Consider the following 85051-nt stretch of genomic DNA (forward strand, 5'->3'; position numbering starts at 1 on the left):
TCCAGTCGAGCAGGTCGACGATCGACCCGTCCTGCGCCGCCGCGCGCAGCGTGTCGGCGTCGATCGGCTCGCGCGGCCCGATCGCGATGGTCGAATCGGGTTCGGCGTCGAGGATCAGCCAGCATTCGTCCTTGCCGCGCGGCAACCCCCGCGCCTGCGCCGCCGTGTCATCCGGATGCACCTGCACCGACAGCTTCTCGCTGGTGAACAGATATTTGATCAGCAGGTCCGGCGCGGCATCGCCCGGCGACTGGAACCACACCTCCCCCACTGGTTCGCCATCGGGCGCCGGATCGTCAAAGCCGGGCCATAGCCGATGGCGGCCCCATGGCTTTTCGACTCGGTGCATGGCGAGCAGTTGCGCGGGCATCGGTGCGTCCTGAATGAGAATGTCGGCGTCTCGCATCAACGCCCGGATTCTGACCTGCGATCCCGTTCGCCGCAACCACCCCGAAAAAACATTTCGCGCGGCCGCAAGGCTCGGCTAAGAACCGGCGCAATGCGTATGCTTTCGACCCGCTCGCTCGCGCTTGCCGCTGTTGCCATCGCCCTTCCGCTCGCCGGCTGCGCCAGTGGTGCAGGCAAGCGTGCCGATCTGCCCTATGTCGCGCGCGACGTGGGCACGCTGTACACCACGGCCAAGGACCGGCTCGACCGCGGCCAGTACAAGCTCGCTGCGGCATTGTTCGACGAAGTGGAGCGCCAGCACCCCTATTCGGTCTGGGCGCGCCGTGCGCAGCTGATGGGCGCCTTCTCCTATTATCTCGACAAGAATTACACCCAGTCGATCCAGTCGGCGCAGCGCTTCCTGGCGGTTCACCCCGGCAACCGCGACGCGCCCTATGCCTATTATCTGATCGCGCTCAGCTATTATGAGCAGATCAGCGACGTGACCCGCGATCAGAAGATCACGCAGCAGGCGCTCGATTCGCTCGGCGAACTCAACCGCCGCTATCCCAACACCCGCTACGCCGCCGATGCGCGGCTCAAGATCGACCTTGTGCGCGATCACCTCGCGGGCAAGGAGATGGAAGTCGGGCGTTACTATCAGGTGCGCGGCCAGTGGCTCGCCGCCGTGATCCGCTTCCGCACCGTGGTCGATCAGTATCAGACCACCACCCACACGCCCGAAGCGCTGATGCGCCTCACCGAAAGCTATCTCGCGCTCGGCGTGAAGGATGAGGCGAAGAAGGCAGCAGCCGTGCTCGGCGCCAACTATCCCGGCACCGAATGGTATCAGCGCGCTTATGAACTGGTGGAAAAGCACGGCGCGCCGGTCCCGGTGCCCGCGCTCGTCGCCCCCGCTGGCCCTCCGGCCCGGGACGAGACGCCCAGCCCAGCGCCCGCCACCAATTAAGCGCACAACGCCCCTGATTAATCCCCTCTCCCAAGGCGGAACAAAAAGGGGTAATGCGGGCGCATGCTGACCGCGCTTTCCATTCGCGACGTTGTGCTGATCGAGGCGCTCGACCTCGATTTCGGCGCAGGTCTTGGCGTGCTCACCGGCGAAACCGGCGCAGGCAAATCGATCCTGCTCGACTCGCTCGGCCTAGCGCTCGGCGCACGCGCCGATAGCGGGCTGGTGCGGCAGGGCGCGGCACAGGCCGTCGTCACCGCCAGTTTCGAACCCGCCGACCCCGCCCCGATCGCCGCGCTGCTCGGCGAAAGCGGCCTCGACCACGACCCGTCCGAACCGCTGACGATCCGCCGCCTGGTCAAGGCCGATGGCGGCAGCCGCGCCTATGTCAACGATCAGCCCGCCTCCGCCGGATTGCTGCGCGAACTCGGCGCATTGCTGGTCGAGATCCACGGCCAGCATGACGATCGCGGCCTGCTCAACCCGCGCGGCCATCGCGCCTTGCTCGACAGTTTCGCCCGCGCCGATACCGCTGCCGTCGCCACCGCGCACCGCGCGCTGCGTGAAGCCGAAGACGCGCTCGCCGCCGCGCATGCCGAGCAGGAAAGCGCCGCGCGCGACCGCGAATGGCTCGAACATGCTGTCGCCGAACTGACCAAGCTCGCCCCCGAACCCGGCGAGGAAGCCGTGCTCGCCGAACGCCGCGCGACGATGCAGCGCGGTGAGAAGATCGCGGGCGAACTGCAGGCAATCGCGGACCTGATCGACGGTTCGGACGGCGCGCTCACCCGGCTGCGTCAGGCCGCGCGCATCCTGGAGCGAATCGCCGAGGACCACCCCGCCCTCACCGAAGCCCTCGCCGCGCTCGACCGCGCGCTGAACGAGGGGAGCGCGACGCAGGAAGGCATCGACACCGCCGCCGAAGCCCTCGCCTTCGACCCCGCCGCGCTGGAGGCGGATGAGGCGCGGCTGTTCGAACTGCGCGGCCTCGCCCGCAAGCATCGCATCCAGCCCGACGACCTCGCAGACCTGGCCGAAACCCTCGCGACCCGGCTCGAACGGATCGAGGGCGGCGAAGGTCTGATCGCGCGCCTCACCGCAGATCTAGCGAAGGCAGAAACGGCCTATGTCGCGGCGGCGGAAACGCTGTCGGCCACCCGCACCGCCGCCGCCGCCCGACTGGACGCGGCGGTTGCAGCCGAACTCGCCCCGCTCAAACTCGACGCGGCGCGCTTTTTGACCCGTGTTGAACCGCTGCCGCGTGACCAATGGTCGGCAACCGGCAGCGACCGGGTGGAGTTCGAGGTCTCGACCAACCCCGGCGCCCCCTTCGCCCCCCTCATCAAGATCGCCTCAGGCGGCGAGCTGTCGCGCTTCATCCTCGCGCTCAAGGTAGCATTGGCCGAGGAAGGCGGCGCGCGCACGCTGATCTTCGACGAAATCGACCGCGGCGTCGGCGGCGCTGTGGCCAGCGCGATCGGCGAACGGCTGGCGCGGCTCTCGACCGGCGCACAGTTGCTGGTCGTCACCCACAGCCCGCAGGTCGCGGCGCGCGGCGCGGCGCATCTACTGATCGCGAAAAGCCATGACGGCCTCGTCACCCGCACCGGCGTGCGCCAGCTCAGCGAAGACGAGCGGCGGGAGGAAATTGCCCGGATGTTGTCCGGCGCGCAGGTTACGGATGAGGCGCGGGCGCAGGCTGGGAGGCTGCTGGAGGCGGCGTAGGTCGCAAAAGCATAGCGACCGATGTCGAAATTATGACTGAACGGCCAATTGTAGGTGAGAAGCTGTCTGGCAGCTCTTGTTCGAATTTTGCCAGCTACAGTTTCAAACTAGCCGCAGCGACAGTTGCCCCAACAAAGCATCAGCTTCCTCTCGCTCGTATTCCGAAATGTACTGCGAGCCTATGGCGGTAGTAAGACAACGCATTGCCGACACCACGTTTTTTCGTACGCCAGAGCCAGCGAGATAACACTTGGCCATTTCCAGATAGGCGCTTCCATCCCCAGCCGCAGCGGCCCGCTGATACCACCGAAACATCATGCCATGCCTGCATTGCTCGCGGTACAAGATAGCAATATTGGACGCGGAGACATGGCTCCCTAGCCGCCATGCTCTGCGATATATTTTCATAGCCAGCACTTTGTTTTGCGGTACGCCCTCACCGACGTCGTGCATGTAGCCGAGCGCATGAAGAGCCATAAAGTCGCCGAGGGCGGCAGCCCTTTCATAGCAAAGCCGGGCATGAGCAAAATCGCCGCTCTCTACGGCGGCGTAAGCAATCCGGAGCAATGCGTCGGTGTTAGCCACGCGAAGCTTATAGGAAATGACAGCATGATTGGAAGCGATTGCCAGCGAGGTGTTTCTGGGCAGACCGTTGGCGAGACTTCAACCTAATTGCCCTTGTTCGCGATCAGGTCGATCTCCGTCCCGCCGTCGCCGCGTGCCGACAGGAACACGACATAGGCCGAATCGTCCTTTGCCCGAGTCCCGCCCAGCACATGCTGACCGTCCTTCAGCTGGTGTTCGGCCGAATAACCGCCGCGGACGGCGCGGGTGTAGTACCAGTCGATCATCGTCTGGAGCGGTTGCGGGGTCGAGAAGCTGACGACGCGCAGGTTGCACTGGCCGCCTTCGGCCCCAGCCGCTTCGGTCACGCGGGCCTGCGGATGCAGCGGCATGTCGGCGGGGAGGCGGGCGGCCCAGCCGGCGGAGTAGCTCAACTTCGCCGCGCAGTCGGCGGTGCGGCGGTCCTTCTGCCCCGCTGCAAGGCCGCCCAGCGTCACCGACTTGTCCTGGGCGTCGCAGGCGTCGCATTTGCCCTCGACCGGAGCCGGGGCCTTGAGCAACTCGCCCTCGGCCGGCATCGCCGCCTTGGCTGCGGCGACGGTGTCCGACGGGATCGGCGCTGAATAGGGCTGGCCCGGCGGACGGATCGCGTCCTTGTTCGACTGCTGGGCCAGCTGCGGATCGACCATGATCTGGTCCTGCAGCGCACCCATCAGCGCCGGGTCGGTCGCGTTGCTGCCGATCGAATCGTCCAGCGCATCGACATTGCCCGCCTCGCCCCCGCCGCACGCGGCGAGCGCAAGCGGCAGCAACAGGACGGCAAAACCATTGGCCCGACGGCTCATCATCACGCTCCGCACCCCCGCACAGGCTGCGGGATTTGGGGCACAGGGATGACAGGCCAGGGTTAAGGAAGCGTTTGCCGGACTTCCGCTTAATCCTCCCGGGCACGGAGAGGGGGACCATGCGCAGGATGGTGGAGGCGGCCCGAGGCAACGGAGTCCGATGCCTCGGGCCCCCTCCACCACGCCCTGCGGGCGCGGTCCCCCTCCCCGTGCCGCGGAGGATTGCAGACTACTTTACCCGCGCCTTCTCCGCCGCGATGAACGCATCGATCTGCGCGTCCAGCACATCAAGCGGCACCGCGCCCTGTTCCAGCACCGCGTCGTGGAAGCGCTTCAGGTCGAACTCGACCCCCAGCACCTTTTCGGCCCGCGCACGTAGTTCGCGGATCTTGATCTCGCCCAGCTTGTAGCCCAGCGCCTGGCCCGGCCAGCTGATATAGCGGTTCACCTCGGCATCGATATTCGCCGCCGACAGCGCGGTATTGTCGAGCATGAACTGGACCGCCTGTTCCTTGGTCCAGCCCTTGGCATGGATGCCGGTATCGACCACCAGTCGGCACGCGCGCCACATCTCGTACGACAGCCGCCCCATTTCCTTTTCGGGCGTGTCGTAAATGCCCATTTCGATCCCGATCCGCTCGGAATACAGCCCCCACCCCTCGGTAAACGCGGTGAAATTGGCGAGGTAGCGGCGGAACTTCGCCGTCTCCAGCTCTTGCTGCAGCGCGATCTGATGGTGGTGCCCCGGCACCGCTTCATGCGCCGTCAGCGCGGGCAGTTCATACAGCGGCCGCTGATCGAGCTTCGAGGTGTTGACGTAATAATGGCCGGCCAGCCCCAGCTCGGGGTTGCCGGGGCCATAATAGGCGGTCGTCGTCCTCTCCGCCGTCTCCGCCGGGATGCGCTTGAGGCCATAGGGCAGCCGCGCCATGCGGTTGAAAAATCCCGGCATCTTGCCGTCGATGTCCTTGGCCTGCACCGCGGCGGCGGCCATCAGCTCCTCGGGCGTCTTGGCGTAATATTTGGGGTTGGTGCGCAGCTCGGCCACGAACGCCTCACGCGTCGCGAACCCCGCCTTCTTCGCCACCGCCTCCATCTCCGCGCGGATGCGGGCGACCTCGTCCAGACCGATCTTGTGGATCTGCTCGGCCGAGAGGTCGGTCGTAGTCAGCTGACGGATGCGGAAGGCATAATAGCGCGCGCCATCGGGCTGCGCCGACACGCCGACTGCCTTGGCACATTTGGGGGCATAGCTGGTGCGGTAGAACGCCGCAGCCTTAGCATAGGCCGGGTTGATCACCTCGGTAACGGTCTTGCGCGCGCGTTCCTGCAACGCTGTCCACTCTGCCTCTGTGGCATCGACAGGGCGCTTGCGGGTAAATGGCGCGTAAAAGCGCGACTTGTTCGCATCTTGTTGGATTACGCCGGTAATCGTCTGCTCAAACCCGACCAGGCTGACACAGGGCTGGATATAGCCGCCCTTCAATGCCTGTGCCGTGATATCGATCAAAACGTCGTTCGTTTCCGGGAACTTAGCCAACCGGTCGAGATAATGGCCATAATCGGCCTTGCGCCGAAAGGCAGTGCGCTCCCCCTGCCCCGCCGCACCCTGCCACGGGTTGGAATAGCTGGTGAACAGGATCATGCGCTGGCCAAAGCCATTGTTTTCAATGCTTTCCGCCAGCAAGCGGCGCAGGATCGCCTTGTCGGTCCGCTGCGCCGGGGTGAGGCCGGCATCGGGGATGGCGTCGAGCCGCTTGAGGAACACCGCCTCCGCCGCAGCGCGCCGGTCTTCGGCAGCAAGGCTGACATCGCCGACCGCGATCGGATCGATATCGACGCCGACCGAGCGGGCAAAGCCCGGATTTTCCTTGAGAACCCACGCGAAATGTTCGTCGAGCAGGGCCTTGAAATCATCCGACGGCGACGCCTGCGCCGGGGCAGCGGCCAGCGCCAGTGCACCGGCACCAGCCGACAAAGCTGACAAAAATGCGCGTGTATAAGGCGCGGACGGTTGCGTGCGGGCGGCTAGGCGGGGCTGGATTTTCATGGCGTCAGGCAAGCAAATGAACTCCAACATTGCAAGCGCCACCGACCGCTAGACCCTTGTTCCGCCACGTCTCTTGCCGCAGGGGTGGCGCGACGGGCGATCAAGTGCCCCCGTTGAGTGAGGTGCCCACCGCGTGACTCCCGCCGCCGCCCCACGCCACACGCTGCGCGCCGTCGATGTGTTCGCGCTGACCGTCGGCATCGTCATCGGCGCCGGCATCTTTCGCACCCCGGCGCTGGTCGCGGGGGTGGCGGGCGATGCCACAACGATGATCCTGGCCTGGATCGCGGGCGGCGTGCTCTCGATCATCGGGGCGCTGTGCTATGCCGAGATGGCGGCGGCCTGGCCGCACATGGGCGGCGATTATCACTATATCGGGCGAGCATTCGGACAGCGGATCGCGTTCCTCTATGCCTGGGCGCGGCTGGCGGTGATCCAGACCGGGTCGCTGGCGCTGCTGTCGTTCATCGTCGGCGATTATCTTCAAATCCTGCTGCCGCTCGGCCCGGCGGGTCCGGCGATCTGGGCAGGGATAGCGGTCGTCGCGGTGAGCGCGATCAACTGGCTGGGAATGCGCTGGGGCACGCAAGCGCAGCGCTGGCTGACGCTGGCGGAGGTGATCGGCCTGATCGCGATCATCGTCGCCGGGTTTTCGCTCGCGCCCCCGGAGGCCGTGCCCGACCCGGTGAGCGGCGGGGCGCTGGGGCTGGTGATGGTGTTCGTGCTGCTATCCTATGGCGGGTGGAGCGAGGCGGTCTATGTCTCGGCGGAAATGAAGGACCCGCCGCGCCGGATCGCCGCGATCCTGTGCGCGGCGCTGGCGCTGGTCACCGCGCTGTATGTGCTGGTCAATCTGGCGTTGCTCAACGGGCTCGGCATGGCTGGCATGGCGGGCAATGACGCGGTGGCAGCCGAGGTGATGCGCCGCGCGTTCGGCCCGGCGGGCGCGGCGGCGATCAGCGCGGCAGTCGCGGTGGCGGCGCTGACCAGTGCCAATGCCACGGCGATCGTCGGCGCGCGCACCGCCTGTGCCTTGGGGCAGCGGATCAGGCCGATGCGCTGGTTGGGCCAATGGGATCATCGCCGCGACACGCCGGGCAACGGGCTGATCGCGCAGGGCGGGGTCGCGCTGCTGCTGGTCGCGCTCGGCGGATTTGCGCGCGACGGGTTTCGGGTCGCAGTCGAATATACCGCGCCGGTCTTCTGGCTGTTCCTGCTGCTCGCCGGACTGTCGCTGTTCGTGCTGCGCCGGACCGAGCCCGACACGCCACGTCCGTTCCGCGTGCCGCTCTATCCAGTACTCCCTGGGATCTTTTGTGCGACCACTGCGTATCTGCTTTGGTCGAGCCTCACCTATACCGGCTGGGGCGCGCTGGCTGGCGTCGCGGTTCTGGGCGTCGGCGCATTGATGCTATTGGTCGTCACCCCTGAAGAGGAGCTTGCGCCATGAAGCTGTTGATCCTCGCTGCTGCCACCTTCGTCGCCGGAAGCGCGGTCACGCCGCCTCCGGCACCGGTTGCGGTGGCGCCAAGCCAGAACCCCGATGTGATCTATGTCCCGACCCCGCCCGCGGTGGTCGAGGCGATGCTGGACATGGTGAAGCTGCGCGACGGCGATGTGCTCTATGACCTGGGGTCGGGCGACGGGCGCATTCCGATCGCGGCGGCGAAGCGCAAGCAGGTGCGCGCGGTGGGGATCGATATCGACCCACAGCGGATCGCAGAGGCCAACGCCAACGCCAAAACGGCGGGGGTGACGGGTGAGGTGTCGTTCAAACAGGCGGATCTGTTCACTAGCGAATTCAGCGACGCGACCGTCGTCACCCTCTATCTGCTCGACACGTTGAACGAGAAATTGCGCCCGAAATTGCTCGCCGAACTGAAGCCGGGGACGCGCATCGTCAGCCACGCATTCCGCATGGGTGATTGGGAGCCGGAGAAGGAAGAAACGATCGACGGACGGACGATCTATTACTGGACGGTGCCGGAACGGTAGCCACCTGTCCCCCCTCCCGTTCCGGGAGGGGAGACGATGAGCGTCAGCGCGGGAATCGACCCGGAGCGGTTTCCGCGCTAGGGCGGCCATATGCATCATCTGTTTCTCGTCATGCTGGGCGGCGCGGTCGGCGCCGGCGCGCGGCATCTGGTCGGGCGCGCCGCGCTTGGAATTTGGGGGCCGGGGTTCCCGATCGGCACGTTAGCGGTCAACGTCGTCGGCGGGCTTGCCATGGGGTTGCTCGCGGGCTGGCTCGCGACGCGGGCGAGCGGGGACGAGGCGCTGCGCTACCTGCTCGGCGTCGGCGTGCTTGGCGGCTTCACCACCTTTTCGGCCTTTTCGCTCGAGACCGTGCTGATGATCGAGCGCGGCGCGCTGGTGACCGCGCTGCTCTATATCCTTGCCTCGGTCGCACTCTCGATCGGCGCGCTGTTCGCGGGGCTGCAGGTCAGCCGGATGGTGGCGGCATGAGCACCGAGAATGTCCGCCAGTTCACCGTCGCGCTCGACGATGACGGCATCCGGCTGGATCGCTGGTTCAAGCGGCATCTGCCCGATACCAGCTTCAACATCGTGTCGCGCTGGGCGCGGACGGGGCAGCTGCGGGTCGATGGCGCGCGCGCGACGCCGGGTGATCGCATCCAGGCGGGACAGGTAATCCGCGTGCCCCCGGCGGACGCCACGCCGGTCGCGACCGCCAAGCCGAAAAAGGCGCGTCCGGTGCTGTCGCTCGAGCAGATGGAATTCGCCGAATCGATGGTGATCCATCGCGACGCGCAGGCGCTGGTGCTCAACAAGCCGCCGGGGCTCGCGACACAGGGCGGGACCAAGACGCACGACCATGTCGATATGCTGCTCGACGGGCTGTATTTCGACCTGGATACGCGGCCCAAGCTGGTCCACCGGCTCGACAAGGATACGTCGGGCGCGCTGGTGCTGGCGCGGACGGCGCGGGCCGCCGCCTATTTTTCGAAGAGCTTTTCGGGGCGGACGGCGCGCAAGACCTATTGGGCGATCATCGTCGGCGTGCCGAGCATCGAGGATGGGTTCATCGACCTGCCGCTGGGCAAGCAGCCCGGCACCGGTGGCGAGAAGATGCAGGTTGACGAGAAGGAGGGCCAGCCCGCGCGCACCCGCTATCGCGTGATCGACCGCGCCGGCAACCGCGCCGCCTGGGTCGAGCTGCAGCCGCATACCGGGCGCACGCATCAGCTGCGCGTACACATGGCGGCGATCGGCCATCCGATCGTCGGCGATGGCAAATACGGCATGGCCGAAGCGTTCCTGTCGGGGAGCATCAGCCGCAAGATGCACCTGCACGCGCGCCGCATCCGCATCGACCATCCCGATGGCGGCAAGCTGGACGTGACGGCGGACCTGCCGACGCATTTTGCGGAGACGCTGATCCAGCTCGGCTTTAACCTCGAGGATGGCGACAATCTGCCGTCGGACGAAAAGGCGCCGCCGACCAAGGAACAGGAAAAGGCCTGGGCCAAGGCGCATGCCAAGACGTTCCGTAAGGAGCGGCGCGGGGAGCGTCAGGGGCGTCGGGATACGACGGCTGCCAGGAAGCCGGCGAAGAAGCCCGCCCGGAAGCCGACGAAGAAGCCATGATCCGGCTCGCCGTCTTCGACTGCGACGGCACGCTGGTCGATTCGCAGGCCAATATCTGTCGCGCGATGGAGGCGTGTTTTGTCGCGCACCGGTTGGAGCCGCCGACGCGCGAGGATATAAGGCGGATCGTGGGGCTGAGCTTGGTCCCCGCGATTGCGCAACTGCTGCCTCAGGCCGATCCGGCGATGCATGTCGCGATGGCGGAGGCGTATAAGAGCGCATTCCACGCGATGCGGATGGACGCGGCGCTGGATCCCGAGCCGCTGTTCGATGGCGTCGCCGAGGCGATTGAGGCGCTGGCCGATGCAGGGTGGCTGCTGGGTGTCGCGACGGGCAAGTCGGATCGCGGGCTGGCGCTGATTCTGGAGCATCATGGGCTGACCGACCGGTTCGTGACGCTGCAGACCGCCGACCGGCATCCGTCCAAGCCGCATCCGGCGATGCTGCAGGCCGCGATTGCCGAGGCTGGAGGCGATCCGCTGCGCACCGCGATGATCGGCGATACCAGCTACGACATCGCGATGGCGGTGAACGCGGGCACGCACGCGGTCGGGGTTGCGTGGGGCTATCACGAGGCGCATGAACTGCACGCCGCCGGGGCGCATCATGTGACGACGCATGCACGCGAGCTGCCGGCGCTGTTGGAGGCGTTATGACCGAGGATCCGGCCCGCAACCGCTATTTCGCGATGGTGTTCGCGCAGATGATTGCGGTCGCCGGCGCGGTGTTCGGCCTGATCATCATGGGCCGTGCCGAGGATATGGTGATGCGCCTGCTGGGCGCGGCGATCCTGTTGTCGGGCCTCTATTGCATCGCCGTGGTGCCGCGCGCGCTCGCCCGGCGCTGGCGCACCCCGCCGACGGAATAGGATCATGCGACGGTTCTGGAAGGAGGTCGCGCTGGTCGCGGCCGATGGCGGGCATGACGTGCATCTTGACGGCAAGCCGGTGCGTACGCCGGGGCGCGCGCCGCTGACGCTGCCGAATCCTGTGCTGGCCGAGGCGGTGGCGGAGGAGTGGCGCGGCGTGGCTGAGACGATCGACCCGCGCGCAATGCCGCTCACGGGCCTGGCCAATGCCGCGATCGACCGGATCGCGCCCGACCCCGCCGCGTTCGCCGCTGGCCTTGCCAAATATGGCGAGAGCGACCTGCTCTGCTACCGCGCAGACCATCCGCTGGAGCTGCAATTGCGGCAGGCGGCGAGCTGGGACCCGCTGCTGGGCTGGGCGCGGGAGCGTTATGGCGCGGCACTCACCATGACCACCGGCATCGTGCATGTCGCCCAGCCCCCCGAAGCCGTGACGGCGCTGGCCGAAGCGGTCGCGGCGCGGTCGCCGTTCGAGCTGGCCGGGCTGTCGCCGATCGTCACCGTCACCGGGTCGCTGGTCGCGGCGCTGGCGCTGATCGAGCGGGCCGCAGACCCCGAGGATATCTGGTCCGCGGCCAATCTGGACGAGGACTGGCAGGTCGAGCATTGGGGCGAGGACGAGCTCGCCCGCAAGGCGCGCGATGCGCGGCGGGCGGATTATGCAGCAGCGGTCAGGTTTCTGCATTTGCTCTGAATGAGTAGGGTGGTAGCGATACCATCATAAAGCCGCCGCCAGAGGGCTGGTCGGTCGAAGAGGGGATCACGGGGTGTTCGAGAAACTGCTCGCCGACACGTTGCGTGCGCTGGGCGACGTCATGGGTGCCCATGGCCCGGCGGTGAATGCCGCCGCGAGCTTTACCCCGAACGACCACAGCATCCATTTCTTTCTGCAGCTTGCGCTGATCATCCTCGCCGCGCGCGTCGTCGGATGGCTGGGGCAGAAGTTCCTGGGTCAACCGCAGGTGGTGGGGGAGATGATCGCGGGCGTCGTGCTCGGCCCGTCGCTGTTCGGGCTGTTCTTCCCCGAGTTGCAGGCGGCGATCTTCCCCAAGGAAACCAAGAACGTCCTGTATGTCGGCGCACAGTTCGGCGTCGGGCTGTACATGTTCCTGGTCGGTTGCACGCTGCATCTCGACCATTTCAAGACCAAGGCGAAGAGCGCCGCCACCGTTTCGGTCGCGGGCATCGCCACGCCCTTCGTGATGGCCGCACTCATCACGCCACTGTTGCTCGATGTCCCCGGCCTTTTTGCCGAGGGGATCAGCCAGTGGAGCGCGACCTTGTTCATGGGCGCGTGCATCGCGCTGACCGCGTTCCCGATGCTGGCGCGGATCATCAATGAGCGTGGCCTGGCCAACACCTCGCTCGGCACCTTGTCGCTGACGGCGGGTGCGTTCGACGACGCGGTGTCGTGGTGCGTGTTGGCGATCGTGCTCGCGACCTTTGGCGGCGGGCCGGGGATTGCGGTGATCGCGATCGTCGGGGGCGTCAGTTACGCGATTTTCATGCTGATCTTCGGCAAACGGCTGCTCGCATCGCTGGGCCGCGCGGTCGAGGCGCGCGGCGAGATGAGCAATCTGGTGCTGGCGATCACGCTGATGCTGTTCTGCCTGTCGGCATTTCTGATGGACGCGATCGGCATCCATGCCGTGTTCGGCGGCTTCCTGCTGGGCGTATGCATGCCGCGCGGGCTGTTTGTCGAGGAGCTGAAGCGGAAGGTCGAGCCGCTCGCGGTGGTGATGCTGCTGCCGATGTTCTTCACCTATTCGGGACTGAACACGCGGATGGACATGGTCAACAGCCTGTCGCTGCTCGCCATCGCGCTCGGGATTCTCGCGGTGTCGATTTTGGCCAAGCTCGGCGCGTGCTGGGCGGCGGCGCGGCTGTCGGGCGAGGATAATCGCACCGCGCTCGGCATCGGCGCGCTGATGAACTCGCGCGGGCTGATGGAGCTGATCATCATCAATATCGGCCTGCAAAAGGGGATTATCGGGCCGACGCTGTTTTCGATGATGGTGCTGATGGCGATCGTCACGACGATGATGGCCGGGCCGCTGTTCGAAGCGGTCTATGGCAAGCGCGCGCGGGCGAGCGGGGAACTGGATGCGTTGCGCGGCGAGGATGGCGACGCGCCGGGCGCCGCCATCGCTCCGCGTCCGGTTTAGGCGGTCAGCACTGGCGGCTTGGGCAGCAGCCAGGCGATCACTGCCCCGGCGGCGAGCCAGCCGGCGACTTCGCTGATCCACAGATAGATGAAATAGCCCCAGGGCGCGTGGTTGAACACCGGCTGCCCCAGCTGGCTATAGGCGGTGAAGGCGACGGCAAACAGGCCGACCGCAGTCAGCCGCTGCGCGAAGCTCATGCCAGTGGTCAGCCGCGCCAGCGCGAACGCCAGCAGCAGCGCGCAGAGGATGCCGAGGATCAGCCCGCCGACCAGTGCGGCGGTATCCGGCAGGGCGAAGCCGTTGGTGTTGAAGAGGACGAGTGCGGTCGGCCCCTCACCATAGGCCTGCGTGCCGAGCGGCGTGCCCGGCCACGGGATTGGATAGGCGCCGCTGCCGTTGGGGCCGAGATGCTGCGCGAGCGCGGCCTGCACGGCGACGCTGGCACTGTCGCCCGCGTTGCTGGTCGCCAGCATCGACAGCGGCGTGCCCCAGAAAATGAACCCGACGATCCACATCGCGACCCCGCCCAGCAGGCCGCCCAGCAAGACTCTTGGCATTTGCGCTCTCCCCATCGTTTCGGCGCAGGTTAGTGCAATCGTAACAATCGGGCGATCTGAAAGTTCAGTTGTTGGTCGGCTGCGCCGAGGCGGCACCGGCCCGCTCCCCCACCCGGCCACCCAACGACAGTGTATGCGATGGGTGGCCGGGTGGGGGGGCGGGCCGGTGTCGGATTACAGCAAACGAAATCAGCGCGTGGCGAGGCCCATTTCGATCGCCTCTTCGGCGCGTTCGCGGATGAAGCCGATCAGGCCGGGCTTGCGCGAACGCTTTTCGCGCTCGGCTTTGAGGATCGTGTGGACCTTCTCGAAGCACGCATCGAGATCGTCGTTGACGACGACATAGTCATAGCCGTCCCAGTGGCTCAGCTCACGCTCGGCGCGCTTCATGCGATACTGGATCACGTCTTCGCTGTCGGTCGCACGCGCGCGCAGGCGCTTTTCGAGTTCGGTCAGCGATGGCGGGACGATGAAGATGCGGACGACGTCGCCGCCCTCAAGCTGGAACAGCTGCTGCGCGCCCTGCCAGTCGACGTCGAACAGCACGTCCTGCCCCGCGGCGAGCATGCGCTTCACCGGCTCGCGCGGGGTACCGTAGCGATAGTTGAAGACATGCGCCCATTCGAGGAATTCGTGCCGCGCGGCGCGGGCCTTGAACTCGTCGGTGCTCAGGAAATGATATTCGCGGCCATCCTGCTCGCCCGCGCGGATCGGGCGGGTAGTCGCGGAGACCGACACGCCCATCCCGGGTTCGCGCTCGAGCAGCTTGCGCGCGATGGTCGACTTGCCCGCGCCCGAGGGGGAGGACAGGACGAACAACACGCCCCTGCGGTCGAACTCATATTTGGAATCGCGATGCGCCATGCGCGCCATTGGCGCGGGCGAGGCGGTTACGTCAAGGCTGGGAGGCGGTTAATAGCGGCGACGGCGCCCCGTGAGGAGCGACCAGAGCAGGATCACGCCGCCGATCACCCAACCGAACGGGCCCATCCGCGTCAGCGCACGCTGACCGACCGCACCGACGATCGCGCCCTTCATCCCGCCACGCCCGTCGCGGCGGTCGATTGCACGCCCCAGCAGTGCGGCGAAGATGGTGCGGATCATGCCGCGCGCGCCTGCCACCGGCGGCGGACATAGCGCGCGCCAAGTGCCGCGGCGCCAAGCACGATTGCGGCCGGAATCACCGTCTTGCCGACACGCCAGGCGGCGATGCCGGCGATGGTGCCGAGCGTACCGCCCTCGCCATCGCTCTCATCGATACGCTTGCCGATATAGCCCGCCACCAGATCGCCGATCATCGTCCAAACTCCTTATTTCCGGTCGCGAGGTCGAACACCTCGCCCATTCCGCGCAGCCCGGTCCAGAAGGCCGCGCCCGCAAATGCAACCGCGACGCCGCCCAGCAGCGCTCCAATGATCGATCCGTCCATTAACCAAGCCTCCGTTCGGAGGAGGAAAAGCGCGAAGCCGCAATGGGTTCCGCGTCGACGAGTCAGACCATCGTTTCGGGACGGACAAGCCGGTCGAAGGTTGCGGCATCGACCAAGCCGAGCGCCAGCCCCGCCTCGCGCAGCGTCGTCCCCTGCGCATGCGCGGTCTTGGCGATCTTCGCGGCATTGTCATAGCCGATCTCTGGCGCGAGCGCGGTGACGAGCATCAGCGAGCGCTCGACCAGTTCTGCAATGCGATCCTCGTTCGCGGTCATGCCATCGACACAGCGCTCGGCGAAGCTCTCCATCCCGACACTGAGCAGATGGATCGAGCGCAGCACGTTCGCGCCGATCAGCGGCATGAACACGTTGAGCTCGAAATGCCCCTGCATCCCCCCGACGGTCACCGCCTGGTGATTGCCGATCACCTGCGCCGCGACCATCGTCAGCGATTCGCACTGGGTGGGATTGACCTTGCCCGGCATGATCGAGCTGCCCGGCTCATTCGCGGGGAGCGACAGCTCGCCCAAGCCCGAGCGCGGGCCGGAGCCGAGGAAGCGGATGTCGTTGGCGATCTTGGTCAGCGCCACCGCCAGCGTGTTGAGCGCGCCCGAGAAGAAGACGAGGCCATCCTTGGCCGCGAGCTGCTCGAACTTGTTGGGCGCGCTTTCGAAGGCGGTTCCGGTGATGTCGGAGATGGCGGCGGCCATATCCTCGGCCCAGCCCGCTGGCGCATTGAGCCCGGTGCCAACTGCGGTCCCACCGATCGCGAGCTTGCGCAGATTGCCGTTCAGCGCCCCCTCGATCCGCGCTTTGCAACTGATCAGCTGCGCGGCGTAGCCCGAAAACTCCTGTCCCAGCGTCAGCGGGGTCGCGTCCTGCGTGTGGGTGCGGCCGATCTTGACGATATGCCCCCACGCTTCAGCCTTGGCGACCAGCGCTGCCGTCAGCCGATCGAGCGCGGGCAGCAGCGCGTCGCGCGTCGCCAGCACCGCCGCGACGTGCAGTGCGGTGGGGAAGCTGTCGTTCGACGACTGGCTCATGTTCACATGGTCGTTGGGGTGGACGGGCGACTTGCCACCCCGCGTCCCGGCGAGGCGTTCATTGGCGTAGCCGGCGATCACCTCATTGACGTTCATGTTGGTCTGGGTGCCGCTGCCGGTCTGCCAGATCACCAGCGGAAACTGGTCGTCGAGCTGCCCAGCGACGATCGCGCTTGCCGCATCCTCGATTGCCGCGACGATCTCCGGCGCCAGGCCGTGCTTCGCATTCACCCGCGCCGCCGCCTGTTTGACAATCGCCTGCGCGCGGACGATGCCGATCGGCATCCGCTCCATCGCGCCGAACGGGAAATTCTCGATGCTCCGCTGGGTCTGCGCGCCCCAATAGGCGGTGGCGGGTACCTCGATCGCGCCGATCGAGTCGGTTTCGGTGCGGGTATCGGTCATGCAGCCTCCATCATCCCCGCCCAAGCTGGGATGCGCGGCCGCAAACGCAAGCCTTACTTCTTCCGCTTGAAATCCACCGCGACGACGTTCGACCCGTCCTCGACCGGGGTCGCGATCGGCGGCTCGTCATTTTCCGCTTCGTCATGCGGGTCGGGACCGTCTGGGTCTTCCGCCGCCTGAAAGCGCAGCTCGAAATTGACCGCGGGGTCGTGAAAGCCGGTGATCGCCGCAAACGGGATCGTTAGGATCGACGGGATCTGGTTGAAGCTCAAGCCCACCGAGAAGCGGTTATCGTCGACCTTCAGGTCCCAGAAGCGGTGCTGAAGGACGATCGTCATCTCGTCCGGGAAGCGTTCGATCAGCCGATCGGGAATGTCCACGCCGGGCGCGCGCGTCTTGAACGTGATGTAGAAATGGTGCGCGCCGGGCAGCGCGCCGGTCGCGGCGACCTGATCCAGCACCCGGCCGACGACCGCGCGCAGGGCCTCCTGCACGATCTCGTCATAGGGAATCAAGCTGTCAGGTACATTGCCGGTCATGCCCCTGACCTAGCGACGCCAGCGGAGCGGTCAAGATTTCTTGCCATTCACCAAAGTGCAGGGGTGATTGCGCCCGCCCGCGCAACCGCTATGGGGACGGCCATGCGTACCGCCACGATCAGCCGCAAGACCAGCGAGACTTCGGTCGATGTGACCGTGAATCTCGATGGCACCGGCAGCTACACGATCTCCACCGGGATCGGCTTTTTCGACCATATGCTCGAGCAGCTGTCGCGCCATTCGCTGATCGACCTCGACGTGAAGACCGTCGGCGACCTGCATATCGACCAGCATCACACGGTCGAGGATACCGGCCTTGCGATCGGCGAGGCGGTGGCGAAGGCGCTGGGCGACAAGCGCGGCATCCGCCGTTACGCCGATGCGCTGAGCCCGATGGACGAGACGCTGACCCGCGTCGCGCTCGACATTTCGGGGCGCCCCTTCCTGGTGTGGAAGACGCAGTTCAGCCAGAAGCGGCTGGGCGAAATGGACACCGAGATGTTCGAACACTGGTTCCACAGCTTCGCCCAGACCGCCGGCCTGACGCTGCACGTCGAGACGCTGTACGGCAGCAACAACCACCATATCGCCGAAGCCGCGTTCAAGGGCCTTGCCCGCGCGCTGCGTGAGGCAGTGGCGATCGACCCGCGCAAGGCGGACACGATCCCGAGCACCAAGGGGACGCTGTAATGGCCCGACTGGACGCCGCGCCGGTCTGTGTCATCACCTTGAGCTACGTCGCGCCGATCGAGCAGGTCGACGCGCAGATGGCGGCGCATGTCGCCTGGCTGGAAGCCGGTTTTGCGGAAGGGCTGCTGCTGATCGCGGGGCGTCAGGTGCCGCGCACCGGTGGCATCATCCTGTGCCGCGGCCATCGCGCCGAGGTTGAGGCCTTTGCCGCGACCGACCCGTTCGTCAGCTCTGGCGTCGCGACGGCGAGCGTGACCGAGGTGGCGGCCAGCTTCGCCGCCGACGCGCTGGCACCGCTGCTGTCATGACCATCGCGCTGATCGATTACGGCGCGGGCAATCTTCATTCGGTCCACAATGCGCTGAAGGCCGCCGGGGCGAACAATATCGCGGTGACCGCCGATCCCGACGTGGTGGCGCAGGCCGATCGCATCGTTCTGCCCGGCGTCGGCGCGTTCGGTGCCTGCGCCGCGGGGCTGCGCGCGATCCCCGGGATGGTGGACGCAATGGAGCGCCGCGTGCTCGAACAGGGCGCGCCGTTCCTCGGCGTGTGCGTCGGCATGCAGCTGCTCGCGACGCGTGGCGAGGAACATGGCAGCCATGATGGCCTGGGCTGGATGGACGGCGTGGTGCGCGAACTGCCGGCCGGGGACGTCCATGTCCCGCACATGGGCTGGAACGACGTGACCCCGCTCGCCCCGCATGCGCTGATCGAGCCGGGCGAGGCCTATTTCCTGCACAGCTTTGCCTATTCCGGCAGCGGCGTGCTGGCGATTACCGACCATGGCGGTCCCGTCACCGCCGCGATCGGGCGCGACAATATCCTTGGGGTGCAGTTCCACCCCGAAAAGAGCCAGCATTATGGGCTGGCGCTCCTCCAGCGTTTTCTAGGGTGGAAGCCGTGATCGTTTTTCCTGCCATCGACCTCAAATCCGGGCAGGTCGTCCGCCTTGCCGAGGGGGATATGGCGCGCGCCACCGTCTATGGCGACGACCCCGCAGCGCAGGCCGGCTTGTTCGCGCAGGCCGGGGCCGAGTGGCTGCACGTCGTCGATCTCGATGGGGCGTTCGCGGGTGAGTCGATCAATGGTGTCGCGGTTGCGGCGATCGTCGATCGTTTTCCGGGCAAGGTCCAGCTGGGCGGCGGCATCCGCAACCGCGCGTCGGTCGAGCGCTGGCTCGATCTCGGCGTGACCCGCGTGGTGATCGGCACCGCCGCGCTGGAAGATCCCGACTTCGTACGCGAGTCCGCCAAGGCGCATCCCGGCCGCGTCGTCGTGGCGGTGGATGCGCGCGACGGCTTTGTCGCGACCAAGGGTTGGGCCGATGTCTCGACCGTGTCGATCGCCGAACTGGGCCATCGCTTCGAGGATGCGGGCGTTGCGGCGTTGCTGTTCACCGATGTCGGCCGCGACGGACTGCTCAAGGGCTGCAATGTCGAGGCGACGGTCGCGCTCGCCGCTGAGGTGTCAATCCCGGTGATCGCCAGCGGCGGAGTCGCGGGGATTGCGGATATCCATGCGCTGGTCGGAAAGCCCGGGATCGAAGGCGTGATCACCGGGCGGGCGCTGTATGACGGGCGGCTTGATCTGGCCGAGGCGATCAGGGTCGCCGCATGACCGTCCGCGCGCGCGTCATTCCCTGTCTCGACGTCGCCGGGGGGCGGGTCGTCAAGGGCGTGAACTTCGTCGATCTGGTCGATGCCGGTGATCCGGTCGAGCAGGCGCGCGCCTATGACGCCGCCGGGGCGGACGAATTGTGCTTCCTCGACATCACCGCCAGCCACGAGGCGCGCGGCACGATCCTCGATGTCGTCCGCCGCACTGCCGAGGTGTGTTTCATGCCGCTGACCGTCGGCGGCGGGGTGCGCAGCGTCGAGGATGCCCGCGCACTGCTGCTGGCCGGAGCGGACAAGGTCGCGGTCAACAGCGCGGCGGTCGTGCGGCCCGAACTGGTCGCGGACATTGCCGAGAAGATGGGCAGCCAATGCGTCGTCGCTTCGGTCGATGCGCGGCAGGTGGAACCGGGCCGCTGGGAAGTCTTCACCCATGGCGGGCGCAAGCCGACCGGCATCGACGCGGTCGAGCACGCGCTAAACCTTGCGCGCCTTGGTGCGGGCGAATTGCTCGTCACGTCGATGGACCGCGACGGCACGCGCGACGGATACGACCTGCCGCTGATCCGCACCATCGCCGATCAGGTGCGCGTGCCGGTCGTCGCATCGGGTGGGGTCGGCGGCCTCGCCGATCTCGTCGCGGGCATCGTCGAGGGGCATGCCAGCGCGGTGCTCGCCGCGTCGATCTTCCATTTCGGTCAGGCGAGCATCGCCGATGCGCATGCCGCGTTGGCGGGTGCGGGCATCCCGGTGCGCACCGTCGGTTAACTTGACAGTTACCGGTTGCGGTGGGGCGGCGTTAACCCTCGACTCCCGCTGATGCGGCGCGTTCGTACCCGCTGGCAGGCTTCTTGCTCCGCTCCCGGCAGACAACCGGTAACGGGAGAACCCCATGATTCGTACCAGCCTTCGCCTCGCCGCGCTTGCCGCCGCCTTCGCCGCCGCGCCGGCGCTGGCCTATGACAAGCCGCCGAGCTCGACCCCGCCGGGATCGTCGTCGGGCGGCGGCACCGGATCGTCGGGCGGCAGCCCCACTTCGATCCCCGAGCCGGCCGCGATCGGCCTGTTCGCGCTGGGGATTGCTGGCGCTGCGATCATGCGCCGCCGCAAGCGCGAGGATTGAGCTTAAACCTTTTGGCAGGGTCGCGGGTTTAGGCTTCGCGCATGATCCGCGCCCTGCCCCTGATCCTGCTGACCGCCGCACCCGCATTTGCGGCGCATAGCGGCGAAATCAGCCGGCGGACGATGCCGGAGCTGTCGGATCTGGCGCTGGCGGCGATGGCCGCGGGCGGGCTGTGGCTCGCCCAGCGCGCGATGCGGCGCCGAGCCCGCGCGCGGCGCGAGGGCGGTTCGCAGGATTGACACCGGCGCTTCGCTGACCGACTGCGCGACCATGGCCGACGACATTCTCGCGACGCTCGAATCCGTGATCCGCGACCGCCGCATGCGCGATCCGGCGTCATCCTATGTCGCGAAACTGACCGCGAAAGGCCGCGCCAAGATCGCTCAGAAGCTGGGCGAGGAGGCGGTCGAGGCCGCGATTGCCGCGGTGCAGGACGACCGCGCCGGGTTGACCGGTGAAGCGGCGGACCTGATCTTCCACCTGCTCGTCCTGCTCGCCGACATGGACCTGTCGCTTGATGACGTCCGCGCAGAACTGGCGCGGCGCGAGGGGGTGTCGGGGATCGAGGAAAAGGCGAGCCGGAACGGCTGAGCTGATCGTCACCCCCGCGAAAGCGGGGGCCCATCTCCCGGATTGTCCACCGGCTGCACCGGATTTGAATTTGGCCAGCGCAGGAGATGGCCCCCGCTTTCGCGGGGGTGACGGGCTGGCTATGACAGGCGGAAAGGAGACCCTGATGCCCGTCGACGCGACTCAGCCCTATGACGACAGCAACATCTTCGCGAAGATCCTGCGCGGCGAGATTCCGGCCAAGCGCATCTATGAGGACGATTACGCCCTCGCCTTTCCCGATATCGCCCCCGTCGCGCCGACCCATATCCTGGTAATCCCGAAGGGCGCCTATGTCAGCTGGGACGATTTCAGTGCGCGGGCGTCCGACGCGGAGATTGCAGGCTTTGTCCGCGCGGTGGGCAAGGTGGCGCGCGAGGCGGGGCTGGTCGCGCCGGGATATCGCCTGCTCGCCAATGCCGGGGCCGATGCGCACCAGACGGTCGGGCATTTGCACGTCCACCTGTTTGCCGGGCGCAAGCTGGGACCGATGCTGGTCGAGGGGGCGACGGTTGACGCGATGCTCGCGCGCGGCGATGCGATTGGTTAAGTCTGCCGTATCATTTGTAACAAAGCTGCAATTCGGGGATTGCGTGCGACCGATTTGCGGCTAGGCTCTCCCAGCTTTCGTATCTGCGGCGACCGGTCACTCCGGCGTCGCCAAGGGGGAAACCTTCATCATGATATTTGGTCGCGTTAAGCCACTCGGCGCGATCCTGGCGACGGCGGAGAAGAAATCGCTCCATCGCTCGCTCGGATGGTTCCAGCTTACCTTGTTCGGCATCGGTTGCGTCATCGGCACCGGTATCTTCGTGCTGACCGCGGCAGGCGCGCAAAAGGCCGGTCCGGGCCTCATGCTGGCCTTTGCCATCGCTGGCCTGATCTGCATCGTCGCCGCGCTCTGCTATGCCGAGATCGCAGCGATGATCCCGGTCGCGGGCTCCGCCTATACCTATACCTATGCGACGATGGGCGAAGTGCTCGCCTGGACCGTCGGCTGGGCGCTCGTCCTCGAATATGCGGTGGCGGCAAGCGCCGTGTCGGTCGGGTGGTCCGGCTATTTCACAGGGACGATATTGAACGAGTTCCTGGGGATACAGCTGCCCGCATTCCTGTCCGGCGCGCCGCTCGCGCTGGGTGGTGTAGAGGGCGGGTTCATCAACCTGCCGGCGGTGGTGATCGCGCTGCTCGTGACCTGGCTGCTGATGATCGGCACGACCGAGAGCGCCCGCGTCAACGCGATCCTGGTCGCGATCAAGGTGACGGCGCTGACCGCCTTCATCGTGCTGACCCTGCCGAGCGAGTATTTCTCGACCGACAAGTTCAACCCCTTCCTCCCCGCCGGCGTGTTCGGCGGCTTCGGTTCGGGCCTGGGCGCGGTCGGCGCGGCGGCGACGATCTTCTTCGCCTATGTCGGCTTCGACGCGGTTTCGACCGCGGCTGAAGAGACCAAGAACCCGCAGCGCAACGTGCCGATCGGCCTGATCGGGTCGCTGCTGTTCTGCACCGTCTTCTACATCCTCGTCGCGGCGGGCGCAGTCGGCACGGTCGGCGGTCAGCCGATCATGGGCCCGAATGGCGTTCCTTTCCCGGCCGGTTCGGAAGAGCTGGCGCGCCAGTGCGCCACCTATGCCGCCGACGCGCTGCCGCTCGTCTGCTCCAACGAGGCGCTGGCGCATGTGCTGCGTCAGATCGGCTGGTCGGGCGTGGGCAACATGCTGGGCATCGCCGCGTTCGTCGCGCTGCCGTCGGTCATCCTGATCCTGCTGTTCGGTCAGACCCGCGTGGCATTTGTGATGAGCCGCGACGGCCTGCTCCCCGAATCGTGGAGCAAGGTGCATCCCAAGTGGAAGACGCCGCACATCATCACCGCCATCACCGGCGGCGCGGTCGCGGTTGCAGCGGCGTTCCTGCCGGTCGGCAAGCTCGCCGACATCGCCAATGCCGGCACGCTCTATGCGTTCATGATGGTCGCCATCGCGGTGATGATCCTGCGCAAGACTGCCGCCGACACGCCGCGCAAGTTCAAGACACCGATGCTGTGGCTGATCGGCCCGGCGACGATCGCGGGAACGGTCTTCCTGTTCCTCAACCTGCCGCTTGAGGCGATGCTGGTGTTGCCGATCTGGGCGGCGGTGGGCCTGGTGATCTACTTCCTCTACAGCCGCAGCCGCAGCCATCTCGGCAAGGGCATCGTGGAAAGCCACGAGGTCGAGGCGGTGACGGAAATAGAACCGCACACCCCCGGCACGCACTAAGCGCCGGGGCGACTGCCCGAAACAGAAAGGGCCGGGGTTTCCCCCGGCCCTTTTTTATCGCGATACTGGCGGTTCAGCCGAACTTGGCGGCGATTTCCTTGAGGTCCGCCTCGGGCCGCGCGCCATAATGCGAGATGATCTCCGCCGCGCAGGCCGCACCGAGCTTCAGCGACGTCTCGACGTCCCAGCCCTGCGCCTGGCCGTGGAGGAAGCCGGCGGCGAACAGGTCGCCTGCGCCGGTGGTGTCGACCACCTTCTCGATCGGCTCGGCCGGAACCGCGACGCGGGTACCGTTCTGCACCGCAATCGCGCCCTTTTCGCTGCGGGTGACGACCAGCGTCGGGACCTGCGCCGCGACCTTCTCGACCGCCGCGTCGAACTCTTCGACCTGTGCGAGCGCGAGCAGCTCATTCTCGTTCGCGAACAGGATGTCGACGAGGCCCTCGGCGATCAGCGCGCGGAAATCGTCGCCATGGCGGCTGATGCAGAACACGTCCGACAGGGTGAATGCAACCTTGCGGCCAGCGTCGCGCGCGATTCCGATCGCGGCGCGCATTGCCTGGCGCGGTTCTTCCGGATCCCACAGATAGCCTTCGAGATACAGGATCGCGCCGCCCGCGATCAGGTCGCGGTCGAGCGCCGCTTCGGGCAGGAACTGCGATGCGCCGAGGAAAGTGTTCATCGTGCGCTGGCCGTCCGGCGTCACGAAGATCAGGCAGCGCGCGGTGGTCGGCTGGCCCGGGCGGACCGCGGTGCCGAAATCGACGCCGGCGGCGCGCAGGTCGTGGCCGAACACCTGACCCAGCTGGTCGTCGGCGACCTGGCCGATGAATGCGGTGCGGCTGCCGAGTGCGGCCATGCCGGCGACGGTGTTCGCCGCCGAACCGCCCGAAACCTCACGGCCCGGGCCCATCTTGGCATAGAGCGCGTCGGCTTCTTCGGGCGAGAACATGAGCTGCATCGAGCCCTTGGCGACGCCGATTTCTTCGATGAAACTGTCCTCGGCCTGGGCGAGAATGTCGACAATGGCGTTGCCGATTGCGACGACGTCGTGGGTGGGTGCGGTCACTTCTGTCTCCGGAGAATAGATGTCGCGCGCCTATAGCGCCATCCGGCCCGGCGCAACTGCGTTGACTTGGGCGACATCGCCCCGCAACGATGTCCACATGGTCCAGGCGCTGCTTCTTTCGATCGGCCAGTTGTTCGACAAGCGCATCGTCGCGGTGTTCGCCAAGTCGATGCTGGTGACGCTGGCGATCTTTGCCGCATTGGGCGCGGGGCTGTGGTTCGGGATCGAGTATCTTGTCGCCACCTATTTCTCGGCCAGCCAGAGTATCGCGAGCCTCGCCGCGGCGACCGCGGTCCTGATCGCGCTGCTCGGCGCGTGGCTGTTGTTCCGTATCGTCGCCATCGCCGTGATCGGGGTGTTCGCGGACGAAGTGGTCCATGCGGTCGAGGCGAAACATTATCCCGAGCGCTTCGCCGCCGCGCGCGACGTGAGTTTTGCGCGGTCCGCCGCCATGGGGCTGCGCTCCGCCGGGCGGGCGTTGCTCGTCAACCTCGCGCTGTCGCCCCTCTATCTGATCCTGCTCGTCACCGGAGTCGGGACGGCCATCGCCTTCTTCATCGTCAACAGCTGGCTGCTGGGGCGCGACCTGGGGGACATGGTCGCGGTGCGGCACATGCCGGCGCAGGATTTGCAGCGCTGGCGGGCGAGCACGCGGCTGCCGCGCTTTGCCACCGGGGCGGCGGGAACCGGATTGTTCTTTATCCCGTTCGCCAATCTGATCGCGCCGATCGTCGGCGCAGCAATGGCGACGCACATGTTTCATCGGAGAAACGCCAAGTGAGAGTGATTGCGGCACTGTCCGCCCTTGCCCTGTTGTCCGCCTGTGGCGGCGGGGGCGTCGTACCCCCGCCCGGCCGCGCCGCGCCGGTGCCGGTGCCGCAGCCGGGCATGGCCGCGCTGACCAGCGTGATCGGGGCGAGCGCCAATGCCCTGACCGCGCAGTTCGGCCGCCCGCTGCTCGATGTGACCGAAGGCAGCGCGCGCAAGCTGCAGTTCGGCAACGGCACCTGCGTGCTCGACGCCTATCTCTACCCGCCCAAGTCCGGGCGCGGCGATCCGGTGGTGACCTTTGCCGAGACGCGCCAGCGTGACGGGTCGCCGATCGATCAGGCCAGCTGTGCGGCGGCAATCCGGGCGAGCCGGGCGGGGCGGTAGGGCGCGGCTCAGGAAGAAGAAGACCCTCCCCAACCCCTACCGCAAGCAAGAGGGGCTAGTAGGCGCGCACGCCCAGCAACACCCGGCGCATGTCGCCGTGGGTGCTGATTGTGAGCCACAGCAGATAGGGCAGCAGGAACCCCGCCCCGCCGAAAAAGGCGACCAGCGCCAGTGCGAGGCCGCCAGCCGAAAAGCCGTTACGCCATGCGGTCCACAGCGCCGAGAGGACCAGGAAGCACAGGAAATCCAGGTTGAACTGCCCCGGCCAGGCGAGCTTGGCCATATCGCCGAAGAAGATCGGCAGCAGGTCGAGCCCGTGCCGCGCGATCACCACGCCGGTATAGCCCGCCAGCACCAGCCACAAAGCAATCAGCAACAGTTGAAACGCGCGCATCGTCACCTCCCCTATCCACCGAGCTTCGCCAGCGCCCAGTCTGCCGCCTCGCTTACCACCGGATCGGGGTCGGTCACCAGCGCCGCGACTGCGGGGCGTAGCGCCGGATCGCCGCTGTTCCCGGCGGCGATCAGGCAGTTGCGGACCATGCGGTCGCGGCCGATGCGCTTGATCGGGGAGCCTGAGAACACCTGCCTGAACCCGGCATCGTCGAGCGCGAGGAGGTCGGCCAGCTCCGGCGCGGTCAGCTCGGCGCGCGGGGCGAAGGCGATGTTGCGCGCGGCGGCCTGTGCGAACTTGTTCCACGGGCAGACCGCGAGGCAATCGTCACAGCCATAGATACGGTTGCCGATGCCTTCCCGGAACTCCTCCGGAATCGGCCCTTTATGCTCGATCGTCAGGTACGAAATGCAGCGCCGCGCATCGAGCGTGTAGGGCGCGGGGAAGGCGTCGGTCGGGCAGGCGCGCTGGCACGCATCGCAGGACCCGCAGCGGTCGCGGCCGGGCGCGTCGGGCGCCAGATCGAGCGTGGTGTAGATCGCGCCGAGGAACAGCCAGCTACCATGGCTGCGACTGACCAGATTGGTATGCTTGCCCTGCCAGCCCAGGCCTGCCGCCTCGGCCAGCGGCTTCTCCATCACCGGGGCGGTGTCGACGAACACCTTGAGGTCGCACCCGGCCTCCTGCGCCAGCCAGCGGCCGAGCGCCTTCAGCGCCTTTTTGACCACGTCGTGATAGTCCGCGCCCTGCGCATAGACCGAGATGCGGCCGCGATCCCCCTCCCCCGCCAGAGCGAGCGGATCGAGCGCGGGGGCGTAGCTCATGCCGAGCGCGATGACGCTGCGCACCTCCGGCCAGAGCCCGGCGGGGCTTTCGCGATGATGCGCGCGCTCCTCCATCCAGATCATGTCGCCATGGCGGCCCTGTTCCAGCCATTCGCGCAGGCGCTTCCCCGCCAAAGGCGCCGCATCCGCCGAAGCGTATCCGCAAGCGGCAAAGCCCAGCTCCGCCGCCTTTTCGCGAATCCGATCCTCCAGTGCCTTGCGCTCCTGCATCACCCCCCGCTACCACGGGAATCCAAGCGAGGGGATTCCAGTTGCATCACGAATTGGCGGTCACCGCCCAAGGCCTCGTCAAACGCTTCGGCGACCGGCGCGTCGTCGATGGCGTCGATATCGCCGTGCCCAAGGGCATGATCTATGGCGTGCTTGGCCCCAATGGCGCGGGCAAGACCACGACGCTGCGCATGCTGCTCGGCATCATCGAACCCGATGAGGGCGAGCGCACCATGCTGGGCAGCGAGCGCCCGCGCGAGATGAGCGACCGGGTCGGTTACCTGCCCGAGGAGCGCGGCCTGTATCCGAGCATGAAGGCGACGCACGCGATTGCGTTCATGGGCGCGCTGCGCGGGCTGGACTGGAAGACCGGGCGCAAGCGCGCGGTCGAGCTGATGGAAGCGGCGGGGCTCGGCCACGCGACCGACCAGAAGATCCGCAAATTGTCCAAGGGCATGGCGCAGCTGGTCCAGTTGCTCGGGTCAGTGGTCCATCAGCCTGACCTGCTGGTGCTCGACGAACCCTTTTCAGGCCTCGACCCGGTCAATCAGGAGCGGCTGGAGAAATTGATCCTGGCCGAGCGCGATCGCGGCGCGACGATCCTGTTTTCGACGCATGTGATGGCGCATGCCGAGCGGCTATGCGACCGGCTGACGATCATCGCCGGCGGCAAGGTACGGTTCGAGGGTAGCATGGCCGATGCGCGCGGCACCTTGCCGCACAAGGCGCATTATGTGCCGCATCATAATGACGCGGGCATCGCCGCGCTGCTCCCCGCCGACGCGGTTTCCGATAACGAGGGCGGCTGGCGCTTCACCCTGCCGGATGAGGGGATCGAGGCGTTGCTGGTGCGGCTGATCGACGCGGGATACGGCATTTCGGGCCTGTCGATCGAGCGCCCGTCGCTGCACGATGTGTTCGTGAAGATCGTCGGCGCCCAGGCATTGGAAGAGGCAGCAGCGGCATGAACGGCTTTTCCCGACTGGTGCGCCAGACGATGACGATCGCGCGCCGCGATTTCGTGGCGACGGTGTTTACCCCGACTTTCCTGCTGTTCCTGCTCGCGCCGCTGCTGATGCTGGGGTTCGGCACGATCGGCGGGCTGGGTGCGGCGACGATGGCCAAGAGCGGCGATTCGAAGTCGCGCATCGTGTTCATCGCCAGCGGCAAGCAGGCGCGCACCGTGGTCGCGATGGACAAGCAGTTGCGCCGCATGTTTTCGGTCGCGACCCAGCCCGCCGACCTGATCGTCGAAGCACCCAGCGCCAATCCGCGCGCGCAGGCCAAGGCGCTGATCGATCGCAAGGGGATCGACACCTATGCGGTGCTCTACGGCCCGCTCGAGCGGCCGCAGATCCTGCACGTCGAGAACGGCCCGCGATCGGCCGAATATCTCGCCGAGCTGGCGAGCCAGGTGCTGCGCGCCGAGCGTGCCGGGACCGACGCGCCGCTGAGCGAAGCGACCAAGACGGTGGTGTCGCGCACCACGACCTCGTCGAGCGGACAGGGTCAGGCGGCGTTCTTCACCGTGTTCGCGCTGTTCATCGTCTCGCTGATGCTGGCTGGCCAGGTGGTCGGCACGATGGCGGAGGAACGGTCGAACAAGGTGATCGAGATCCTTGCCGCCGCAGTACCGCTGGAGAGCGTGTTCTTTGGCAAGCTGCTTGGCATGTTCGGCGTGGCGTTGCTGTTCCTGCTGTTCTGGGGGACGGTGGTGGTCAATCTGGGCGCGAACGCCGCGAGCGTGATGCCGCCGCGGCTTGCCGCCGGGCTTTCGGATATCGGCCCGGCAGTCGGGTTGCTGCCCTATGGCCTGTTGTTCCTCGCCTATTTCGTGATGGCGTACATGCTGCTCGGAGCGGTGTTCCTGGGGCTGGGCGCACAGGCGAGCACGCAACGCGAGTTGCAGATGCTGTCGCTGCCGATCACGATCTTTCAGGTCGCGATGTTCGGCTTTGCCTCGGCGGCGGCGGCGAGCCCGGACAGCTGGGTCGCGACCGCGGCGGAACTGTTTCCGTTCAGCTCACCCTTTGCGATGGCGGCGCGCGCGGCGAACTCGCCGGAGCTGTGGCGGCATTTCGCGGCGCTGGCATGGCAGGCGATGTGGGTGGTGATCACCGTGTCGATCGCCGCGCGCCTGTTCCGGCGCGGGGTGCTGCAATCGGGGAGCCCGAAGATCCGGCGGAAGAAGGTGGTTGCCTGACCTCAACGCGGTCACCCTCACCCTTCCCACTCGCTACGCTCGCGGGCCCCTTCCCTCTCCCATTGAGAGAGGGAGGGAGGCGCGAAGCGCCGGAAGGGTGAGGGTGACTCGTTGTAGCGCAACCCCGCTATTGACATTCCTGTAAGTTAATTCACTCTCCCGGAAAGACAGAATCCGGGAGAGTATCGCCATGGCCACCCTTGCGCCCGAAACCGCGCCCGTCGTCGATCCGCTCGACGTCACGCGGGCCGAGCTCTACCGCGACGACACCTGGCACGAACCGTTCCGCCAGCTGCGCGCCGAGGCGCCGGTGTACAAGTGCGAGCAGAGCGGGTTCGGGCCCTATTGGTCGATCTCGACCTACAAGCCGATCGTCGAGGTCGAATCGCTGCCCGAGCTCTATTCGTCCGAAGCGGGCGGGATCGTCGTCGCCGACCTGATGCCCGAGGACATTCGCATGCCGATGTTCATCGCGATGGACCGGCCGAAGCATACCGGCCAGCGCCGCACCGTTGCGCCTGCCTTTACCCCCAGCGAGATGCTGCGCATGACCGGCGACATTCGCCAGCGCACGTCCGAGATCCTGGACGGGCTGCCGATCGGCGAGACGTTCGATTGGGTCGACCGCGTGTCGATCGAGCTGACGACGCAGATGCTGGCGCTTTTGTTCGACTTCCCGTGGGAGGAGCGGCGCAAGCTGACCTATTGGTCCGACTGGGCTGGCGATATCGAGATTGCCAAGGACCCGGTGAAGAAGGAGGAGCGCCGCGAAATCCTGTTCCAGTGCGCGGCGGAGTTCGGCGCGCTGTGGAACAGCAAGGTCGGCAAGGACCCGACGCCGGACCTGATTTCGATGATGATCCATTCCGACGCGATGAAGGAGATGGATCAGTTCGAATTCCTCGGCAACCTGATCCTGCTGATCGTCGGCGGCAACGACACGACGCGCAATTCGATGAGCGCCTATGCCTGGGCGCTGGAGCAATTCCCGGAGCAGCGCGCGAAGCTGGAGGCCGATCCGTCGCTGATCGCCAATGCGACGCAGGAGATCATCCGCTGGCAGACGCCGCTGGCGCATATGCGCCGCACCGCGACGGCGGACGCCGAGCTGATGGGGCAGCAGATCAAGGCGGGCGACAAACTCGTCCTATGGTATCTGTCGGCCAACCGTGACGAAAGCGTGTTCGAGCGGCCGGACGAGATCATCGTCGATCGCGCCAATGCGCGCCGCCATCTGGCGTTCGGCCATGGCATCCACCGCTGCGTCGGCGCGCGGCTGGCGGAGCTGCAGATCGGTGTGCTGATGGAGGAAATGGCGAAGCGGCGACTGCGCCCGAACGTCGTCGCGGAGCCGGAGCGCGTCGCGGCGTGCTTCGTCCATGGCTATAAGTCGATGCCGGTGGAGCTTAGCCGCTACTGACGCAGGCGTCGGGGGCGGCGGGCATGGCGGCGGGGCGCTTTCGGCCCAGCGTCCAATTGCCCTGCATCCGCACCAGCGGGTTGGGGGCACACCAGATCTCGCCATTTTCGTCGAGCGCGGTGACCCAGATCAGGTTGTGCTCCGGGCCATAGTCGATGACGGCGAAGGCATAGCCCTTGCCCTTGTCGATCACCTGGACCGGGATTGGTGGGTCAAGCTGTTGAAATGCCATGTGTCACCCGCATCTGCCCCCGCCGCTGCATGAAAGCCGGGGAACGGCGTTGGTTCCGGGCGCTTGAGTGGATGGTGTGAAACCGAATCGCGGTCGGCAACGTATCTCGTTGTGAAGGAGAAGCGGGATGCACGTTGATCGTCGTCAGTTCATCGGGGTCGTCGGCACGGCGATGATCGTCGGGTGTAGTTCGGACGAGAGCGAGGCGGCCGCCCAGAAGTTCGAGTTCACGCTGACCGATGCTGAATGGCGCAAGCGGCTGACACCCGCGCAATATCGCATCCTGCGGCAGGAGGGGACCGAGCGTCCCTATTCGAGCCCGCTAAACAAGGAAAAGCGCGCGGGTACGTTCGCCTGTGCCGGGTGCGGGCTGCCGCTCTATTCGTCGAAGACCAAGTTCGAGAGCGGCACCGGCTGGCCGAGCTTCTGGCAGGCGCTGCCCAATGCGGTGCGGACCAAGTCCGATTTCTCGCTGGGGATGGTGCGGACCGAGGTGATTTGTCGCCGCTGTGGCGGGCATCTGGGCCATGTGTTCGATGACGGGCCGCCGCCGACCGGCAAGCGGCATTGCATCAACGGGCTGGCGCTGAACTTCAGGCCGGCCTGACGCTCACTTCTGAAGCGAGGTTTCAATCCCGAACTGCGACAGGTCGGCCTGCGCAATCGTGACATTGTCGAACGGGGCGGCGTTGTTGCGCGGTGCGCCCTTGGCATAGATGAAGCCATTGACCGGGTAGGTCGAGGTGCCGAGGCCATTGTTCGACGCGAACCACACCTTCACGCGGCTCCAGTCGCCCGCTTCCGACACGTCGACTGCAATCACGTCCTTCTCGACGCCGCCGCGACGCGACCAGTTGGCGTGCGTGAGCAGGACTTCGCGGTCGCTCAGCACCTTCGACACCATCGCGACATGGCCGAGGCGCATGCGCTGGGTGGGCGCGAAGGACATGACCGCGCCTTCGACCGGGGCGTCGCCACGGGCATAGCGGCCCTCGGCCTGCGCCCACCAAGTATGGGCATTGCCATAGATTTCGACGCCGGAGATCATGCGAGCATAGGGGGCGCACTGCCAGAACTGGGCCTGGGCCGGCGTGGCGATGGTCGCCAGGCAAAGCGCGGCCATCAGCGCGAAACGCGCTTTCAGCGTCTGAAACATGGTGGAAAATCCCTTCCCCGAACTCTTAGGATGGGGATTGGCAGGGCGGTCGCGGACTGACCACCCCTCCAACCTGTATATCCGATGAATCGTTTCGTCGGGGCGATGACTTGCGGAACGACCCGTGTTGCGCCGCAGCGGATGGCTAAGGACGACTACCTAGCCGCGCCGAATCCGCCATTTCAGCGACCATCGGCACCTTATCCCGCCTAAGGTGAAAGAGCCGGTCAACCACAAGGCGATCGGTCGCGATGTTACGGACCCGGAGCATTTTGTTGCGCCAAAGCCGCACTTCGCGATCGTTTCAAAAGTGACTGACTCGGTTCGCCGCAGCCATGTTGCGTTGCGACATAGGCTGTGATCACATGCTTAACGCGCGACGACGCAGCATTATCGCGTCGTTAACCATGCGGGGAGCATGATCGCGGAGTGGGCAATTGAGTGGGGTGGGAGTGTAGGAGATGAGTGCACGGAGCAAGCCGGCCGAAGGGGCCATGACCCTGGCCGAGATGAAGGAATTTGCGGGGTTCGCCGCAGCGACGCAGCGCTATATCCGCCGCGCGCTCGACATCGGCCTCGACCGCGACGACGCACTGGAGCGCTGGTCGCGCGACGTGGTCGAAGCAGCCAGCATCCGTGCGCAGGCGCATATCTATGACCGCCTCCCCGAAATCCGCGCGCTGATCCCGGACGATACCGGGCTCGACGCGATGGAGCCGTTCCTCAGCCCGCTGATCACCGTCACCGCGTTCGACCTGTCGCAGGGGCGGCTGACCAGCTTTTCGGCCTATCGCTTCCTCTATGAGCGACTGGTCGGGGCCGAGGTGCGCCCGTGGCTCCCCGCCGCCTTCTGCTCGGCCGCAGCGTTGCCGCATCTTCACCCGGACCTCCGCCGCAAGCTGCTCCAGTCGATCAGCGAAGCCGCCGCGACCGCATCGGGCTGGTCCAACCGCCAGCCGGCCTTCTACCCGCAATGGGTGGAGAAGGTGGACGCCGGCGCGCTGCCGAATTGAATTGAAATAATCCTCCCCCGCCAGGGGGAGGTGGCGCCGAAGGCGGCGGAGGGGGAGGACGGCGACGTCCTCCCCCTTCATGCGTCAACCTTTCCTCCCCCTCCGTCAGCTACGCTGACACCTCCCCCTGGCGGGGGAGGATTAAGGGGCTACCGACACGCTCGCCAGCCCATCGCGCCGCGCTCCGCCTGGTCGAAATGGAAATGGTCGCGGTGCGCTTCATTGTAATCGGGTGACAGCACGGTCGCGAACAGGTCGCAGCCGCCGTCGCGCACCGCGCGCAGGAATTGCGCCTTCTTCCCCTCCCCCGCCCAGTCGCCGATCAGCGTGATGCGCGTGCCATCGGCGAGGCGGAAGGCGGCGATATCGACCGCGTCGGCGGTGGCGTGCTCGCTCCAGCTCGCGCCTTCGCGATTATACATGCGGCGGCAGTTGTAGCTGCCGAAATGCTCGATCTCCGCAACGCGCTGGCCGAAGATGCGCTGGGCGGCGGGCTGGACGACTTCCCATTCCCACACCGCCAGCCCCGCCGCGACCGGGCAGGAGACGCCAAGGTCGGCGGGGGCAAAGCCGATGCGGCGTGGCCCGCCCTTGGTGAAGCGGACGGCGTCGGTATAGCCGCAGCCCTCCCCTTCGGTGCGCGCGGGCAACGCGGTGTAGCGGATGCCGGCCTTGTCGAGTGCGGCGCGGCAGGCAGGGAAATCGTCGGTCAGCGCGGTCAGCTTGCGCCCGGTGAACATGCCGACCGGCTGCGACAGATCGAGCTTGGTCCAGGGCAGATCCTGGGGCCGGTTGCGCAGCATCGCATAGACGAGCAGCGCCAGCGTCAGCAGCAGCGCGGCGATGATGACCGCGCCGACGGTGGTGCGCAGCGCCTTCATGCGCGCAGTGCGGCGGTGAGCGGCTGGGACGTCACCGGATAGCCCAGTCCTTCGGGAATGCAGAGATGGTCCACGCCGTCGCGCACCTCGATCCAGGGGGAGATGATTTCGATCGGATGCGCCCGCGCATCGGCGACCGCATCGTCGAAGCTGTTGAACAGCGCCAGCCGCTCAAGGTTGCGGCGCGTGGGGAAAATCATCCGCACCTTGCCCGCATCGGCGGCGGCGAGCGTGGCGCGCGCGCTCGACCAGAAGAGCTGGCTATTCTCATTGCCGTCCACCGCCGGATCGGGCGCGCCATCGGGCCAGCGGGCGAGGTAGAAGCGCGTGTCGAAGATGCGATGCGCGACGCCCTGATGCGGCAGCCAGCGGGCAAAGGGGACGAGCGCGGCGGGGTCGAACTTGGCCCCCGCGATCACCTCCGCGAACGGGGTGCCGTCATAGAGCGCGCGCCGCGCGGCGGCCAGGTCGGGCAGGTCGACGCCGATCGCCACCCCCGCCTCCTCGATGGTTTCGCGCACCGCCGCCACCCGCGCGGCGAGGTCGTCGGGATCGCCGGCCAGGGTCGCGGCAAAGGCGTAGTCGCCCGCATCGACCCGCCCGCCGGGAAACACCACCGCCCCACCCGCAAACCGCATCGCCGCCGAGCGTTCGAGCATCAGCAGTTCGGGCGGGCCATCGCCGCGCTCGCGGAAGACGACGAGGGTTGCTGCGGGGATGGGGGTGAGGTCTTCGGGCATTGGGGATGGGTGTATGGGGTGGGAAGCGTATGGGCAATGTGTGGTGACTACGCGGCGACTACCCCCCTTCGTCACCCCCGCGAAAGCGGGGGCCCATCTCCTGCAGGATCGGCACATTGCACCGGCACGTTTCGAGGAGAGCCCGGGAGATGGGCCCCCGCTTTCGCGGGGGTGACGGGTCGAAGCGTGACGCGTTTGTCCGCTACTCAATCCATTAGCGGAGTTGTGCGGATGTGATAATTGGGAGCCTATGAGGGTCCTTGCTATCATTTCTGTCGCGCCTTGGCTGATGGGGGCGAGCTCACTTCCTGCACGCAAGGTAGAGGGTCACAAGATCTACTGCGGTGGAGAGACCACGAACATTGAAGTCGAGGCGTATTTTTCGCGCCTGAAGGACACACTGGCTGAAGGTGGGTCGGGAGCACGGTTTAAGCAGTTCGTTGCCGACAGATTCTCGATAACAGATGCTCGCGGAAGGTGGCTCTCGTTCCGCTTGGGGGATTTCAATTCAATCACTCCTGGCCGCATTACTCGCGCAGAGTGGGGCGAGATTGCCAAGCGAGGTGCGAGCGGCCTTCAAAATGCGGGTTGGCGTGGCTGTTTCCTCGATCACGGAAAAGTCTGGTTCGAGGCCGATGAGAAGGCTGGCTTCAAGCTGACATCAGTCGCCAAAAACATGCCGTGGGTCCCGGCAAAGCAGCGCCAGACTCGATAAGTCGCGGCGGCGATGCTGCACACAAATAGCGGCGAAAAAACTCGAACACTAGAAGCGGACTGGGTCCCACCGATCACGCCGTTTCAGCATGATCATCATCTGGACCAAAGTGCTCGCTCTTACGGAGGCGCCCTGACCGGACACTGATACCCTTAGACCGCATCCGTCAGCTGGCGCTTGAAATTTAATGGCGCCGGATGTGGCATCTGGTCGATAGGTCAGATCGCCCTCGCAAAACTTGTCTTCCGAGATGCTAATTTGAGCCGGCGCAGTATCTGCGGTGGTAGAGATGATCCACTCGCGTGTCGTGCCCGTGTCTCGCATCTCAATCGTCGATCGAGCTTGAACGATGCACCAGTTTGCCATCGATATCTCGCAACGGATGGGCGGCGACGAGACGGACGAGTGCAACGCTGAAAACGCTAGCGAGAGAGCGGATACCATTCCGCGACCGTCGAGCTACGGCAAATGGAAGTCAATGTCCGTTCTCGACCGAAAACCTGTCGGGTCGCCCCCCTTACAACAACACCGCCTGCTCCCCACCCACCCGCTCGCGCGGCGCAGTCCGAAACGCCGCCGCATGGTCCACCAGCGGAATGTCCGGCCGCCGCCCGCGGAACAGTTCCTCGACCGTCAATATCTGCATCCGCGCATAACTCCGCCCCGTCGCCTCGCTGTGGAACCGCCCGACCGCCGCCGCTTCGCGCAGCATCGGGGCGGAGGGGGTGGAGCGGGTGAGGACGACGCCGATCGGGGCGCGCTCGCGTTCCATGGCCGAGTGCAGGTCGCGGACCACGCCGACGCCGACGCGCTCGCCGCCCTTGACCGAGACCAGCGCGCGCGCGGTCTGGCGGCGGTCGGGGCGGAAATAGATGATGCCGTCGATCCCGCCATCCGCGCCCCTGCGCCGCCCGCCGAACGGCACCGCGTCGATCATCGCCACCGCCCACCATTGGAACTGATACGGGTCGCGCCGGGCGAGGTCGGCGGCGGCGGCGCAGTCGCGCGGCGTCCCCTCCACCCGCAGCGCCACGCCGGGGAATGCGGCGCGCATCCGCTTTTCGATGAGGCCGATGGCAAGGTGCGTGACGTCGATCCCCGCCCAGCGCCGCCCGAGCTTTTCCGCCGCATGCACCGCAGTGCCGCAGCCGCAGAACGGGTCGAGCACCAGATCGCCGGGGTCGGACGATGCGGCGATGATCCGCTCCAGCAGCGCGATCGGCTTTTGCGTCGGATAGCCTAGCCGCTCCTGCGCCTGTGAATTGAGCGCGGGGATGTCGGTCCACAGCGCCTGCACCGGCGATCCGCGCGCTTCGTCGAGATAGCGTTTGAGGCGGATGCCGCCGGTGCGGGTGAAGTGCAGCCGCCCCTCCCGGTCCAGCCGTTCCATCGTCTCGACCGGCATCCGCCAGTATGAGGTGACGCCCTTATAGGCATAATGATAGCCACCGCCCGACAGCCCCTTGGCGGTGAGGTTATCGTCCATCCATAGCCTCCCGTCGGGGTCGCGGTTGCGGAAGCGCGCGGCGTAATCGGGGTCATAGGGGGTGAAGAGTGGGTTCCAGCGTGGCTTCGCGCCCTTGGCATAGAAGAGGATCGTGTCGGTGTTGCGCCCGTAGCGCCCGCCATCGCTGTGCGCTGACGTGCGTTTCCAGGTGATCTCATTGCGGAACCGCTCTGCCCCGAACACCGCGTCGAGCAGCAATTTGAGGTAATGGCTCGCGGTCGGGTCGCAGTGGAGATAGAGGCTGCCCTCTGCCTTGAGCACGCGGTGCAGTTCGATCAGGCGGATCGCCATCATCGCGAGATATGCCATCATGTCGTTGGTGCCGAGCGCGCTGCGAAATGCGGCGAGCAGGTCGAAGGCGCGGGCGTGGCCGCTCTGCATCACCTGATCAAAGGCGTCCTCCGCCGCGTCGTTCCAGTGCCAGCTGTCTTCGAACGCCTGAACCTGTGCATCGGCGTCGCTGCCGGTCGGGGATCGGAAGAGGATATTGTAGCTGGCGTTCGAATTGAACGGCGGGTCGAGATAGACGAGATCGACGCATCCATCCGGGAAATGCGCCCGCATCACATCCAGATTATCCCCGTAGAACAGGGAGTTGGCTACGGTCATCCGCTCCTCCCACCGCGCCGTGCGGTCAGGGAACGTTACCGGAACATGCGCGCGTCGGGGCGGTGATCCCATCCGTTGCGGACCCAATTGCTGCGGGCGACACCCTAGGGCCGCGCGCCTGCCGGGGACGAACGGAGATGCATCGAAGGTGGAGCAGATCGCGCCCGCTTTGGAGCGGATGCGTTACGATCGTGGCGGCGCAGTGGAGGCGCGCACGGTCAGGCCCGGCGTGACCACGACCGGGTCGCCCGGTTCCGCCCGACCGGACCGCGCGCCGATGATCAGCTCGACCCCACGCGCGGTGACGGCGGCGATCGGCTGTTCGACTGCGGTCAGCGGCGGGTGCGAAAAACGCGCGACCGGGGTGTCGTCGAAGCTGATCACCGACAGATCGTCCGGGACCGACAGGCCGCGTGCGCGCGCGACCTCCAGCGTGGCCAGCGCCATCTGGTCGTTACTGGCGATGATCGCGGTCGCGCCCGTGTCGATCAGCTGCGGCGCGCATTCACGGCCGGATTCGATGCTGAAATCGCCTTGGGCCAGCAGCCCCTCGGTCGGCAGCCCCGCTTCGTCCATCGCCGCGCGCCAGCCATCGACGCGCCAGCCGCTCAGTTCATATTCGAGCGACCCGGCGATGAAGCCGATCCGCGTGTGTCCCAGCTCGATCAGGTGCCGGGTCGCCATTGCGGCGGCAAGGTCGTCGCCCATGGTCAGCCGGAAGCCCGGTCCCGGAGACAGCGACCCGATCCGCGCCATGTCGATGCCCGCCGCGTCAAGCAGCGCGATAATCTCAGGGTTGGCCGAGTGCGGCGGGGTCAGCAGGACGCCGTCGGGCTGGAGCGCGGCGATGGCGGCGGACAGCTCGCGCTCGATATGATCGCTATGCGTGTCGACCAGCTCGACGATCAGGCGATAGCCATGTTCTGCGCAGGTCAGCATGCCGCCGAGCAGCATCTGATCGACCCAGTCGGTGCCTTCGCGCGATTTCCAGCCCTCGATCGTCCGCTCGCGATCGTTGAGCGCCATGATGAGGTAGGAGCGCGACCCGCTCATCCGCTGCGCCGCGATCGACGGGACATAGCCCAGCCGCGCGATCGAGTCCTGCACCCGCGCCATCATCTCGGGCCGGACATTCGGCTCCTTGTTGATGACGCGGCTCACCGTCTGCAGCGAGACCCCGGCGTCCGCTGCGACATGCTTGATCGTGACCGCTTGCTTGCGTCGTGCCATCAGGCAGCTGCAGGCTCGGCAGCGCCGCAATAGCGGGCGACGTAATCGGCATGGGCGGGCAGGCCCGCGACGGTGCGGGTCACGTCCTGGCGGATCATGCCGAGCAGGCGGTCGAGTTCATCGTCGTTGAGCTTGCCCGCGATCGGGTGCCATGCCTTTGGTTCGATCCCCTGCCCCAGCATCACCTGAACCCAGCTGTTTTCGGCGAACAACTCCTCGTTCCGGCGGAAGACGCGCGCGGTGTCGCGGAACAGTTCGATCTTTTGGCGCAGCGTGTCTGGCACGTCCATCGCGGCGCATTGCCGCCAGAAGGGAGAGTCGCGGCGGTCGGTGACTTTGTAGTGCAGGATCAGGAAGTCGCGGATCTGCTCCATATCCTGGAATTGCTGGTCGTTGAATTCGGCCACGTCGCGCGGGCTGATCGCGCCCTGCGGCATCATGCGGATCAGGCGCAGGATCGCGCGCTGGATCAGGTGGATCGAGGTGGATTCGAGCGGCTCCATGAACCCGCCCGACAGGCCGATGGCGATGCAGTTGCGGTGCCACTGCTTGCGCCGCGCGCCGGTCTGGAAGCGGATCTTGTTGGGCGGGGTCAGCGGCTCGCCCTCGATATTGCCGAGCAGCCGTTCGAGCGCGGCGTCATGGTCGAGATAGCGGCTGCAATAGACGATGCCGTTGCCGGTGCGGTGCTGCAGCGGGATGCGCCATTGCCAGCCGGCGTCATGCGCCATCGCGCGGGTGTAGGGCACCGGCGGGCGGACATTGGGCGTCTGCAACGCGATCGCGCTGTCGCACGGCAGCCAGTGGGTCCAGTCGTCGTAACCGGCGTGCAGCGCGCCTTCAATCAGCAGCGCGCGAAAGCCGGTGCAGTCGAGGAACAGGTCGCCCTCGATCCGGCGGCCACCGTCCAGCTCGAGCGCGGCAATGTCGCCGCTTTCGCCGTTCAGCTCGACGCGGGCGATCTTGCCCTCGACCCGCGTGACGCCGTCGGCCTCCGCCATCTGGCGCAGGAAGCGGGCATAGAGGCCGGAATCGAGCTGATAGGCGTAGTTGACCTTGTTGTCGGGCAATTGCGCGAACTTGCTCTGCAACGCGGCGACCAGCTCGAGGCAATAATCGTCATAGGATTGGGTGTGCCCGCGCGCGCGGCCCTCCAGCCAGTAATGCTGGAACCCGGCGGCCCAATGGTCCTTTCCGGTATAGCCGAAGCTGTGGAAATAGCGGTCGCCCGGCTGTTTCCAATTGTCGAACAGGATGCCCAGCTTGAACGTCGCCTGGGTGGCGCGCATGAACTCCGCCTCGTTGATGCCGAGCAGGCGGTTGTAGACGACAAGCGGCGGGATCGTGGACTCGCCGACGCCGACCGTGCCGATCGCCTCGGATTCCACCAGAGTGACCGCGACGGTGTGGCCCATGGTGCGCGCCAGCGCGGCGGCGGCCATCCATCCGGCGGTGCCGCCCCCGGCGACGACAATGCGCTTGATCATGGGAGTCCTCATCGGCTGAGCTGCCGCAGCAGGAAGGTACGGATGCGCGACGCGGTTTCGGGCGTCAGGGGCGCGAGGATGCTGTGCCCGCCTTCCGGGATATGCGCGGTGACGGCTTCGTCATTGGAAAACACATAATGGTCGAACAGGTCGCGCCAATGCGCTTTTTGCGCCGGCGGCAGATCACGGATCGCAAGCAGCGCGTGGTTGAGCGCGTCCTGCGGCTGGCCGAGCCATGCGGGCGTTTCGCGCCACCAATAGTTCAGCAGGATGTTGAACGGCTCCAGCCCCTCGACATGGTGATACCACATCGACGGGATGTGCAGCGCGTCGCCCGGCTCGAGCTCGACCACCTGCGCATGCGCCAGCGCCTCATGAAACTTCGGATGCGCGGCGAAGTCGGGATTGCGAAAATCGACCATGCTGACCGCGCGTCCGGCGGGCGTGTTGTCGAGCGGGCCGAGATAGAGGTTGCGGAACTGCTCGGGCGGAAACAGCGTGAAGCGGCGGCGTCCGGCGGCAACGCAGGCGAGGTTCGCCGGCATGTCGTTATGCGCCGCGATGCGCGTGCGCGTGCCGATCCAGATGCTGGCCAGGCATTGCCGATCGCCCAGATCGACGTGGTTCGCCTCATGCAGCCCCTGGAAGAAGTCATGCACGTCGATCGAGGCGAGATAAATGGGTGGCGCGGCGGGATCGCCCTCCGTCTCGTCGATCTTCGCGAAAATCTCGGGCAGCTTGGCGCGCACGACCTGAAAGTTCATGCCCATCGCCGCGTCATAGAACAGCCGCCCGTCGCTGCCCGGCTGTCCCACCGACACGGTGAAACGCGTGTCGCGGCGGCGGCGCAGCAGATAGTCGCGCGCGGCGCGGCCCGACTCCAGCCCGGCCTGGACCAGCGGCCAGTCGCGCACCAGCCCGCGCACCACGAACGGCGCGGTCGCGGCGCGCAGCTGCGCATCGAGTGCGGCGGCGTCGGCCACCGCGACCTCGGGCACCGCCGCCAGGCCTGCCAACGCGCCCGGATCTGCCTCAGCCATCCGCGATCCGCCGGTTCTTGCGATCGACCAGCGACGCGATGTTGCCGATCGACGCCACCGCCATGAACAGCGGCATCAAATGCCCTTCTTCATGCAGTTCGCCCAGCGCAGCGGCATCCAAGCCGCGCAGCCGGTCCTCGTTGATCGCATGAAATCCGACCAGCCGGTGGGTCGAGCCGTCGTCCAGCGTAATCTCGAACGTCAGCGGTTCGAGCAGGTCGTGGCGACGCAGCGCGGCGTAGAAGCTGACGGCCCCCTGCCACCCGGCGTCGAGCGCGCCGAGTTGCTCGGCGACGGTTTCGAGATACGGGCTGGGGCGACCGAATTCGTCGAATACCCGCACGCCCTCTCCCGTGCCGATACGCGGGCTGGCGAGATCGACGCAGACCTGCTTCGCCGCATCGCTTTCCGGCGCTCCGCCGATCAGGAAGGGCTGGATGTCGATCGCGAGCGGGACGTAGCCCGCGTCCCAGCGATCGTCGGTCAGGAACAGATTCTCACCCTCTTCGAACCCGAACAGGGCGACCGCGACGACCTCATCGCGTTCGATATTGCGGCGGAACAGGATCGGATAGTGGGCCTGCACCTGCCGGAACTCGTCGGGCACGGTGACGCAAGACATGACCGCATCGCCATAGGTCGCGCCGCGTTCGCGATGCACGCGCAGATCGGCATGGGCCTCGGGGGTCAGCAGCTGATGGTCGGTCATAGGGTCTCCAGCGCCCTGCGTGGCGCGGCGGCGTGCAGCGCGTCAAGATAGGCGCGGTTGGTGGGAAGGCTGGCGGCGAGCGCCCGGCCGCGCTGCGCCGCTTGGGCCATGGCGCGGACGGCTGCATCGGCATCGACCGCAACCGGGCCGGGCGGCGGCGCGGAATGGCCCATGCCGTAGAGGACATATTGGTAGCTGGCGGCGGGGAAAATCTCGTCCACCGCGGGAAAATCGGCGATCGAGGGGGGTTGGTGGCGCCACAGCATCAGCAGCTCGTTCAGCCGATCCGGGATCGACGCCGGATCGCGATACGCGCGCCAATAGCGCTGGTCGCGGCGGCTGAGCACATAATGGAGCTTGAGGAACTCGACGATCCGGTCCCAGCGATAGCGGAACAGCGCGTTGAAGCGGCGCGCCTGAATGTCCATCGCCGCGCGGTCGGCGGGGAATCCGTCGATCAGCGCGCCCAGCGACAATTCGATCAGCACGATCGCCGATGCCTCAAGCGGCTCCAGGAACCCCGCCGAGAGGCCGATCGCGACGCAATTGCGCTTCCAGAACTCGGCGCGATGGCCGGAGCGGAAGCGGAGCGCGCGGGCGTCGAGATCGGCCGGATCGCGCCCGAGATAGCGGGCCAGCGTTGCCGCCGCCGCATCATCTTCGATAAAGGCAGAGGAGTAGACGCAGCCCACGCCGCGCCGGGTGGGCAGGCCGATGTCCCAGATCCAGCCCGCATCATGCGCGGTCGCGTCGGTCTGTGACCGGATCGGACTGGCGGGGTCGACCGGCACCTGCACCGCGAGCGCGCGATCGTTGAACAGCACATCGCCGCGATCGATGAAGGGCACACCGAAATGCCCGTCGATCAGCAGCGCGGCATGGCCGGTGCAGTCGATGAACAGGTCGCCGGCAATCGCGCCCTGCTCGCGCGTCAGCACCGCACGCAGATCGCCAGCAGTGTCGGCTTCCACCCCGGTGACATGCGCGCGGACATGCTGAACGCAAAGCTTGTCGACGCCGTGCCGGGCCAGCAATGCGGCCAGCTTCGCCGCGTCGAGGTGATAGGCATAGTTGAGCGCGCCGGCATAGCCCGACATCGCCCGCTGGCGCGGGGCAAGGTCGAGGTCGCAGATGCGCGGCTGCACCGACACGGCGGGCGCGAACGCCTGATCCCCGGCGGCATCGCGCCAGCCACGCACCAGCGCGCGGGCGTCTGCATCGACCGGCGGTGTGAAGGGGTGGTAATAGCTGTCGCCGGGCGCACCGGTCGCCCAGCCGATAAAGCGCGACCCCTGTTTGAACGATGCGTCACAGGCGGTCAGGAACTCCGCCTCGTCCAGCCCGATCGCCTGCAGCGTGCGGCGCATCGTCGGCCAGGTACCCTCACCCACCCCGATCGTCGCGACATCGGGAGATTCGACTAGGGTGATGGTTGCGCCGGGCACGCGCGCAGCGAGCCAACATGCCGACAGCCATCCGGCGGTTCCCCCACCGACGACGACGATCCGGACCGCTTGCTGCTCCACCCTATGTTCCGTTTGCTTCAGTGACGCCCCGACTTGTGCATCCCCGATGAAAAAAGGGCCACCCTCGAATGCACGAGGGTGGCCTTGGGGGGGAGGTCAGAAGTTGAAGCGGACGCCGCCCATGTAGCGGGCGAAACCGGGCTGGGCGAAGGTCACCATATTCTCGTTACGGCGGTGACCGCGGCGCCCCTCGCCGGTCAGGTTGATGCCTTCGACATAGGCGGTGAGTCCGGGAATGAACTCATAGCTGATGCTGGCATCGAACTGGCCATAGGCTTCGACATAGGTCGGGTTCGGGTTGCCGCCGGCGTAGAATTTGTCGCGCCAGTTATACGCGACACGCGCCTGCAGCCCGCCCTTGTCGTAATAGACGACCGCGTTCGCGCTGTCGCTCAGCCCCGCCAGCGCGAACTGGCCGATATTGGGGTTGGCGGCATTGTCGAACTCGGCGTCGCCACGCACGATCGTGTAGTTCAGCTGCGCACCGAAGCCGGTGTCCCAGAAGGCATGCTGGATCGCGAATTCGAAGCCATAGAGCGTCGCCGTCTGGTCCGAGTTGAACGGCGTGCCGACGCGGAAGTCGACCAGACCGTCCTCGGGCAGGCCGAAGATGCGGCCTTGATAGTAACCGTTCACGTCGAGGATCGGGTTGCCCATCGCGTCGCGTGTGACCTCAACCCCGCTGAAGTTGCGCAGGATATAGTCGCGGATGCGCGAGACGTCGGTCGTGCCGCCCAGCGCCGCCTGAGCCGCGCGGAAGCGCGGACCATCGGCCGGATTGCGCAGATCGAATGCCGAACGCTCGACTTCCTGCGAGTTGATGAAGTTCTTCACCTTCTTGCGGAAATAGCCGGCCGAAACGTAGCTGGCGGGGGCGTAATACCATTCCAGCGACACGTCGATGTTGCGCGACAGGAACGGCACCAGGTTCGGGTTGCCCTGAAGCCCGCCGCCACCTGCGATGCCGAACTGACGGTTGAGCGTCAGGCCGCCCTGCAGACTGTTATAGTCGGCGCGGGTGATGGTGTGGCTGTACGACGCACGGAACTTGACGTTCTCGATCGGCTCGATGTCGAAATCGACCGCCGGAAGCCAGTTCTGATAGCTGCCCTTGGTGGTCAGGAAGTCGCTGGCGGTGCCGTAGTTGATGTTGAACTCACCCGCCGCGTTCCACGACGTGCCGACCGGGATCGGCGTCAGCGATGCCGATGCGACCGTGGTCTGGTCATAGCGGACACCGGCGATCAGGTGCGCGTCGCCCGCGCCAACCTCGAACTTGGTGTTCACCTGGATGAACGGCGAGATCGTCTTTTCCTGAATCCGGCGATCGGTTTCGTACGGAGCAAGGCAATCATTGTCCCCGCCGCAGACGCCGAAGCGGCTGTTGAGGATGCCCACCATCCGCTCGAAATCGAACCGGTAATAGGCGGGAATGATGCCGGCGTCCGAACCGGTCAGGCCCGGGAACTTGTCGGGCAGGCTGACGCGGGTGAACAGATCGTCGGGCAGGTCCGCCGCGGTGCCGAGGCCGCCCCAGGTATCGTTCTGAACGAAGCCATAGGCCGAGCGCACCTTGTTCTCGACATAGGAGAAGCCGAAGTCGATCGAGTCGAGGAAATCGCCGTCATGGTCGTAGCGACCATTGAGCTGCACCTGATTGATCTCGTCCTTGAAATACGCGTTGCGGAACGAGTTGCCGGTCGCGGTGATCAGCGCCGGGTTGAGCGCGTCGATCCCCGGCTGCATCACCACCGAGATCACGGGCAGTTCGTTGGTGAAGTCGACCGTCTGCGACGCGACGCCGAACACCGCCGAACCGACCGAGGTGCTGGTGCCGTATTTGTTGGTCGGCTTCGATTCCGCGGTCGAATGATGCGCGTCGAGCGTGATGGTCACGCCGCCCGGTGCTTCCCACTTCAGGTTGGCGCCAAACGACTTGTTCTCGGATTCGTTCGCGGTCAGCGAGCCGCTGTAGGACAGGTCCTTACCGGGGCCGAACCGCTCGGTGTAGAAGACCGGACCTGCCGCCGGGCCGTCGGTCCATTCGGACGAGGTATCGCCGAAGTTGAACCAGATGCCGACGCTGCTGTCGCGTGCTTCGACGCGGTTGCGCGAATAGGTGAAGTCGAACGTCGCGGTGAGCGAATCCGCTGGGCGGACCTGCAGGACGACCTGGCCGTTGATGCGCTCCCGATCGATGTCGGTGAGGTTGTAGGCCGCGCTCTGCGGGACCTCATAGACTTCGTTCGCGCCGGGGCGGTTGATGACGTTCGACCCCTCCGGCCCGAGCGTACCCCAGTCATTCTCGTTACCCAGGAACGAGTTGCCGAACCCGACCGAGCCGGTGTTCACGCTCGCCTTGCGCTTCTGATAGACGCCCGAGACGAGGATACCGAACTGATCCTCATTGCCGAAGGTGGTGCTGAACACGCCCGACACTTCCGGCGTGATCTCATTGCCTTCGTTCAGCGACGTGTCGAGCACGCCCTTGACCGAGACCGACCCGCGCATGCCCGGACGATCGAGCGGACGCGGCGTCTTGATGTTGATCGTCGAACCGATCCCGCCCGAGGCGACGGCGGCGCGGCCGGTCTTGTAGACCTCGACCGCCGAAATGCCTTCCGAGGCGAGGTTGGCGAAGTCGAACGAACGCGAGGCCGGCGCGCTGGCACCGTCGCCCAGCGTCGAGGTCGGCATCTGGCGACCGTTCAGCGTGACGAGGTTATACTCGGGACCAAAGCCGCGCACGGTGACGGTCGAGCCTTCGCCGTTCGAACGGTCGATCGACACGCCGGTGATGCGCTGAAGCGATTCGGCGAGGTTGGTGTCGGGGAACTTGCCGATATCCTCAGCCGAAATCGCGTCGACCACGCCCTGCGCGTCGCGCTTGATGTCGACCGCAGCCTGAAGGCTGGCGCGGATGCCGGTGACGACGATTTCCTCGGCCTCATCGGCCGGTGCCGCAGTGTCAGTTTCTTGTGCAAATGCCGGCGCGGTCGCAATGGCCAGCGTCGAAACGCCGATCACCAGTCGCGAAAGCGCGCGTGCCTTAAGGTCACGCATTTCCCAATCCTCCCCGTTCGGCGCGCCATTCGCGCTCAAGTTGAGAACGTTCACTTGAACCCGTTGTACAACGTTGTCAAGCGCCCGCAGCCATGCCATTCAGCCATTGAAAACGCGCAAATCTGCTATTGTGAACGTTCTCAATCTATGCTGTCTGCGTGTCGAACAGCGGGGCGAGGAACGTCCGGCGCACTATTCCGGAGGGGAAGCTCGATGTCGAAACTGATCGCCGCACTCATGTCTGCGGCCGCCATTGGCGCAGTTGCAACCAGTGCCAGCGTCGCGCAGCAAGCCCCGAAATCCACCGCCGTCACGCCTGTTTCGGCAAAGCAGGCGCGCGCCCGCGCTGACGCGATCGTCGCGAAGCTGACGCTCGACGAAAAGATCATGCTGGTCCACGGCCTGTTCCCGCCCATGGCCGGGGGCAAGACTCAGGAAGAGCTGATCCCGTCGGCCGGACATATCGACGGCGTGCCGCGCGTCGGGATTCCACTCGTGCGCGAAAGCGATGCCTCGCTCGGCGTCGCCAACCAGGTGGAGCAGCGCAAGGGCGATGTCGCCACCGCCCTGCCCTCCAGCCTCGCGACCGCCGCCAGCTTCGACCCCGAGATCGCCCGCGCGGGCGGCGCGATGATCGGGGCGGAGGCGCGCGCCAAGCGCTTCAACGTCCTGCTTGCCGGCGGCGTCAATCTGACGCGCGACCCATGGGGCGGGCGCAACTTCGAATATCTGGGCGAAGACCCGCTGCTCGCCGGCGAGCTGGCCGGCGCGCATATCGCGGGCGTCCAGTCGAACCGCATCGTCTCCACGATCAAGCATTTCGCGCTCAACGCGCAGGAGACGGGCCGCATGGTCCTCGACGCGCAGATCGACGAGGCAGCGCTGCGCGAAAGCGACCTGCTCGCCTTCCAGATCGCGATCGAAAAGGGCAAGCCCGGATCGGTGATGGCCGCGTATAACAAGGTCAACGGCCATTGGGCGTCGGAAAATGCCTTCCTGCTCAACACGGTGCTCAAGCGCGACTGGAATTACCCTGGCTGGGTGATGAGCGATTGGGGCGGCGTTCACACCACCGTGAAGGCGGCCAATGCCGGACTCGACCAGCAATCGGGTCAGGAGCTGGACAAGGCGATGTTCTTCGACGCACCGCTCAAGGCCGCGGTTGAGAAGGGCGAGGTGCCGATGGCGCGCCTCAACGACATGGTTGCGCGCTATCTGACCGGCCTGATCCTGACCGGCGCGTTCGACACGCCGATGCCCTCCGCCGCGCAACCGATCGATTACGCCGCCAATGCCGATGTCGCGCAACGTGCCGCCGAGGCGGGCATCGTCCTGCTCAAGAATGACGGCGGCATCCTGCCGCTGGCGGCGAGCGCGAAGAAGATCCTGGTCGTCGGCGGCGGCGCGGATGTCGGCGTCCTGTCCGGCGGTGGCTCCAGCCAGGTCCGCTCGGTCGGCGGCGCCCCGATCGAGATTCCGCTGGCCTATGGCGGCTCGGCCTCGTTCGCACGGATCACCTACCATGCCTCGTCGCCCGTCGCCGCGCTGCGCAAGGCGGCACCGGGCGCGCAAGTCGACTTCACCGACGGCCGCAACCTGAACGCGACGCTTGAAGCCGCAGCCAAAGCCGACATCGTCATTGTCTTCGCAACGCAATGGACGACCGAGGCGGACGATGTGCCGAACCTGCGCCTGCCGGATCATCAGGACGCGCTGATCGGCGCGGTGTCGCGGGCACAGCCCAAGACCGTCGTCGTGCTCACCACCGGCGGTCCGGTGACGATGCCGTGGATCACGCAGGTCCCGGCGGTGGTGCAGGCCTGGTATCCCGGCCAGCGCGGGGGCGAGGCAATCGCCAATATCCTGACCGGCAAGGTGAATCCGTCGGGCCGCCTGCCGATCACCTTCCCCGTCCGCGAGGCGCAGGCACCACGCCCCACCCCGGTCGGGCTCGACCTGCTCACCGGCCTTGAGCGCGATGCCGCGTCGAACCCGGCGGCGGGCGGCGATTTCAGCTTGAAGACCTTCCCGGTCAAATATCAGGAGGGGAGCGACGTCGGCTATCGCTGGTATGAGCGGCAGGGCAGCAAGCCGCTCTTCGCCTTCGGCCATGGCCTGAGCTACACCAGCTTCGCCTATGCCCAGCCGCAGGTCACGGGAGGGAAAAAGCTGACCGTCAGCTTCACCGTCACCAACACTGGCCAGCGCGCCGGGGCGGACGTGCCGCAGCTTTATGTGACCCGCGACGGATCGGGCAAGCCGATGCGCCTTGCCGGGTTCCAGCGCGTGACGCTGAACCCCGGCGAATCGCGCCGCGTGACGCTGACTGCCGAGCCGCGCATCCTCGCCGATTACGACACCAGCCTGCCCGGCTGGCGGATCGCGGGGGGCAGCTATCGCGTCGCGATCGCCCGCGATGCGACGGACCGGTCGATGACGCTCGCCACGACGCTCGACGCGGCGACGATGAAGCCCTAGCCATCGGAAAACGGGCGGCCTCCAGCGCGCCCGATCTGGTGGAGCGGGTGACGGGCGATCAGGCGACAGGCGGCGGGGCGCGGCGCGGGATGGGCTTCATCCTGCTGGTCGCGCTCGCCAATGCCGGGGGCGTGATCGCCTTCTTGCCCCTGCTCAGCCTGTTGCTGCCGGTCAGGATCGCGGAGATTGCGGGCGAAGCGCGGATCGGCCTGTTCACCGCGACGGTGATCGCGGGAGCCGTCGCCGCCAGCCTGTCCAACATCGGCTTTGGATGGGCAAGCGACCGGACGCGCGCGCGCGGTGGTGGGCGGCGATCCTGGGTGGTCATCGGGCTGGTGCTGCTTGCCTTGTCCTTCGCGGTCGTTGCGCTCGCGCGGACCCCCGTGACGATCATCCTCGCGGTGATCCTGTTCCAGGTCGCGGTCAACGCACTGCTCGCCCCACTGTTCGCGATCATGGCGGACGAAGTACCGGGGACGCAGATGGGGCTGGCGGGCGGCCTGATTGCACTGGGCTCGCCGCTGGCGTCGGCGGTGGGCGCGGCGATGATCGCCCTCGCCCTGCCCGGCGACGGCGCACAGCTGGCCTTCATCCTCGTCATGGTGCTGCTCTGCATCGTGCCGTTGCTACGCGTGCCGTCGGTGGAGGCCGGTGCGGTTGTCTCGACCACACCGCCACGCCTTGCCGGCCGCGATCTGGCCGTTGCCTGGCTCGCGCGGCTGCTGGTGCAGATTGCGGGCAATGTCCTGTCGCTCTACCTCGTCTATTATTTCGTGAGCATCGCTCCCGAGATATCCGCCGCCAAACAGGTCGGTCCGATCGGCCAGCTGATGACGATCGCCTACCTCCTGCCGCTGCCGATCGCGGTCCTGCTCGGCCGCTGGTCCGACCGCATCGGGCGCCGCAAGCCGTTTCTGGTCGTCGCCGCGCTGCTCGCGGCGCTCGGCCTGCTGGGCCTTGCGCTGGCGCGTGACTGGACCACCGCCGCTGCTGCCTTCGCCCTCTATGCCATGGGCTCGTCGGTGTTCCTGTCGATTCATTCCGGCTTCGCAATGCAGTTGCTGCCCAGCGCGGACCATCGCGGTCGCGATCTGGGCCTCATCAACCTGACCAACACCCTCCCCGCGCTGATCGGCCCCGCGCTCGCCTGGGCGCTGTCGACGCCGCGCGATTTCGGCCCGATCATGCTCCTGCTCGCCGCCCTCACGCTGGCCGGCGGGGCGCTGGTCCTCGGCATCCGTCAGCAGCGTTGAAGGGCGCGTGTGAAAAAATCGAACGCGCGCACGAATTTGCCGGGCTTCGCGGTTGACAGCCCCCGGACGCCCCCGTAGAGGCGCTCGCCTACCCCGTGCCCAGATGGCGGAATTGGTAGACGCACCAGCTTCAGGTGCTGGCGATCGCAAGGTCGTGGAGGTTCGAGTCCTCTTCTGGGCACCATTTGTTCTTCTCGGAACATCTCAAAAAGTGTATTAAGTCCGCAGAAATCCAAGGGAATTGGCCCTTGGATCGTGCCGGATCGTCCCACCTTTTCTCGGGGGTTCCGCACATTTTTGCGGGCCTTTTGCGGGCCTTTGCGAAAACCACATCGGGAAAAGGCCCGCACATGCCGCTGACCGAGACTCGGCTTCGAGCACTCAAGCCAAAGGACAAGCCCTACAAGGTTGCTGACGACCGCGGATTGTACATCGAGGTCTCCCCAGCAGGCGGCAAGCTCTGGCGTTTCCGCTACCGGATCGGCCCGGTCGAAAAGAAGCTCTCGATCGGCGCCTACCCCGAGATCAGCCTCAAGCAGGCGAGGCAGACAGCCTATGAGGCGCGGCACAAGATCGCATCCGGCGGTGACCCGGCAATGGAGAAGCGCAAGGAGAAGATTCGCGCCGAATTCCTCTCAGCCCAGACCTTTGAAGCTGTGGCGCGTGAGTACATCGATCAGATGATGGTGCAGAGTGGCAGGGCAGATGCCACCATCGTGAAGGCCAACTTCTTCCTCGAGCAGCTGGTGGATGCCATTGGCAGCCGGCCAATCGATGACATTGAGCCGTTCGAAGTGCTCGCCCCCCTCAAGCGCCTTGAGGCGAAGGGCAAGCACGAGACAGCGAAGAAGACCCGATCATTTGCGAGCCGCGTATTCCGGTATGGCGTTGCCACCACGCGCTGCAAAGGCGACCCGACGTCCATGCTCCGCGGAGCGCTGATCACGCCAAAGGCAAAGCACTACGCAGCGATTCTCGAGCCCAAGGAGCTTGGCGGGCTTCTGCGAGCGATCCAGGACTACACTGGCAACTTCATCACCCGATATGCCCTTCTGATCGCTCCCCACGTTTTTGTCCGGCCTGGCGAGCTACGGCACGCCGAGTGGAAGGAGATCGACTTGGAAGAAGGTGTGTGGAGGATCCCTGAAGGCAAGATGAAGTCGCGGCGCCCTCATGCCGTGCCGCTTTCGAAGCAGGTAATTGGCTACCTGAAAGAGCTCGCCGAGATGGTCGGTGCCGAAGGGTATGTGTTCCCCTCGGCCCGTGCGTCTGTTCGACCGATGAGCGAAAACACCTTGAATGCCGCCTTTCGCCGGATGGGCTTCACCAAGGATGAGGTCACCGCTCATGGGCTGCGGGCAACCGCCTCCACCATGCTGAATGAAAGCGGCCTCTGGAACCCGGACGCAATTGAACGTGGACTGGCGCACGGTGACAGCAATGCGGTTCGCGGCGTCTATCACCGCGGCAAGCACTGGGATGAGCGGGTGCGTATGGCGCAATGGTGGAGCGACTACCTCGATACGATCCGGGAGGGAGGCAAGGTCATCAAAGGCGCTTTTGCGGGAAGAGGCTGACGAGACTCTTGAACGCCTAACGCCCAGCCGGAATTGGGACAATGCTGCCGTTCGACGTGCGCCGCTCAAACGGCAGGCTTCGCCGCAACCCGCCTTAGCTAGCGTGAGATGGGGCGGATGGGGGTCTGGGGCAAAAGGTTTCCGGCTCAGGTGTCAACACCGGGACAAAAAACGGGCCAGGCTGTCAAAACCGGTCGACAGTCGAGCACTGGCGCACTTCGGTGATTACCTCTGCGGTCGGGGATCCCCGCGTCCGAAGGCGTAGTCGCTAATCAGCGAGCCGCAGACACCGTTATTCCCGCTACATCATCTAGTGGCAGCTGTGCACCACAATGATGGCCGGCGGCCTCACCGACACGCTGGATCTGGCTTTGCTCCATACCACCTGCCCCCACGAGTTGCACAGTGGCAAGTGGTATGGCTAGCCGCTCATCCTTTAGGTTTCAGCGTCAAGGGAAGGCCGGCGAACATTATGACTGCCTCTTCAACCAATGCCGCTATTTCCTGATTGATGCGGCCCGCAACATCGCGAAACCTTCTGGCAAGGGCGTTGTCGGGTACAATGCCCAGACCCACTTCGTTGGCGACCAGAATGACCGGCCCCCGTGCGGCTGAAAGCGAGCGCGTCAGTCCTTCCGTAGCGGCAGCCGTATCGCGTTCCGCCAGCATCAGGTTCGAAGCCCACAGCGTCAGGCAATCGACCAGCACCACCGTCTCGGGCGTGCTATATACCGTGATCGCCTCCGCCAGTTCCAGGGGGGCCTCGACGGTTGACCAGCGCGGCCCACGATCGGCACGGTGCAGGGCAATCCGCTCGCGCATCTCGTCATCGAAGGCCTGGGCTGAGGCCAGATAGATCAGTTCACCCGCCAGGGCCTCTGCCCTGCCTTGCGCATAGCGGCTCTTGCCCGAACGCGCGCCGCCCAGCACCAGCAAGTGGGACAAGGCGCTGCTCATGCGCTGTCTCCCGCCGGGACGGAAGCGGGTCTCTCCGCCATGGCCAGCGCCACCAGCGCGTCAATATCGAGATGCTCCTCAAGCGCGGCTGCGATCTCGTCCAGCGCCGCCTCGACAGAGGCGCCATAGTCCACGCCCCCGGCTTCTACATCCATGCGCGACAGCAGCGCCCGGCGCAGCTCCGCATCAGCCAGCAGGCCGTGGACATAGGAACCAAACACCGTGCCGCCCGCATTTATCGCGCCATCGCGGCGGCCATCGGCGAAAACGGCGAAGGGCTGTTCCGTATCCGGCCCGTTGGTTTGCCCCATGTGCATTTCATATCCCTGGAATGGCGCGCCCATCGCCAGCCCGCTGACCGGACGCAACGCCTTGTGCGCGTGCAAGGTCGTTTCAACATCAAGCAGGCCAAGGCCGCTGGCAGCGCTGGCCGAACCTTCAAACCCATCGGGATCGGCGATGCTTTTGCCGAGCATCTGGTAACCACCGCAAAGCCCAAGGATCAGCCCGCCGCGCCGGTGATGCGCAAAAATATCGATGTCCCAGCCCTCTGCACGCAGAGCGGCCAGATCGGCGATTGTCGACTTTGACCCGGGCAGGATGATGAGTGCGGCCTCTGCCGGGATCGGCTGGCCGGGCGGAACCATGTGCAGGTCCACACCATGTTCGAGCTTCAGCGGATCGAGGTCATCGAAATTAGATATGCGCGGCAGGATCGGACAGGCGATCAGCTTGCGGCTTTCAGCCCGCGCCTTGCCGCTCTCCAGCACCACGGCATCCTCGCTGGGGAGCCGCGCCGCCGCGCTCAACCATGGGACAACGCCGAAGCCGCGCCAGCCTGAGAGGCTTTCGATCTGGGCGTAGCCATCGGCGAACAGGGCGGGATCCCCCCGAAACTTGTTGATGATGAAACCCTGGATCATCGCCGTGTCGGCGGGGTCGATGATCGTTCTCGTGCCAACGATGGCGGCAATGACTCCGCCGCGATCAATATCGCCGACCAGCACGACGGGCACGCCTGCCGCTCGCGCAAAGCCCATATTGGCGATGTCGCCAGCGCGCAGGTTGATTTCCGCAGGAGAGCCGGCACCCTCGACAACGACGATGTCGCACGCCCGGCGGAGCCGGTTATAGCTGGCCAGAACTTCGCCGAGCAGCGCGCCCCGTGCCTGCCGAAAATTGCCCGCGCCCAATGTGCCGCGCACCCGACCATGCACGATCAGTTGCGATGTGCGGTCGGCCTGCGGTTTCAGCAGCACCGGATTCATGTCGGTATGCGGCTCCACCTTGCAGGCGATTGCCTGCAAGGCCTGCGCCCGGCCGATCTCGCCGCCATCGCTGGTGACGGCAGCATTGTTCGACATGTTCTGCGGCTTGAACGGCAAGACCCGCAAACCCCGCTGCACCAGGGCGCGGCACAGCCCCGCCACCAGCACGGATTTGCCCACATCAGAGCCGGTGCCCTGAAGCATTATAGCGCCCATGCTGCACCTCCTGCAATACCGGCCGCCATGAACCACAGGCACAGACATGCACGGGCGTAGATGCCCAATCCGCGCCAAATATCCTCTGTCCGGGCCGGGCGGTCTCCCTCCCCAATCCAGAGCTTGTCCGAAAGAATCCCGTCATAAGCGATTGGCCCAGCCAGGCGCAGCCCCAGCGCCCCAGCCATCGCGGCCTCGGGCCAGCCCGCATTGGGCGAGGCGTGCCTGGACGCATCGCGCCACAATATCCGCCAGCCACCCCCGCCGCACAGGCAGATCAGCAATCCCGACAGGCGCGCTGGAATGAGGTTCATCGCATCGTCGGTGCGGGCCGCAGCCCAACCATAGGCGCGCCATCGCTCCTCGCGGTGCCCAATCATGCTGTCGGCGGTGTTGATCGCTTTATAGGCCCAGATACCGGGCAGCCCCAGCACCAGCAGCCAGAACAACGGCGCGACCACCCCGTCGCAGAAACTTTCCGCCAGACTCTCGATCGCCGCGCGGGCAACACCCGCGTCATCAAGCGCGGCTGTATCGCGGCCAACGATCATGCCGACTGTGGCGCGCGCGGCTGGCAGATCCTGCCGCTCCAGCGCATCGGCAACGAGGCGGACGTGGTCGTACAGGCTGCGCTGCGCCAGACCCGGCCAGGCCAGCACAGCGATCAGGGGCCAGGCCCAAGGCCCGGCGATTGCCACGAGCAGACTTTGCAGCACCCAGCCCGCACCGCCCGCCATACCCAGCAGGATCAGGACGGTGACCGCCCCGGCCATGCGCCGCTGTCCATCGGAACGCGAGGGGACATTCCAGCGCCGTTCCAGCGCGGCGATAATCCGCGCAAAGATGCCCACAGGATGGCCGATCCGGCGATACAGCGGCTGAGGCCAGCCCACTGCCGCGTCGAGCACCAAGGCCAGGAAAGCAGTCAGATCAATCATCAGCCAGCGCCGCATCAAGGCGATCCAGCGCCTGTCGGTCGGCGGGCAGGCCCAGGCGCAGCCAGCGCGGATCGTAATCGAACGGCCGCGTCAGGATGGAATGGCGCGCAAGGCGTTCGAACAGCGCGGCGGCATCGTCCGTTTCGATCAGCCGGAACAGCGGGCAAGCACCTATCGCGCTGTAGCCCCGCCGCGCCAGCACCGCGTCCAGCGCATCCGCCTGTTCACGCAAGGCCATCCGCATGGCGGCTGTCCAGTCCACATCCTGATATGCCGCTGTGCCGATGGCCAGCGCCGCTGCCGATAGCGGCCAACTGCCCAGCCGCTGCCGATATTGCGCGATCAGCGCGCGCGGTCCCAGCACAAAGCCGAGCCGCACCCCGGCCAGCCCGAAGAATTTGCCGAACGAGCGGAAGATAATCAGCCGCTGTCCGTCCTGCACATGGGCGGCAAGGCTGCTGTGCGGGGCGGCATCGGCAAAGGCTTCGTCCACGACCAGCCACGCTGCGCTGTCGCGCCGCGCCGCCAGCCAGCCAAGCAGGGTGGCAGGCGACATGATCCGGCCATCGGGGTTATTGGGATTGGCAAGGATGATGGTCGCCTCCTCCGTTCCGGTCAGCTCGGTCAGGGCTACGGGGCGGCTGCGGGGAATCATTTCGCCATGGGTGCGATAGCTGGGCTGGGCGTGGATGGCAGCGCCGGGCAGGATGTCACCCAGCATCCGCAGGCCGATCTCCGTGCCTGGTACGGCACAGACATGGGCTGGGTCAGTGCCGAAACAGGCGGCGGCAGCGGCCTCCAGATCGTTCAGCGCGCCGGTGTCGGGCAGCGCCTGCCAGTCCACTGCCAGATTGTCCGCGCCGGGCCAGCCATGCGGATTGATGCCGGTGGACAGGTCGATCCACGGCGCCTTGCCCATGCCGAACTGCGCCATGGCATCGGCCAACCTGCCGCCGTGAAAACTGAAGCTGTTCATGTCGTGTGTATCCATAGGCCCGTGATTGCCACGCTCAGCAGCAAGCCGGTTTCGATCAACTCGATGCCTGCACCATGGCCATCGCCGGAAATCCCGCCCAACGCGCGGCGCACGTGCCACCCCCACCACAGAACGAGCAATGGTGTGACAAGCAGCGCCGGAGTGAACCACGCCGCCGCTGCCAGCGCGGCCGCCCAGCCCGCAAGATCGATCGGGCCGATGGCGGAACGGAATCGAGCCGCCAGCCCCTGATGCAGCGGCATCAGCCACCATGTCCACACCAGCGGGCCGATGCGCGCGGCAAACGGCACCAGTACCAGCGCGCCAAACGCCCGTGCATCCACCAGCATATCCAGCAGCACCAACTTGCTCAGCAGTTGGAGCACAATCGCGACAACGCCGAAGCTGCCGACATGGGGATCGGCCAGAACGGCCAGCAGCCGCTCGCGATCTTTATGCGCCGCGCCGCTGGCATCGGCGAGGTCGGCCAGGCCATCAAGGTGCAGCGCGCCGGTCACGCCCACCCAGACGATCAGTGCGGCTAATGCGCCCAGCCGGTGATCGACCAGCGCGCCTGCCCATGCGGCTCCCGCAACCGCTGCACCAATAACCAGGCCTACAGCGGGAAACCAGCGCATCGACCGGGCAAACGCGGCATCATCCACGACGATTGTCCGCAGTGGAGCTGGCATAGGCAGCCGCGTCAGGAATTGCAGGGCGATGATGAAGCCCCTCACGGATAAAGCCCCGCGATCTGTGCCGTGGGGGTTGCTCCGGGCCAGACGCGCAACGTCAGCAGGCAATTGTAGGGCAGGTCAACGGCCCACGTCTGGTGCATGTCAAACCCGCACAACACCGCCAGCGCCGCCCGCATCGCGCCTCCATGCGTGACGATCAGCGTCGGCCGCGCGGCCAGATCGCCAAGGGCGCTGGATACTCGTTCCACCAGCGCCGACCAGCGTTCTCCACCGGGCGGCGCATGGCCATCGGGATCGTCCCAGAACCGCGCCAGTGCCGCGCCTTCTACATCGCCGGGAGCCATCCCGTCCCATGCGCCAAAGTCCAGTTCGCGCCAGCGCGGATCGATTGACAGCGGCACACCGGTCGCAAGGGCAATGGCCTCGCCCGCCAAACGCGCCCGCGACAGGTCGGAAGCGATCAGCACTTCAGCCGCCAGATTCCGCGCCTGATCGGCGCAGGCCGCGATACCGGCGGCAATAGGCGGCGCATCGGTAAGACCAATCAGCCGCCCCGCGCCTTCCGGTTCACCGTGGCGCAGGAGATAAAGGGGAAAGCTGCTCACAGGCCGTCTGCCACCCCGGCCTGCGCAAAAGTGGCCATGCCGTTGTGCGTGGCCAGCGCTGCCCGGATTACCGACACGGCCAGCGCCGCGCCGCTGCCTTCGCCCAATCGCATCCCCAGCGACAGCAGGGGATCAAGGCCCAGATGCTCCAGCAAGCGGATATGCCCCGGTTCAGCCGAACAATGGCCCGCCAGACAATGATCGGTGATCGCCGGAACGGCGGCGGCCAGCGGCGCCAGTGCGGCGCAACTGATGAACCCGTCCAGCACCACCGGGATGCGCAGACGGCGCGCCTCCAGCACGGCCCCGGCAACGCCTGCGATTTCGCGCCCGCCCAACCGGCGCAGGATTTCAAACGGGGTGTCCGGCGCATCGGCATGAAAGGCCAGCGCCCGCTCTACCACGGCTACCTTGCGCGCAATTCCGCCCGCATCAACGCCCGTTCCCGGCCCGGCCCATTGCGCGGGACTGCCGCCATAACTGCGCGCGCAAAGCGCGGCGGCGGCGGTTGAATTGCCAATGCCCATTTCGCCAACGACCAGCAGGTGCAGCCCCGGCTCCACCACCGCCGCTCCGGCAGCAAGTGCAGCAAGGCACTCCGTCTCGTCCATTGCCGCAGCGATGGTGAAGTCCGCCGTGGGCCGGTCCAGATCGAGTGCGATGACCCGCAGATCAAGTCCGGCGGCCCCGGCCAGTGCGTTGATGGCGGCACCTCCGGCAGCGAAATTGCCGACCATCGCGGCAGTCACGCTGGCGGGAAAGGCGCTGACCCCGTGGACAACGAAGCCATGATTCCCGGCAAAGATCGCCGCGCGGCCCTGTTCGATCACCGGCTGCGCCGTGCCCTGCCATCCGGCCATAAACACCGCGATGTCTTCCAGTCGCCCCAGCGATCCGGCGGGCTTGGTCAGGCTGGCCTGCCGCGCCCGCGCAGCGGTGATGGCGTCCGCATCGGCCACAGGCAAACGCTCAAGCGCCGCTTCAAAGGCGGCAAGGGACGCAAACCGGCTCATTCCGCAACGAAGCCCTGCGGCGGGGTGCGGGTTATGAAATGCCCCTTCACGCCTTGCGGCCATTGCTTGAACGGCACCCGGCCATGTTCGCTGGCGGCATAGTGGACCGCATAGTCCAGAATGGCGGTGGCGGCGTCCTCGTCCGGCGTGAACCGGCCCAGAACATAGCCGACCTTGCCGGGCGCGCGCAGGTGGATTGTGCAGAAATCGGTGCAGGCGAACAGGCACGGCATCTCCTGCACCGCCACCCCGGCATAGCGCGCGTCGCTCTCCTGTACCTGTCGCAGCGCCGCCACCAGTTGCGCGCCGCCGCGCGTCCCGGCGGAGTCCTCACGCGCATCGGCGCTATGGCGGCAAGTGTTGCAGGCCACGATAGCGGGGCCGTCCTCCACGGGTATCAGCATGGTTTTCTGGTCCTTTGATTGAAAATCATCGTTCGAACACCCGGTCGCTCCACGGTTCACGCGGTTGCCAACCGTGCCGTTCCAGTTCGGGTGTGTCGGATGTGTCTGCCGGATAGCCAATGCACAGCAGCGCGATCAGCGACCAATGCGCGGGTACATCCAGCATGGCCTGAACCAAAGGCGGATCAACGATCGACACCCAGCCAAGGCCAATGCCGCGCAGCCGTGCCGCGAGCCAGAGATTGTGGATCGCCAGCACACAGGAATATCGCAGCATTTCAGGCATGGTGGCAATGCCAAGGCCGTGCCCCGCCTCGGGCAGTTCATCGCAGAACACCGCCATCAGTTCGGGCGCTTCACGCAAGCCGTGCAGCTTTAGCGACAGGTAGTGATCGTGCCGCGCCTGCCCGGCATAACGCTCCGCCGCTTGTGCACTTTGCCCATCGGCATGGGCGGCCAGCGCCTCGCGGATGTCAGGCGTCCGCACCCGCACAAATCGCCACGGCTGCGCATTGCCGACCGACGGCGCAAGCGAGGCACAGGCCAGCAGCGCGCGCATGTCCGCTTCGCCCACGGCGCGGCGGTCGAAATGCCGGACATCGCGCCGCCAGCGCAGCAATTGCATGAATTGCTCCGCAAATTCCGCGCCGAACACAGGCGGGACCGCGCTCAGAACTCGATCCCCGGTCAAAATTCAATGCCGGCCTGGGCCTTCACGCCGGAGCGGAATGGATGCTTGACCATGGTCATTTCGGTAACAAGGTCGGCCGCCTCGATCAGCGCCTCGGGGGCGTTGCGGCCTGTGACGATAACGTGCTTCATCATGTCGCGCGCGGTCAGCACCGCCACCACTTCATCGACCGGCAGATAATCATACCGCAGCACGATGTTCAGTTCGTCGGCCAGCACCATGTGATAGCTGGGATCGGCGATCATGCGCTTGACCTCGTCCCAGCCGGCGCGGGCGGCCGCGATATCGCGTGTGCGGTCCTGCGTGTCCCAGGTAAAACCCTCGCCCATCGGCTTGAATTCGACATTGTCGGGAAAGGCATCGAACACGGCCTTTTCACCCGTTTTCATCGCCCCTTTGACAAACTGGACCACCCCCACTTTCATGCCGTGGCCAATGGCGCGAACCACCATGCCCAGCGCCGCGCTGGTTTTGCCCTTGCCCTTGCCGGTGTGGACGATCAGCAGGCCCTGTTCGCGGGTCTTGCTGGCCATGATCTTGGCCTGCGCGGTCTGCTTCTTGCGCATCTTTTCGGCGTGGCGGGCATCGCCGCCTGCAACTTCTACTTGGTTTTCAGGTTCCATCGGCCAATTCCCTTCGCATGAGATAGACATCCATGATCCAGCCATGGCGCGCGCGCAGTTCCGCCCGGCGCAACGCGATCCGGGGACCGGCTTGCGCCAGGGGGCCCTGTTCCAGCGCCTCGTGCGCCATGCCCAGATAAGCGCCCCACCAGATGGTGATGCCTTGCGGTTGCAGCCCCTCGAACGCGCAACCGCTGTCAAGCATCACGACAATCGTGTCGGCTCCGGCAGGCCAGCCATGGGCGCGCAGCAGCCGCCCGGTGGTGATCGTCACCGGGCCGGCCAGCGGGTTCAACGGCATGGCATGGGCAGCGGTCAGCGCCTGAATACTGGTGATGCCCGGCACCACCCGCACGGCGATTTCCACCCCCGCGCTGCGCAGCCGGTCAGCAATGCGCAAGGTGCTGTCATACAGCGAGGGATCACCCCAGACGAGCAGCGCCAGCTTGCCACCGCCGGGCAAATGTTCGGCGATCTGCACCCGCCACGCATCGGCAATGGCATCATGCCAAGCGTTGACGTCATCCAGATAAGTGGCCCCATTGCCGCGCACTGGCAAGTCAAATTCCACAATCCGCGTTGGCCCCGTCAGCACCTGCGCGCAGATCTCCCGGCGCAGGTCGATCAGATCGGACTTGGCCTGCCCCTTGCGCGGCAACAGGATCAGGTCGGCACGGTTCATCGCCGCGACAGCCTGCGCTGTCAGGTGATCGGGGTTGCCAGTGCCGATACCGATCAGGTGGAGGTCGATCATTGGGCATCTCGGCACGAAGCGGGCGCGATCATGTGGAAATAGCTGCCGGTGACATGGCCGCGATGCGATCCGCTTTCGGCCACCGCCGCGCCTTCGGCATCGGTCACAAGCGCCAGCGGCGCGTCGCTCTGTTCGGCAATGGTTGAATAGTGGAACTCGTGCCCGCGCAGCCTGGTCCCGGCGGCAAGGCGCGATACCGGCACCAGCAGTTCGGCATGGCGATAGCCAAGGTGCATCTTGCGCTGGGCATGGCTGGTGACAAGCCCCAGCAGCCCGGCCATCCGGTGCCGTTCTCCGCTCTTGTCGATCAACCCCTGCCCCAGCACCATATAGCCGCCGCATTCGCCGTGCACGGGCCGCGTTTGCGCATGGCAGCGCAGGCCGGACAGGAATGTTGCAGCCGCCGCAATGGTCCCGGCGTGCAGTTCGGGATAGCCGCCGGGCAACCACACCAGATCGGCATGGGCGGCAGGCGCTTCATCGGCCAGCGGCGAGAATGGCAGGATCTCCGCCCCGGCGCGCCGCCAGCCTTCGATCAGATGCGGGTAGACGAACGAAAAGGCCGCATCGCGCGCCATGGCGATCCGCTGGGCCGGAGGGGCAGGCAGGTTGCCGCCGTCGGCTTGTGGTGCGGCACCAGCGGCAAGGCGAATAACGTCAAGATCGACATGGGCGCGCAGGAACGCTGCAAACTCGGCAATCGCGCGATCAAGGTCGGGATGCTCCACCGCCTGAACCAGCCCCAGATGGCGTTCGGGCAGGGTCAGGTCGCCGCGCCTTGGCAGGGCGCCCAGCACCGGAATGCCCACCGCCTCCATGCCCTTGCGCACCAGCCGTTCATGACGCGGACTGGCCACGCGGTTCAGGATCACCCCGGCAAATGGCAGCCCCGGATCAAGGCTGCTGAACCCCAGCGCGGTGGCGGCGGCGGACTGCGCCTGCCCCGACACATCCAGCACCAGCACGATCGGCCAGCCCATCCGGCGGGCCATGTCGGCGCTGGCACCATTGCCCGACGCACCCTTGCTGGCCACGCCATCGAACAACCCCATCGACCCTTCGGCCAGCACCATGTCCGCGCCCCCGGCCTGCGCCGCAATGGCAGCGATCAGATCGTCCTCCATCGCCCAGCTATCGAGATTGAACGACGGCCTGCCACTCGCCGCGCGGTGAAACGCCGGGTCGATATAGTCCGGCCCGCTCTTGAACGGCTGCACCGCCAGCCCGTCTTCGGTCAGGGCGCGCAGCAGGCCCAGCATCACCGTGGTCTTGCCTGTGCCCGATGCGGGGGCGGCGATCATCAATCCCGGAGTCTGGTGGCGCGCGCTCATTCGGCCGCACCGCCAAAACGTGACGTGGCATCCTGCGGCCTGAACCGGCGATCATAACCGGGCGCATAGAGGCTGCTTTCGGCAAAATCCTGCGCCGCCAGCACCCGCCCGACCAGGATCAGGGCGGTGCGCTCCATGCTCCCGGCGATGGCCTGTTCAATAGTGTCGAGCGTGGCGCGCACGATCCGCTGATCGGGCCAACTGGCGCGCCAGACCACCGCGACGGGGCAATCCGCGCCATAGGCCGGCGTCAGGTCCGCCACCACTTGCGCCAGATTGTGAACCGAAAGGTGAATGGCCAGCGTCGCGCCGGTCACGGCAAAGTTGGCCAGGCTTTCGGCGGGCGGCATCGTGCTGGCGCGGCCCGGTGTGCGGGTCAGCACCAGCGATTGCGCCAGCGCGGGCAGGGTCAGCTCTGCCTCCAGCGCAGCGGCGGCGGCGGCGAAAGCCGGGACGCCGGGTGTGATCGTAAAGGGAATGTCCAGCGCGCGCAGGCGGCGCAACTGCTCGCCCATGGCAGACCACACCGAAAGATCGCCCGAATGCAGCCGCGCCACATCGTGCCCGGCGGCATGGGCGGCGGCGATTTCGGCCATGATCTGGTCCAGTTCCAGCGGCGCGGTGTTCACGATCCGGGCGCCCGGCGGGCAATGATCCAGCACGGCGACCGGGATCAGCGACCCGGCATAAAGGCACACCGGGCTGCCCGCGATCAGATCGCGTCCGCGCAAAGTGAGAAGATCGGGCGCGCCGGGACCGGCGCCAATGAAGTGGACGGTCATGTCGGGGTTCCCTGAAGGTTGACACTGGCAGCAATGGCGCACGTCGCCATGCGATCGGGGGAGATGTGGCGCGGCGACAGCAGGCGCGCACCCGCGCCAGCAGCGGCAAGCGCGGACGCTTCGGCCACGCTGCCGACGTGACGAGCGTTCAGGCTGGCGATGGAGCGCGTGGGGGTGGAAACGGCAGCCAGTGCATCGGACGCCACGCCCATCAGCGGCAGGCCCAGCGCTTCGGCCAGAGGGAGCAGCGCTGCGAGCTTGTCTTGCGCCGTGGCCAGATGCGTCACCGGCGGTTGCCCCTGCTCCGCCAGCGCGAACGCCGCGCGCAGCGAAGGCAGGCCGACGCCTGACCGAAAGCCGAACCCGGCGATGATCACAGCGTCACGCTCCATTGCACCACCGGATAGCGCGCGCGCCAGCCGTGCCGGTTGCCCAGCGGTGCGGCGTCGGCCAGTTCGATGCGCAGGAGGCTCCCGCCCTTCTGGCCATGCCACCGGGCTAGCAGCGCTTCTGATTCCAGCGTCACCGCATTGGTCACCAGCCGCGTTCCGGCGGGCAAACGTGCCCATAGCGTGTCCAGCAAGGCTTCCGATAAACCACCGCCGATGAACACCGCATCGGGCAATGGTCCCGGTGGCAGGGCATCCGGCGCAATCCCGACGACAACTTTCAGCCGATCAACGCCCAGCGCAGCGGCGTTGGCCCGCACACGGTCCGCGCGCACCGGATCCGCCTCTATCGCACAGGCCCGGTTGGCCAGGTGGGCCAGCAGCCATTCGATCCCGATCGATCCCGATCCCGCGCCAATATCCCACAGCAGCTCACCCGCACACGGGGCCAGCGCCGATAGCGTCAGCGCGCGTACCGGACGCTTGGTCAACTGCCCGTCGGACGCAAACCAGTGGTCCGGTCGGCCCGCCGTCAGCGGCAAGGACGGGCCATGCCCGGCACACTCGATCCCGGCCGCTACCGGATGGGCGATGTCGGTGAAAGACAGCCCCTCGGCGCGCGCGGTGCGAACCCGTTCGCGCGGCCCGCCCAGCGCTTCCATCACATGCAACGCTGACGCGCCAAAGCCTTGGCCGGTCAGATAGTCCGCCAGCGCGGCCACCGCCGCGCCATCGCGCAACAGTGCAATGACGCGCCGCCCTGGTGCCAGGTGGGGCTTGAGCCGATCTAACGGCGCGGCATGGAGACCAAGACAGGCCACATCCTGAACCGGCCAGCCCAGCCGCGCAACCGCCAGCGTGAAAGTGGAAGGCGCGGGGATCGCCACCCATTCGCCCGGATCAAGCAGGCGCGCCACACTGCTTCCCGCCCCGAACCAGAACGGATCGCCCGATGCCAGCATCACCACCCGCTGCCCGCGATGTTGCATCAGCAGGGCAATGCCATCGGCAAAGGGTACTGGCCATTCGATCATGGTACAGGTAATCGCGGGCAGCAGCGACAGGTGCCGTGCCGGTCCCATGACCAGTCCGGCCTGCGCCAGCGCCGTGCGGGCGGCGGCGGAAAGGCCGTCCGGCCCGTCCTCGCCAATGCCGATGATCGTCAACCACGCTTCAGGAGCCATATCAGCCATGCCCAACGTCCTCCTGCTGGGCGGCACGACAGAGGCCAGCGCGCTTGCCCGCCTGCTTGGCGCGCGGGGCATTGCGACGACGCTCAGCTATGCCGGACGGACCGAAAACCCCCGCGCTCAACCGGTGCCGGTGCGTGTCGGCGGGTTCGGCGGTGTGGCGGGGCTGGCCGATTATCTGCGCCACCACCGCGTGACTCATCTGGTGGACGCGACCCACCCCTTTGCCGCAACGATGAGCAGCCATGCCGTGGAGGCGGCCCGCCTGGCCGGAGTGCCTCATGTAGCGCTGACCCGCCGGGCGTGGCAACCGGTCGCCGGAGACCGCTGGACCCGCGTTGCCAGCATCGACGGTGCGGTGGCAGCGCTGGCCGGGCACTCCCGCCGCGTAATGCTGGCGCTGGGCCGGATGCATGTGGCAGCCTTCGCTGCCCAGCCGCAGCATCATTATCTGTTGCGCTTTGTCGATGCGCCAGACCAGCCGCCGGGCTTGCCCCATCACACCCTGATCGTCGATCGCGGGCCGTTCACCGCCACAGGCGACAGCGCATTGATGGAGGCGCACGCCATCGATCTGGTGGTGTGCAAGAACGCTGGCGGGCAAGGCGCAGAGGCCAAGCTGATCGCCGCACGGGATCTGGGCCTGCCGGTCCTGATGATTGATCGCCCTGCCGTTCCGGGCCGGGCCGAATGCTATCGCCCGGAAGATGTACTGGTCTGGCTGGGTCATGACGCCGAACCCAAGGCCGAACGCGACGTGTAGAGGATCGGACCGAGCTTTCGCCCACTTGTCCGTTCGATGATCCGCGTCAGGCTTGATCCGACGATCACCATGGTCCGCATGTCGGCCATGTCTGCACGGGCCTGACCCAGCGGTACGATCCGCAATTGCTCGTCGGGCGTCGATACGGCGCGGGCGAACAAGATCGGGCGATCCGGGCCGCACACTTCGCGCAGCAATTCCAGCACACGTTCGAAACCTTCGGGCCGGGCTTTTGACCTCGGGTTGTAGAAGGCCATGGCAAAGTCCGCCTCTGCCGCCAGCCGCAACCGTTTTTCGATCAAATTCCACGGCTTGAGATTGTCCGACAGATTGATCGCGCAAAAATCATGACCCAGCGGCGCCCCCGCCCGCGCGCTGGCGGCCAGCATCGCGGTGATGCCGGGCAGCACCCGGATGTCGAGATCGCGCCAGTGGGCCGGGCCTGCCTCCAGCGCCTCGAACACGGCGGCGGCCATCGCGAAAACGCCCGGATCGCCCGATGATACCACCACCACGCGCCGCCCCTGCGCCGCGAGTTCCAGCGCATGGGCGGCCCGGTCCAGCTCCACCCGGTTATCGGACGGATGCAGTGTCAGCCCGGCGCGCGGGGCGATCCGGGCGACATAGGGAATATAGCCGATGACATCGCTTGCCCCGGCCAGAGCGGCGGTGACTTCGGGCGTAATCAGCGCCTCGTCGCCCGGCCCCAGACCGGCGATGGCCAGCCAGCCGCTCATGGCCCCGGCACTCATGGCCGGCGCCCCTGGCCGTGAATCAGCAGGATCGAGAAATAGGGCGTGACCGTTTCGGCCTCGATCAGCCGCGTGACCCGCTGACCTGGCATGGCGGCATGTTCGACCAGCCATGCCGCATCCTCGCGCCCGGCAGCGGCCACCGCGCGGCGCAGTTTGGGCAGGTTGCGCCCGATCTTCATCACCACCAGCGCATCTGTATCGCGGATGCGTCGCACCAGTTCATCCTCGGGCAGGGTCGCCATCGCGATGGTCAGCACATCGTCGCCCCAGGTGATCGGGATGCCGGTTGCGTTCCACGCCCCGGCCATGCCGGTGATACCCGGAACCACTGCCACCGGAACCGTGCCCGCCAGCCGGGTGTGCAAATGCATGAATGAACCGTAGAAAAACGGATCGCCCTCACACAGCACGACCACGTCTTCGCCTGCCTGCGCCAGCATGACCAATCGCTGCGTGCATTCGGCATAGAAAGCGGAAAGACAGTCGTTGTAGCGCGGGTCGGATAACGGAATCTCGGTCGTCACCGGATATTCCATCGGGATTTCGATCACGTCGGGGCGCAGCATTCCTTCGACAATCCGCCGCGCCTGTCCTGGTCGCCCGGCCTTGCGGAAATAGGCCACGTGGCGGGCGCCACGCACCAGCCGGTCAGAGCGAACGCTCAACAGATCGGGCGCACCCGGACCCAAACCCACGCCGTGGATCGTCCCGCAGGAAAGGGCCGCGCTCATTCGGTGCCGCTCGCCAAAGCGTTGATCGCAGCAACCGTGATCGCGCTGCCGCCCAGCCGCCCTTCAACGATGCAGCACGGCACCGGCGGCGCGGCCCATAACGCGGCCTTGGATTCGGCCGCGCCGACAAAGCCCACCGGACAGCCGATGACCGCCGCAGGGCGCGGGCAATCGGGATCTTCCAGCATATTCAGCAGATGGAACAGCGCGGTTGGCGCGTTGCCGATGGCCACCACCGCGCCTGCCAGATGCGGCCGCCACAGTTCCAGTGCGGCGGCAGAGCGGGTGTTACCCATTGCCCGCGCCATGTCGGGCACTTGCGGCGCATTCAGGGTGCAGATGATCTGATTATCAGCAGGCAGCCGCGCACGGGTGATCCCTTCGGACACCATCCGCGCATCGCACAGCACCGGCGCGCCAGCGGCCAGCGCCGCCCGCGCCGCACTGGCAAAGCCGGGTGAGAAGCGGATATGCGCGGCAAGGTCCACCATCCCGGCGGCGTGGATCATGCGCACCGCCACCGGTTCCTCATCAGCGAAAAAGGGCGCCAGATCGGCTTCGGCGCGGATCATGGCGAAAGACTGGCGATAGATGGCCGCGCCATCGGTTTCATAGATATGGGGCATCAAGCGGCTCCGAAATGGGCGAGAAGCTCGGCTGGGCTGAGCGCAGAGCGAACTGGCAACGCACCGGCGGGTGCGTTCAGGGAAAGATCGAACAGGCCATCGCGGCCGGTCAGCGTGACATCGGCGGCGCGCTGGCGGGCGCAGCCCTTGGCACAGCCCGAAACATGCAGCCGCCCGGCGACATGCGGTGCAAGGCGGCGGGCAAGATCGCGGGTTTCAACCGAGGCCTGCGGGCAGCAGGGCGCGCCGGGGCAAGCATCGACATGCAGCAGCGGGTCGGCAGGATTATCGATCAGCCCACCGGCGCAAACGGCAGGCGCGCCTTCCACCAGCAGCACACGCCACGGCGTGATCCGCACCGCTGCGGCGGGCGATGCTTCCACCATCCCGGCCAGTATCCGCGCCTCTATCCGGCCAAACGGCAAGCCATAGGCCCAACTCCCATCACGGAGGCCCAGATCATGAAGGCCCGGCACGATGCAAGCAGCCGACGGCGCGGGCAGAATGTCGCCACAGGCCCATTCGGGCAGGACCAGCCGGTGTCGCGCCATGCGCCCCGCTTTCGCGCCGCCGCTGGCCGCAAACCAGTGGGCGAGCGCGATCAGCGCGTCCACTTCCCTGCCAGCAGCAACCGCCATACCGGTGGCGCGGCCATCGGCGCGCAGGATCAGACCGCCATCGCCGCCGCGCTCAATGCGGAAATCGCCCGCCTCGCCACCCAGAATGCAGGTCTGACCGGCATCGATGGCAAAGCCCACTTTACCGAGCAGATCGGGCAACTCATCCAGCCGGGTCAGCAACGCGCCCGCAATGCGATGGCTGTCATCACCGACCCGCCAATCCGGCGCGACCAGAATGTTGCGCCGCTGTTCGATGACAGGGTCAGGGTCCACCAGATCCAGCACCAGCAACCGGTCGAGCAGCGCCTGCCAGCCAGTTTCAGGCACCCCGCGAAGCTGGAGATTGGCGCGGGCGGTCATGTCGATCAGGCCATTGCCGTGCACCACGGCGGCATCGCACAGGCCCAGCACTTGCGCCCGCGTCAGGCGGCCAAGCCGAGGCTTTACCCGCACCAGCAGCCCGTCGCCCGCCATCATCGGGTGCCAGGCATCGGGGCACCAGCCCTTCACCGCAAAACTGCTCATGCCCTGTCCTCAAGCCTTGGCAGGCTGGCGAGGATGGAATTGCGCCGGGTCTGCCACAGCCCGGCGGCATGGAGCGCGGCAAAGCGGGCTTCCATCGCCGCCAGCGCAGCCGGATTCTCGCGTTCAAGAAATGCGCGAACATCGGTCTGGCCCAGTGTCGCGTCGTGATAAAGGTCGAACAGATGCGGCGGTACGCTGCCTGAAAGGTGCGCAAAGGCACCCATATGGTCCAGCGTCGCGGCCAGTTCTGCCCCCCCGCGAAAGCCGTGCCGCATCATGCCCGCCACCCAGCCTGGGTGCGCCGCGCGGGCGCGGACCACGCGGGCGATCTCTTCGGTCAGGGTGCGCGCAACGGTGCGCCCCGGATCGCGATTGTCGAGGTGGTAGAGCGCCGCCGAACCACCGATCAGCGCCTTGGCAGCGGCAAAGCCCGCCTCGTGCGCGGCATAATCGGCGGCCAGCAGCAGATCGGTTTCGGGCAAGTCCTGAAGATGGACAAAGGCGTCCGCTCCTTCAACACGCTGGCGCAGGCCGGCAGGATCGGCAAAGGTTCCGATCGCATCGGAGGCTGCGTCAAACGCATGGTCCGATGCCGCCAGCCATGCCTCACCAGCAGCGCGCCGGGCCGCTTCAGTATAGACCTCGGCTGCATCGCCAAGACCCAGTCCATAGCTGCCGGGGGCCGGGCCATAGACGCGCGGTGCCGCAGCCTGCCCTGCAAACGGGTTCCAGTCCGCCGGTTCATCGCGCAAACACAGCGCGCGCACCGCTTGGCCAAACAGTATCGGCAGCGCAGGAAAGGCATCGCGGAACAGGCCGGAAATCCGCAACGTCACATCGATACGCGGCCGGTCCAGCAGCGCCAGCGGCAGGATTTCGATGCCTGTTACCCGTTCGGACGCGGTGTCCCACAGCGGCTTTGCGCCCAGCAGGTGCAGCGCCATGGCGAATTCCTCGCCCGCCGTGCGCATCGTGGCCGATCCCCACAGATCGACCACCAGCCCGCGCGGATAATCGCCGTGATCCTGCAGATGCCGCCGGATCAGCTCCTCTGCCAGTGTCACCCCTTGGGCATGGGCCGCGCGTGAAGGCACGGCGCGCGGGTCTATCGCATAAAGGTTTCGCCCGGTTGGCAGCACATCGCTGCGCCCGCGAAAGGGGGAGCCGGAGGGACCGGGCGGAACGCGGCGTCCGTCGAGTGCCGCCAGCAATCCGGCCCGCTCGGCTGCGCCCTGATCTCCCCGCCCGAACACATGCAGCCCGTCACCGAACTGGCTGTCCTTTACATCGCAAACGAAGCGGTCGATCCGGGTGATCGCCTCGACCAGCGTGGCCGCGTCATCAAGGCCCAGTTCCGCCTCAAGTCCCAGCACGCGCGCTTCGTCGCGGATGTTCACTTGCAGACGGTCGCGGCGGGCCGGGTCCAGCCCGCCAGCGTTGGAGAATTCATCCAGCAGCGCCTCGATCCGGGCCAGCCCCGCACCGCTTTGCGTTTGCACCAGTGGCGGGGGAACGTGCCCGATCGTAACCGCGCTGATCCGGCGCTTGGCCTGCGCCGCTTCGCCGGGATCGTTGACGATGAACGGATAGATCACCGGCATCGCGCCGGTCAGCGCCTCGGGCCAGCAAGCATCGGACAGCGCGACTGATTTGCCCGGCAGCCATTCCAGTGTGCCATGTGCGCCGATATGCACCAGCGCGTCCACGCTTCGCTGGCGCAGCCACAGGTAGAACGCCACATAGCCATGGCGCGGGCAGCGGGACAGGTCGTGATAGTCGCCGTCGCGATGGGCGCGTTCGCCGCGTTCGGGCTGCAAGGCTACCAGCGCGTTGCCGATGGGCAGCGCGGCAAAACGGAACGCGCCATCGGCGGCGGCAGCATCGGCTTCCGGCTCGCCCCATGCGGCGAAAAGTTCAGCGCGCAGGGTATCGGGCAGTGCTGCCAAAGCCTTGCGGTACTCTGCCATCGGCCAGTGCTGATGTGTGCATTGAAGGAGCGCTGCCAGTCCGGCCTGCGCGTCAGTGGCATATCCCGCCTCGGCCAGATCGGCCAGGATCGCCTCGGCAGAAGCCAGCGCATCCAGCCCCACGGCGTGGGCCATCTGGTATGTCTTGCCGGGATAAGTAGACAGGACCAGCGCAACCCGCCGTTCTGCAACCGGCGTTTGGGCAAGTGCGATCCAGCCCGCCACCCGCGCGGTGATCGCCCCAACCCGGCCTGCATCGGCGCGATGGATGGTGCGGGCAAAGCCAAGCGCGGGATCGCGCGTCCCCGCCTCCTTGAAGCTGGCGACGCCTGCAAACACCCGCCCGTCAATTTCGGGCAAGACCACGTGCATGGCAAGGTCTGCCGGGGAAAGCCCGCGCGAAGCCGCTGCCCATCCCGCGCGCCCGGACGTGGCCAGCGCCAGCTGAAACACGGGAACGCCCGCGCCATCAAGCGGGGTGGCGCCGTCATCGCCCCGCGCGGAAAAAGCGGTAGCGTTGATGATCGCTGCCGGGCCAAGCCCGCGCACCCAGCGGTCCACCTGTTCGCGCACCTGCGGGGCTTTCAGCGAGGGGACGAAGATCGACAATGCATCGAAACCGCGCTGCTCGAACGCGGTATGCAGGGCGGCAAACGGGTCCAGATCGTGGGCGGTCAGGTAAGAACGATAGAACACGATCAGGACCAGCGGCCTTGCGGGATCGCGCGCAAAGGCTTCAAGATCGATCACGCCCCGGCCGGGATGCCAGCCTCCCGCCATCAGCAGCGGATCGAATGTCCGGGCGGGGGCATCAATCAGCCCCGCCAGCTGCGACAGCGCGGCAAGCGCCGCCTGCGCCGCCCTTGCACCGCCAGCATCGCACCACTGCGCAAGTTCGCGCAACGCGGTCACCGGCACGGTCGAGGCCGCATCCAGCCGCGCATCCTCAAAGCCGTCGCCGGGCAGCACGGCCAGCACGATCCCGCGCGACCGGGCCAGCGCCTCGACCTGTTGCAGCCCGTAGCTCCAATAGGGCGTGCCGCCGATCAGCCGGATCAGGATCGCCTTTGCGCCCGACAGCGTCCGCTCGGCATACGTGTCGACCGACAGCGGATGCATCAGCGCCGCCAGATTGGCGAGCCGCAGCGAAGGAAATGTCGCATCGTCTGCACGGGCCTGATGCCATGCCGCCGCGAACGCCCCCAGATCGCTGTCCGAAAAGGACAGGACCACAAGATCCGCGGGCTCTTGCCCCAGATCCTGCGGGACGGCGGTTTCCTCCATCCCGTGCGTTTCGCGGAAAATGACGTGCATGGCCCGCGCCTTACGCCAGCAGCACCGCGCGAATGGCATCGGCGTCGACGTGATCGTGCTCGGCAATGGCGACCAGCGTGGTGCGGCGCGGCTCGTCAGGGCGCCACGGGCGATCGTACTGGTGCCGCACCCGCGCGCCCACCGCCTGCACCAGCAGCCGCATCGGCTTTCCCGCAACGGCGGCATAGCCCTTTACGCGCAGGATATGGTGATCGCGGGCCAGCGTCTCGATCCGCGCGACCAGCGCCGCCGGATCGGCGATCTCGCCCCATTCGATAACGGTGCTGTCAAAGTCGTCGTGTTCGTGATCATCCTCACCATCATGGTGCGATGGGCGCGCGGCGATGTCGTCCTCGGCTGCGGCATCAAGCCCCAGGATCACACGCGGATCGACCACGCCTTCGGTCAGTTCTATCACCGGAACCGGGCGACTAAGCTCTGCCGCAATGATCGCGCGCGCGGCGGCTACGCCTTGGGGTCCGGCCAGATCGACCTTGGTCAGCAGGATCATGTCGGCGCAGGCCAGCTGATCCTCGAACACTTCCGACAGCGGCGTCTCGTGATCGATGCTCGGATCGGCGGCGCGCTGGGCGTCAAGCGCTGCCACATCGGGCGCGAACCGGCCTGCCGCGACCGCTTCGGCATCGGCCAGCGCCAGCACGCCGTCCACGGTGATCCGGCTGCGGATCGCAGGCCAGTCGAACGCCTTGAGCAGCGGCTTTGGCAACGCCAGACCCGATGTCTCGATCAGGATGTGATCGGGGCGCGGATCAAGCGCCAGCAGCTTTTCCACCGTCGGGATGAAATCGTCCGCCACGGTGCAGCAGATGCAGCCATTGGCCAGCTCTACGATGTTTTCCGCCGGGCAATCAGGAATGGCGCAGGACTGCAGAATCTCGCCATCCACACCCAGAGAACCGAATTCGTTGACCACCACGGCCAGCCTGCGGCCACCGGCATTGTGGATCAGGTGGCTGATGAGCGTGGTTTTCCCCGCGCCCAGAAAGCCCGTGATGATGGTGACCGACACCTTGGACAGGGACGCCTTGGACAGGTCTGGCATAGTAACTTCCCCGCGCGCCAGAGCGAGACACGGCGGGGCTTGCCGGACAAGTCCGGTCGGCGCGCGACGACGGGCGGGCGCGACAAAGCACCCGTAACCACGCAACCCGTGCAGCCCCAGCCACACAGCTTCGTCGCTCAGACGGAGAGTTACCGTGCCGTGACCATCCCCTGGATCAGGCAAGAGCGACCGGTGCGCCGGCAGGTCTCCTGGCTCGCGGGTCACAGCTTGATGCACGCCTTCCCAGACTTGGCGCTTGCGCGCTGCCCAGTGGCTGCTCCTGAATTCAGGAGCATGTGCATCGCGCTATCCGCTTACAGTTGCAGGGACAGCCACGGATTTGGGAGCACGCTCCCGCACCGCATTCCCGATTAAGCCCCTTGCGGGGCACCGGCGCGATCATTGAAGGGCGGGTTACCCCGATCCTTCACCGCGCGCTCTAGACGAAAATGCCAGCCAAGCCAATTGATGATGTTGCTTCACGCAACGTGGACGGTCAGGCACCGACCGAAACCTCGATTTCATCGAACCGCTTCCATCGATAGATCGCGTAACTCGCCAGCCAGCAGAACACGAAAAGACCGATGATGGCGAAGCCCAGACCATTGAAATTTTCACCCAGTTCAATGGCGATCCGCCATGGCGCACCCGTAAGGGCCAGCTTGTCGCCAATCAGGGCCAGCGTTTCGATTCCACCAATGACAATCGCCACGATGGCCGAGATCAGGGTGATGGTGATGTTGTAGTAGAGCTTGCGGATCGGCTTCACGAAGGCCCATTCATAAGCGCCCAGCATCACCACGCCGTCCGCCGTATCGATGAGGGCCATACCGACCGCGAACAGGGCGGGCAGGACCAGGATTGTCCCGATCGACAGGCCATCGGCGGCCTGGCTGGCCGACATGCCCAGAATGGCAACTTCGGTTGCTGTATCGAACCCAAGCCCGAACAGAAACCCCAGCGGGGCCATATGCCAGCTTTTGTTCACGAGGCGGAACATCGGCCTGAACAGTCTGGAAAGCAGACCGCGCCCACCCAATAGCAGATCAAGATCGTCCTCGGCATAGCTGCCGCCTGCACGAACATGGGCAAAAGTCCGCCAGACAGAGCGCAGGATGACCAGGTTCATGCCGGCGATCGTGAACAGGAAAAGCGCGGAAATCACGGTTGCAATCACGCCACCGATTTCCTTGAAGGCGCCGAACTGCGACAGCGCGCTGGCCGTCACCGCAATGATGATCGATGCTATGGCAATGATTCCGGAATGCCCGATCGCGAACCAGAATCCGACCGAAACCGGGCGCTGCCCGTCCTGCATCAGCTTGCGGGTCACATTGTCAATCGCCGCAATATGATCGGCATCAACCGCGTGACGCAGGCCCAGCCCCCAGGCAAGCACAGCGGTGCCGAGCATTAACGGCTGTGCATGAAACAGGCTGAATGCCCAGACCCAGACCCCAATGTTGGCGGCGATCAATCCGGCAAACAAGGCACCAATTCGTCGGCGCAGAGACAGGGATGGCAGTGACTTCGTGAGGTGCATGATTGGCTCGGCGATTGAGGAATATACAAACGAAGGATGGCGCCGCAGACGTGCTGCAGCGCCGCCCATCAAGGGATTTCGCTAGAAATTGACCTTTGCGCCAATCCTCACAGTTCGAGGCTCGACCACGCGGCTCAACCGGCCTTCCACCGGAGCACCTGCATCGAAGGCGGGGATGTAGGACTCGTAATAATAGGCGATGTCCTTGTCCCGGCTGTCGAAGATGTTCAGCACTTCTCCAAATATCTCGACCTTCTTGCCCTTCCACGCGGCCCGGGCATTCATGACGGTGCTGCCTCGATCCCGGACACTGTTGTCCTCGACAAGCGGAGAAGGTCCAAGGTGGCGCACCCGAATGCTGGCTTCCCAGGGATCAAGAATGATGGCGGCACCGGCTGAAGCCGCGTTCTCAAATGCATTGGGGATGTGATCGCCATTGTCGAAGCGCGCATGGCTGGCGGTATAGTTTCCATCAAGCGCAAGCCAAGGGAACGGCCGCCAGAAGGCGACGATTTCATAGCCATGACGCCCACTGGCACCCGACGGTTCAACAGCATTGGAATCGCCAATGAAACGAAGTTCGCTGCCGACATGCAGCCACCAGTGAGTCGCGGTTAACGTGACCCCGGAGAATTGAATGCGTCCTCCCAGTTCCTTGCCGATGCCGCGAACCAGAACGGGAACAGGCGTGTCCCTGTTGACCGCACCCCGAACATCGTTGGAATGGAATCCACGGCCCCAGTTGGCGTAGAGTTCAAGATGCGGCGTAACCTGATAGGCGATTGACGCCTTGGGAGAGAGAATCGACGCTGAGCCACTGCCTTCGCCCAGCGACGCCGCAACAGAATCTCGTGCACGCACGGAATAGTGATAATAGTCCCCGCGAAGACCACCTGTCACACGCAGTCCCGCCAAGGGTTTCCAAGCGACTTCGCCGTAGAGCGCGGAAGACAATTCCCCGACCCGAAAGTGCCCGAGAGATTCAAGAAATGCGCGGGCAGCCGTTCGATCGACACCAACATTCCCGACGGCGTCGTATCTGTTTTCGGTGCCAAGGCTCACAGCCAGACTGTCAGCGATTTCCCAATGTTTTTGTGCGGACAGCCCGAGGACCCAACGCCGGTCGAACTGCTTGATCTGCGCGCTTGTGCCATCCGGATCGGTGTAAGTGGGGTTCGAGAACATCGACCAGTCGTAAAACTGGGCATAGACATTGGCGCGCCATGTCGGTTGCTTGACCGCGATGTTAGCCACCAGGCGCGTCGTCTCACCCCGCGCGGAAGGATCTGGAGAGCAGAACACATCCGCACACAACGCCGTGCCGATAATGCGCTCGGGGATTTGCTCGGTTGGGTGCCATGTCGCCCGGTAGGCATGGAGAGATGCCTCCAATGTGCCCGCACCGGTCGGCATGCTATATTTCGCGAACCCCGAGTAATGGCGCAGACGTTCAGGTTCCTGCCACGGTCCGTCATAGGCCTTGGCCTGGGCGACAAGCGTGAGGTCTCCGCCGCCCAGGTCGTGCAATGTTCCACCCGCAGCGACGCGGCGCCAACCATATGAACCAGTCTCGGCCGATGCCCATGGCCGGTCATAACCCTTGATGGTCGTCATATAGGCTGCTCCCGCCAGAGCGAAATCACCGCCATCGGCGCGGTAGGGCCCTTTACGAAAATCCTCCCGGCCCACGATCTCCGGAATGAGGCCGTTGAGGTCGAGATAGCCATGACCATGTCCGTGGGTACGAAAGTTCATCTGCACATCATCGATATAGGTACTGAAGTCAGACCCATGGTCGAGGTTGAAACCGCGCAGGAAATACTGGTTGGCTTTGCCGCTCCCAGAATGCTGGGCTGCAACCAGCCCGGGCACCGCTTCCAGCAGTTCGGCCACGCGGAGAAGAGGCCGCACGAGGAGATCGGCCCCTCCGACGCTTCCTTCGCTCGCTGATTTGGCAGTGCCGATCATGGCCTCACCGCGACCGAAAACCACAATGTCGTTACCCGCCACGACTGCATCCGCGCTTGTTTGCGATGCCTTTTCAGAGGTTTCGGCAAATGCCGGTTTTCCGATACAGATCAGCGCAAGGGCGCTGCTGGTAGTAATGGTCTTGATCACTAAATAGTCCCCCGGCGTCTTGCGACGTGGCCGGGGCAAACCCGCGCGAACGGGCGACACGCGCGGCGGCCGGACGCCATGGGCGGCCGACGCACGTCTCCGATGCGGCCCCAGCCGCTCGTTCGTCGCTCAGACGGAGTTCACCGTGCCGCAGCCATCCTCTGGACCAAGGCAAGAGCGACCAGACGCCGGCAGGTCTCCTGGCTCACGGGTCACAGCTTGATGCACGCCTTCCCAGACCTCGCATGATTTAGCGTCCGGCCCAGTGGCTGCCCCTTCCAAGAGGAGCGATGTACATCGCGCTATCCGCTTACAGTTGCAGAGACAGCCGCGGATTTGGAAGCAAGCTTCCGCACCGCATTCCCGATTAAGCCCCTTTCGGGGGCACCGGCGCGATCAATGAAAGGCGGACTAGTCTGCCCGTCGATACCTCACCTAACTGAAGTGATCGGAAAAGCCAATAACGCTTGGAGCAGGGATTGAATCAACGATTACTGCATCCCGCGCCACCATTGCCATTGGCACGGCCAGAGCGCACCAACCGCGCGCACTCGATTTGAATGGCGGGTTTTCACTGAACCTATCGTTGGCCATCGGACTCCTGTACGACCGGAAGTGGTCGGGGGTTGCCGCTGCAATCAACGTATGGGGTTTGGCAGGTGCCGTCTAAAGTTTTCAGCTGCTGAGATCACATCAGTTGCTTCTGGGCACTGGCGATGCGATGAAGTGGAATGTCACCGCACACCAGAGCAATTGTTGCCGCAGCCGCCCACGCCTTCATGGTCGGTCGGAGGGTTGCAGGCGTGCATGATCATGCTTCGGGGCAGGATCTGCGCATTGCGGCAGAAGTGCGGGGCGATAAGCTACAAGGCATGGACGGTGATCGATCATCAAAGTTCAGTGGTTCGCGAACTGAAATTTATGATTCCGCCGATAACGCGTTTGTGTCGCTGGACATCGATGGCCTGAATGCGCACGGCTTTGATCGTGCTTCATCGAGCCAGTATTCGCTGACCGTCACGGACCAGGTGGTGCAACTTTACGATCACTCTGCAAGCGTCTGGTTCGCGTTCAGTATCCAAGTCGTTTGACGCCTTGCGAGCAATCATTCGCAGCCCAAACTGTGCTCGTTGAACCTTGCGGTACATTCATGTGTCGGCGGCGAACGCCGCCGCGTAATATATCCAAGTGCGGAGCGCTGCGTGCTGGTTGTAATCATCGATGCATATGGCGCGCTTTCCGCGCGGCATTATCGGTTTGCTATCTTGCAACGGCGAAGGGTTCGTCAAGGTCGTTGGCTTCGCCCTGAACGGCCGAGTGCCGCATCTGGCCGGGGATGTTCCGGGCAGGAGAAAGTTGAAAGTTTTGGCTATGATCGGCAAGCCAGGTGGAGAGGTTCCGGAGTGGGACCGGCGGACAGAACAGGTAACCCTGTGCGACCTGGCAACCCATCTCCCGGAGCTGGCGCAACTGGCTTTCGGTTTCGACGCCCTCAATAATGCAATCAAGCTCCATAGTATGGCACAGTGCAAGCACGGCGGAAATGATCTTGCTGCCCGATACTTCATCCATGTCAGCGACGAAGCTGCGGTCAACCTTCACCTTGTCGAGCGGCAGACGGTTAAGGTAGCTCAGGCTTGAATAGCCCATACCGAAGTCATCGAGGGCGATGGCAGCGCCTTGCGCACGAAGCTCCCCGATCCCCGCAATCGCAGCGTCTAAATCGCGCATCAGCGATGTCTCGGTAATCTCGAAGGTTATCCGTTTCGGATCGAACCCGGTTTCCCGGATGTGCTGCACCAGTTGCCGCACCGTGTCGCCCGAAGTGATGTCGTGGGCCGAAAGATTGAACGACAACCCGATGGACTTCGGCAAGGCCAAGCAGCTTAGGAGCGCGAGATGAAACAGGTGCATCGTGATCGGGTTCATCAGCCCGAGCCGCTCGGCGGTGGTTATGAATTGCTCTGGCTCAACCGCGCCGATAGCAGGGCTTTTCCAGCGGCACAGCGCCTCCACATCCAGCACCTCCATCGTATCAAGGTTGACGATCGGCTGGAATTCGATCTGGAGCTCAGCGTTAAGGTTCATCGCCTGCACCGCCGCCTCTAGCGCCAGTTGCGACTTGCGATGGTCCTCGTAAGCCGAGGAGAACAGGGCGTAGCCCCCGCGTCGCGAGGATTTGACCTTGTAGAGCGAATAATCGGAGCGATCGAACAGTTCCATGGCGCTCCTGCCCGCATCCGGGAAAAGAGCGAGTCCGATCGAACAGCCAAGCGAAAGCTGAAGTTCATCGATTTCGAAGGTCCGCGACAGGCAATCGCAGACCTGCTGCGCCTGTAACGCCACCGTGGCACCGTCACCACGAATTAGCAGGCCGAACTCGTCTCCACCCAGACGCGCGACAAGCGCTTCCTCGCCCGCAACGCTCGCCAAACGGGCCCCGACCGCGGCCAGCAGGCAGTCTCCGACCGCATGTCCGTATACGTCGTTGACTGGTTTGAACCGGTCGAGATCAAGCACGCCTACCGCGAATAGCCCGCCACTTTCACTGCATTCGGCGATCCAGCGTTCGAGCGTGGCGAAGAACATTCGTCGATTTGGCAGTCCGGTCAAGACATCGGTCATGGCCAAGCGTTCGTTGTCTTCCGCCAGTCGCCCCGTCTCGCGTTGCTGGTTGGCGAGCCGGGCCTGTGACAGGATCAGATTGGTGAAAGCTGCAAATGCCTTAAGAAGCACCCGCACCATCAGGCTGGTGACAATCACGACGTTGATCGCCATCGCAATGAATACCGGCGATCCATGGTAGATATGGTAGGCCGCAAACGGCAGCAGCGCGGTGACTTGGACGAGCATCGCTGCCTTTGGTAGATGGATCAGACAAAAAATGCAGCCGATGACGGTTATGGCGATACAGACCGCGATGCTGGCGTGCTCGAGTGTGCCCGCATACTGATCAAGTAACAGCGCGTAACCGGTGAACCCCACACTGATCGGCACTACAGCAACAGTCGTCCTGTGCAGAATGGCGCGCGCCGATTCTACTGATATCGTCGATGCTGGAGTGGCAAACAGCGTCCACGCGAACAGCCGCCATGCGCAAGCGCCGACCAGCAGCGTCCCGCCACCAATCGTTATCCAATCGGGCGCAAGATTCCAGAAGGTGAAGCTCGCAACGACCGCGTTGATGATCAGCAGGACGTATAGATGCGGGATCTGGCCCTTTATCCCTGCGTACTGCGCGATCACTACCAGCGAGTCGTCCGAAATATTGAGCTTGCTGCGCTGCAATCCTTGGACAAGCTGGGTCGAGCGCTCAAACGCATATCCCAAAAACCGTGAGATTACAGTCACGATCGCGCCCATCCTTCGCTCGCCAGCTTGTTTGCCGCTTGGCCGGCTTACCCTTGCCAGGCTTTAACTTTTACTCCAGCAAGCTAGTTAGGATCGCTTAGGAAGTTTTGAGCACCAGCAAGGCTGGCGCGGCCGGTAACACGCGGCGGGACCTCGCAAAGCGGATGCGCAAAAGTCAGCGATATTTGATCCGCACCGCGAAGAGGTCGCAAAGCCCTGGCCTGTTGTCCTCGGCTCGCAATCTCGGAAGATCCACTTCTGTTCGCGAGATGCAACACAAGGGATGGCATGCGATTATGAACAATAAGCGCAAATCAGTTGCGCAGATGTCCCGAAGCTGACGATCGCTTTCGAACAACCCGCTGATCGTTGCTAATGACCGACTATCAGGCGAACTGCTAACCATGATGCTTGCCGGGCGACTGGCCGGTTTCGGTATGGCCGGACAGTGATGGTGCCGGATGTAGACGGCTTAAGTTGGTCGGATTCTGCCGATCAATACCGTAACAACTGTTGACCGGTCAGTGATATGGCCACTGTCAGCACCACGGCTGCCGGCGCCCGGTCCAAGTGCGGGCAAGACCTTCGCTCACGAGCTGGTTCCCAAGCGATTGACTACCCCGAACGACGACCCGAAGTTTGCGTCCAAACCGATCTTCATCACGATTTCCGATTGGTCGAACCTCGAAAGCGCCTTCGTTCAATAGGTCACGAAGCCGATGGGTGGCTTTCATACCGAGCTGATACTCGGCATCACACTTTGGTTCGCTGATCTCGGGCGTGTCGATGTCAGCAATCCTGATCTTCTCACCCTCGAGCCAGAAGGTGTCGCCATCCACGACGCAGGTGCGGCGTGTCATTCCGCAGAGCTCAAAACGCGGTGAAGAGGTTTCCGCCATCAGCGAGAGCTTCGGTGTGAGCTCCGACGAGGTCAACGAGGGCGAGCCCAACGTAGGCCAGTTCAGTGCGAGCATTCCGCCAGCGAATACGATCGAAAACGCGCCTAGTCCCAAGATTCACTCCTTACGCCGCTGCTTCCCGCGCTGCTTCTTCAGCTCATCCCGAAAATCGAAGCGATTGACATTGTCATCCTCCGAGCCTCCATCTTTTTTCGGAGCCATCAAACTTGGCCTTCCCCACTCAACCAATCCGTTCTTCGACAAAGCTATACGAACACGTTTCAGATGCGCGAGCTAATTGCTTGCCATCGGCCCAGAACGCTGCGGACATAGCCCGGCGTTTCGTTGTTTCGGGGAATGCCGCCAGCACGCATAACCGCTCCCGGCCCCGCGTTGTAGGCTGCAAGGGCGAGATGGATTTGCCCGAACTTGTCGAGCATCTCTCGCAGATAGCGAGCCCCACCATCAATACTCGCGGCAGGGTCATGCCGGTTCGTAACGCCGAGGTAACGAGCCGTACCTGGCATCAACTGCGCCAGTCCTGCCGCGCCAGCAGGGCTGATCGCCATCGGATTGAACCGCGATTCGGTCCAGATCAGTGCCTGCAATAAGCCTGTAGGAAGACCGTATCGGAGCTCTGCCTCTCGAACATTCGCCACGTAGATTGCTTCGCGGAACGAGGGCGCTGCCTTGCTTGCCCCCCAGTCCATCTCACTCTGTGCCGCCAAGGAGGGTTCGGCAGGCTCAGCGGCTGTCGCTGAGGGGCGATGTTCGAATATCGCGAAGGACGGCGCGTCTGCCTGGGCTGAAACCTGCACAGCGGGAACGGTCATCATGAGCATCCCGATCATTCCAAATCTGATCATCTTCCATCTCGTCGCATTGCTCCGAATCGAAATGGAACGTATGGTGAACGCGCGGGTGTAGGAAAGCGTTTTGCGCGCGTTTCCAGGAGGAGAGGTCGCTCGCAAGGGGCGGTATTTTGAACTCGAGGAGCGCCCTATGTCCCCTGTCTTATCCAGTCCTACCAACTCGTCCCTTGCTTCAGTGGCAAAGCAGCTTTGCGAAGAGCTCGGGGGACATTGGTCCGGCGCCAAAGGGATGGCGCGGTGCCCTGCCCATGATGACCGCACGCCCTCGCTCGGTGTGACCCTTGGACGGCGCGCTATCCTCTTTCATTGTTTCGCGGGCTGCAGCCAGGACCAGGTCCTGACGGCGCTCGCCGGGCGAGGTGTTTCGCCGGCGAGCATGTTTTCAGGGAAGGTTGAAGGCGATGTAGGAGGCAGTCTGGGAAAGCCCGCGCACTACACCTTTGCCGAGCGTATCTGGCGCGAAGCGGCGCCAATCGGCGATACTCTCGCCAAAGCCTATCTTGAGGCCCGCGGCATTCGCGCTGTCTCTCGCGCTCTCAGATTTCACCCTCGCACCCCGCTCGGCCCGAGAGGAAACACGCAGTATCTGCCTGCCATGATCGCGGCAGTGACGATGGATCACGGGCTGGTGGCTGTTCACCGCACGTTTCTCAATCCGATTAGGCCTGCAGTCGCCCCCTTCACCAACCCTAAGCGCGCGCTCGGGAGTTTGGCATCGGGTGCTGTTCGCCTGTTCGATCCCGTCGAAGGACGGCTCGGCCTTGCCGAGGGTATCGAGAGCGCGCTTGCTGCCAAGGCTCTGACCCAGATCCCTTGCTGGGCCTCGCTCGGCAATGAACGTTTTGGTCTCGTATCGATCCCAGAGAGCGTGCGCGAATTGCACCTGTTCGTCGACCATGATGCAGGGGGCGAACTCGCCGAAGAACGCGCGCGTAGTGCCTATACCTGTGAACGCCGGACGATCATCACGCGTCGCCCTCGCGCTGAAGGCGCAGACTGGAATGACGCCTTGCAGGCGTGGCTGCAATCCAAGCCCTGACGAAGAAAGAGGGGAGAAGGCCTTTGGCCTGTTGATGCCCGGCAAATGAGCTGGGCTTCGTCAGGAGGCTCCAAATGTTCAGCTCTGCTCCCGTTCTCTTACTCCCCCCACCATCTGAACCTCTGGTCTTGCTGGTCGCTCGCAACATCGCCGCAAGCATAGCATCCGGTGACTCGATCACGCGTCGGCAGGTGCATACGCTTCTGACCAATCATTTCGGAGGCACCGACGCTGAAGGCCGCTGGTCGGTGCGCGATGCGCATCTCGCGCTGGAATTGGCGCAGGCCGAGTACCTGCATGCTAGCGCTCGGATCGATCTTGCCGCCTCGGCGGCCGAAGCTGGCCGCGTATTTGAAACGCTGGAAGCACAGCTTCCGACCCAGGCCAACCGCAGTGACGAACAGATCGAGTGGCAGCAGTTCGCAACGCCGTCCCGCCTTGCCTGGCTTGCCGCCCGGGCTTGCGCGCTCGTCGCAGACGAGCTCGTGTTAGAACCGTCGGCCGGCACTGGGATGCTCGCGATCTGGGCGGCAAAGGGTGACGCTCGCCTTGTCCTCAACGAAATTTCTCCGCTTCGCCGCGACTGCCTGAATGCTCTGTTCCCGGCGGCCCGAGTGACCGGCCATGACGCCGAAATGATCGATGAATTGCTCGATCCTGCCATCACACCGAGCGTCGTATTGATGAACCCGCCTTACTCTCACGGAATCGAGCGAGGCCACGATGGTCGCACCGGGGCGAGGCATCTGCGCTCGGCCTGGAACCGTTTGGCGGTCGGCGGGCGGCTTGTCGCGATCATGCCGGAGTGGTTCGATTGCGCGAGGTTTCTGGCCAGGGTGAAGGGGCCAGTGTCGCTGCGGCTCAATGCCGCGGTCAAACGTGCCTTCATCAAAAACGGCACCGGGATCACCACGCGACTGCTGGTTCTCGATAAGGTGGAAAGCTCCAACGAGCCCGTCGCTATTCGCACGAACGACTTCCGCCAGCTGGTCGATCTAATCGATGCTTTGCCTGCTCGCGCCAGCAGGCAGGCAACCGCTGAACAATCAGCTCTCCCCGCTCGTGCGCCGTTCCGCTTGGTAGCCGCGCCGCGCAGACCACTCCCAGCCCCGTCGACGACCACTGGAGCCGCGTCGATGACCATCGGCGCGTTGACGTACGAGGCGCTTGAAACCCCTGCGCCGCTTGAGCCACAAGTCGGCCACTATCTGCCCTATCGACCGAGCAGGATCGTGATCCATGGCGCGGCCGAGCATCCGACGGCGCTGGTTGAGTCCGTTGCCATGGGTTCGATCTCGGCACCCAAGCCAGAGGCGGTGCCGCAGCTTCTGGATGGACTGGTTCCCAAGGGGCTTCTGTCTGCTGCCCAGGCGGAGACCCTGATCTATGCCGCGAGTGCGCATGCGCGCGACCTTCCCGGCCGATTCGAACCGGAGGACAAGGGCTGTTCGCTCAAGGCGTCGGCGGAAGGTCAGGTCTACCGGCAAGGCTATTTCCTCGGGGATGGCACCGGCGCTGGTAAGGGCCGCCAGGTCGCGAGCGTCATTCTGGATCGCTGGGTGCGCGGCGAACGCCGCCATATCTGGATTTCCAAGAACGAGGCGCTGCTGGAAGACGCGCGCCGCGACTGGGCCGCCCTTGGCGGTCTCACGATCGACATCCAGCCGCTGGCGTCCTGGAAACTGGGCACCCCCATCGCCATGCGCGACGGGATTCTCTTTGTGACCTACCCGACCCTGCGTTCGGCCCGAAGCGACGCTACCCGCCTCGATCAGATCCTCGCCTGGGCCGGTGAAGATTTCGACGGCGTGATCGTGTTCGACGAAGCGCACGCCATGGCCAATGCTGCCGGCGGGGAAGGATCGCGGGGCAAGGTCAAAGGATCGGAGCAAGGCATTGCCGGGGTGCGCCTGCAGAACCTCTTGCCCCGAGCAAGGGTGCTCTACCAGCCCGTTGACGAAGTCGGGTCCGTCTGATTCAGAGAGAGTATTGAAGGACGAGATAGGCTGCAGCGATGGCGATGAGGCGTGATGGGGATGTTCAGCCGGATCTGATCGTGTCCTGGTCGGA

General features: G+C 65.6%; 85 protein-coding genes, 1 tRNA gene, 1 pseudogene and 2 riboswitches (1 of these 89 only partly in view). Of the genes and pseudogenes, 36 read left to right on the forward strand and 51 right to left on the reverse strand.

Going from position 1 to position 85051, the window contains the following annotated elements; genetic code table 11:
* Positions 1-370: the 5' end (the start) of a phosphoheptose isomerase gene (locus KYX69_RS12985; RefSeq protein ID WP_300498183.1), read on the reverse strand. 455 nt of this gene lie to the left of the window's left edge; 370 of the gene's 825 nt are visible here — the first part of the coding sequence; the start codon lies at positions 368-370; its stop codon lies off the left edge, out of view.
* Between the two features lie 129 nt (positions 371-499).
* On the opposite strand from KYX69_RS12985, the gene KYX69_RS12990 reads away from it, so the two are divergent.
* The gene (locus KYX69_RS12990) at positions 500-1357 is read left to right on the forward strand and encodes an outer membrane protein assembly factor BamD (protein WP_300498069.1); all 858 of its coding nucleotides are present in this window, start codon (positions 500-502) and stop codon (positions 1355-1357) included.
* Between the two features lie 63 nt (positions 1358-1420).
* Positions 1421-3082, forward strand: coding sequence for a DNA repair protein RecN (gene recN, locus KYX69_RS12995; protein ID WP_300498072.1), 1662 nt, complete (start codon positions 1421-1423; stop codon positions 3080-3082).
* A 102-nt stretch (positions 3083-3184) separates the two neighbouring features.
* Here the strand turns inward: recN and KYX69_RS13000 are convergent, their stop codons facing one another.
* From KYX69_RS13000 to KYX69_RS13010, 3 genes are all read right to left on the reverse strand, one after another.
* Positions 3185-3667, reverse strand: a complete 483-nt coding sequence (locus tag KYX69_RS13000) for a hypothetical protein (RefSeq protein WP_300498074.1) — start codon at positions 3665-3667, stop codon at positions 3185-3187.
* A gap of 83 nt (positions 3668-3750) precedes the next feature.
* The gene (locus KYX69_RS13005; RefSeq protein ID WP_300498076.1) at positions 3751-4491 is read right to left on the reverse strand and encodes a hypothetical protein; all 741 of its coding nucleotides are present in this window, start codon (positions 4489-4491) and stop codon (positions 3751-3753) included.
* Between the two features lie 229 nt (positions 4492-4720).
* Positions 4721-6541, reverse strand: coding sequence for a DUF885 family protein (locus tag KYX69_RS13010; RefSeq protein ID WP_300498079.1), 1821 nt, complete (start codon positions 6539-6541; stop codon positions 4721-4723).
* Between the two features lie 133 nt (positions 6542-6674).
* Between KYX69_RS13010 and KYX69_RS13015 the strand changes: the two genes are divergently transcribed.
* The 8 genes from KYX69_RS13015 (at position 6675) to KYX69_RS13050 (ending at position 13182) form a co-directional block, all read left to right on the forward strand.
* Positions 6675-7991, forward strand: coding sequence for an APC family permease (locus KYX69_RS13015; RefSeq protein ID WP_300498081.1), 1317 nt, complete (start codon positions 6675-6677; stop codon positions 7989-7991).
* Positions 7988-8536, forward strand: a complete 549-nt coding sequence (locus tag KYX69_RS13020) for a cyclopropane-fatty-acyl-phospholipid synthase family protein (protein WP_300498083.1) — start codon at positions 7988-7990, stop codon at positions 8534-8536. The genes KYX69_RS13015 and KYX69_RS13020 overlap by 4 nt, the downstream gene beginning before the upstream one ends.
* Positions 8537-8626: 90 nt before the next feature.
* Positions 8627-9007, forward strand: a complete 381-nt coding sequence (gene crcB, locus KYX69_RS13025; RefSeq protein ID WP_300498085.1) for a fluoride efflux transporter CrcB — start codon at positions 8627-8629, stop codon at positions 9005-9007.
* Positions 9004-10149 (forward strand): RluA family pseudouridine synthase, encoded by a 1146-nt coding sequence (locus KYX69_RS13030; protein WP_300498086.1) that lies wholly within the window; start codon positions 9004-9006, stop codon positions 10147-10149. Before crcB ends, KYX69_RS13030 begins: the two co-directional genes overlap by 4 nt.
* Positions 10146-10805: an HAD-IA family hydrolase gene (locus KYX69_RS13035; RefSeq protein ID WP_300498088.1), complete on the forward strand. Its 660-nt coding sequence runs from the start codon at positions 10146-10148 to the stop codon at positions 10803-10805. The genes KYX69_RS13030 and KYX69_RS13035 overlap by 4 nt, the downstream gene beginning before the upstream one ends.
* Positions 10802-11017, forward strand: coding sequence for a hypothetical protein (locus tag KYX69_RS13040; protein ID WP_066660146.1), 216 nt, complete (start codon positions 10802-10804; stop codon positions 11015-11017). The genes KYX69_RS13035 and KYX69_RS13040 overlap by 4 nt, the downstream gene beginning before the upstream one ends.
* Positions 11018-11021: 4 nt before the next feature.
* Positions 11022-11711: an ATP12 family chaperone protein gene (locus KYX69_RS13045; protein WP_300498089.1), complete on the forward strand. Its 690-nt coding sequence runs from the start codon at positions 11022-11024 to the stop codon at positions 11709-11711.
* A 121-nt stretch (positions 11712-11832) separates the two neighbouring features.
* Entirely contained in the window at positions 11833-13182 is a 1350-nt protein-coding gene (locus KYX69_RS13050) for a cation:proton antiporter (RefSeq protein ID WP_300498184.1), read from the forward strand.
* Here the strand turns inward: KYX69_RS13050 and KYX69_RS13055 are convergent.
* The 7 genes from KYX69_RS13055 to KYX69_RS13085 form a co-directional block, all read right to left on the reverse strand.
* The gene (locus KYX69_RS13055; protein ID WP_300498090.1) at positions 13179-13739 is read right to left on the reverse strand and encodes a hypothetical protein; all 561 of its coding nucleotides are present in this window, start codon (positions 13737-13739) and stop codon (positions 13179-13181) included. The two genes, KYX69_RS13050 and KYX69_RS13055, sit on opposite strands and share 4 nt — an antisense overlap.
* Before the next feature lie 189 nt (positions 13740-13928).
* Positions 13929-14612 carry a guanylate kinase gene (gene gmk, locus KYX69_RS13060; RefSeq protein WP_300498091.1) on the reverse strand — a complete coding sequence of 228 codons (684 nt, stop codon included), beginning with the start codon at positions 14610-14612 and terminating at the stop codon, positions 13929-13931.
* Between the two features lie 39 nt (positions 14613-14651).
* On the reverse strand, positions 14652-14843 hold the full coding sequence (locus KYX69_RS13065) for a hypothetical protein (RefSeq protein WP_300498092.1): 192 nt from the start codon (positions 14841-14843) through the stop codon (positions 14652-14654).
* Positions 14840-15037, reverse strand: coding sequence for a hypothetical protein (locus tag KYX69_RS13070; RefSeq protein WP_300498093.1), 198 nt, complete (start codon positions 15035-15037; stop codon positions 14840-14842). Before KYX69_RS13070 ends, KYX69_RS13065 begins: the two co-directional genes overlap by 4 nt.
* Positions 15034-15168: a hypothetical protein gene (locus KYX69_RS13075; protein ID WP_300498095.1), complete on the reverse strand. Its 135-nt coding sequence runs from the start codon at positions 15166-15168 to the stop codon at positions 15034-15036. The genes KYX69_RS13070 and KYX69_RS13075 overlap by 4 nt, the downstream gene beginning before the upstream one ends.
* 62 nt (positions 15169-15230) lie before the next feature.
* The gene (fumC, locus tag KYX69_RS13080; protein WP_300498096.1) at positions 15231-16616 is read right to left on the reverse strand and encodes a class II fumarate hydratase; all 1386 of its coding nucleotides are present in this window, start codon (positions 16614-16616) and stop codon (positions 15231-15233) included.
* A 53-nt stretch (positions 16617-16669) separates the two neighbouring features.
* Positions 16670-17155, reverse strand: a complete 486-nt coding sequence (locus KYX69_RS13085) for an SspB family protein (protein WP_300498097.1) — start codon at positions 17153-17155, stop codon at positions 16670-16672.
* A gap of 102 nt (positions 17156-17257) precedes the next feature.
* Between KYX69_RS13085 and hisB the strand changes: the two genes are divergently transcribed.
* The 10 genes from hisB to KYX69_RS13135 all read left to right on the forward strand — a co-directional run bounded on the left by hisB (position 17258) and on the right by KYX69_RS13135 (position 23448).
* Positions 17258-17845 carry an imidazoleglycerol-phosphate dehydratase HisB gene (gene hisB, locus KYX69_RS13090; RefSeq protein ID WP_300498098.1) on the forward strand — a complete coding sequence of 196 codons (588 nt, stop codon included), beginning with the start codon at positions 17258-17260 and terminating at the stop codon, positions 17843-17845.
* A complete protein-coding gene (locus KYX69_RS13095; RefSeq protein ID WP_300498099.1) occupies positions 17845-18153 on the forward strand; it encodes a YciI family protein in 309 nt (102 codons plus the stop codon). The genes hisB and KYX69_RS13095 overlap by 1 nt, the downstream gene beginning before the upstream one ends.
* Entirely contained in the window at positions 18150-18749 is a 600-nt protein-coding gene (hisH, locus tag KYX69_RS13100) for an imidazole glycerol phosphate synthase subunit HisH (protein WP_300498101.1), read from the forward strand. Before KYX69_RS13095 ends, hisH begins: the two co-directional genes overlap by 4 nt.
* Positions 18737-19462, forward strand: coding sequence for a 1-(5-phosphoribosyl)-5-[(5-phosphoribosylamino)methylideneamino]imidazole-4-carboxamide isomerase (gene hisA / locus KYX69_RS13105; protein ID WP_300498103.1), 726 nt, complete (start codon positions 18737-18739; stop codon positions 19460-19462). The genes hisH and hisA overlap by 13 nt, the downstream gene beginning before the upstream one ends.
* Positions 19459-20226, forward strand: coding sequence for an imidazole glycerol phosphate synthase subunit HisF (gene hisF, locus KYX69_RS13110; protein WP_300498104.1), 768 nt, complete (start codon positions 19459-19461; stop codon positions 20224-20226). The genes hisA and hisF overlap by 4 nt, the downstream gene beginning before the upstream one ends.
* A gap of 124 nt (positions 20227-20350) precedes the next feature.
* A complete protein-coding gene (locus KYX69_RS13115) occupies positions 20351-20581 on the forward strand; it encodes a PEP-CTERM sorting domain-containing protein (RefSeq protein WP_300498105.1) in 231 nt (76 codons plus the stop codon).
* Between the two features lie 41 nt (positions 20582-20622).
* Positions 20623-20820, forward strand: coding sequence for a hypothetical protein (locus tag KYX69_RS13120; protein WP_300498106.1), 198 nt, complete (start codon positions 20623-20625; stop codon positions 20818-20820).
* Between the two features lie 31 nt (positions 20821-20851).
* Positions 20852-21172 (forward strand): phosphoribosyl-ATP diphosphatase, encoded by a 321-nt coding sequence (locus KYX69_RS13125; RefSeq protein ID WP_300498107.1) that lies wholly within the window; start codon positions 20852-20854, stop codon positions 21170-21172.
* Between the two features lie 145 nt (positions 21173-21317).
* The gene (locus KYX69_RS13130; protein WP_300498108.1) at positions 21318-21740 is read left to right on the forward strand and encodes a histidine triad nucleotide-binding protein; all 423 of its coding nucleotides are present in this window, start codon (positions 21318-21320) and stop codon (positions 21738-21740) included.
* A gap of 130 nt (positions 21741-21870) precedes the next feature.
* Positions 21871-23448 (forward strand): amino acid permease, encoded by a 1578-nt coding sequence (locus tag KYX69_RS13135; RefSeq protein WP_300498110.1) that lies wholly within the window; start codon positions 21871-21873, stop codon positions 23446-23448.
* Between the two features lie 73 nt (positions 23449-23521).
* Here KYX69_RS13135 and KYX69_RS13140 read toward each other — a convergent pair whose 3' ends face one another.
* Entirely contained in the window at positions 23522-24517 is a 996-nt protein-coding gene (locus tag KYX69_RS13140; protein WP_300498112.1) for an adenosine kinase, read from the reverse strand.
* A 19-nt stretch (positions 24518-24536) separates the two neighbouring features.
* On the opposite strand from KYX69_RS13140, the gene KYX69_RS13145 reads away from it, so the two are divergent.
* Both KYX69_RS13145 and KYX69_RS13150 read left to right on the forward strand, forming a co-directional pair.
* Entirely contained in the window at positions 24537-25298 is a 762-nt protein-coding gene (locus KYX69_RS13145; protein ID WP_367280207.1) for an EI24 domain-containing protein, read from the forward strand.
* Positions 25295-25672 (forward strand): hypothetical protein, encoded by a 378-nt coding sequence (locus KYX69_RS13150; protein ID WP_300498114.1) that lies wholly within the window; start codon positions 25295-25297, stop codon positions 25670-25672. Before KYX69_RS13145 ends, KYX69_RS13150 begins: the two co-directional genes overlap by 4 nt.
* 55 nt (positions 25673-25727) lie before the next feature.
* On the opposite strand, the gene KYX69_RS13155 is transcribed toward KYX69_RS13150, so the two are convergent.
* Both KYX69_RS13155 and queG read right to left on the reverse strand, forming a co-directional pair.
* Positions 25728-26066, reverse strand: a complete 339-nt coding sequence (locus tag KYX69_RS13155) for a hypothetical protein (RefSeq protein ID WP_300498115.1) — start codon at positions 26064-26066, stop codon at positions 25728-25730.
* Positions 26067-26077: 11 nt separating this feature from the next.
* Positions 26078-27121, reverse strand: a complete 1044-nt coding sequence (gene queG, locus KYX69_RS13160) for a tRNA epoxyqueuosine(34) reductase QueG (RefSeq protein WP_300498116.1) — start codon at positions 27119-27121, stop codon at positions 26078-26080.
* Positions 27122-27162: 41 nt separating this feature from the next.
* On the opposite strand from queG, the gene KYX69_RS13165 reads away from it, so the two are divergent.
* The 3 genes from KYX69_RS13165 to KYX69_RS13175 all read left to right on the forward strand — a co-directional run bounded on the left by KYX69_RS13165 (position 27163) and on the right by KYX69_RS13175 (position 30744).
* The gene (locus KYX69_RS13165) at positions 27163-28089 is read left to right on the forward strand and encodes an ABC transporter ATP-binding protein (RefSeq protein ID WP_300498118.1); all 927 of its coding nucleotides are present in this window, start codon (positions 27163-27165) and stop codon (positions 28087-28089) included.
* Positions 28086-29324: an ABC transporter permease gene (locus KYX69_RS13170; RefSeq protein ID WP_300498120.1), complete on the forward strand. Its 1239-nt coding sequence runs from the start codon at positions 28086-28088 to the stop codon at positions 29322-29324. The genes KYX69_RS13165 and KYX69_RS13170 overlap by 4 nt, the downstream gene beginning before the upstream one ends.
* 190 nt (positions 29325-29514) lie before the next feature.
* The gene (locus KYX69_RS13175) at positions 29515-30744 is read left to right on the forward strand and encodes a cytochrome P450 (protein ID WP_300498121.1); all 1230 of its coding nucleotides are present in this window, start codon (positions 29515-29517) and stop codon (positions 30742-30744) included.
* Here KYX69_RS13175 and KYX69_RS13180 read toward each other — a convergent pair.
* The gene (locus KYX69_RS13180) at positions 30731-30976 is read right to left on the reverse strand and encodes a hypothetical protein (protein WP_300498122.1); all 246 of its coding nucleotides are present in this window, start codon (positions 30974-30976) and stop codon (positions 30731-30733) included. The genes KYX69_RS13175 and KYX69_RS13180 overlap by 14 nt on opposite strands.
* 127 nt (positions 30977-31103) lie before the next feature.
* Between KYX69_RS13180 and msrB the strand changes: the two genes are divergently transcribed.
* Entirely contained in the window at positions 31104-31583 is a 480-nt protein-coding gene (msrB, locus tag KYX69_RS13185; protein WP_300498123.1) for a peptide-methionine (R)-S-oxide reductase MsrB, read from the forward strand.
* Positions 31584-31586: 3 nt separating this feature from the next.
* Here the strand turns inward: msrB and KYX69_RS13190 are convergent, their stop codons facing one another.
* On the reverse strand, positions 31587-32132 hold the full coding sequence (locus KYX69_RS13190) for a CHAP domain-containing protein (RefSeq protein WP_300498124.1): 546 nt from the start codon (positions 32130-32132) through the stop codon (positions 31587-31589).
* 461 nt (positions 32133-32593) lie between these two features.
* Between KYX69_RS13190 and KYX69_RS13195 the strand changes: the two genes are divergently transcribed.
* On the forward strand, positions 32594-33145 hold the full coding sequence (locus tag KYX69_RS13195; protein ID WP_300498125.1) for a hypothetical protein: 552 nt from the start codon (positions 32594-32596) through the stop codon (positions 33143-33145).
* 149 nt (positions 33146-33294) lie between these two features.
* Here the strand turns inward: KYX69_RS13195 and KYX69_RS13200 are convergent, their stop codons facing one another.
* Both KYX69_RS13200 and KYX69_RS13205 read right to left on the reverse strand, forming a co-directional pair.
* Positions 33295-34026, reverse strand: coding sequence for an extensin family protein (locus KYX69_RS13200; protein ID WP_300498127.1), 732 nt, complete (start codon positions 34024-34026; stop codon positions 33295-33297).
* Positions 34023-34766: an NUDIX domain-containing protein gene (locus tag KYX69_RS13205; RefSeq protein WP_300498129.1), complete on the reverse strand. Its 744-nt coding sequence runs from the start codon at positions 34764-34766 to the stop codon at positions 34023-34025. The genes KYX69_RS13200 and KYX69_RS13205 overlap by 4 nt, the downstream gene beginning before the upstream one ends.
* A gap of 250 nt (positions 34767-35016) precedes the next feature.
* On the opposite strand from KYX69_RS13205, the gene KYX69_RS13210 reads away from it, so the two are divergent.
* Positions 35017-35481 (forward strand): hypothetical protein, encoded by a 465-nt coding sequence (locus tag KYX69_RS13210; RefSeq protein WP_300498130.1) that lies wholly within the window; start codon positions 35017-35019, stop codon positions 35479-35481.
* 517 nt (positions 35482-35998) lie between these two features.
* Here KYX69_RS13210 and KYX69_RS13215 read toward each other — a convergent pair.
* The 7 genes from KYX69_RS13215 to KYX69_RS13245 form a co-directional block, all read right to left on the reverse strand.
* Positions 35999-37597 (reverse strand): site-specific DNA-methyltransferase, encoded by a 1599-nt coding sequence (locus KYX69_RS13215; protein ID WP_300498132.1) that lies wholly within the window; start codon positions 37595-37597, stop codon positions 35999-36001.
* A 183-nt stretch (positions 37598-37780) separates the two neighbouring features.
* Positions 37781-38827, reverse strand: coding sequence for a LacI family DNA-binding transcriptional regulator (locus KYX69_RS13220; RefSeq protein WP_300498134.1), 1047 nt, complete (start codon positions 38825-38827; stop codon positions 37781-37783).
* Positions 38827-40314 carry a tryptophan halogenase family protein gene (locus tag KYX69_RS13225; protein ID WP_300498136.1) on the reverse strand — a complete coding sequence of 496 codons (1488 nt, stop codon included), beginning with the start codon at positions 40312-40314 and terminating at the stop codon, positions 38827-38829. Before KYX69_RS13225 ends, KYX69_RS13220 begins: the two co-directional genes overlap by 1 nt.
* A gap of 8 nt (positions 40315-40322) precedes the next feature.
* Entirely contained in the window at positions 40323-41354 is a 1032-nt protein-coding gene (locus KYX69_RS13230) for a cupin-like domain-containing protein (RefSeq protein WP_300498138.1), read from the reverse strand.
* Entirely contained in the window at positions 41347-42063 is a 717-nt protein-coding gene (locus KYX69_RS13235; RefSeq protein WP_300498140.1) for a SapC family protein, read from the reverse strand. Before KYX69_RS13235 ends, KYX69_RS13230 begins: the two co-directional genes overlap by 8 nt.
* Positions 42060-43589, reverse strand: coding sequence for a tryptophan halogenase family protein (locus KYX69_RS13240; RefSeq protein WP_300498142.1), 1530 nt, complete (start codon positions 43587-43589; stop codon positions 42060-42062). The genes KYX69_RS13235 and KYX69_RS13240 overlap by 4 nt, the downstream gene beginning before the upstream one ends.
* 96 nt (positions 43590-43685) lie before the next feature.
* A complete protein-coding gene (locus KYX69_RS13245) occupies positions 43686-46652 on the reverse strand; it encodes a TonB-dependent receptor (protein ID WP_300498143.1) in 2967 nt (988 codons plus the stop codon).
* A gap of 213 nt (positions 46653-46865) precedes the next feature.
* On the opposite strand from KYX69_RS13245, the gene KYX69_RS13250 reads away from it, so the two are divergent.
* From KYX69_RS13250 to KYX69_RS13265, 4 genes are all read left to right on the forward strand, one after another.
* The gene (locus KYX69_RS13250; protein ID WP_300498145.1) at positions 46866-49130 is read left to right on the forward strand and encodes a beta-glucosidase; all 2265 of its coding nucleotides are present in this window, start codon (positions 46866-46868) and stop codon (positions 49128-49130) included.
* Positions 49131-49168: 38 nt separating this feature from the next.
* Positions 49169-50383: an MFS transporter gene (locus tag KYX69_RS13255; protein WP_300498147.1), complete on the forward strand. Its 1215-nt coding sequence runs from the start codon at positions 49169-49171 to the stop codon at positions 50381-50383.
* Positions 50384-50480: 97 nt separating this feature from the next.
* A tRNA-Leu gene (locus KYX69_RS13260) sits at positions 50481-50567 on the forward strand.
* 166 nt (positions 50568-50733) lie between these two features.
* On the forward strand, positions 50734-51960 hold the full coding sequence (locus tag KYX69_RS13265) for an integrase arm-type DNA-binding domain-containing protein (RefSeq protein ID WP_300498148.1): 1227 nt from the start codon (positions 50734-50736) through the stop codon (positions 51958-51960).
* A 429-nt stretch (positions 51961-52389) separates the two neighbouring features.
* On the opposite strand, the gene cobU is transcribed toward KYX69_RS13265, so the two are convergent.
* From cobU to KYX69_RS13340, 15 genes are read right to left on the reverse strand one after another with little or no spacing between them, the layout of a single operon-like run.
* The gene (gene cobU / locus KYX69_RS13270) at positions 52390-52917 is read right to left on the reverse strand and encodes a bifunctional adenosylcobinamide kinase/adenosylcobinamide-phosphate guanylyltransferase (protein WP_011443984.1); all 528 of its coding nucleotides are present in this window, start codon (positions 52915-52917) and stop codon (positions 52390-52392) included.
* Entirely contained in the window at positions 52914-54401 is a 1488-nt protein-coding gene (locus tag KYX69_RS13275) for a cobyric acid synthase (protein ID WP_041549915.1), read from the reverse strand. The genes cobU and KYX69_RS13275 overlap by 4 nt, the downstream gene beginning before the upstream one ends.
* Positions 54389-55339: an adenosylcobinamide-phosphate synthase CbiB gene (cbiB, locus tag KYX69_RS13280; RefSeq protein WP_011443986.1), complete on the reverse strand. Its 951-nt coding sequence runs from the start codon at positions 55337-55339 to the stop codon at positions 54389-54391. Before cbiB ends, KYX69_RS13275 begins: the two co-directional genes overlap by 13 nt.
* Complete coding sequence (gene cobD, locus KYX69_RS13285) at positions 55332-56315, reverse strand: threonine-phosphate decarboxylase CobD (RefSeq protein WP_011443987.1); 984 nt, start codon at positions 56313-56315, stop codon at positions 55332-55334. Before cobD ends, cbiB begins: the two co-directional genes overlap by 8 nt.
* Complete coding sequence (locus KYX69_RS13290; protein WP_011443988.1) at positions 56312-57052, reverse strand: adenosylcobinamide-GDP ribazoletransferase; 741 nt, start codon at positions 57050-57052, stop codon at positions 56312-56314. Before KYX69_RS13290 ends, cobD begins: the two co-directional genes overlap by 4 nt.
* Positions 57049-57618 carry a histidine phosphatase family protein gene (locus tag KYX69_RS13295; protein WP_011443989.1) on the reverse strand — a complete coding sequence of 190 codons (570 nt, stop codon included), beginning with the start codon at positions 57616-57618 and terminating at the stop codon, positions 57049-57051. The genes KYX69_RS13290 and KYX69_RS13295 overlap by 4 nt, the downstream gene beginning before the upstream one ends.
* Positions 57615-58631, reverse strand: a complete 1017-nt coding sequence (gene cobT, locus KYX69_RS13300) for a nicotinate-nucleotide--dimethylbenzimidazole phosphoribosyltransferase (RefSeq protein WP_011443990.1) — start codon at positions 58629-58631, stop codon at positions 57615-57617. Before cobT ends, KYX69_RS13295 begins: the two co-directional genes overlap by 4 nt.
* Complete coding sequence (locus tag KYX69_RS13305; protein WP_011443991.1) at positions 58628-59035, reverse strand: DUF1636 domain-containing protein; 408 nt, start codon at positions 59033-59035, stop codon at positions 58628-58630. Before KYX69_RS13305 ends, cobT begins: the two co-directional genes overlap by 4 nt.
* Before the next feature lie 25 nt (positions 59036-59060).
* A complete protein-coding gene (bluB, locus tag KYX69_RS13310) occupies positions 59061-59690 on the reverse strand; it encodes a 5,6-dimethylbenzimidazole synthase (protein WP_041549918.1) in 630 nt (209 codons plus the stop codon).
* A gap of 32 nt (positions 59691-59722) precedes the next feature.
* Positions 59723-60349, reverse strand: coding sequence for a cob(I)yrinic acid a,c-diamide adenosyltransferase (gene cobO / locus KYX69_RS13315; RefSeq protein WP_011443993.1), 627 nt, complete (start codon positions 60347-60349; stop codon positions 59723-59725).
* The gene (gene cobF, locus KYX69_RS13320; RefSeq protein ID WP_011443994.1) at positions 60339-61103 is read right to left on the reverse strand and encodes a precorrin-6A synthase (deacetylating); all 765 of its coding nucleotides are present in this window, start codon (positions 61101-61103) and stop codon (positions 60339-60341) included. Before cobF ends, cobO begins: the two co-directional genes overlap by 11 nt.
* Entirely contained in the window at positions 61100-62434 is a 1335-nt protein-coding gene (locus KYX69_RS13325) for a cobyrinate a,c-diamide synthase (protein WP_011443995.1), read from the reverse strand. Before KYX69_RS13325 ends, cobF begins: the two co-directional genes overlap by 4 nt.
* Entirely contained in the window at positions 62431-63216 is a 786-nt protein-coding gene (gene cobM, locus KYX69_RS13330) for a precorrin-4 C(11)-methyltransferase (RefSeq protein ID WP_011443996.1), read from the reverse strand. Before cobM ends, KYX69_RS13325 begins: the two co-directional genes overlap by 4 nt.
* Positions 63213-63608 (reverse strand): cobalamin biosynthesis protein, encoded by a 396-nt coding sequence (locus KYX69_RS13335; protein ID WP_230190274.1) that lies wholly within the window; start codon positions 63606-63608, stop codon positions 63213-63215. Before KYX69_RS13335 ends, cobM begins: the two co-directional genes overlap by 4 nt.
* Positions 63590-64798, reverse strand: coding sequence for a bifunctional cobalt-precorrin-7 (C(5))-methyltransferase/cobalt-precorrin-6B (C(15))-methyltransferase (locus KYX69_RS13340; RefSeq protein WP_041549920.1), 1209 nt, complete (start codon positions 64796-64798; stop codon positions 63590-63592). The genes KYX69_RS13335 and KYX69_RS13340 overlap by 19 nt, the downstream gene beginning before the upstream one ends.
* Between KYX69_RS13340 and KYX69_RS13345 the strand changes: the two genes are divergently transcribed.
* Positions 64797-65558, forward strand: a complete 762-nt coding sequence (locus tag KYX69_RS13345; RefSeq protein WP_011443999.1) for a cobalt-precorrin-6A reductase — start codon at positions 64797-64799, stop codon at positions 65556-65558. The genes KYX69_RS13340 and KYX69_RS13345 overlap by 2 nt on opposite strands.
* Here the strand turns inward: KYX69_RS13345 and cobJ are convergent.
* The 8 genes from cobJ to KYX69_RS13385 all read right to left on the reverse strand — a co-directional run bounded on the left by cobJ (position 65522) and on the right by KYX69_RS13385 (position 76820).
* Positions 65522-66295: a precorrin-3B C(17)-methyltransferase gene (cobJ, locus tag KYX69_RS13350; protein WP_041549922.1), complete on the reverse strand. Its 774-nt coding sequence runs from the start codon at positions 66293-66295 to the stop codon at positions 65522-65524. The genes KYX69_RS13345 and cobJ overlap by 37 nt on opposite strands.
* Before the next feature lie 11 nt (positions 66296-66306).
* Positions 66307-67044, reverse strand: coding sequence for a precorrin-2 C(20)-methyltransferase (cobI, locus tag KYX69_RS13355; RefSeq protein WP_011444001.1), 738 nt, complete (start codon positions 67042-67044; stop codon positions 66307-66309).
* Complete coding sequence (locus KYX69_RS13360; RefSeq protein ID WP_011444002.1) at positions 67041-67670, reverse strand: precorrin-8X methylmutase; 630 nt, start codon at positions 67668-67670, stop codon at positions 67041-67043. Before KYX69_RS13360 ends, cobI begins: the two co-directional genes overlap by 4 nt.
* The gene (locus tag KYX69_RS13365) at positions 67670-68815 is read right to left on the reverse strand and encodes a precorrin-3B synthase (RefSeq protein WP_011444003.1); all 1146 of its coding nucleotides are present in this window, start codon (positions 68813-68815) and stop codon (positions 67670-67672) included. The genes KYX69_RS13360 and KYX69_RS13365 overlap by 1 nt, the downstream gene beginning before the upstream one ends.
* A complete protein-coding gene (cobN, locus tag KYX69_RS13370; RefSeq protein WP_011444004.1) occupies positions 68812-72096 on the reverse strand; it encodes a cobaltochelatase subunit CobN in 3285 nt (1094 codons plus the stop codon). The genes KYX69_RS13365 and cobN overlap by 4 nt, the downstream gene beginning before the upstream one ends.
* A 10-nt stretch (positions 72097-72106) precedes the next feature.
* A complete protein-coding gene (gene cobW, locus KYX69_RS13375; RefSeq protein WP_300498167.1) occupies positions 72107-73159 on the reverse strand; it encodes a cobalamin biosynthesis protein CobW in 1053 nt (350 codons plus the stop codon).
* 181 nt (positions 73160-73340) lie between these two features.
* A riboswitch (cobalamin riboswitch) is annotated at positions 73341-73569 on the reverse strand.
* Between the two features lie 86 nt (positions 73570-73655).
* On the reverse strand, positions 73656-74702 hold the full coding sequence (locus KYX69_RS13380) for a HoxN/HupN/NixA family nickel/cobalt transporter (RefSeq protein ID WP_083455652.1): 1047 nt from the start codon (positions 74700-74702) through the stop codon (positions 73656-73658).
* Positions 74703-74783: 81 nt separating this feature from the next.
* Positions 74784-76820 (reverse strand): TonB-dependent receptor, encoded by a 2037-nt coding sequence (locus KYX69_RS13385; protein ID WP_300498168.1) that lies wholly within the window; start codon positions 76818-76820, stop codon positions 74784-74786.
* Between the two features lie 172 nt (positions 76821-76992).
* A riboswitch (cobalamin riboswitch) is annotated at positions 76993-77227 on the reverse strand.
* A gap of 324 nt (positions 77228-77551) precedes the next feature.
* On the opposite strand from KYX69_RS13385, the gene KYX69_RS13390 reads away from it, so the two are divergent.
* Entirely contained in the window at positions 77552-77911 is a 360-nt protein-coding gene (locus tag KYX69_RS13390) for a hypothetical protein (protein ID WP_300498170.1), read from the forward strand.
* A gap of 169 nt (positions 77912-78080) precedes the next feature.
* Here the strand turns inward: KYX69_RS13390 and KYX69_RS13395 are convergent, their stop codons facing one another.
* From KYX69_RS13395 to KYX69_RS13405, 3 genes and pseudogenes are all read right to left on the reverse strand, one after another.
* Positions 78081-80183, reverse strand: coding sequence for an EAL domain-containing protein (locus KYX69_RS13395; RefSeq protein WP_300498171.1), 2103 nt, complete (start codon positions 80181-80183; stop codon positions 78081-78083).
* 527 nt (positions 80184-80710) lie between these two features.
* Positions 80711-81292, reverse strand: a pseudogene (locus KYX69_RS13400) (thermonuclease family protein).
* Positions 81293-81351: 59 nt separating this feature from the next.
* Complete coding sequence (locus tag KYX69_RS13405) at positions 81352-81921, reverse strand: lytic transglycosylase domain-containing protein (protein ID WP_300498172.1); 570 nt, start codon at positions 81919-81921, stop codon at positions 81352-81354.
* A 151-nt stretch (positions 81922-82072) separates the two neighbouring features.
* On the opposite strand from KYX69_RS13405, the gene KYX69_RS13410 reads away from it, so the two are divergent.
* Together KYX69_RS13410 and KYX69_RS13415 are read left to right on the forward strand one after the other, a co-directional pair.
* Positions 82073-82981 (forward strand): toprim domain-containing protein, encoded by a 909-nt coding sequence (locus KYX69_RS13410; protein ID WP_300498173.1) that lies wholly within the window; start codon positions 82073-82075, stop codon positions 82979-82981.
* 74 nt (positions 82982-83055) lie between these two features.
* A complete protein-coding gene (locus KYX69_RS13415) occupies positions 83056-84957 on the forward strand; it encodes a strawberry notch-like NTP hydrolase domain-containing protein (protein WP_300498175.1) in 1902 nt (633 codons plus the stop codon).
* Positions 84958-85051: the final 94 nt, after the last annotated feature.

Source organism: Sphingomonas sp. (genome assembly GCF_030145815.1).
Taxonomy (GTDB): Bacteria; Pseudomonadota; Alphaproteobacteria; order Sphingomonadales; family Sphingomonadaceae; genus Sphingomonas.

Excerpts from the sequence above, each read along its gene's own strand:
- KYX69_RS12990 (WP_300498069.1), top strand. The coding sequence starts at position 500 with ATGCGTATGCTTTCGACCCGCTCGCTCGCGCTTGCCGCTGTTGCCATC.
- recN (WP_300498072.1), top strand. The coding sequence starts at position 1,421 with ATGCTGACCGCGCTTTCCATTCGCGACGTTGTGCTGATCGAGGCGCTC.
- KYX69_RS13005 (WP_300498076.1), bottom strand. The coding sequence starts at position 4,491 with ATGAGCCGTCGGGCCAATGGTTTTGCCGTCCTGTTGCTGCCGCTTGCG.
- KYX69_RS13010 (WP_300498079.1), bottom strand. The coding sequence starts at position 6,541 with ATGAAAATCCAGCCCCGCCTAGCCGCCCGCACGCAACCGTCCGCGCCT.
- KYX69_RS13020 (WP_300498083.1), top strand. The coding sequence starts at position 7,988 with ATGAAGCTGTTGATCCTCGCTGCTGCCACCTTCGTCGCCGGAAGCGCG.
- crcB (WP_300498085.1), top strand. The coding sequence starts at position 8,627 with ATGCATCATCTGTTTCTCGTCATGCTGGGCGGCGCGGTCGGCGCCGGC.
- KYX69_RS13030 (WP_300498086.1), top strand. The coding sequence starts at position 9,004 with ATGAGCACCGAGAATGTCCGCCAGTTCACCGTCGCGCTCGACGATGAC.
- KYX69_RS13035 (WP_300498088.1), top strand. The coding sequence starts at position 10,146 with ATGATCCGGCTCGCCGTCTTCGACTGCGACGGCACGCTGGTCGATTCG.
- KYX69_RS13040 (WP_066660146.1), top strand. The coding sequence starts at position 10,802 with ATGACCGAGGATCCGGCCCGCAACCGCTATTTCGCGATGGTGTTCGCG.
- KYX69_RS13045 (WP_300498089.1), top strand. The coding sequence starts at position 11,022 with ATGCGACGGTTCTGGAAGGAGGTCGCGCTGGTCGCGGCCGATGGCGGG.
- KYX69_RS13050 (WP_300498184.1), top strand. The coding sequence starts at position 11,833 with ATGGGTGCCCATGGCCCGGCGGTGAATGCCGCCGCGAGCTTTACCCCG.
- KYX69_RS13055 (WP_300498090.1), bottom strand. The coding sequence starts at position 13,739 with ATGCCAAGAGTCTTGCTGGGCGGCCTGCTGGGCGGGGTCGCGATGTGG.
- gmk (WP_300498091.1), bottom strand. The coding sequence starts at position 14,612 with ATGGCGCGCATGGCGCATCGCGATTCCAAATATGAGTTCGACCGCAGG.
- KYX69_RS13065 (WP_300498092.1), bottom strand. The coding sequence starts at position 14,843 with ATGATCCGCACCATCTTCGCCGCACTGCTGGGGCGTGCAATCGACCGC.
- KYX69_RS13070 (WP_300498093.1), bottom strand. The coding sequence starts at position 15,037 with ATGATCGGCGATCTGGTGGCGGGCTATATCGGCAAGCGTATCGATGAG.
- KYX69_RS13075 (WP_300498095.1), bottom strand. The coding sequence starts at position 15,168 with ATGGACGGATCGATCATTGGAGCGCTGCTGGGCGGCGTCGCGGTTGCA.
- fumC (WP_300498096.1), bottom strand. The coding sequence starts at position 16,616 with ATGACCGATACCCGCACCGAAACCGACTCGATCGGCGCGATCGAGGTA.
- KYX69_RS13085 (WP_300498097.1), bottom strand. The coding sequence starts at position 17,155 with ATGACCGGCAATGTACCTGACAGCTTGATTCCCTATGACGAGATCGTG.
- hisB (WP_300498098.1), top strand. The coding sequence starts at position 17,258 with ATGCGTACCGCCACGATCAGCCGCAAGACCAGCGAGACTTCGGTCGAT.
- KYX69_RS13095 (WP_300498099.1), top strand. The coding sequence starts at position 17,845 with ATGGCCCGACTGGACGCCGCGCCGGTCTGTGTCATCACCTTGAGCTAC.
- hisH (WP_300498101.1), top strand. The coding sequence starts at position 18,150 with ATGACCATCGCGCTGATCGATTACGGCGCGGGCAATCTTCATTCGGTC.
- hisF (WP_300498104.1), top strand. The coding sequence starts at position 19,459 with ATGACCGTCCGCGCGCGCGTCATTCCCTGTCTCGACGTCGCCGGGGGG.
- KYX69_RS13115 (WP_300498105.1), top strand. The coding sequence starts at position 20,351 with ATGATTCGTACCAGCCTTCGCCTCGCCGCGCTTGCCGCCGCCTTCGCC.
- KYX69_RS13120 (WP_300498106.1), top strand. The coding sequence starts at position 20,623 with ATGATCCGCGCCCTGCCCCTGATCCTGCTGACCGCCGCACCCGCATTT.
- KYX69_RS13125 (WP_300498107.1), top strand. The coding sequence starts at position 20,852 with ATGGCCGACGACATTCTCGCGACGCTCGAATCCGTGATCCGCGACCGC.
- KYX69_RS13130 (WP_300498108.1), top strand. The coding sequence starts at position 21,318 with ATGCCCGTCGACGCGACTCAGCCCTATGACGACAGCAACATCTTCGCG.
- KYX69_RS13135 (WP_300498110.1), top strand. The coding sequence starts at position 21,871 with ATGATATTTGGTCGCGTTAAGCCACTCGGCGCGATCCTGGCGACGGCG.
- KYX69_RS13145 (WP_367280207.1), top strand. The coding sequence starts at position 24,537 with ATGTCGCGCGCCTATAGCGCCATCCGGCCCGGCGCAACTGCGTTGACT.
- KYX69_RS13155 (WP_300498115.1), bottom strand. The coding sequence starts at position 26,066 with ATGCGCGCGTTTCAACTGTTGCTGATTGCTTTGTGGCTGGTGCTGGCG.
- queG (WP_300498116.1), bottom strand. The coding sequence starts at position 27,121 with ATGCAGGAGCGCAAGGCACTGGAGGATCGGATTCGCGAAAAGGCGGCG.
- KYX69_RS13170 (WP_300498120.1), top strand. The coding sequence starts at position 28,086 with ATGAACGGCTTTTCCCGACTGGTGCGCCAGACGATGACGATCGCGCGC.
- KYX69_RS13175 (WP_300498121.1), top strand. The coding sequence starts at position 29,515 with ATGGCCACCCTTGCGCCCGAAACCGCGCCCGTCGTCGATCCGCTCGAC.
- KYX69_RS13180 (WP_300498122.1), bottom strand. The coding sequence starts at position 30,976 with ATGGCATTTCAACAGCTTGACCCACCAATCCCGGTCCAGGTGATCGAC.
- msrB (WP_300498123.1), top strand. The coding sequence starts at position 31,104 with ATGCACGTTGATCGTCGTCAGTTCATCGGGGTCGTCGGCACGGCGATG.
- KYX69_RS13190 (WP_300498124.1), bottom strand. The coding sequence starts at position 32,132 with ATGTTTCAGACGCTGAAAGCGCGTTTCGCGCTGATGGCCGCGCTTTGC.
- KYX69_RS13195 (WP_300498125.1), top strand. The coding sequence starts at position 32,594 with ATGAGTGCACGGAGCAAGCCGGCCGAAGGGGCCATGACCCTGGCCGAG.
- KYX69_RS13200 (WP_300498127.1), bottom strand. The coding sequence starts at position 34,026 with ATGAAGGCGCTGCGCACCACCGTCGGCGCGGTCATCATCGCCGCGCTG.
- KYX69_RS13205 (WP_300498129.1), bottom strand. The coding sequence starts at position 34,766 with ATGCCCGAAGACCTCACCCCCATCCCCGCAGCAACCCTCGTCGTCTTC.
- KYX69_RS13210 (WP_300498130.1), top strand. The coding sequence starts at position 35,017 with ATGAGGGTCCTTGCTATCATTTCTGTCGCGCCTTGGCTGATGGGGGCG.
- KYX69_RS13215 (WP_300498132.1), bottom strand. The coding sequence starts at position 37,597 with ATGACCGTAGCCAACTCCCTGTTCTACGGGGATAATCTGGATGTGATG.
- KYX69_RS13220 (WP_300498134.1), bottom strand. The coding sequence starts at position 38,827 with ATGGCACGACGCAAGCAAGCGGTCACGATCAAGCATGTCGCAGCGGAC.
- KYX69_RS13225 (WP_300498136.1), bottom strand. The coding sequence starts at position 40,314 with ATGATCAAGCGCATTGTCGTCGCCGGGGGCGGCACCGCCGGATGGATG.
- KYX69_RS13230 (WP_300498138.1), bottom strand. The coding sequence starts at position 41,354 with ATGGCTGAGGCAGATCCGGGCGCGTTGGCAGGCCTGGCGGCGGTGCCC.
- KYX69_RS13235 (WP_300498140.1), bottom strand. The coding sequence starts at position 42,063 with ATGACCGACCATCAGCTGCTGACCCCCGAGGCCCATGCCGATCTGCGC.
- KYX69_RS13245 (WP_300498143.1), bottom strand. The coding sequence starts at position 46,652 with ATGCGTGACCTTAAGGCACGCGCGCTTTCGCGACTGGTGATCGGCGTT.
- KYX69_RS13250 (WP_300498145.1), top strand. The coding sequence starts at position 46,866 with ATGTCGAAACTGATCGCCGCACTCATGTCTGCGGCCGCCATTGGCGCA.
- KYX69_RS13265 (WP_300498148.1), top strand. The coding sequence starts at position 50,734 with ATGCCGCTGACCGAGACTCGGCTTCGAGCACTCAAGCCAAAGGACAAG.
- cobU (WP_011443984.1), bottom strand. The coding sequence starts at position 52,917 with ATGAGCAGCGCCTTGTCCCACTTGCTGGTGCTGGGCGGCGCGCGTTCG.
- KYX69_RS13275 (WP_041549915.1), bottom strand. The coding sequence starts at position 54,401 with ATGGGCGCTATAATGCTTCAGGGCACCGGCTCTGATGTGGGCAAATCC.
- cbiB (WP_011443986.1), bottom strand. The coding sequence starts at position 55,339 with ATGATTGATCTGACTGCTTTCCTGGCCTTGGTGCTCGACGCGGCAGTG.
- cobD (WP_011443987.1), bottom strand. The coding sequence starts at position 56,315 with ATGAACAGCTTCAGTTTTCACGGCGGCAGGTTGGCCGATGCCATGGCG.
- cobT (WP_011443990.1), bottom strand. The coding sequence starts at position 58,631 with ATGAGCCGGTTTGCGTCCCTTGCCGCCTTTGAAGCGGCGCTTGAGCGT.
- KYX69_RS13305 (WP_011443991.1), bottom strand. The coding sequence starts at position 59,035 with ATGCTGATACCCGTGGAGGACGGCCCCGCTATCGTGGCCTGCAACACT.
- cobO (WP_011443993.1), bottom strand. The coding sequence starts at position 60,349 with ATGGAACCTGAAAACCAAGTAGAAGTTGCAGGCGGCGATGCCCGCCAC.
- cobF (WP_011443994.1), bottom strand. The coding sequence starts at position 61,103 with ATGATCGACCTCCACCTGATCGGTATCGGCACTGGCAACCCCGATCAC.
- KYX69_RS13325 (WP_011443995.1), bottom strand. The coding sequence starts at position 62,434 with ATGAGCGCGCGCCACCAGACTCCGGGATTGATGATCGCCGCCCCCGCA.
- cobM (WP_011443996.1), bottom strand. The coding sequence starts at position 63,216 with ATGACCGTCCACTTCATTGGCGCCGGTCCCGGCGCGCCCGATCTTCTC.
- KYX69_RS13335 (WP_230190274.1), bottom strand. The coding sequence starts at position 63,608 with ATGGAGCGTGACGCTGTGATCATCGCCGGGTTCGGCTTTCGGTCAGGC.
- KYX69_RS13345 (WP_011443999.1), top strand. The coding sequence starts at position 64,797 with ATGCCCAACGTCCTCCTGCTGGGCGGCACGACAGAGGCCAGCGCGCTT.
- KYX69_RS13340 (WP_041549920.1), bottom strand. The coding sequence starts at position 64,798 with ATGGCTGATATGGCTCCTGAAGCGTGGTTGACGATCATCGGCATTGGC.
- cobJ (WP_041549922.1), bottom strand. The coding sequence starts at position 66,295 with ATGAGCGGCTGGCTGGCCATCGCCGGTCTGGGGCCGGGCGACGAGGCG.
- cobI (WP_011444001.1), bottom strand. The coding sequence starts at position 67,044 with ATGAGCGCGGCCCTTTCCTGCGGGACGATCCACGGCGTGGGTTTGGGT.
- KYX69_RS13360 (WP_011444002.1), bottom strand. The coding sequence starts at position 67,670 with ATGCCCCATATCTATGAAACCGATGGCGCGGCCATCTATCGCCAGTCT.
- KYX69_RS13365 (WP_011444003.1), bottom strand. The coding sequence starts at position 68,815 with ATGAGCAGTTTTGCGGTGAAGGGCTGGTGCCCCGATGCCTGGCACCCG.
- cobN (WP_011444004.1), bottom strand. The coding sequence starts at position 72,096 with ATGCACGTCATTTTCCGCGAAACGCACGGGATGGAGGAAACCGCCGTC.
- cobW (WP_300498167.1), bottom strand. The coding sequence starts at position 73,159 with ATGCCAGACCTGTCCAAGGCGTCCCTGTCCAAGGTGTCGGTCACCATC.
- KYX69_RS13380 (WP_083455652.1), bottom strand. The coding sequence starts at position 74,702 with ATGCACCTCACGAAGTCACTGCCATCCCTGTCTCTGCGCCGACGAATT.
- KYX69_RS13390 (WP_300498170.1), top strand. The coding sequence starts at position 77,552 with ATGTCACCGCACACCAGAGCAATTGTTGCCGCAGCCGCCCACGCCTTC.
- KYX69_RS13395 (WP_300498171.1), bottom strand. The coding sequence starts at position 80,183 with ATGGGCGCGATCGTGACTGTAATCTCACGGTTTTTGGGATATGCGTTT.
- KYX69_RS13405 (WP_300498172.1), bottom strand. The coding sequence starts at position 81,921 with ATGATCGGGATGCTCATGATGACCGTTCCCGCTGTGCAGGTTTCAGCC.
- KYX69_RS13410 (WP_300498173.1), top strand. The coding sequence starts at position 82,073 with ATGTCCCCTGTCTTATCCAGTCCTACCAACTCGTCCCTTGCTTCAGTG.
- KYX69_RS13415 (WP_300498175.1), top strand. The coding sequence starts at position 83,056 with ATGTTCAGCTCTGCTCCCGTTCTCTTACTCCCCCCACCATCTGAACCT.